The sequence below is a fragment of the Alkalibacterium gilvum genome (assembly GCF_900109085.1).
Taxonomy (GTDB): Bacteria; Bacillota; Bacilli; order Lactobacillales; family Carnobacteriaceae_A; genus Alkalibacterium; species Alkalibacterium gilvum.
The window spans coordinates 1-115343 of sequence record NZ_FNYW01000002.1 but is presented as its reverse complement, the minus strand read 5'-3'; the positions used below and the strand labels follow the sequence as shown (position 1 = coordinate 115343).

General features: G+C 37.7%; 106 protein-coding genes, 1 pseudogene, 1 riboswitch and 1 other annotated feature (1 of these 109 running past the window's edge). Of the genes and pseudogenes, 20 read left to right on the top strand and 87 right to left on the bottom strand.

The window, feature by feature from the left end:
- Positions 1-622 carry the 3' portion of a DUF368 domain-containing protein gene (locus BMX83_RS01555; protein WP_091632345.1) on the top strand. It extends 305 nt beyond the left edge of the window, so only the last 622 of its 927 coding nucleotides appear in the window; its start codon lies off the left edge, out of view; it ends in the stop codon at positions 620-622.
- 713 nt (positions 623-1335) lie between these two features.
- On the opposite strand, the gene BMX83_RS01550 is transcribed toward BMX83_RS01555, so the two are convergent.
- The 7 genes from BMX83_RS01550 to gcvT all read right to left on the bottom strand — a co-directional run bounded on the left by BMX83_RS01550 (position 1336) and on the right by gcvT (position 8966).
- Positions 1336-3075 (bottom strand): Na+/H+ antiporter NhaC family protein, encoded by a 1740-nt coding sequence (locus BMX83_RS01550; RefSeq protein ID WP_091632342.1) that lies wholly within the window; start codon positions 3073-3075, stop codon positions 1336-1338.
- Positions 3076-3152: 77 nt separating this feature from the next.
- Positions 3153-3320: riboswitch (Lysine riboswitch) on the bottom strand.
- 166 nt (positions 3321-3486) lie between these two features.
- Positions 3487-4125, bottom strand: a complete 639-nt coding sequence (locus BMX83_RS01545) for a carbonic anhydrase (RefSeq protein WP_091632339.1) — start codon at positions 4123-4125, stop codon at positions 3487-3489.
- Between the two features lie 88 nt (positions 4126-4213).
- On the bottom strand, positions 4214-4372 hold the full coding sequence (locus BMX83_RS10855; protein WP_177170451.1) for a hypothetical protein: 159 nt from the start codon (positions 4370-4372) through the stop codon (positions 4214-4216).
- 73 nt (positions 4373-4445) lie between these two features.
- On the bottom strand, positions 4446-5921 hold the full coding sequence (gene gcvPB, locus BMX83_RS01540) for an aminomethyl-transferring glycine dehydrogenase subunit GcvPB (RefSeq protein ID WP_091632336.1): 1476 nt from the start codon (positions 5919-5921) through the stop codon (positions 4446-4448).
- Positions 5922-7277: an aminomethyl-transferring glycine dehydrogenase subunit GcvPA gene (gene gcvPA / locus BMX83_RS01535; protein WP_091632333.1), complete on the bottom strand. Its 1356-nt coding sequence runs from the start codon at positions 7275-7277 to the stop codon at positions 5922-5924.
- 102 nt (positions 7278-7379) lie between these two features.
- The gene (gcvH, locus tag BMX83_RS01530; RefSeq protein ID WP_091632331.1) at positions 7380-7766 is read right to left on the bottom strand and encodes a glycine cleavage system protein GcvH; all 387 of its coding nucleotides are present in this window, start codon (positions 7764-7766) and stop codon (positions 7380-7382) included.
- A gap of 24 nt (positions 7767-7790) precedes the next feature.
- On the bottom strand, positions 7791-8966 hold the full coding sequence (gcvT, locus tag BMX83_RS01525; RefSeq protein WP_245746609.1) for a glycine cleavage system aminomethyltransferase GcvT: 1176 nt from the start codon (positions 8964-8966) through the stop codon (positions 7791-7793).
- A gap of 205 nt (positions 8967-9171) precedes the next feature.
- Between gcvT and BMX83_RS01520 the strand changes: the two genes are divergently transcribed.
- The 3 genes from BMX83_RS01520 to BMX83_RS01510 all read left to right on the top strand — a co-directional run bounded on the left by BMX83_RS01520 (position 9172) and on the right by BMX83_RS01510 (position 12031).
- Positions 9172-10365 (top strand): iron-containing alcohol dehydrogenase, encoded by a 1194-nt coding sequence (locus BMX83_RS01520; RefSeq protein ID WP_091632328.1) that lies wholly within the window; start codon positions 9172-9174, stop codon positions 10363-10365.
- A 39-nt stretch (positions 10366-10404) separates the two neighbouring features.
- A complete protein-coding gene (locus BMX83_RS01515) occupies positions 10405-11571 on the top strand; it encodes a GerMN domain-containing protein (RefSeq protein ID WP_091632325.1) in 1167 nt (388 codons plus the stop codon).
- 226 nt (positions 11572-11797) lie between these two features.
- The gene (locus tag BMX83_RS01510) at positions 11798-12031 is read left to right on the top strand and encodes a hypothetical protein (protein ID WP_091632323.1); all 234 of its coding nucleotides are present in this window, start codon (positions 11798-11800) and stop codon (positions 12029-12031) included.
- Between the two features lie 101 nt (positions 12032-12132).
- Here the strand turns inward: BMX83_RS01510 and BMX83_RS01505 are convergent, their stop codons facing one another.
- Together BMX83_RS01505 and pepV are read right to left on the bottom strand one after the other, a co-directional pair.
- Positions 12133-13041: a hypothetical protein gene (locus BMX83_RS01505; RefSeq protein WP_091632320.1), complete on the bottom strand. Its 909-nt coding sequence runs from the start codon at positions 13039-13041 to the stop codon at positions 12133-12135.
- Between the two features lie 147 nt (positions 13042-13188).
- Positions 13189-14595 (bottom strand): dipeptidase PepV, encoded by a 1407-nt coding sequence (gene pepV, locus BMX83_RS01500; protein ID WP_091632317.1) that lies wholly within the window; start codon positions 14593-14595, stop codon positions 13189-13191.
- A gap of 189 nt (positions 14596-14784) precedes the next feature.
- Between pepV and BMX83_RS01495 the strand changes: the two genes are divergently transcribed.
- Together BMX83_RS01495 and BMX83_RS01490 are read left to right on the top strand one after the other, a co-directional pair.
- The gene (locus tag BMX83_RS01495; protein ID WP_091632314.1) at positions 14785-15630 is read left to right on the top strand and encodes an NAD(P)H-hydrate dehydratase; all 846 of its coding nucleotides are present in this window, start codon (positions 14785-14787) and stop codon (positions 15628-15630) included.
- 120 nt (positions 15631-15750) lie between these two features.
- Complete coding sequence (locus BMX83_RS01490) at positions 15751-16014, top strand: hypothetical protein (protein WP_091632311.1); 264 nt, start codon at positions 15751-15753, stop codon at positions 16012-16014.
- Between the two features lie 816 nt (positions 16015-16830).
- On the opposite strand, the gene BMX83_RS01480 is transcribed toward BMX83_RS01490, so the two are convergent.
- From BMX83_RS01480 to leuS, 4 genes are all read right to left on the bottom strand, one after another.
- Positions 16831-17559, bottom strand: a complete 729-nt coding sequence (locus BMX83_RS01480) for a pseudouridine synthase (RefSeq protein ID WP_091632305.1) — start codon at positions 17557-17559, stop codon at positions 16831-16833.
- A gap of 43 nt (positions 17560-17602) precedes the next feature.
- Entirely contained in the window at positions 17603-19267 is a 1665-nt protein-coding gene (locus tag BMX83_RS01475; RefSeq protein ID WP_091632542.1) for a putative polysaccharide biosynthesis protein, read from the bottom strand.
- A gap of 213 nt (positions 19268-19480) precedes the next feature.
- Positions 19481-21241 carry an ABC transporter ATP-binding protein gene (locus BMX83_RS01470; RefSeq protein ID WP_091632303.1) on the bottom strand — a complete coding sequence of 587 codons (1761 nt, stop codon included), beginning with the start codon at positions 21239-21241 and terminating at the stop codon, positions 19481-19483.
- Positions 21242-21377: 136 nt separating this feature from the next.
- Entirely contained in the window at positions 21378-23795 is a 2418-nt protein-coding gene (leuS, locus tag BMX83_RS01465) for a leucine--tRNA ligase (protein ID WP_091632300.1), read from the bottom strand.
- A gap of 566 nt (positions 23796-24361) precedes the next feature.
- Between leuS and mnmM the strand changes: the two genes are divergently transcribed.
- On the top strand, positions 24362-24931 hold the full coding sequence (gene mnmM / locus BMX83_RS01460) for a tRNA 5-(aminomethyl)-2-thiouridylate-methyltransferase MnmM (protein ID WP_091632296.1): 570 nt from the start codon (positions 24362-24364) through the stop codon (positions 24929-24931).
- A gap of 58 nt (positions 24932-24989) precedes the next feature.
- Here the strand turns inward: mnmM and BMX83_RS01455 are convergent, their stop codons facing one another.
- The 5 genes and pseudogenes from BMX83_RS01455 to BMX83_RS01435 all read right to left on the bottom strand — a co-directional run bounded on the left by BMX83_RS01455 (position 24990) and on the right by BMX83_RS01435 (position 32429).
- Positions 24990-25946, bottom strand: coding sequence for an ABC transporter permease (locus BMX83_RS01455; RefSeq protein WP_091632294.1), 957 nt, complete (start codon positions 25944-25946; stop codon positions 24990-24992).
- Between the two features lie 2 nt (positions 25947-25948).
- Positions 25949-27043, bottom strand: coding sequence for an ABC transporter permease (locus BMX83_RS01450; RefSeq protein WP_091632540.1), 1095 nt, complete (start codon positions 27041-27043; stop codon positions 25949-25951).
- Positions 27044-27107: 64 nt separating this feature from the next.
- Positions 27108-28616 (bottom strand): annotated as a pseudogene (locus BMX83_RS01445) (ABC transporter ATP-binding protein); the annotation flags it as partial.
- 194 nt (positions 28617-28810) lie between these two features.
- The gene (locus BMX83_RS01440; RefSeq protein WP_177170450.1) at positions 28811-29893 is read right to left on the bottom strand and encodes a BMP family lipoprotein; all 1083 of its coding nucleotides are present in this window, start codon (positions 29891-29893) and stop codon (positions 28811-28813) included.
- Positions 29894-30077: 184 nt separating this feature from the next.
- Positions 30078-32429: an FtsK/SpoIIIE family DNA translocase gene (locus BMX83_RS01435; RefSeq protein ID WP_091632291.1), complete on the bottom strand. Its 2352-nt coding sequence runs from the start codon at positions 32427-32429 to the stop codon at positions 30078-30080.
- Between the two features lie 169 nt (positions 32430-32598).
- Here BMX83_RS01435 and BMX83_RS01430 point away from each other — a divergent pair, with 169 nt between their 5' ends.
- Both BMX83_RS01430 and yidC read left to right on the top strand, forming a co-directional pair.
- A complete protein-coding gene (locus BMX83_RS01430) occupies positions 32599-32967 on the top strand; it encodes an acylphosphatase (protein ID WP_091632289.1) in 369 nt (122 codons plus the stop codon).
- A gap of 81 nt (positions 32968-33048) precedes the next feature.
- On the top strand, positions 33049-34035 hold the full coding sequence (gene yidC / locus BMX83_RS01425) for a membrane protein insertase YidC (RefSeq protein WP_091632287.1): 987 nt from the start codon (positions 33049-33051) through the stop codon (positions 34033-34035).
- A gap of 329 nt (positions 34036-34364) precedes the next feature.
- Here the strand turns inward: yidC and BMX83_RS01420 are convergent, their stop codons facing one another.
- The 23 genes from BMX83_RS01420 to BMX83_RS01310 all read right to left on the bottom strand — a co-directional run bounded on the left by BMX83_RS01420 (position 34365) and on the right by BMX83_RS01310 (position 54039).
- A complete protein-coding gene (locus BMX83_RS01420; protein ID WP_177170449.1) occupies positions 34365-35240 on the bottom strand; it encodes a nuclease-related domain-containing protein in 876 nt (291 codons plus the stop codon).
- Positions 35241-35366: 126 nt separating this feature from the next.
- The gene (locus BMX83_RS01415; RefSeq protein WP_245746607.1) at positions 35367-36911 is read right to left on the bottom strand and encodes a HAMP domain-containing sensor histidine kinase; all 1545 of its coding nucleotides are present in this window, start codon (positions 36909-36911) and stop codon (positions 35367-35369) included.
- Positions 36908-37600 carry a response regulator transcription factor gene (locus tag BMX83_RS01410; RefSeq protein ID WP_091632281.1) on the bottom strand — a complete coding sequence of 231 codons (693 nt, stop codon included), beginning with the start codon at positions 37598-37600 and terminating at the stop codon, positions 36908-36910. The genes BMX83_RS01415 and BMX83_RS01410 overlap by 4 nt, the downstream gene beginning before the upstream one ends.
- A gap of 218 nt (positions 37601-37818) precedes the next feature.
- Positions 37819-39258 carry an NADP-dependent phosphogluconate dehydrogenase gene (gene gndA, locus BMX83_RS01405; RefSeq protein ID WP_091632278.1) on the bottom strand — a complete coding sequence of 480 codons (1440 nt, stop codon included), beginning with the start codon at positions 39256-39258 and terminating at the stop codon, positions 37819-37821.
- Between the two features lie 350 nt (positions 39259-39608).
- On the bottom strand, positions 39609-41315 hold the full coding sequence (gene recN / locus BMX83_RS01400) for a DNA repair protein RecN (protein ID WP_091632272.1): 1707 nt from the start codon (positions 41313-41315) through the stop codon (positions 39609-39611).
- A gap of 31 nt (positions 41316-41346) precedes the next feature.
- Positions 41347-41796, bottom strand: coding sequence for an arginine repressor (argR, locus tag BMX83_RS01395; RefSeq protein ID WP_091632270.1), 450 nt, complete (start codon positions 41794-41796; stop codon positions 41347-41349).
- A gap of 194 nt (positions 41797-41990) precedes the next feature.
- Positions 41991-42794, bottom strand: coding sequence for a TlyA family RNA methyltransferase (locus BMX83_RS01390; RefSeq protein ID WP_091632267.1), 804 nt, complete (start codon positions 42792-42794; stop codon positions 41991-41993).
- Between the two features lie 21 nt (positions 42795-42815).
- Positions 42816-43697: a polyprenyl synthetase family protein gene (locus tag BMX83_RS01385; RefSeq protein ID WP_091632265.1), complete on the bottom strand. Its 882-nt coding sequence runs from the start codon at positions 43695-43697 to the stop codon at positions 42816-42818.
- Between the two features lie 32 nt (positions 43698-43729).
- Positions 43730-43945, bottom strand: coding sequence for an exodeoxyribonuclease VII small subunit (locus tag BMX83_RS01380; protein WP_091632263.1), 216 nt, complete (start codon positions 43943-43945; stop codon positions 43730-43732).
- Positions 43938-45308: an exodeoxyribonuclease VII large subunit gene (gene xseA / locus BMX83_RS01375; RefSeq protein WP_091632260.1), complete on the bottom strand. Its 1371-nt coding sequence runs from the start codon at positions 45306-45308 to the stop codon at positions 43938-43940. The genes BMX83_RS01380 and xseA overlap by 8 nt, the downstream gene beginning before the upstream one ends.
- Before the next feature lie 172 nt (positions 45309-45480).
- Complete coding sequence (nusB, locus tag BMX83_RS01370) at positions 45481-45960, bottom strand: transcription antitermination factor NusB (RefSeq protein WP_091632257.1); 480 nt, start codon at positions 45958-45960, stop codon at positions 45481-45483.
- Complete coding sequence (locus tag BMX83_RS01365) at positions 45957-46376, bottom strand: Asp23/Gls24 family envelope stress response protein (RefSeq protein WP_425425823.1); 420 nt, start codon at positions 46374-46376, stop codon at positions 45957-45959. The genes nusB and BMX83_RS01365 overlap by 4 nt, the downstream gene beginning before the upstream one ends.
- Positions 46377-46428: 52 nt before the next feature.
- Positions 46429-46986, bottom strand: coding sequence for an elongation factor P (efp, locus tag BMX83_RS01360; protein WP_091632255.1), 558 nt, complete (start codon positions 46984-46986; stop codon positions 46429-46431).
- 121 nt (positions 46987-47107) lie between these two features.
- A complete protein-coding gene (locus BMX83_RS01355; protein ID WP_091632252.1) occupies positions 47108-48169 on the bottom strand; it encodes a M24 family metallopeptidase in 1062 nt (353 codons plus the stop codon).
- Between the two features lie 210 nt (positions 48170-48379).
- Entirely contained in the window at positions 48380-48823 is a 444-nt protein-coding gene (locus BMX83_RS01350) for a hypothetical protein (RefSeq protein WP_091632249.1), read from the bottom strand.
- A gap of 9 nt (positions 48824-48832) precedes the next feature.
- Positions 48833-49273 carry a competence type IV pilus minor pilin ComGF gene (comGF, locus tag BMX83_RS01345; RefSeq protein ID WP_091632526.1) on the bottom strand — a complete coding sequence of 147 codons (441 nt, stop codon included), beginning with the start codon at positions 49271-49273 and terminating at the stop codon, positions 48833-48835.
- On the bottom strand, positions 49263-49595 hold the full coding sequence (locus BMX83_RS01340; RefSeq protein ID WP_091632246.1) for a type II secretion system protein: 333 nt from the start codon (positions 49593-49595) through the stop codon (positions 49263-49265). Before BMX83_RS01340 ends, comGF begins: the two co-directional genes overlap by 11 nt.
- Positions 49582-50031: a competence type IV pilus minor pilin ComGD gene (comGD, locus tag BMX83_RS01335; RefSeq protein ID WP_177170448.1), complete on the bottom strand. Its 450-nt coding sequence runs from the start codon at positions 50029-50031 to the stop codon at positions 49582-49584. The genes BMX83_RS01340 and comGD overlap by 14 nt, the downstream gene beginning before the upstream one ends.
- Positions 50032-50049: 18 nt before the next feature.
- Positions 50050-50388: a competence type IV pilus major pilin ComGC gene (gene comGC / locus BMX83_RS01330; RefSeq protein ID WP_091632241.1), complete on the bottom strand. Its 339-nt coding sequence runs from the start codon at positions 50386-50388 to the stop codon at positions 50050-50052.
- Between the two features lie 15 nt (positions 50389-50403).
- On the bottom strand, positions 50404-51468 hold the full coding sequence (gene comGB / locus BMX83_RS01325) for a competence type IV pilus assembly protein ComGB (protein WP_091632238.1): 1065 nt from the start codon (positions 51466-51468) through the stop codon (positions 50404-50406).
- The gene (gene comGA, locus BMX83_RS01320) at positions 51416-52492 is read right to left on the bottom strand and encodes a competence type IV pilus ATPase ComGA (RefSeq protein ID WP_091632523.1); all 1077 of its coding nucleotides are present in this window, start codon (positions 52490-52492) and stop codon (positions 51416-51418) included. Before comGA ends, comGB begins: the two co-directional genes overlap by 53 nt.
- Before the next feature lie 143 nt (positions 52493-52635).
- Positions 52636-53361, bottom strand: a complete 726-nt coding sequence (locus BMX83_RS01315; protein WP_091632235.1) for a YebC/PmpR family DNA-binding transcriptional regulator — start codon at positions 53359-53361, stop codon at positions 52636-52638.
- A 156-nt stretch (positions 53362-53517) separates the two neighbouring features.
- Positions 53518-54039 (bottom strand): VanZ family protein, encoded by a 522-nt coding sequence (locus BMX83_RS01310; protein WP_091632233.1) that lies wholly within the window; start codon positions 54037-54039, stop codon positions 53518-53520.
- Between the two features lie 110 nt (positions 54040-54149).
- Here BMX83_RS01310 and BMX83_RS01305 point away from each other — a divergent pair, with 110 nt between their 5' ends.
- Entirely contained in the window at positions 54150-55955 is a 1806-nt protein-coding gene (locus BMX83_RS01305; protein ID WP_091632230.1) for a M3 family oligoendopeptidase, read from the top strand.
- A gap of 698 nt (positions 55956-56653) precedes the next feature.
- On the opposite strand, the gene BMX83_RS01300 is transcribed toward BMX83_RS01305, so the two are convergent.
- Positions 56654-57961 (bottom strand): C40 family peptidase, encoded by a 1308-nt coding sequence (locus BMX83_RS01300; RefSeq protein WP_091632228.1) that lies wholly within the window; start codon positions 57959-57961, stop codon positions 56654-56656.
- Between the two features lie 270 nt (positions 57962-58231).
- Here BMX83_RS01300 and trhO point away from each other — a divergent pair, with 270 nt between their 5' ends.
- Both trhO and BMX83_RS01290 read left to right on the top strand, forming a co-directional pair.
- The gene (gene trhO / locus BMX83_RS01295) at positions 58232-59197 is read left to right on the top strand and encodes an oxygen-dependent tRNA uridine(34) hydroxylase TrhO (RefSeq protein ID WP_091632225.1); all 966 of its coding nucleotides are present in this window, start codon (positions 58232-58234) and stop codon (positions 59195-59197) included.
- Between the two features lie 179 nt (positions 59198-59376).
- Positions 59377-61968, top strand: coding sequence for a transglycosylase domain-containing protein (locus BMX83_RS01290; RefSeq protein ID WP_091632223.1), 2592 nt, complete (start codon positions 59377-59379; stop codon positions 61966-61968).
- A 69-nt stretch (positions 61969-62037) separates the two neighbouring features.
- Here BMX83_RS01290 and BMX83_RS01285 read toward each other — a convergent pair whose 3' ends face one another.
- The gene (locus BMX83_RS01285) at positions 62038-62250 is read right to left on the bottom strand and encodes a hypothetical protein (protein ID WP_091632220.1); all 213 of its coding nucleotides are present in this window, start codon (positions 62248-62250) and stop codon (positions 62038-62040) included.
- A 549-nt stretch (positions 62251-62799) separates the two neighbouring features.
- Complete coding sequence (gene ccpA, locus BMX83_RS01280) at positions 62800-63804, bottom strand: catabolite control protein A (protein ID WP_091632217.1); 1005 nt, start codon at positions 63802-63804, stop codon at positions 62800-62802.
- A gap of 202 nt (positions 63805-64006) precedes the next feature.
- Between ccpA and BMX83_RS01275 the strand changes: the two genes are divergently transcribed.
- Positions 64007-65107, top strand: a complete 1101-nt coding sequence (locus BMX83_RS01275) for a M24 family metallopeptidase (RefSeq protein ID WP_091632215.1) — start codon at positions 64007-64009, stop codon at positions 65105-65107.
- Between the two features lie 40 nt (positions 65108-65147).
- Here the strand turns inward: BMX83_RS01275 and BMX83_RS01270 are convergent, their stop codons facing one another.
- The 3 genes from BMX83_RS01270 to BMX83_RS01260 all read right to left on the bottom strand — a co-directional run bounded on the left by BMX83_RS01270 (position 65148) and on the right by BMX83_RS01260 (position 66784).
- Positions 65148-65660 carry a DUF421 domain-containing protein gene (locus tag BMX83_RS01270; protein WP_091632212.1) on the bottom strand — a complete coding sequence of 171 codons (513 nt, stop codon included), beginning with the start codon at positions 65658-65660 and terminating at the stop codon, positions 65148-65150.
- Between the two features lie 153 nt (positions 65661-65813).
- On the bottom strand, positions 65814-66329 hold the full coding sequence (locus BMX83_RS01265) for a YtxH domain-containing protein (RefSeq protein WP_091632208.1): 516 nt from the start codon (positions 66327-66329) through the stop codon (positions 65814-65816).
- 44 nt (positions 66330-66373) lie between these two features.
- Complete coding sequence (locus BMX83_RS01260; RefSeq protein ID WP_091632205.1) at positions 66374-66784, bottom strand: DUF948 domain-containing protein; 411 nt, start codon at positions 66782-66784, stop codon at positions 66374-66376.
- Positions 66785-66954: 170 nt separating this feature from the next.
- Between BMX83_RS01260 and BMX83_RS01255 the strand changes: the two genes are divergently transcribed.
- The gene (locus BMX83_RS01255; protein ID WP_245746606.1) at positions 66955-67836 is read left to right on the top strand and encodes a mechanosensitive ion channel family protein; all 882 of its coding nucleotides are present in this window, start codon (positions 66955-66957) and stop codon (positions 67834-67836) included.
- A gap of 96 nt (positions 67837-67932) precedes the next feature.
- Here the strand turns inward: BMX83_RS01255 and cbpB are convergent, their stop codons facing one another.
- The 4 genes from cbpB to racE all read right to left on the bottom strand — a co-directional run bounded on the left by cbpB (position 67933) and on the right by racE (position 70483).
- The gene (gene cbpB, locus BMX83_RS01250) at positions 67933-68412 is read right to left on the bottom strand and encodes a cyclic-di-AMP-binding protein CbpB (protein WP_091632203.1); all 480 of its coding nucleotides are present in this window, start codon (positions 68410-68412) and stop codon (positions 67933-67935) included.
- 102 nt (positions 68413-68514) lie between these two features.
- Positions 68515-69036 (bottom strand): metallophosphoesterase family protein, encoded by a 522-nt coding sequence (locus BMX83_RS01245; RefSeq protein ID WP_091632200.1) that lies wholly within the window; start codon positions 69034-69036, stop codon positions 68515-68517.
- A gap of 15 nt (positions 69037-69051) precedes the next feature.
- Positions 69052-69669, bottom strand: a complete 618-nt coding sequence (locus BMX83_RS11160) for an XTP/dITP diphosphatase (protein WP_091632198.1) — start codon at positions 69667-69669, stop codon at positions 69052-69054.
- Entirely contained in the window at positions 69656-70483 is an 828-nt protein-coding gene (racE, locus tag BMX83_RS11155) for a glutamate racemase (RefSeq protein ID WP_091632195.1), read from the bottom strand. Before racE ends, BMX83_RS11160 begins: the two co-directional genes overlap by 14 nt.
- Before the next feature lie 249 nt (positions 70484-70732).
- Between racE and BMX83_RS01230 the strand changes: the two genes are divergently transcribed.
- A complete protein-coding gene (locus BMX83_RS01230) occupies positions 70733-71152 on the top strand; it encodes a DUF2507 domain-containing protein (RefSeq protein ID WP_091632193.1) in 420 nt (139 codons plus the stop codon).
- Between the two features lie 96 nt (positions 71153-71248).
- Here BMX83_RS01230 and BMX83_RS01225 read toward each other — a convergent pair whose 3' ends face one another.
- The 9 genes from BMX83_RS01225 to mgtE all read right to left on the bottom strand — a co-directional run bounded on the left by BMX83_RS01225 (position 71249) and on the right by mgtE (position 81461).
- The gene (locus tag BMX83_RS01225) at positions 71249-71530 is read right to left on the bottom strand and encodes a hypothetical protein (protein WP_091632190.1); all 282 of its coding nucleotides are present in this window, start codon (positions 71528-71530) and stop codon (positions 71249-71251) included.
- A gap of 399 nt (positions 71531-71929) precedes the next feature.
- Complete coding sequence (gene trxA / locus BMX83_RS01220) at positions 71930-72241, bottom strand: thioredoxin (protein ID WP_091632188.1); 312 nt, start codon at positions 72239-72241, stop codon at positions 71930-71932.
- A 103-nt stretch (positions 72242-72344) separates the two neighbouring features.
- Positions 72345-74708: an endonuclease MutS2 gene (locus tag BMX83_RS01215; protein ID WP_091632518.1), complete on the bottom strand. Its 2364-nt coding sequence runs from the start codon at positions 74706-74708 to the stop codon at positions 72345-72347.
- Between the two features lie 129 nt (positions 74709-74837).
- A complete protein-coding gene (locus BMX83_RS01210; protein ID WP_091632185.1) occupies positions 74838-75398 on the bottom strand; it encodes a CvpA family protein in 561 nt (186 codons plus the stop codon).
- A gap of 23 nt (positions 75399-75421) precedes the next feature.
- Positions 75422-75691 carry a cell division protein ZapA gene (gene zapA / locus BMX83_RS01205; protein ID WP_091632182.1) on the bottom strand — a complete coding sequence of 90 codons (270 nt, stop codon included), beginning with the start codon at positions 75689-75691 and terminating at the stop codon, positions 75422-75424.
- Positions 75692-75874: 183 nt separating this feature from the next.
- Positions 75875-78292 (bottom strand): phenylalanine--tRNA ligase subunit beta, encoded by a 2418-nt coding sequence (gene pheT, locus BMX83_RS01200; protein WP_091632179.1) that lies wholly within the window; start codon positions 78290-78292, stop codon positions 75875-75877.
- 5 nt (positions 78293-78297) lie between these two features.
- Positions 78298-79344, bottom strand: a complete 1047-nt coding sequence (gene pheS, locus BMX83_RS01195; RefSeq protein ID WP_091632176.1) for a phenylalanine--tRNA ligase subunit alpha — start codon at positions 79342-79344, stop codon at positions 78298-78300.
- 300 nt (positions 79345-79644) lie between these two features.
- Positions 79645-79992 carry a winged helix-turn-helix transcriptional regulator gene (locus BMX83_RS01190; RefSeq protein ID WP_091632173.1) on the bottom strand — a complete coding sequence of 116 codons (348 nt, stop codon included), beginning with the start codon at positions 79990-79992 and terminating at the stop codon, positions 79645-79647.
- 101 nt (positions 79993-80093) lie between these two features.
- A complete protein-coding gene (mgtE, locus tag BMX83_RS01185) occupies positions 80094-81461 on the bottom strand; it encodes a magnesium transporter (RefSeq protein WP_091632515.1) in 1368 nt (455 codons plus the stop codon).
- Between the two features lie 865 nt (positions 81462-82326).
- Here mgtE and BMX83_RS01180 point away from each other — a divergent pair.
- Positions 82327-82746 carry a hypothetical protein gene (locus BMX83_RS01180; protein ID WP_091632171.1) on the top strand — a complete coding sequence of 140 codons (420 nt, stop codon included), beginning with the start codon at positions 82327-82329 and terminating at the stop codon, positions 82744-82746.
- A gap of 128 nt (positions 82747-82874) precedes the next feature.
- On the opposite strand, the gene BMX83_RS01175 is transcribed toward BMX83_RS01180, so the two are convergent.
- The 3 genes from BMX83_RS01175 to BMX83_RS01165 form a co-directional block, all read right to left on the bottom strand.
- Positions 82875-83402, bottom strand: coding sequence for an HD domain-containing protein (locus tag BMX83_RS01175; protein WP_091632166.1), 528 nt, complete (start codon positions 83400-83402; stop codon positions 82875-82877).
- A 163-nt stretch (positions 83403-83565) separates the two neighbouring features.
- Positions 83566-84330: a TrmH family RNA methyltransferase gene (locus BMX83_RS01170; RefSeq protein ID WP_091632163.1), complete on the bottom strand. Its 765-nt coding sequence runs from the start codon at positions 84328-84330 to the stop codon at positions 83566-83568.
- Positions 84331-84436: 106 nt separating this feature from the next.
- The gene (locus BMX83_RS01165; RefSeq protein WP_245746605.1) at positions 84437-85849 is read right to left on the bottom strand and encodes a peptidoglycan DD-metalloendopeptidase family protein; all 1413 of its coding nucleotides are present in this window, start codon (positions 85847-85849) and stop codon (positions 84437-84439) included.
- Between the two features lie 446 nt (positions 85850-86295).
- On the opposite strand from BMX83_RS01165, the gene BMX83_RS01160 reads away from it, so the two are divergent.
- Together BMX83_RS01160 and BMX83_RS01155 are read left to right on the top strand one after the other, a co-directional pair.
- Entirely contained in the window at positions 86296-87078 is a 783-nt protein-coding gene (locus tag BMX83_RS01160) for a GNAT family N-acetyltransferase (protein ID WP_177170447.1), read from the top strand.
- Complete coding sequence (locus BMX83_RS01155) at positions 87062-88075, top strand: GNAT family N-acetyltransferase (RefSeq protein ID WP_091632157.1); 1014 nt, start codon at positions 87062-87064, stop codon at positions 88073-88075. Before BMX83_RS01160 ends, BMX83_RS01155 begins: the two co-directional genes overlap by 17 nt.
- A 58-nt stretch (positions 88076-88133) precedes the next feature.
- On the opposite strand, the gene BMX83_RS01150 is transcribed toward BMX83_RS01155, so the two are convergent.
- The gene (locus BMX83_RS01150) at positions 88134-89831 is read right to left on the bottom strand and encodes a M3 family oligoendopeptidase (protein ID WP_091632154.1); all 1698 of its coding nucleotides are present in this window, start codon (positions 89829-89831) and stop codon (positions 88134-88136) included.
- Between the two features lie 201 nt (positions 89832-90032).
- Between BMX83_RS01150 and BMX83_RS01145 the strand changes: the two genes are divergently transcribed.
- A complete protein-coding gene (locus tag BMX83_RS01145; RefSeq protein ID WP_091632151.1) occupies positions 90033-90917 on the top strand; it encodes an RNA polymerase factor sigma-54 in 885 nt (294 codons plus the stop codon).
- Here BMX83_RS01145 and BMX83_RS01140 read toward each other — a convergent pair.
- The gene (locus BMX83_RS01140; RefSeq protein WP_091632149.1) at positions 90850-92202 is read right to left on the bottom strand and encodes an IS91 family transposase; all 1353 of its coding nucleotides are present in this window, start codon (positions 92200-92202) and stop codon (positions 90850-90852) included. The two genes, BMX83_RS01145 and BMX83_RS01140, sit on opposite strands and share 68 nt — an antisense overlap.
- Positions 92203-92305: 103 nt before the next feature.
- Between BMX83_RS01140 and BMX83_RS01135 the strand changes: the two genes are divergently transcribed.
- A complete protein-coding gene (locus BMX83_RS01135) occupies positions 92306-92980 on the top strand; it encodes an RNA polymerase factor sigma-54 (protein WP_091632146.1) in 675 nt (224 codons plus the stop codon).
- A 660-nt stretch (positions 92981-93640) separates the two neighbouring features.
- Here BMX83_RS01135 and BMX83_RS01130 read toward each other — a convergent pair.
- From BMX83_RS01130 to BMX83_RS01025, 22 genes are all read right to left on the bottom strand, one after another.
- Positions 93641-94582 (bottom strand): PTS system mannose/fructose/sorbose family transporter subunit IID, encoded by a 942-nt coding sequence (locus tag BMX83_RS01130; RefSeq protein WP_091632143.1) that lies wholly within the window; start codon positions 94580-94582, stop codon positions 93641-93643.
- Positions 94583-94601: 19 nt separating this feature from the next.
- Entirely contained in the window at positions 94602-95399 is a 798-nt protein-coding gene (locus BMX83_RS01125) for a PTS mannose/fructose/sorbose transporter subunit IIC (RefSeq protein ID WP_091632140.1), read from the bottom strand.
- A 28-nt stretch (positions 95400-95427) separates the two neighbouring features.
- Positions 95428-96402: a PTS sugar transporter subunit IIB gene (locus BMX83_RS01120; RefSeq protein WP_091632137.1), complete on the bottom strand. Its 975-nt coding sequence runs from the start codon at positions 96400-96402 to the stop codon at positions 95428-95430.
- Between the two features lie 50 nt (positions 96403-96452).
- On the bottom strand, positions 96453-96944 hold the full coding sequence (locus BMX83_RS01115; protein WP_091632510.1) for a PTS sugar transporter subunit IIB: 492 nt from the start codon (positions 96942-96944) through the stop codon (positions 96453-96455).
- 205 nt (positions 96945-97149) lie between these two features.
- The gene (locus BMX83_RS01110) at positions 97150-100011 is read right to left on the bottom strand and encodes a sigma-54-dependent transcriptional regulator (protein ID WP_091632134.1); all 2862 of its coding nucleotides are present in this window, start codon (positions 100009-100011) and stop codon (positions 97150-97152) included.
- Between the two features lie 321 nt (positions 100012-100332).
- Positions 100333-100878: a hypothetical protein gene (locus BMX83_RS01105; RefSeq protein WP_091632131.1), complete on the bottom strand. Its 546-nt coding sequence runs from the start codon at positions 100876-100878 to the stop codon at positions 100333-100335.
- A 250-nt stretch (positions 100879-101128) separates the two neighbouring features.
- Positions 101129-101689, bottom strand: coding sequence for a polymer-forming cytoskeletal protein (locus BMX83_RS01100; protein ID WP_091632129.1), 561 nt, complete (start codon positions 101687-101689; stop codon positions 101129-101131).
- Positions 101690-101958: 269 nt separating this feature from the next.
- Positions 101959-103452: a phytoene desaturase family protein gene (locus tag BMX83_RS01095; RefSeq protein ID WP_091632126.1), complete on the bottom strand. Its 1494-nt coding sequence runs from the start codon at positions 103450-103452 to the stop codon at positions 101959-101961.
- Positions 103453-103497: 45 nt separating this feature from the next.
- Positions 103498-104382, bottom strand: coding sequence for a phytoene/squalene synthase family protein (locus BMX83_RS01090; RefSeq protein ID WP_091632123.1), 885 nt, complete (start codon positions 104380-104382; stop codon positions 103498-103500).
- Between the two features lie 229 nt (positions 104383-104611).
- Positions 104612-104836, bottom strand: coding sequence for a hypothetical protein (locus BMX83_RS01085; RefSeq protein WP_091632120.1), 225 nt, complete (start codon positions 104834-104836; stop codon positions 104612-104614).
- 184 nt (positions 104837-105020) lie between these two features.
- Positions 105021-105194: a PspC domain-containing protein gene (locus BMX83_RS01080; protein WP_091632117.1), complete on the bottom strand. Its 174-nt coding sequence runs from the start codon at positions 105192-105194 to the stop codon at positions 105021-105023.
- Between the two features lie 90 nt (positions 105195-105284).
- Complete coding sequence (locus tag BMX83_RS01075) at positions 105285-106499, bottom strand: acetyl-CoA C-acetyltransferase (RefSeq protein ID WP_091632115.1); 1215 nt, start codon at positions 106497-106499, stop codon at positions 105285-105287.
- 121 nt (positions 106500-106620) lie between these two features.
- Positions 106621-107433: a MetQ/NlpA family ABC transporter substrate-binding protein gene (locus BMX83_RS01070; RefSeq protein ID WP_091632112.1), complete on the bottom strand. Its 813-nt coding sequence runs from the start codon at positions 107431-107433 to the stop codon at positions 106621-106623.
- A 30-nt stretch (positions 107434-107463) separates the two neighbouring features.
- A complete protein-coding gene (locus tag BMX83_RS01065) occupies positions 107464-108168 on the bottom strand; it encodes a methionine ABC transporter permease (RefSeq protein WP_091632110.1) in 705 nt (234 codons plus the stop codon).
- Positions 108158-109192: a methionine ABC transporter ATP-binding protein gene (locus BMX83_RS01060; RefSeq protein ID WP_091632107.1), complete on the bottom strand. Its 1035-nt coding sequence runs from the start codon at positions 109190-109192 to the stop codon at positions 108158-108160. The genes BMX83_RS01065 and BMX83_RS01060 overlap by 11 nt, the downstream gene beginning before the upstream one ends.
- 62 nt (positions 109193-109254) lie before the next feature.
- Positions 109255-109524, bottom strand: a binding site (T-box leader).
- 77 nt (positions 109525-109601) lie between these two features.
- Positions 109602-110240 (bottom strand): copper homeostasis protein CutC, encoded by a 639-nt coding sequence (locus tag BMX83_RS01055; protein WP_425425820.1) that lies wholly within the window; start codon positions 110238-110240, stop codon positions 109602-109604.
- Between the two features lie 4 nt (positions 110241-110244).
- Positions 110245-111591, bottom strand: a complete 1347-nt coding sequence (locus BMX83_RS01050) for an APC family permease (RefSeq protein ID WP_177170446.1) — start codon at positions 111589-111591, stop codon at positions 110245-110247.
- Between the two features lie 217 nt (positions 111592-111808).
- Positions 111809-112843: a metallophosphoesterase family protein gene (locus BMX83_RS01045; RefSeq protein ID WP_218141901.1), complete on the bottom strand. Its 1035-nt coding sequence runs from the start codon at positions 112841-112843 to the stop codon at positions 111809-111811.
- A gap of 64 nt (positions 112844-112907) precedes the next feature.
- Complete coding sequence (locus BMX83_RS01040) at positions 112908-113627, bottom strand: CBS domain-containing protein (RefSeq protein ID WP_091632102.1); 720 nt, start codon at positions 113625-113627, stop codon at positions 112908-112910.
- A 123-nt stretch (positions 113628-113750) separates the two neighbouring features.
- The gene (locus tag BMX83_RS01035; RefSeq protein ID WP_091632099.1) at positions 113751-114197 is read right to left on the bottom strand and encodes a hypothetical protein; all 447 of its coding nucleotides are present in this window, start codon (positions 114195-114197) and stop codon (positions 113751-113753) included.
- A gap of 125 nt (positions 114198-114322) precedes the next feature.
- Positions 114323-114691, bottom strand: coding sequence for a thioesterase family protein (locus BMX83_RS01030; RefSeq protein ID WP_091632096.1), 369 nt, complete (start codon positions 114689-114691; stop codon positions 114323-114325).
- Between the two features lie 88 nt (positions 114692-114779).
- Positions 114780-115046, bottom strand: a complete 267-nt coding sequence (locus BMX83_RS01025) for a hypothetical protein (RefSeq protein WP_091632093.1) — start codon at positions 115044-115046, stop codon at positions 114780-114782.
- Between the last annotated feature and the right edge of the window lie 297 nt (positions 115047-115343).

Here is a 115343-nt window from a genome sequence, read left to right as displayed (position 1 = left end):
ATTCAAAGAAAGTTTGATAGAAGATAAACAAAAAATCACTCCAATCCATGTGTTCCTCTTTGTTATATTTTTAGCTCTTGTGGCTTGGATGGGCGTCGCTGATGTTTCCGGTAGCGGTCCTGATACTATTAGTTTAGGTGCTGGTCCTCTCATTGCATTATTTTTTGTCGGTTTAGTCTCAGCCGCCGCAATGGTCGTACCAGGAATCAGCGGGTCATTGTTGATGCTGATTATGGGTTATTACTATGCCGTCATTTATGCTATCAATGGATTTACTTCTAATCTTACAACATTTAACTTGTCTGAATTGATTCCTTATACTATTTTGCTTACTTCTTATGCTTTAGGTATGTTAATTGGTATTATTTTGATTAGTAAGGTCATTGACTACTTCTTTTCTAGTTATCCAAGTTTTACTTACGCAGCGATTTTGGGGCTTGTAACAGCTTCTCCCGTTGCAGTCATTGCCAACACCAACGCTTTGAATGAATTAACAACGGGTAATGCTTTTGTTAAAATGATCATCGCGCTCGTTATTGCCCTTGCTTGCTATTCACTCACATTCGCTGTAGGAAGAACAGATGATGTCACAGAAGAGTTACCTGAAGAAACACACGCTTAATGCAGTCACTATTAAAAAGTCGTTTTCCTTACGACTTGGTCCATTTATCCTTCTTATTTAGAATGGTTAAGTGACAAGTGATACCGGAAAAGCTTCGTCTTCGCCTCGCCCTTTTTAGAGCTAGGTGCAGATGAAGCTTTTTTCTCATATCTGGAGGTTTTGGAGGAGGGTTGGCTTGGTTTGGAAGGGGTTATGGTTTGGTGGTTTCTTATGTTGGATTTATTTTAGTTAGTTGAAGGTGTTCGGCCGTTTTTTTGTCATGTTCGGACACTTCTTTTGTTGAAGACTTGAGAAACGGTCGAACTCGGCGTTGTTCGACCATTCTGAACATTAAAACGATACTATTTGGCCGAACTTCCGTCTACTTCGGACACTTCTTTTGTTATACACTTGCGAAACGGTCGAACCCGGCGTTGTTCGACCATTCTGAACACTAAAATGATACTATTTGGCCGAACTTCCGTCTACTTCGGACACTTCTTTCGTTATACACTTTCGAAATGGTCAAACCCAGCGATGTTCGACCATTCAGAATATTAAAATGATTCCATTTGGCCGAACCCTCCCCACGTCTTCATATCAAAAAAGCATAAAACCCCAATAAACGCTAATATTACCTAGCTGAATTGAGTCGAGAGGCTTCTCGACTCTTCCTCACTAAAAAAGTCCAGCTAATCACTGTGAAAGTGGTAGCTGGACTACTTTATTTAATATTACTTTTCCTCTTCTAGCATTGTTTCTGTTGTGTCTGTTTTCTTACCAAAGATAAAGACGGATCCGACGACAGCAATAAGCGCGAGCGGCAAGACTAGCATAACTGAGACACCGAAAGCGGATGGGATATAGCCAAACAGGATCGAAATCGCAGCGACAACAATAGCATAAGGCAGTTGCGTCTTCACGTGGTCTAGTAAATTAGAGCCAGCGCCCATTGATGACAATATCGTCGTATCTGAAATCGGAGAGGCATGATCTCCAAAGATGGCTCCTGTTAACACAGCACCCGCAGACATAATCACAAAATTGGGATCTTCTGGATGCATCGCTGTTGCCAAAGGAATGGCTAGGGGCATCAAAATACCCATAGTTCCATAAGACGTTCCTGTGGCGAAAGAGATAATCGCACCCAACAAAAATATCACTGTAGGCAGTAAAAAGGCTGGCATTGAATCACTTAATAAAGAAACTAAATAATCAGCCGTGCCCAAATCACCCATGACGCCGGATAGTGACCAAGCTAATAGCAAGACCACACCAGTAATCATCAGTGTTTTCATACCATTGACCCAAATATCGATTCCTTTACTGAAGTTGAAATGCCCTTCCAAGACGCCCATAACCAAGGCAATAATACTCGCGATTAAAGCAGCCTGGAATAAAACGATAGACGCATCTGAAGCGCCAAACACTTCTCTCAATGTTTCAAAAGAAAAAGGTGCACGCTCAATGATTTGTATTAAAGCAGTATTCTCTCCATTTAATATTGCTGTGCGGCCATTCGTATAAAATCCGATGAAACTGAAGGCAATTAATGAACCAATCGGAATTAATGCGTTCCAAATAGAAGACTTCCCTTTGGTAACGACTTCCATTTCATCATCACTATTATCAAGTTGCGAGCCTTTAGCAATAAGTTCATGCTTATCACGGGCACGTTCCTGGGCTTTTTTCATTGGCCCAAATTCTCTCAATGTTATAGACGTCACGAAAACAAAGACTAGCATCAAAATATTATAGAAGCGGTAAGGAATTGTTTGTAGAAAAATACCATAAGCATTCACGTTTTGACCAATAGATTGGTAGGCATCATTAATGAGTCCAACTTCATAACCAATCCACGTCGAAATCAAAGCAATCCCTGCAATTGGTGCTGCGGTTGCGTCGATAACGAAGGCAAGTCGTTCACGAGACATTTTCATTTTATCCGAAACAGGACGCATAATAGGTCCAACAATCAAAGCATTTGCATAGTCATCAAAGAATATCAAAAGGCCTAATGCCCATGTGATGATTTGTGTACTGACTGGCCCCTTTGCTCGTTTAGCAAGACTTTCCGCAATTTCTCGCGCACCACCCGTCGATGTAATAAGTGCAATTAATCCTCCAATAGCAAGAACTTGAAGTATAATACCAGCATTCCATGGATCTGAAAGTGATGTCAAAATGTAATCCACAATATCAGTGAAGCCGTAAAGTAGTCCTAAAAGGATGTTTGCTCCACTTGCATATTGGATAATAACCGTTCCACTAAAGATACCTAAGAACAATGACAAGATAACATTTTTAGTAACAAATGCGAGTATAATAGCAATAATGGGTGGAATAAGTGTTAGAGGTCCCATTGATTGAACAAGACTGCTGTCCGTTTCTGCAGCCAGTACTTGGGTCGGTAAGAGTGAAAATATCCCTCCTAAAATCAATACTAGATTAAATCGTTTACGTTGTTTTTTCATGATTCTTCTCCAATCTAAAAATTTTACATAAAAAAGCACCCAAGGGAACAAATCCTTAGATGCTTTGCAATCGCATATTTAAGGATAGTGCTCCACGCAAGCGTGACAGTCATACGCTTATTAAACGTATGGCCAGGATAACGGTTTGACTCTCCGTTACCCTTCGGCAAAAAATCCTTTCCTGTCATTCAACGGCCGTCGTGCCTCCAGACAGTACTCTTATTCTTTGCGCCCCTATCTTTTCTTCTGTTTTCAACATATTATAGTCTAACTTATTTTTATGAGAGTTTCAATGGTAAAATTAAAACCTCTGTTATTTTATAAACATAAACTACTTTTATCTTTGTTATTTAGACCTTTATGTGACGAATGAACCGCTCTGTTTCTTTAGTGTATAGCGTTCTCTTCAACTTAAATAATGGGTCTAAAACTATCCGTTTTTTCGTTGTATCTTTCCACTTTGCCTGATCCAATATCAAATCGCCAACCCTGAATTTCGAGGTCCCCTGCTTCTATGCGTTTATTTATAAAGGAATATTCGCGTAAATGCACCAATTGTTTTAGTACATTCTGTTCTTCCATCATTCTTGCTTTTTCTGTATCAGTTTTATCAAAAGCCTCGCGTGTTACTTTTTCGCTTAACTCTTTTAAGGGCTCCAAGTACTGTTTTGTATAAGGCAAAGTACCTAACGTTTTTTCTCCAGATAATGCGGCTGCACACCCACCACAATTGGAATGTCCGCAAATAACAATCGTTTTGACGTTTAAAACCACTACGGCAAATTCTATAGCTGACATCGTTGTTGGGTCCATCTCATTTTTCTTCAGGGACGGAACTTTGTTAGCAATGTTTCTCAAAACAAAGAGCTCTCCAGGATCAGCATCCAAAATCACTTCCGGACTCACCCTTGAATCAGAACACCCAATATATAAAATATCTGGATTCTGTTGTGTTGCATGCTCTTTATATATCGCTTTAGACTTTTCATACTTACCTACTTGGAAAGTTTTTAAACCTCTTTGAATTTTACTTCTGACTTCCTCTTGCATCCAACACTCCTCTCACTCATAAACACGGATCCTTGCTTCTCTTTTTAAAAGTAGGACTGTGATTGTTTATTTCAACTTAATCCGTCACTTAGTTTTCATCATCTTCATTATCGTTTCTTTTGGACGTATACGCTTGATCGATTTTTTTACCCACCACAAAGAAAGTTAAAAATAACCCCGATACAAAAGCTGTGACACTTCCTAAAATAGATACGGCTGTGATAATCATCTTTTTTGTACGACTCATTGAATATAACCTCCCTGAACGTAATGTCATATCATTTGCTTGTTAAATACAACTGACTTTTTCTCTTACCTCTTTACTTTGCTTGTGTTCCCTTTTGATACCTCACGACCGGTTTCCTTGCGGCAGCAACTTCGTCCAATCGTTTAACGGCCTTCGTGTAGGGGGCCCCTGTGATCTGGTCTGGCTTTTCTTTTACATCGTTAACAATTTCAATTAAGGCGTCCGCAAAGGCATCAAGTGTCTCTTTGGATTCCGTTTCTGTTGGTTCAATCATCAGACACTCATCCACTATCAGTGGGAAATATACGGTTGGTGCATAAAAGCCATAGTCTAGTAAACGCTTGGCTATGTCAAGTGTTCTTACACCGAGCTTTTTATGACGTGTACCACTCAACACAAATTCATGCTTGCATAGTGATTTAAAGGGTGTATCAAAGTATGGCGACAAGCGTGCCTTCAAATAATTGGCATGTAAGACCGCATCTTCCGAGACTTGTTGGAGTCCTTTTGATCCCATTGAACGAATGTAGGCATATGCACGAACGTTCACGCCAAAATTACCGTAATACCCTTTGACCCGACCAATCGATTTCTCATGCTTATGAGATAAGGTATAGGACTGTTTTTCTTTTTTTATCCGTGGTGATGGCAAGTAATCAATCAGATAATCAACGACCCCAATTGGGCCAGACCCTGGTCCGCCACCGCCATGGGGTGTGCTGAACGTCTTGTGTAAGTTCAGGTGAACAACATCAAAGCCCATTTCTTTAGGTGTTGACTTGCCTAAAATAGCATTCGCATTGGCTCCGTCATAGTAGAGTAAGCCGCCTGCTTCATGAACAATGTTAGCAATTTCAACAATATCCACTTCAAACAAGCCAAGTGTATTCGGATTGGTAAGCATCAAACCTGCCGTGTCCGGACCAATGGCCTCTTTCAGCGCATCAACACTGACGCGTCCTTCTGCGTTGGATTTTATTTCAACAACATCAAAACCTGCTACGACAGCACTGGCTGGATTCGTTCCGTGAGCAGAATCGGGAACCAATATTTTACGACGTATGGCTCCTTCTCCTCGAGCTTCATGGTAGGCTTTGAAAATTAAAAGCCCCGCCCATTCACCTTGGGCACCCGCTGCTGGTTGAAGTGAAATAGCATCCATACCGGTTACTTCTTTTAAGCTTTCTTCCAAATGATACATCACTTCAAGTGCTCCTTGAGCTGTCTTCAATGGCTGTAGTGGATGGATATTTGAAAACCCACTATAGCGCGCAATGTCTTCATTGACCTTAGGATTATACTTCATCGTACAAGAACCTAATGGGTAGAAGCCTGTTTCCAGACCAAAATTCTTATTTGATAAGGCTGTATAATGACGCATGACCTGAAGTTCAGAAATCTCAGGTAAGTCAGCCGGGGTTTCTCTGTGTAAATGAGTAGGAAGAATGGCTTCAAGATCCACATTTGGGATAGATGATTCTGGAAGGCTGTAAGCCTTGCGTCCCTTTTTAGATAGTTCAAAAACTAAATCACTATAGGTTGTATGCATCTAATTCACCCCTTTTGTTAAAACATCAATCAATGTATCCATCTCTTCTTTGGTACGTTTTTCAGTAACGCATAAAAGCAGGGCATTTTCTATGCCGATATCCTTTGACACATCATAACCAGAGACGATATTCTCATTCAAAAGTTTGTCAGATAGTTTATCTAACGGTTCCTTGCATTGAACAACAAACTCATTGAAGACATTCTCCTCAGAAATAACGTCTAAGCCTTTTTCTTTTAATTTATTTTTAACGTAATGGGCATGATTTAGATTTTGTTGAGCCATTTCTGTCAGCCCAACTTTTCCCAAGGTAGACATAAATACAGAACTGGCCAGGGCTGTGAGTGCTTGGTTGGAACTCATATTAGAGGTTGCCTTGTCACGTCTTATATGCTGTTCCCGCGTTTGTAAAGTCATTACAAACCCACGCTTTCCTTCCTTATCCGTTGTTTGTCCGACAATACGTCCTGGTACTTTACGCATATACTTTTTCTTTACAGCAAAGTAACCACAATGCGGACCACCAAAGTTCATCGGAAGGCCTAAAGGCTGGGTGTCCCCTACAACAATATCTGCCCCAAGCTTTCCTGGTGCATTTAAAAGGGCCAGCGCCAGAGGATTGGCCATTACAATCAACAGTGTTTTCGTTGTCTCGCACAAGGATTTAATTGCTTTTAAATCTTCGATGGTCCCGTAGAAGTTCGGGTACTGGATAATAACAGCAGCCGTCTGCTCGTTTATACTTTGTTTTAAGTCGTCTAAATCAGTCATCGTCTTATCCAATTCTGTTTCCAAAACCTTGTATGCCATTCCATATGCATAGGTCTTTAAAACTTCCTTCGCCTGTGGATGAATCGCTTTGGAGTAAATGATTTCATTCCTTTTTGTCGCCCCCACTGCCAAATTGCATGCCTCACCTAATGACGTAAAACCATCATAGAGACTTGAGTTGGCAACATCCATTCCGGTCAATTCACATATCATCGACTGAAATTCGAAGAGTGCTTGGAGTTCACCTTGGCTAGCTTCTGGCTGATAGGGGGTATAAGCTGTCATAAATTCCGAGCGTAGCAAAACATGGTTAACCACACTTGGTATATAATGATCATAAGTCCCCGCTCCTAAAAAATAGGCATGAGAGTCTGTTGAGACGTTTAAATCAGCGTACCTTTTCATGTGCTTGGTCAACGCTTGCTCACTTAGCGCTTTTTTTAATTCAACCGTTTTATCTTCTGTTACCCGAATCGACTCTGGTATATCAGAAAACAAATCGTCTATGGACGATACACCAATCGCTTCTAGCATCTCGCTTCGGTCTTCTTCTGTTGTAGGTAAATACCGGTGTTGCTTATCCAAATCAACCACTCCTCATGTGACTTCTCACACTTTAATTTTTCATAATTATATTAAAAAGTAGAAAGAAAAGGGATTTAGACCTCGTCTTTCTACAACTCCTCTTTACAGCGTAGTCAGATAGTCCTGATATGCTTTTTCATCCAATAATTTTGAGGTATCGACAGTCTCTTTAAGCTGCAACTCAATGAGCCAGCCCTCTTCATAAGGTGAGTCGTTCATTTGTTCAGGTTCATCTTCTAGACTACTATTAACTTTTGAAATACTTCCTGCAACGGGGGCGAAGATTTCAGAGGTTGATTTCACGGATTCCACCGTAGAAAATTCATCTTCTTCAGATAACTCTGTATCCACTTCAGGCAATTCAACGAAAACGATGTCTCCCAATTGTTCGACAGCATATTCAGTGATCCCGATACGTACATAATCATCATTAATCTGTTCGATCCACTCATGTTCTTTTGTATAAAATAGTTTAGCTGTATCTGTCATTTTGCATTCTCCTTTTTTATTGAATTAATTTGATAAAACATTTTTCTTGGTTATTTTAGCATACACTTTATTTTTTCTGATTTGAATTTTCACTGTATCCCCTAGTTTGAGTCCAGCTTTTTTAATACGCATGAAGCCGATACTTTTTCCTAACGTTGGCGATTGGGTCCCAGACGTTACAACCCCAATTTCTTCGTCATTTTGGTTGAATACAGGGTAGCCCAAACGAGCAATGCCTCGCCCTTTTAATTCAAAGCCACGTAATAAATAAGTCGTTCCTGACTCTTTCTGTCTTTCCAGTGCTTCTTGTCCAATAAAGGGTTCTGGTTTATTCCATTTTACTGCAAACCTTAGTCCTGCTTCCAGTGGCGTCACTTCTTCGGACAAATCTTGCCCATAAAGAGGCATGCCCGCTTCAAGGCGTAAGGTGTTACGCGCACCCAGCCCACATTCTTTCAACTTGTGCGGTTCCCCTGCTTTTAGGAATGCTCTCCAGAGTGTTTCTGTCTGGTCCCATTTCACATAACACTCAAAGCCATCTTCCCCAGTATAACCTGTACGCGCAAGTAAAACGTCATCTAAGCCGTCAACATAAACGTGTTGTTTGAAATGATAATTATCGATATTCGAGGCTTCATTCCCAAAGACTTCTGATACAATGGTTTTTGCTTTAGGCCCTTGAACAGCTATTAAACCGATATCTTTTGATAAATCAGTCAGTTTGATTGATTCATCCTGATGTTTAAGTAGCCATTGCCATATTTTATCTGTATTAGACGCATTCGGTGTCAGTAAAAAATCTCTTTCCGTTAACTTGAAAATGAGAATATCATCTAAAATTCCACCAGATGGATTGGTAATCAAGGTATAGATAGCCTGATCAATAGCCATATTTCTTAAATCATTAGTAATCAATTTATTGAGCCAGGTCTCCACCTTTTCTCCTGAAACTTTGATTTGCCCCATGTGTGACACTTCAAACATACCTGCATCTTCACGAACTGCTTGATGCTCTTCACTTAATTTGGTGTATTTTATAGGCAACGCCCATGATCCAAAGTCAATTAATTTTACATTATTCTCTTTATAATACGAGTATAAAGGTGTGTGCTGTAACTCCGATTCTGTATTTGACAAAGTTATCCTCCCATACATATCTTCTGACAAACGCATGCTTCCTTCATTTAATCCGTCTATCATAGCCCCCTTATTTTAACACGATTAGAATACTTCTGAAACTGAAATATAATGACCTCCATGGGATAAATACGTTCTGATTCAGTAGGTAGGCGCTTTGTCCTTTAGCAATAACGCTTAGAATTTAACACCTAAATTTCTTGCATCTCTTTTAAGCCTTTTGATAAGTTATGCTATACTTGAATTACAATCAAAGGAGGACGAAAGTGTGGAAAAAGCAATGTTAGATTTTAACTATTATAATCCTGTGAACATTATATTTGGTAAGAATAAGATCAATGAATTACAAACCCTTATTCCTGATGGTAAGAAAGTATTGATTACTTATGGTGGCGGGAGTGTGAAGCGCTTTGGTACATTAGACCGAGTGAAAGAAGCCTTGCAACATCATATTGTTGGTGAATTTGGTGGCATTGAAGCCAATCCAACATTTGAGACTTGTATGGAGGCTGTGGAACAGTTTAAGGAGGGGCATTATGACTACCTTCTCGCTGTGGGCGGCGGTTCAGTTATTGATGGAACAAAATTTATAGCCGCAGCAATTAACTTTGACGGTGATCCAAAAGATATCTTTGCTCAAGGCGTTGGCAAGGGATTGCCAGTGAAATCAGCGGTTCCTTTTGGTACTGTTTTGACTCTGCCTGCAACTGGCTCAGAAATGAACGATGGAGCCGTCATAAACTTCAACAAGGAAAAAGCTAAAATCAGTTTTGGCTCTCCTTATGTCTTTCCAAAGTTTTCAATATTGGAACCTGAGCTGACTTACACCTTGCCCAAGCGTCAGTTAGCAAACGGCATAACCGATTCCTTTATTCATATTATCGAGCAATACTTGACCTATCCTGTGAATGGTAAGGTGCAAGATGAATTTGCCGAAGGTCTTTTACGTATTCTGATTACTATTGGCCCAGATGTGATTGATGAAGATAATCATGATTATGCCCTACGTGCGAATTACATGTGGACTGCAACCCTTGCTCTGAACCGTCTGCTTTCTAGAGGCGTACCGGGTGACTGGTCGACACACGCTTTGGGACATGAAATCACAACACTTAACCAAACGGATCATGCCCGCAGTCTTTCGGCAATTCTACCTGCTGTAATGGTCGTCCGTAAACTGAAAAAGTGGGATAAACTTGTTCAATATGCTGAAAATGTTTGGGGTATCACTGAAGGATCTGAAGAAGAAAAAATTGATACAGCTATTTTGAAAACCGTTGCCTTCTTGAAGTCGATTGATATGCCAACGAATCTTTCTGAAGTTGATGTTAAAGAAGAGGATATCGATACGCTTGTTAAGCAACTTGATATACACGGAAAAGAGGCTATTTCTGAACGCGGCGATCAAACGCTGGATGTTTCTCGCGAGATTTACCGTGTCGCTTTGGATTTAAACTTTTAACTCTCACTGTTCATGACTAATTGAAAGGTGTGATTTTTAATGAAGCATTTCAAAATGAGACGGCTGCTCTCCTCTTTCTTGGTTACAACTTTATTTCTAAGTGGCTGCGGTTTGTTTGGAGAGTCTGATACAGAAACGGATTCTGAAAATGCTGTGAACTCAGATGAAAACCTGTCTGACGAAAGTGGATCAGATGAGCCTTCAGATGAAGCAACTGATGAAGAGAATTCTGAAGATGATGAAGCTGAAATAGACCAAGACTTAACAGTTTGGTTCCCGAAATTGGAGAATACTTTATTGGATTACAAAGGTGACGGCAATGAGTTTGCCCCCTTTACCCGTTATCCACAATTTGTTAAAGAGGATTCCTTACAGATGGTGGAATCGACAGCTGGAACAGATGTCGTCACCGTTTACAACTACTCTGATGATGAGATTAAAGAAAGCTTTGTTCGAGCTGAAACCTATTTTCGGGAGGACTTTGTTGATACGGGCTTAGAAAGTGAGCAAGGTAATTTTCAAATTATCCTTCAAAAACCTTTGGAATTAGGCCATTCTTGGGAGAGTCCAGACGGATCGACTTCAGAAATTACGGATGTTTCTGTGAATAAAGATCTTCCTTTGGGTAGTATAGAAGCTATCGAGGTCACTCGACAGTATGAAAATAATAGTGAAACCATTGACTACTATGGTAAAGATATCGGATTGATTGAACAAATTTTCAAATCTGATGACGACACGATCACTGTTACATCAACGCTTAGCACACAAGCTGCGGATACACCAGAAGCTTTTCCTATAACGGTCTATAGTATTGACGACCAGGCGTTGGGACTAGACAAATCGACAGTGACTATGGAACTTGAGACTAATGAACCGGCTCGATTAGCTATGGCTGAGATTCTCAAAGGACAAACACCTGATACTGAAGAATCCCAAATTCTAAAAGAAAGTACGGAAATCAATTTCATGTATTTGCGCCAAGATGGTGTGGTCCATGTTGACTTTTCTACTGATTTGTCTGCGATGAATGCTGGTTCTGGCATAGAGGCAATGACTCTTCAAGGGATTGTCAATACTATTGGTGATTATTACCATGTTGATGAGGTTCTTTTGACGCTAGATAATGAACCGTATGAATCGGGGCACATCCTTCTGAATGAAGGCGAAACCTGGCCTGTTGATTACGGGAATGTTAATCAATAATTAAGTGAAACCGATGCTCTCTTGCTTACGATAGGACGGCATCGGTTTTTATTTTGATTTTTTTGGGGGGGGGGAGCTTTGGGCCGCCAAAGCTTTCATTTTATTCTCAAAAGTGCTCACTCAAACGGTTGACGCCGCTGAGTGCGACAGTTTATTCTCAAAAGTGCTCACTCAAATGGTTGGCGCTACTGAGCACGACATCTCATTCTAAAAAGTGCATACTCAAATGGTTGGCGCTACTGAGTGCGACATTTTGCTCCTAAAAGTGCTCACTCAAAATGTTGGCGCCGCTGAGCACGACATTTCGTTCTCAAAAGTGCTCACTCAAACGGTTGGCGCTGCTGAGCACGACATTTTGCTCCTAAAAGTGCTCACTCAAACGGTTGGCGCTGCTGAGCACGACATCTCGTTCTCAAAAGTGCTCACTCAAGCGGTTGACTCTGCTGAGCACGACATTTAAAGGCCCCTTTTCACTTTTCCTTTCAATAATGAAAAAGCTAGCGCAAGGCTAGCTTTACATAATCGATATATTGATTCAATTTAACTAATTCTCTACATAGCTTATTGATCGGCTTTTTCTTTTTCTTTCTTTTCACCTTTAGATGGTTTATCAGAGTCTTCCTTGTTCTCTTTGTCATTCTTTGAATCTTCTTCAGTTACTTTATCGTCTTCTGTTTCGTTTGGATCTGGAGTTTCTGACTCTTCAGGTGGCGTCGGCTTTTCTTCATCTTCAGTGTCAGACGGCTTCGTCGGTTCTTTATCTTCATCTGCTGTGTCATCTGTTTCATCTTCAATCGTTGGTTCATCAGGTTCATCATCTTTACCAGGTTTTTCACTCACATCATTATTTTCGTCAGAACTTGTACTGCTATCCTTATCTCCGTCCCCATTAGAAGTGTCGTCAGTGTCAGTACTTCCACTTGTATCACCGGGTTTCTTAACAGGTTTTTGAGAAGGTTTACTTCCAGCTGAGCTTGACCCTTTATTACTTGAATTATTTGAATTGCTTGAATTTCCACTGTTACTAGAATTTGATTTATTGGACTGATTATTCTTTTTAGGTGGTGTCCAACTAGAGTCAGAAGCTTGCTCGATTTCATTCTCTTCAGTCTCTTTTTCCTCTAGTACCTCAGTCTCCTCTTCGCTTTCTTCTACTATTTCTTCATCTTTTTCAGAAATCTCATCCTCTTCTGTGTTTTCGTTTTCTTCTTCATCCGAGGTTGTTTCTTGGGATGATTTTTTCAACTCATCAAGCCATTTTTCATCCGTTTCTTCACTACTTCCATCCGCTTCTACTGCATCAGCCGCTTTAAACTTTTGACTTGATACCGGGTCTTGTGTTTTTCCGATACCGACGGTAATGATGATAAACAAGAGAAGCGTGAGTCCAACTATCATACTTGCTGCTGCTTTATTTTCTTTAATAAATAAACCTAAGGAGCGAAAACTATCAGATATTATTTTTTTCATATATGGTCTCCTTTTGACCTGTTTTAATTAAGTATAACATAGTTAATCGTGCGAAAGACTCATTTTTTAAAAATATATATATTTTTATGTAAAAAACATCTCCTTCACTATTAAAAAAGTAAAGGAGATGTCATTATTTCTTTCGGATTATTTAATTAGTTCATAAATTGCTTCAGCGTAAATTGCCATTGCGTTCATTAAATCGTCCACAGCCATAAATTCATTAGCCTGGTGCATCGTGTCAACGCTATTCGGGAACATCGCACCATATGCAACACCGCGTTTCATCAAGCGACCGTACGTGCCGCCGCCGATAACCATTTCATGTGCATCCAAGCCTGTCTGTCTACCATACACATCTAGAAGTGTTGTCACGAGTGGGTCATTGGCTGGTACATAGTGTGGTACTTTGCCGTCAGCTTTAGATAAAGTCACTTCATAGTCAGAAAGTTTCTCTTTAAATGACTCAAACAATTTATCTTCTGTTGTTCCTTGTGGGTAACGCATGTTCACAGTGATTTTTCCGCCTTCGTTAGCTCTGAAAGCAAAGACGCCAGGATTTGAAGTAAGCTCACCCATGATTTCATCTGTGATAGCGATGTTTAGTTTTTCACCTTTTGGATCATCATGTAGATAAAGAGTTGTCAATTCAAGAAAATCTTTGGCATTTTTTGAAAAATCGAAGTCTGACAAGTAACGAGCAAGATAAGTTGCTGCGTTCACACCACTTGCAGGTTTACTTCCATGAGCAGCTTTACCTGTAACCTCAAGTGTTACCTGGTCACCTTCTACAGCCGCTACACCTGTGACAGGTAGGCCATCCAAGAAGTCTGCTAGGCCGGCTTGTACCGCTTCTGCATTTTTACTTTTAACAACAGCAACAGCATCTTGAGGAACCATATTTGGACGTAGGCCTGATTCGAACTGAATTAATTCCTCTGATCCGCCATCTACTGCGCCTTTTGTTTCAATATATACTGTTGCGTTTCCTTTTTCACCGTTTATGATTGGGAAAGTGGCATCAGGAGAAAAACCAAAGTCAGGTTCTTGTTCCGTTTCGAGATAATGTTTGATTCCTTTCCATTCACTTTCTTCATCTGTACCGATGATGAAACGTACTTTTTTGGAAACAGGTAAATCGAGTTCTTTAATCATTTTAAGTGCATAGTATGCGGCAACGCCAGGTCCTTTATCATCACTTGAACCACGGGCATACAAACGACCGTCTTTAATAACCGGTTCGAATGGATCCGTGTCCCAGCCAGTACCTGTTGGAACCACGTCAACGTGAGCTAAAACGCCCATCAGCTCGTCGCCGTCACCGTATTCAATGTGCCCAGCCCAGCTATCCACATTTTTCGTTTCAAAGCCGTCACGTTCTCCTAATTCAAGAAAAGCTTCTAGTGCTTCTTTAGGGCCTGGTCCTACTGGCGCTTCAGCAGTTGCTTTCTCGTCATCACGCACGGAATCAATTTTCAGTAAGTTAAATAAATCTTCTAGAAATAAATCTTTACGTTTCGCTGCTTCTGCTTTCCAATCAATATTTTGTGTCATTCTATCTTCCTCCTTAAATGAGTAACTCATTTTACTCTCTTTAACCATTTTATCATTAATCTAGAAAAACTCCAATTATTGTGACGTTATTTTGTCAGAAGTCTTTTCGATGGTTTACACGTGATTCCTTTAGTAAGAAGTATTACACTTAAGGTAACCAAAACGGATATTTTTTAGGAGGATTATATTATGGATAGAATTACGAAGGAAAAAGTCAGAACGTTTATGCCCACGAGAAATCCTAATAGTTATAAGGGTTCATATGGAAGTGTGCTATTAGTTGGTGGTAATGAAAATATGGGCGGAGCCATCATTCTTGCTGCTTCTGCGGCTGTTTACAGCGGAGCCGGACTTGTCACAGTCGCTACGCACCCATCCAACAAATCAGCTTTGCATGCACGTCTGCCTGAAGCCATGTTTGTAGATATGACGGACACGAACGCCTTAAAGCAACATGTTGAACCTGTGGATATCATCGTACTTGGCCCCGGACTTGGTCGCGGAGAGATATCAAAAAATGTATTACAAACTGTTTATCAAAGTGTCTCTTCTCATCAAACGCTTCTCGTTGATGGCGATGGCATTTATCTCCATGTCAATGAGGAAGTTCCTGAACCCTCTGCCACGCTCATTCTGACACCTCACTTGGGGGAATGGCGAACGCTTACTGGCTTATCTCCAGATGATCAGTACGATAATGTTAATATGGATCATGCTAAAAAATTGAATGCCATTGTTGTACTTAAGAAATCTCGTACAGAAATTTATTGTGATGAAGAAACATGGGAAAACACGACTGGCAATCCATCAATGTCTACTGGTGGAATGGGTGATGCTCTAGCTGGCATGATTGGTGGTTTCGTACCTCAATTCGATACAATCAAAGAAGGTGTCCTTTCAGCTGTTTACCTGCACAGTTATATTGCGGATGATTTGAGCCTGACTCAGTATGTTACCTTGCCGACAAAAATCATTGAACAAATACCAACTGTCATGAAAGAGTTCACGAAAGATCAAAATAGACGTTGGATCTAATCGGTCTCTTCTAGGAAATAAATATTTTTTGCTTAGTGTTCATACTATTTTCGATTGCGATTCATTTATATTAACGCTACACTTGTTAAGTGACTAACTTACAACAAAGGATGATATTAAATGAATAAGAAATTGCTTTGGATTAGTGTATGGACATTTCTTCTTGGTTTCTTGCTAATGTATTTGAATTTCCAGTTACTCTATTTCTTAGGGATTGCTTCCATGTTTGTATTTACGCTTTGGCAGATACCTAAAGCCAGCGGTGAATATTCAGATGAAGAGTATGCTTATGAAAAAAAGAAAACGATTTGGACACTTAGTATCGCGGCTGCTTACATCACTGCCGGCTTTCTCGCTCTTTCTCTAAATACTTTTGTCTTGTAAAAACGCCAAGAGAACAGCTTAATAATGCGATGAATCGTTTAGATGTCGCGCTCAGCGGCACCAACCGCTTGAGTGTGCACTTTCAAGAACGAAATGTCGTGCTCAGTAGTACCAATCGCTTGAGTATGCACTTTTAGGAGCAAAATGTCGTACTCAGTAGCGCCAACATTTTGAGTATGCACTTTTGAGAGTAAGATGTCGTACTCAGCAGCGCCTACCGCTTGAGTGTGCACTTTTCAGAATAAAATGTCGCACTCAGTAGCGCCAACGAACTGAGTGTGCACTTTTCAGAATAAAATGTCGTACTCAGTAGCGCCAACGAACTGAGTGTGCACTTTTCAGAATAAAATGTCGTACTCAGTAACGCCAACCATTTGAGTGTGCACTTTTGAGAGCAAAATGTCGTGCTCAGCAGCGCCAACCATTTGAGTATGCACTTTTGAGAATAAAATGTCGTGCTCAGCAGCGCCAACCATTTGAGTGAACACTTTTGAGATCAAAATGTCGTGCTCAGCGGCGCCTACCGTTTGAGTTTGCACTTTTAGGAGCAAAATGTCGTACTCAGTAGCGCCAACTGCTTGAGTGTGCACTTTTCAGAATAAAATGTCCCACTCAGCAGCGCCAACCATTTGAGTGAACACTTTTGAGATCAAAATGTCGCACTCAGTAACGCCAACTGCTTGAGTGAGCACCTCTTTAACTGCGATTCACTCGTCTTTCGTCTTGAAATTTTTTTATCCAAAAAAAGACATGAATCAGTCACGTTGAGTCTCTCGAACCATTAAATGAGAGCTTCTGACTGTTCATGTCTTTTCCTTATTTATTATTTAGTAAATCGATTTCTTCCTTGGACAACGGACGATAGGCACCCAATTCGAGTTTTGGATCTAGTTCCAAATCTCCCATCGAAAGACGTTTCAAGTAAATGACTTCTTTACCTACTGCCCTTACCATACGCTTCACTTGGTGAAATTTTCCTTCTTGAATAATGACTTCTACCTTTGATGTTTTGGCTGATTTATCTGTTTTTAGAACAACCAATTCAGCTGGCATCGTTACAAACTCTTCATGCTCGTCGACTAGGGTGATTCCTTCTTTGAACGTCTGAATATCGTCCTCTGTCACCACTCCCTCGACTTCTGCAAAATATTTTTTATTAACATGATGTTTAGGCGAAAGAAGACGGTGGGTTAATTTTCCATCATTCGTTAAAACGAGCAGGCCTTCAGTATCAATATCTAGCCGGCCTACCGGATGCGGTTCTTGTAAACTGTCTTGTGGCTCCAATAAATCTAGAACGGTTTCGTGAACGTGATCTTCTGTTGCGCTAATAACGCCTTGAGGTTTGTTCAGCATAAAGTAAACAAACTCTTGATAATCAATGCTTTCTCCTCCAACTTTGATTGAATCTGTCTCGGGATCAACATGTGTTTTAGGATTAACGATTACTTCGTCGTTCACCTCAACAATTTTTTTCTTCAATAATTTCTTTACTTCTTTCCTAGTACCTAAACCGCTATGGGCAAGTAATTTATCTAAACGCATATGCGCTCCTTTCTTAGTCTTTCTTGGTCTTTTCAATACTTTATTAATTCATTTTCAATTTACGACGGACACTGGCGGCTTTTGCTCCGACTAGTCTATCTGCTAGGCGTGTTTTAAGGGCTAATGAGCCAAAGATGACAATGCCGATCGTTGCAATAGCAATTAAAGCAAGAAGTGAATCGAAGCGACTATTGTAATCAATGAAGAAGCCTAATCCAAATTTAACCAACCACGTTCCCACTCCCATTACTAGAGAAATCAAAAATATTAGTAAAGAGCGTCTGAAAAGGCGTGTGGCGGAATAATGAGTGTTTCTATGCATGATAACGAGCATCATACTGCAGCTTACAAGGAAGCCGAGTATCGCTGAAAGGAGCATGCCATAAGGGCCAACTAGCCAAACAAATAACACTTGACTGATTACTTTAACTAATAAGCCTGTTAAGAGAGCTCTGATTGCTGGTCGCGTTAAGTTTGAAGCTTGCAATATATTTCCTAAAACGGCATACAGGGCAACAAAGATACTCATAACTGCAGAAACCTGTGTGATACTTGTGCCTAGATTGCTATGTCCATAGAAAATAGCGTATAAAGGTTCCGCAACCACGATCATGCCGATTGCTGCTGGGAACATTGCAAAGAGTAAAAGTTGTACGGCTTTTGAAAATTGCCTTCTTACTTCATTCATATTATTTTTCGCTATCAAATCACTGATTAAAGGTACGGAGGCGATAGATAGGGCTGTTCCAAATGAGGTCAACACCATAATGAGTTTATGTGCATTCCCCTGTGTAACGCCATAAGTTTCTTCAATCATCTCAGGACTCATATCAGAAAACTGGCGCATCAATGGACTGTACGTTAGTTGGTCGACCATCTGAAAAACAAGGATACCTGTTGCAATAATAACAAATGGAATGGATGTTTTTATGATGTTTATAATTAACTGTCTAGGCGAAACGGATACATTTCCCACACTCTGTTCTGGTTGGTAGTCCAGGGCTGTCTTCATATGTCTAATCTTATAAGCCAAATACCCGAGTGAGAATATGGCACCTATAAATGCAGCAAAGGTAGAGTAAGCGACAGCTGTAACCACTTCACCACCTAATACTTGCCTAATTAAATATGCCGAGCTTAATAGAAAGAGTATACGCATCAGCTGTTCCAGTATTTGTGAGACTGCGGAAGGTACCATATTATTATGGCCTTGGATAAATCCGCGTGTCACACTTTGCGCTGGAATAATAAGTAAGGCAGGTGTTAGAGATCTCATAACAATCACTGCTTCGTTCGTATTTGCTGAAGGACTTGACTGAGCAATTAAAGGGGCAATAAAGAACATGACAACGGCAGATAAAACCCCCGTAAAGGCCATGATTTTAAGACTCTGTTTATAAATACCTTTGGAGACCTCATATTCACCAAGTGCATTGTAATAGCTCACTTGCTTACTTATAGCTGAAGGAACCCCGGCTGTTGCGAGCGCTAGAAAGAAACCATAAGGCGTATAACCCACTTGGAAAAGTGCCATAGCCGCATTTCCCGGCTCCTGCCCTCCCATCCAAGCAAACCAAGGGATAACATATAAGGCTCCCATGATTTTAGATATCATACTGCCAGCAGTCATCCAAGCCGCACCACTGACCATTTTACTGTCGTGTGACTCTTCATTATTTTTTATATTTTCATTTGAATCATTATTCATTTTTATGAACCCTACTTTCACCATTTCCACTTTACACAACCAAAAGTCATTTTGAATTATGTATGATTTTAAAAAGCTTTCATCTATTCAGAAAAAAAGGAGCAAACTGCTCCTTTTATCTAAATTCTATTTTACTGTTTTAATGTCAGCGGTGCAATCATTTAAGAAAAAGATTCATGAAAGCTTCTATAATTATTATTCCAAGAGTTATTCTCAATCTTTGGATAGCTGCTGGTTGGCAAACAACTGATAAAGTGTATGTTTTTCGTATAATTCTTCGTGGCTCCCCATTCCGGTCAATTGTCCTTCTTCAATAAACAGAATCTTATCGGCATCCACTATCGTACTCAATCGATGAGCAATGACAAAGGTTGTTCGTCCTTTCATCAATTTATTTAAAGCCTGTGAGACGATTTTCTCAGACTGACTATCCAGGCTGGCTGTTGCTTCATCCATCATCAGTATTTTGGGATCTCTTAGAAACGCACGGGCAATATTAATGCGCTGACGTTGGCCTCCGGAGAGCTTCGCCCCACGTTCACCGATTTCTTCTTCAAGTTTACTAGGTAATTGTTCGATAAATGTTTTGACGTAGGCCATTTCAAGAACTTCCCAAAGTCGCTCTTCTGCGGGTTGTTCTGTGTCAGGGAGTCCGTAACAAAGATTTTCTTTAATTGTTCCAGACATCATCGCATTTTCCTGAGACACATAGCCTATTTGACTGCGCCAAGATTGCAAGCTAATTTCATTAATAGGTGTATCTCCAACATAAATCCTACCACTATCTGGTGTGTAAAATTGTTCAAGTAAGGCAAAGAGTGTTGATTTCCCACCGCCGCTGGGTCCAGCGAAAGCAATTTTTTCACCCGGATGTGATATAAAAGAAATCTGCTTGATGACCTCTTTATTTTCTTGATAAGAAAAGCTGACATTTTCGAATTTTATCGGCAAATTATCGATGCTGACACTTTTCCCCTCTCGCTTCTCTTCTTCCTTCTCATCTAAAATTTGAGTAATCCGCTCAGTTGCTCCAGCTGCCTTTTGTATCTGCATAAAGAAATTCATAAAGGTTGTAATCGGGAAGATAATCTGGAATAAATATAGTAAGAAGGCTACAAGCTCCCCTGTCGTTATATCTCCTCGGGCTACTCTGACGCCTCCATATCCGATGACGAACACCATCACTCCCATCATTAATGTATAAATTAATGGCCCAATAATAGCAATGTACTTGCCTTCTTTTAGTCCAATACGATAGAGTTTATTGATGTTTCGTTCCCCTTTTTCTTTTTCAGCTGACTCAGCAGTAGAAGATTTCATTAAACGAATTTCTGCGACTGTCTGCTGTACTTTCCCAGAAAACTGTGCTGTCTCATCCTGCATTTCACGCGACACTTTTGCCATGCGCTTGCCTAGTGGACGAGTAAGTGCCAGAGCTAATGGGACAGCAGTCAACATGACCAAGGTCATTTGCCAATCCATGATAATTAAAATAAAGAAGACTCCTGTTATAGATAAAACACCACTAATAAATTGTGGAAAGAAAGAAGATATCAGGTTTTGAACAATTGATGTGTCGTTCGTTAACCGACTTACGATTTCTCCCGACGCATACCGATCAAAAAAGGAAACGGGTAACTTAATAATTTTATTCCAAAGAAAATCTCTCAGTCCGGCCACAACATGCTGTCCAATTTTATATAAAATATAATTGGAAAAGCCACTGAATAAGACTTGGAGAATAAAAATGCCAACAATACTCGCAATCATCCAAGGTGTAAAAAAATCAAGTTCGATTCCATCGATAAATTGTTGTGTCGCTAAAGGAATTAAGAGTTGTGTAAGTGTGGTGATGATACTGCCAGTCAATCCGATAGCAATTAAACTCTTGGATATATTGGTTGACCACAATAATTGGGTAAATTTTTTCAGATCGTGTTTTGTTGGCGTTTTGAGCTCTGGTTTCTTGTCCATCTGCTTTGCTCCATTCCTTTTATGATACTACTATATCATTTCACTATAAGTTTAACTTATTGCTTATACGTTCACCATATAAACTGAAAAGGAACCAGCCAAAGCTGATCCCTTTTCCTCTCTTTTATTATAACATTTAATTGGCTACGATATTTACTAATTTACCAGGAACAACAATCACTTTACGTACTGTTTTCCCTTCAAGTAATTCTATTATTCGTTCGTCTTCCATTGCTTTTGCTTCCAGTTCATCTTTTGTAATCGAACGAGATACTAAAGCTTTCTTACGGACTTTGCCGTTAATCTGGAATACAACGGTTACCTCATCTTTAACCAATTTATTTTCATCAAACTCAGGCCAAGGCTCGTAACTAATACTCTCATTTGCCCCCGTTACTTTCGACCACAACTCTTCACCAAGGTGCGGTGCGATAGGAGCCAATAGCTGAACGAAGCCTTTAACATATTCAACTGGTAATGTTTTTGCCTTGTAGGCTGCGTTAACAAAAACCATTAATTGTGAAATAGCTGTATTGAAATGCAGCTGTTCATAATCTTCTGTTACTTTTTTAACTGTCTGATGGTAAACAACTTCAAGACTTGCATCATTATGTGTTGTAATACGATCTCTTAATTGGTCATCTTCATCAACAAATAAACGCCAAACACGGTCAAGGAAGCGTCGTGAGCCTTCAAGTCCTTCTTCACTCCAGGCAATAGCTGCGTCTAGAGGTCCCATAAACATTTCGTAAAGTCTGAGGGTATCCGCACCATATTTATTCACAACGTCATCAGGGTTAACAACATTTCCTTTTGATTTAGACATCTTTTCATTGTTTTCGCCTAAAATCATCCCTTGATTATACAACTTTTGGAAAGGTTCTTTTGTTGGAACCAACTCTAAATCATACAGGAATTTATGCCAGAAACGCGCGTACAAGAGGTGAAGAACCGCGTGTTCAGCTCCCCCAATATACAAATCAACAGGTAGCCATTTTTTAAGCAACTCAGGATCAGCAAGCATATCTTTATTATGAGGATCGATAAAGCGTAGGAAATACCATGAACTTCCTGCCCATTGTGGCATAGTATTTGTATCACGCCTACCTTTCATACCTGTTTCTTCATCCACAACATTAACCCAGTCAGTAATATTAGCAAGCGGTGATTCACCCGTGCCGGATGGTTTGATTTCTGTCGTTTTTGGAAGGATAACGGGCAAGTCCTCTTCTTTAACTGTTGTTGTTGAGCCGTCTTCCCAATGAATGACAGGTATAGGTTCACCCCAATAACGCTGTCTTGCAAATAACCAGTCTCTTAGGCGGTATGTTATTTTATGCTCACCACATTTATTGTCTTCAAGGTATTCAATCATTACTTTGTTTGCTTCTTCTAATTCCATTCCATTGATGAAGTCAGAGTTGATATGTTTTCCATCGCCAGAATACGCTTCTTTTTCAGTGTCGCCACCTTCGATTACTGGACGTATTGGAAGGTTATATTTTTGCGCAAATTCATAGTCACGTTGGTCGTGTGCCGGAACAGCCATGATTGCACCTGTTCCATAAGTGGATAGAACATAATCAGCTATATATATGGGCATTGCTTCCTCAGTCACCGGATTAATCGCATAGGCACCAGTGAAAACGCCCGTCTTATTTTTGTTTAAATCCGTACGTTCAAGGTCAGATTTTTTATCCGCCTCTTTACGGTATAAGTCAATCGCTTCTTTCTGCTCCGATGTGGTAATTTTATCCACAAGTTCAGATTCTGGTGCTAAAACAGCGTAAGTTGCTCCAAAAATCGTATCCGGTCGCGTTGTAAAGACGTTGAATGATTCTGTTGATCCTTTAACGTCAAAAGTTATTTCAGCACCTTCAGATTTCCCAATCCAATTACGTTGCATGTCTTTAATATGTTCAGGCCAGTCTACGTCTTCTAAATCTTCTAACAAGCGATCAGCATAAGCGGTTATTTTAAGCATCCACTGCTTCATAGGTTTACGGTAGACAGGGTGATCCCCACGTTCTGATTTCCCATCAATCACTTCTTCATTCGCTAAGACCGTTCCTAAAGCGGGGCACCAATTAACAGGGACTTCTGCCTGATAAGCCAAATCATGCTCCACCAGTTTAGTAAATATCCACTGTGTCCATTTATAATATTCGGGATCTGTCGTATTAATTTCTCTTTCCCAATCATAACTAAACCCAAGAGAATTGATTTGACGTTTAAAGGTCTGTATATTTTTTTCAGTGAACTCAGCTGGATCATTCCCTGTATCCAAAGCATATTGTTCTGCCGGTAAGCCGAATGCATCCCACCCCATTGGATGTAGTACATTGAACCCTTGGCTGCGTTTCATACGTGATATAATATCTGTCGCAGTATAGCCCTCTGGATGACCTACATGAAGTCCCTGTCCAGATGGGTAAGGAAACATATCTAGTGCATAAAAGTTTTCTTTTTGTTCATCTTCTGAAAGTTTAAACGTGTGATTATCCTTCCAAAATTCTTGCCATTTCGGTTCTATTTCACGATGCTTAAAAGCCATTATCTTCTCTCCTCGTTAATTATCATTACTAGTAAATCCAATTACTTCTCTTTCTAGATAAATAAAAAAGCCTTATGAACAGTTTAGTAAATCTGATCATAGGGCGTTATAGTCGCGGTACCACCTATATTCACCAACTTGAACGTTAAATATTCCAAGTGGCCTCAATCCTTAACGCGGAAGACGGATGCAAGAACGTTAGCTCTTGTATCAGCATATATTACTGCGGGCGAGTTCAGTTATTGTCTCATGTATTTTCACCAACCATACACTCTCTAAAACAGACAAGTTCCCTAATATTCCCTCAATGCATTTAAAATCTTGGATTAATCATACCAAAGCGTGAAGAGAGTCGCAACACTTATTTAGTAACTTGATATAAATTAATAGATTTAGTTACAGATAGCAAGAGATAACTTAGGTAACTTAGTTAACTTCGAAAATTAAAGCTTATGAATGGTCATAAAGTGTTATCCCGTATTTGATTCCAATATCTATTCTCTGTTATTATTGAGTGTGTTTTACTATAATTGCTTTTATATATTTCTTAAGGAGAGAATTAAACAATGCTGCTACAAGCCTTAGCTTTTACTCATTCATTAATCAAAGAAGCCGTCCAACCCGGTGACACAGTTATAGATGCGACAATTGGGAATGGTCACGACACCTTACTTCTTGCGCAACTTGTTGGAGCCACCGGTAAAGTAATTGGTTTCGATATACAAAAACAAGCGATATTAAACACTGAGAACCGCCTAAAAAAAGCAGATGCACATTCCAAAGTCAGCCTTTATAACCAGGGCCATGAAACAATTAAAGATATTATTGATCCAGATGATAAGGTTGCTCTCGTTATTTTCAACTTAGGTTATCTACCAAAGGGCGACAAAACTGTTGTTACTACACCCAAAACCACTTTGGAAGGCATCAAGCAATCATTAACTCTTTTAAAAAAGAATGGCCTACTCTTATTGATGGTTTACCATGGTCATGACGGAGGCACGAAAGAGAAAAATGCCATCCTCGACTTTTCTAAGTCACTTCCTCAAGAAAGGTATTCTGTGTTAAATTATCAGTATTTAAACCAAAAAAATGACCCCCCCTTTCTTATTGCTATCGAAAAAAGAAAAGAATAGTTTAGCCTTTACATGAAAAACCCACCTGGTGCTTACACCAAGTGGGTTTTTGTATTCGTTATTTAGATCTTATAAAGGTATTTCCTAAGTCTTTAGGTGCTGTAGAACGTCCAACAACTCCGACTAGAATAATAATAGTCAATAAGTATGGAAGAACTTGCAACCAAACGCCTGGGATATCTTGGATAATTGGAATGTAGTTCCCGATACGAGCTAAACTTTGAGCAAAGCCGAAGAATATAGCTGCTCCCATTGCTCCTAGAGGGTTCCATTTACCAAAGATCATGGCAGCCATCGCAATAAATCCTTGCCCGGCAACAGTTAAAATACCGAACTCGTTATGGATAGCTTGAGCTTGGATTGCACCACCGATACCACCTAAGAAACCAGAAATCATAACACCTGAATATTTCATCAAGTAAACGTTGATTCCAAGTGTTTCAGCAGCGTGTGGATGCTCACCAACTGAGCGTAAGCGTAAGCCAAAACGTGTTTTAAACAGAACAACCCACGCAATGATTGCAACGAGTATCCCTAAATAAGCTGGTCCTGATGTGTTCTGGAAGAAAATCGGACCAATAACTGGGATTTTTTCTAATAAGAATATGTCTGAGAACCCGAATGATCGAGCTAACGGACCTGTTTGAGCTGCACCATAGATAGCACGTGTTAAGAATACGGCTAAGGCTGGTGCGGCCAAGTTAATAACAGTACCAGAAACAATATGATCTGCACGCAAGTTAATCGTTGCTACTGCGTGAATCAATGAGAATAGTATTCCGATAACACCACCGGCAAGTAAACCTAACCAAGGCGTCATAGCACCGAATGTACTGTAAAACGATAAGTTAAATATGGCAGACATAAAGGCACCCATAACCATGATACCCTCTAGGCCGATGTTTACAACTCCACTACGTTCTGAGAATGTTCCACCTAAAGCAGTAAAGATTAATGGAGCGGCGTAGACAAGGGAACTTGAAACAATCAATTGTAATAAAGAAACGATATCCATGCCTATTCTCCTCCTTTTTCTGCAGTTTTATTGCTTTTCATTTTATCTAGTACTAGACGGATAACATAGTTAGCTCCAACGAAGAAAATGATTGCTGCAATAACAATGTCAGCCATTTCATCTGGAACACCTGCGCGGTTTGGCATAAACCCGGCACCAACATCTAGAACACCAAATAAGATGGAAGAGAAAAAGATACCTACAGGATTTCCTAAACCAAGTAACGCAACCGCGATACCGTTAAACCCTAAGCTTGGTAGTCCACTTTGAGTAAAGAGGTTACCAAATGTTCCAAGCCCATGAATTGCGCCACCTAATCCTGCTAAACCACCACTGATAAGCATAGATAGGATAATATTTCTTTTTGCACTCATACCTGCATAAGTAGAAGCATCTGGGTTTAATCCAACCGCTCTTACTTCAAATCCTGCTGTTGTCTGAGTCATAAAGAGCCAGTATAAAAACACAACAATGATAGCAATAAATAATCCCATGTTAATTCGTGATCCTTGTGTTAGGGTTGTTAACCAACCAACACTCAAACTTGCATTTTCGCTGACCATATCTGTCGTATTTCCTGTAGTTAGTACACTTCTGATAATATAATTTGTCAGATGTAAAGCTGTGTAGTTCAACATGATTGTGACGATAACTTCACTCGTTCCAAAGTAAGCACGTAAAGTACCGGCAATTCCTGCCCAAACCGCTCCTGCTACAATAGCAGCTCCAATACTAATTGTTAGTAATATAATTCTTGGTAAATCCGGGAAACTTAAAGCTACCCAGATAGCTGCAACCCAGCCAACAAGTAATTGACCGGCTATACCAATGTTAAAGAATCCAGCTTTAAATGCTATAGCAAAGCCTAAACCTGTAAAGGTAAGAACCGTTGCCTGTCTTATAGCCTCACCTATAAAGTAAGGACTATTGAAAACTCCCATTAACATAGCCTGGTAAGCATCAATTGGGTTATAACCAAAGAGCAACATGAGGAGAGCTCCGAAAATGAATCCTAAAAGAACAGATAATATAGGTATAAGTAAAGCACTAAGTCTACTCTGTTTCGTCGTTAGCAACAGTTGCACGCTCCTTTCCATCATTCTCTGCATTCCCAGCTGCTCCAGCTGCTCCAGCTGTTCCAGCTTTAATATCTTTTCCTGCTAATTCTTTCTTAGCTTTCTCCAATGACACACCAGCCATTAATAGACCTAGTTCATTTTCAGATGTTTCGTCTGCTCTGACAATCGCAACTATTTTTCCATCATACATAACGGCTATGCGGTCAGATACATTCATAACTTCATCTAATTCATAACTCATGAGTAACACAGCTTTTCCATTATCGCGTTGCTCAATTAAACGCTTATGAATATATTCAATCGCACCTACATCAAGTCCACGCGTAGGTTGTGCTGCAATCAATAATGCTGGGTTTCTGCTAATTTCACGTGCAATAATTGCTTTCTGTTGGTTACCACCAGATAATGAAGCCGCTGTAGATTCTTCACTCTGTGTACGAACGTCAAATTCTTCAATAAGCTTTTTAGCAAATTCCTTGATTTTTCCATGATTGAGCAAGCCATTTTTACTGAATGGTTTCTGATAGTATTGCTGCAAAGTCATGTTCTCTTCAAGTTTCATAGGTAAGACTAATCCGTGACGGTGTCTGTCTTCAGGAATATGTCCTAAGCCAGTCTCTGTTACTTCACGCGGTTTTTCACCTGTGATATCTTTCCCATCAAGCTTAATTGTGCCTGATTCTGCTTTAGTTAAACCCGTAATAGCTTGAATCAATTCTGACTGACCATTCCCATCAATACCGGCTATCCCTAGTACTTCTCCGGCCTTAACTTCAAGGTCAATATTCTTCACTGCTTCGAGGCCACGCGATTCTTTAACCGTTAGATTTTTAATTTCAAGAACAGGTCCTTGAGGTACGCTCGCTATTTTGTCTACTTTAAATGATACAGAGCGCCCAACCATCATATCAGCAAGTTCTTGTTGTGATGTGTTTTTAACATTTACAGTGTCAATACTTTGACCACGACGAATAACTGTACAACGATCTGCAACTTTTTTGATTTCATCTAATTTATGTGTAATCAAAATAATTGATTTGCCTTCGTCTGTCAGTTTTTTCATGATATCCATTAATTCATCGATTTCTTGAGGTGTTAATACCCCTGTTGGTTCATCAAAGATTAAAATATCTGCACCACGGAATAATGTTTTCAGTATTTCCGCACGTTGTTGCATTCCTACACTAATATCTTCGATTCTAGCAGATGGATCTACGGTCAGACCATATCGGTCAGATAAGTCTTTCACGTCTTTTTCTGCACCTTCATCATCCATAAAGCCATAATTATGTTTTTCTTTCCCTAACATAATGTTTTCAGCTACAGTAAATTTATCAACAAGCATAAAGTGCTGGTGCACCATTCCGATACCTAGCTGGTTAGCTTTTTCAGGTGAATCTATTTTTGCTTTCTTACCATTAACATAAATTTCTCCCGATGTCGGTTCTAACAATCCAGACAAGATGTTCATCAGAGTTGACTTCCCTGCGCCATTCTCTCCTAAAAGGGCATGTATTTCACCTTTTTCAACATTCAAATTGATATTGTCATTCGCTTTGAATTCGCCGAATCTCTTTGTAATGCCTTTCATTTCTATGACTCTTTCTGTCTGTGCCAATACCGATCCCTCCCTATCATGATAGTTTAAATAAACTTACTCATAATTATTACTTATTTTCCAGCTTTGTGCAAGCGATATTTTAACCTTATTAGAAAAAGCGCCAGCCCATAGACCAGCGCTTAACTATTAACTTTTAAAACTCTGAACTTTAAAGTATTTAATTATTATTCGCTATAAGTGAATTCTGGTACTTCAATATCTCCATTAATTACACTTTCACGTGCTTCCTCAACAGATGACCATACATCATCAGATATGTTACCACGTACCAATTCAACTCCGCCTTTTTCAAGACCGTAAGCAATTGTTTCTCCACCAGGGAAACCTTCATCGATTGCTTGGGTAGTTGATTCTACAACAGCATTACCTACTTCTTTAAGTGTTGAAGTTAAAGTAAGGTTACCACCATCGTAATTCCCTTCTTCTTCTTGGTCACGGTCAACTCCGATTACCCATAGTTGATCGTCTCCATTTGATTCCATACGGTTACGCGCTTCAGTAAATACGCCATTACCTACAGCACCAGCTGCGTGATAAATGATATCTGCGCCATTTGAGAACATACCAGCTGCGATTTGCTGACCAATACCAGCATCATTGAATGATTCTGCATATTGTACGTCTACTTCTACACTGTCGTCAGCGTGAGCAACGCCTGCTTCAAATCCTGTTTGGAAACGGTCGATAACTTGTCCTTTGATTCCACCGATAAATCCAACTTTACCTGTTTCAGTTGTTTCAGCTGCTGCTACACCTGCTAAGAAAGCTGCTTGGTGGTCTTTAAATGTTAATGAAACAACGTTGTCACGATCTGAAATATCGTCAACAATTCCAAAGTGCTGGTCAGGGTTCTGGTCAGCTACTTGGTTTACTGAGTCTAGTAATAAGTATCCAATACCATAAATAATGTCATAGCCATCTGCTAAAGCCTGGTTGAAGTTAGGTACGAAATCTGATGAGTCATCTGACTGGTAGTATGCGTAACCTGTTCCTTCATCAAGGTTGTTATCTTTACCCCATTGTTCAATACCTTCCCAAGCTGACTGGTTAAATGAACGGTCGTCAACGCCACCTTCGTCAGTTACCATAGCTACTGAAAAGTCTGTTGATTCTGAAGTTTCTCCACCTGTATCTTCTGTTGATGTATCTTCAGACGATGAGTCAGATGCGTCCTCCCCTGAACATGCTGCTAAAAGAAGTGCTGATGAACTGATTGCCAATAAACTTCTTAATTTGATTTTTGACACTATAATTCCCCCTAAAATTTTTTTTTAAAGGTTTACCACATTCTATTACAGTATTTTTTGGTTGGAGAAAGACTGTAATAATTTGTCTGTTAACCCTTTCATGACTTAATAGTAACATCCCTGTAATAAAAAGGAAAGTTAATTTTTTTTAATCTTATTTTAATCTTATTATATTGTTGAAATCCTAATTTTCTTCCGTCTCTTCGTTTCTTTCTGTCATTTCAGATTCGGTAACCAATACATCTCTAGGTTTAGACCCTTCATGAGGTCCTACTATTCCATTTACTTCCATTTCATCTACGATACGCGCAGCACGATTGTATCCAATTCTGAAACGTCTTTGTAACAATGAGATACTAGCTGTTTGCATATCCACAACAAGGGCGACAGCGTCATCATACAATTCATCCTCTGAGTCATCTGCTTGCTTTTTCGGTTCATCTTTTGGAATCATTTCTTCTACATAATTGGCTTCCTGCTGCTCTTTTACAAAATTAACAACCGCTTCAACTTCTTCATCAGAAATAAATGCCCCTTGTACACGGGTTGCTTTATTTGCTCCCATTGGTTGAAAAAGCATGTCTCCACGTCCAAGTAATTTTTCTGCTCCGTTACTATCTAGAATCGTTCTTGAGTCCGTTCCACTAGACACGGCAAAGGCAATACGAGACGGTACATTGGCCTTAATGATTCCTGTAATGACATCAACACTCGGCCTTTGTGTCGCCAGTATCATATGGATTCCAGCCGCACGAGCCATTTGTGCAAGCCTTATGATTGCATCTTCTACTTCATTGGAAGCAACCATCATAAGATCCGCCAATTCATCAACAATCACCACAATAAAGGGCAAGGGAAGCAACCCCTCATCGTTTTCATTATTCTTTTTCTTAACATATTGATTGTAACTTTCCATATTTCGTGTGCCACTGGCTGCGAACAGCTCATAACGCCGTTCCATTTCCTGAACAACCTTATGAAGGGCTTGGGCAGCTTTTTTAGGGTTCGTAACGACAGGTGTCAATAAATGTGGGATGCCGTTATATACATTTAATTCAACCATTTTGGGATCAATCATCATTAGTTTTACTTCATTTGGTTTAGCTTTAAGTAAAAGACTTGTGATAACGCCATTTATTGAAACTGATTTCCCTGATCCAGTTGCCCCAGCAACAAGTAAGTGCGGCATTTTAGACAAATCTGCCATTGCTACATTACCAGCAATATCTCGTCCCAATGGTACCTCGAGTAAGCGGTCCTTGTTATGTGCTTGCCCTTCAATGGTATCTCTAAAGGAAACGGTGCTCACTTCAGAATTGGGTACTTCGATTCCAATAACAGCCTTGCCAGGGATAGGTGCTTCCATTCTGATATCTTTCGCAGCTAACGCGAGCGCTAAATCATCTGATAAGTTTACAATTTTACTAACTTTGACACCCGTAGCTGGTTGAATTTCATACTTTGTAACAGCCGGACCTAGATTAGCTTTTGTTACTTTAGCTTTCACACCAAAACTTTCAAAGGTTTCTTCTAATTTTTTAACATTTTTTTGAATAATTGTGTATTCTGCTGATTGATCCACTGCTTCATGTTCATCTAATATCGAAACTGGTGGCAATTTATATGATTGATTCTCTTCTTCACCAATTTCAAATTCCACTGCCCCTTCATCTTCACCGTCAGTTTCATTCGCCTTTTTATCAACTGCTTTTTCTTTTTTATCTTTACTCTCTACCTGCTGCTTGTATTTCGCTTGCAGCTCTTGATAACCTTCGATTTCCAGCGATGATTGTTCTTTGTCTTTGCTTTCTTGTTGTGTATCGACAGCGCTTGGCATAGCCTCACCCTGAACTGATGTTGCTTTCTTTGCATTCTTTTCTTTTTTTGTTGCTTTTGTTTTCTTCTGCTGAACTTTTTCAGAGAATGTTGCTTTGATATTTTTTAAACCACTTGTTAATGCAGTCCAAATCGCCTTAAGTATTCCTCTTACCTGATCAAATAACTGTCGGTAAGAAAACTGGAAAAAGGTCATAATCCCAAAAAAGACTAGCATAATTATCATCAAGTAAGTGCCTGCTACACTGAAAAGAAAATAACTTATACTGAAAAAGATTGACCCTATCATACCCCCACCAATATCTGTTCCGATACTGTTTGTAATAAATTGTGGCCAGAAAAACCGCCATGTGGCTACAATACTGTTGATCGATTCATTCATAATCGGAGCAAACCACCTTGAATGTAAAAATACAAGCCAAGCTGTAAATAAAAGCGCGCCTCCTTTAACTTTGGAATCTCTCAGACTCGGCCAATCCCCTTTTAAAATAAGATAGATACCAAGTCCTAATAATATAATTGCTAAAAATGTAAATGTTTGTCCTACAAAAAATCGTAGAACATTAGAGAAAAACCGTCCCATAAAGCCGAAGGATCCCAATGTCAATATACTCATAAATGAGAGAGCAAATCCTATTCCTTCTGGGGCTATTATATGCTGTTTTTTCTTTGGTCTTCCTCGTTTCTTTTTGCGTGGCATTCTTACACTCCTTCCTATTTATTCTAACCAATTATAGCATGAAATATCTCCTCAAGGTAGGTCCGTCAAGAATCATCTTTCTAATTTTTTCCTTTGACGTCGGGCGGATAAAACCAGTAAACTATTAGTATAACTATACAAATGCACATTACAAAAAAGGAGGATTTAAATGGGTTCTATTTTTAATGATTTTCTCGCCCAAAGGGACAATAATTCAAAAGGCGAAATTATTTATACCAATGATTCACCCAAAGATACTGCTACTCAAAAAATACGCGCTGAGATTTCCGGTCGCGTGCAAGGCGTCGGTTTTCGATTCTCAACAAAGCAAGCTGCAGATGAGCTAGGTGTTAAAGGTATTGTTAGAAACGAAGCCGATGGTACTGTTTATGTAGAAGCAACCAGTGATAAAAAGCATTTAGACCAGTTTATTGAATTACTCCGTAAGGGGCCTTCTCCAGCTGCTGTTGTCGAAAAAGTTGTCGTCACCTATGACGAAAAGATTGAAGAAAAATCAAATTTTTCACAGGTTAATTGAATTTTTCCATCCATTAAGGTATAGTGGTCAATAGCATATTAGAAAAAATACGACTAAATCAACTTAAAGGATGGAATGTAATTGAAAAATCGCACTAAAAGATGGTTATTATCAGGTGGAATGCTTTCCATCGTTTTATTTTTATCAGGTTGTATGAGAATCGATCAGGAGACAGGAAAGCCAGCTGGCGGTTTTTCACAATTTTTATATAATTACCTCGTACTCCCGACTCAACAGTTTATTGAAGTTCTTGCAGACTTTACGGGAAGTTATGGCTTGGCAATTATTGTCATTACGATAATCGTTCGTATCTTAATCATGCCGCTGTCTATTAAACAACAGCGTACGACTCTAGAACAACAAGCAAAAATGGCTACAGTCAAGCCCGTTACTGATGAGATTCAAGCAGAAATGAAAGAAACAAATGATCCAAAAGTTAAACAAGAATTACAAGCAGAAATGATGGAAATTTATCAAGAAAACAATGTTAATATGCTCGGTGGTTTGGCGGGGTGTTTGCCGTTACTTATTCAACTCCCAATCTTTACTGCCATGTTCCAAGCTATTCGCTTATCAGATACCATTCAAGGCGCAAGCTGGCTAGGAATCAATTTAGGTGAACGAAGTATTCTTCTTGCTATTTTAACAGGGGTTGTTTACTTTGCTCAAACAAAAGTAATGCAAGCAGGAATGCCTGAAGAAACACGTAAACAATCTGGCGCGATGATGTACATGAGTCCTGTTATGATTCTTATGGTTTCTATTACTGGTCCAGCTGGTTTGACATTATACTGGTTCGCAGGTGGTTTCGTTGCAATAGGTCAGTCTCTTATTACGAATCTTTACTACAAGCCAAAACTTGAAAAAGAGATGGAGAAAAAACATGGTGGCAAACCTGTTGTTAAACGTAAAAATTCTAAGCGACGAACCGTTCAAGCTACCCAAACGGATTCTAGTTCTAAACAGTTAAATCAGACGTCAACTAAAAAGAACAAACGCAATAGTCAAAGCCCTTTCGAACAGAAAAATCGTCGAAACTCTGGGAAGCAGCAAAACAGAAATAAATAGTATTGACTCATAATGAAGAGGCTGGGACTTTTTTGTCCCAGCCTCTTTGTTTTTATGTTTTTTTAATAGGTAGCAATCGTGTTGCCACGATTGCTGTCCGTATTATCTTTATTTGAACTCTCTTGTGTTCACTCGGATGCTAGCATGTGCTAAGTACGACATTTTGATTTCAAAAGTGTTCACTCAAACACTAGCGCGGGATAAGTACGACATTTCAATCCAAATAGTGCTCACTCGGATGCTAGTGCGTGCTGAGTACGACATTTCAAGCTCAATAGTGCTCACTCAAACGCTAGCACGGGATGAGTACGACATTTTGACTGATTCTCTTACGCTAGTGTTTTTAAAAGCCTGCCGATTCGTCTCTTATTTATCTCTCCGCCAATCCAATCATATACGAGCGAAGAGGTAACCTTTATTTCCGGAAACAATAGATGCACTTCATCAATCTGATTCATCAATAATTGATCGATTGAATAGTGTTCGCCGCAATCTCGACAGGTTGCTTTTCGTTGGCTTCTTATTAAATTGAATGAATAGCACTCACTACAAATTAATCCCTTTCTAAATTCTTCGTAGTCATACTCTTGCGTCGTTCCTCTATACTTTCCACTGCTTTTCGTTTCCAACATCAGTTTATTTATAAATTGGTTGTTGTTCTTAGACGTTTTATCCCCTATACTTTTCAAGCGTTCGAAATGGTTTTTAATTTGTGTAGGCAGGATAAAAGGATTACTTCTTGTAGCATCATAAAGCGTAAATGCTAGATTGACAAAAATCACATATGACTTTATTTCAAGGGTATGAGTCCACTGTCCGACAACCTGCTGCAAAACTTTTTCTGCACGTTTTAATTGAATACTCGGACAAATAAACTCCTGACCCTTTGACGTCCTGAAATGACCAGAATGTTGTTGGTAGTCTCCTTCATAATTTTTCACTTCGTAAAGTCTAAGCGTATTTCCAATAAAGAGTAAGGCATCGATTTGAGCAGTTGATCCGTTAAAAGACAATAATCTATCTTTTAAAAGCGTTACATCCTGACCGAGATAATTATCCATCCATTTATCAAAGACCTCTTCTCCTTCTAAACCCTTTTTAAGGTTAATCAAATACTGCTGCTTGGCATATTCCAACTTACATCGACAATTAAGTGACTCCAATAATTTAATCTGATTAGATTTTTTACGTGCCTTTTCTTTCATTTTACTCCTCCAGTTAAAAATTATTTTTGCTTCTATATTATTAATTGTCATAAAAATTTAAAAATCACTTTTTTCCAAAAATAAAAACCGAACCACACAATTTTCGTATGATCCGGCATGATTATTTTATTTATTTTTAGTATGTTTTCGTGTTTCATCACTTGTCTGATTTTCTTGGTCCTTAAGTTTAGGAAGTTCAACTCTGAAAATGGACCCATGATTGAGTACACTTTCAGCCCATATTTCTCCTTTATATCCTTCAATCAGTTCTTTAGCAATAGCTAGTCCTAAGCCATTTCCACCTTTGTAACGACTTCTTGCTTTATCTACACGGTAAAAGCGATGGAATATTTTTTCAGTATCTTCTTCAGTCATCCCCTCACCGAAATCCTGAACAGCAATTTGGATATTCGGACCATTATTAGAAGCACTCAAATGCACTGTTTTTTCATTTGTAGAGTACTTAACAGCATTATCAAGAAGGATAATCAGTATCTGCTCCAAATGGTTACGGTAAATATTGACGTAGTTGTCCTCACTTAAATCATCGTCGAGGATAAAAGTAAAATCAGGATGAACAAGTTGGAAGTTATTATATGTCTGATTAACCAATTCTCTTACTGATGTGCGTTCATCTTTATAATGAATGTCGACTTGTTCCGCACGAGAGAGATCAAGCATCTCTTGTACCAGACTCTTCATACGCTCAATCTCTTGAAGGGAAGCGCTGAGTGATTCATCTAAAACTACGGGATCGTCTTTCCCCCATCGATTTAACAATTTCATATGTCCTTCAACGACTGCTACCGGAGTACGCAATTCATGCGAAACATCTTCCACAAATTGCTTCTGCTGCTCAATATTCCTTTGCATACGATTTAGCATAGCATTATACGCGTTGGCTAATTCCGTCAGTTCATCTTTCCCATCCCCTACATCTATACGTTGATGAGATTCAGGATCTTTTTTAACAATATGCATAGCTTCGGTCAATCGCCTGATCGGCTGTAGGAAAAAGATGGCAATAATGTAACCAATCACTCCACTAAAAAGTAAGGCAATGACGCCTGTCAAAAGTATTGCACCAAATACACTTTTAATTAAATCATGGTAGGAGGACAAAGTATTTACAACCTGTACATAGCCGATTTTTTCATTATTCAAAAAAGAATAAACAGGTGTGATAGCTGAAAGTGCCTCGCCATTTGGTCCTTCTTCAACTGTATCTATTTGAAGTGTCTCTTTTGCTTCAAAATCGATGTCTACTTCATTCGTGCGATATAATAGCTCTTCTTCTGAGTTATACACTCTTATAATAATACTGCTCTGGCTGGCGCGCAAAGGCGTACTGCGCTGGTTCTGCGACTCTTCAAGAATTGGTGTTTCAGGCGTTAAGTAGAGTTCATGCTGGTTCAAAACTTCTTCTACATCTTCTTCAGTTAAATCATAAAAATTCTGACCAAAACGTTCAGTCAAATTCACCATGACATTTCTTACTGCCTGCTGTTCATTATCTATCATGAACTGTTGGAAGGTAATAAATAGAATGGTGGAAAAAATAGTGTACGTTAAGAATAAAGCAATTGCAGCCCCGATAGTCCACTTCCATCTTAAAGAAATACGTTTTTTCTCGTTTATTCCTTTCGTATCAACGGCTGCTTGAGAATTCACGTGCGCATCACATAGCCCGTTCCTCTAACCGTTTGAATATAGCTCTCTTTTCCAGACACATCGATTTTATTTCTTAGGTATCTAATGTAGACATCCACTACATTAGTTTCGACTTCTGTTTCGTATCCCCATACTTTATTAAGTAGAACTTCACGAGAAAGAACGACATTCAAGTTTTCCATTAATTCCACAAGTAATTCGTATTCTCTCTTTGTCAATTCAATAATTTCATCGCCACGTTTAACTATGCGATTTTCTTTTTCTACAGTGATATCTTTGTAATTAATTGTCGTTTGTCGACTAATGTTTTCTTCTGTTTCAATTTCGATACGACGAAGCAATGCGCGCATTCGGGCTAGTAATTCTTCGATTGCAAAAGGTTTCACGACATAATCATCGGCACCATGATCAAATCCAGACACACGGTCTATAACTGAATCGCGCGCTGTCATCATAATAATTGGTACATTGCTTACCTGGCGTATGCGTCTTGCAACATCTATACCATTCAACTCAGGAAGCATTAAATCAAGTAAAATAATGTCCCATTCTTTTTTTGGATCAATTGCAGCTTCAAGTCCAGAACGTCCATCAAAACGGACTTCTGTTTCAAAATTTTCATGTGTTAGCTCAAGTTCAACAAAGCGAGCCAAATTCTTTTCATCTTCAATAATTAAAATCTTTGCCACATTTTTCACTCCTACCCTATTTTTACATCTGACTATTTACTTACATGCGATTTTCATTGCTGTATCACACTTTCAGTTTACCACATCTTTAACTAATTAGAAATATAAGACTAAGCTAATTCTACAGGCCTTCTAAAGAAAGTCTGTATGATATGAAAATAGTAGGTTTTCTAAATGAAAACCTACTATGAAAGCTTATTCAGTAATGTTTGGTATTATTAATTCCATTTCTCTTCGCCGTTGTTGCCATACCAATCAAAGTGGAATTGGCCTTCTTTGTCGACACGCTCATATGTGTGTGCACCGAAATAATCCCGTTGAGCTTGGATCATATTTGCCGGTAAACGTTCTGAACGATATGAGTCGTAGTAAGCAATAGCAGATGAGAAGGCTGGTACAGGAACGCCTGCTTGAACCGCTAATCCAACTAGGTCTCTTACAGACTGCTGGTATCTCTTAGCAATGTCCATAAAGTACTCATCTAAGACAAGGTTTTTAAGTTTTGGTTCACGCTCATAAGCTTCAGTGATTTTTTGCAAGAAGCCTGCACGAATAATACAGCCTGCACGGAATATTTTAGCAATTTCACCATACTCGAGATCCCAACCGTATTCTTCAGAAGCCGTACCCATCTGTGCAAAACCTTGAGCATAACTCATGATTTTACTGAAGTATAATGCTTCACGCATTTTTTCGATTAGTTCTTTTTTGTCGCCATCATATAATTTAGCTGCCGGCTTAGGCAGTACTTTGCTTGCTTCTACACGTTCTTCTTTCATAGCTGAAATATAGCGTGCAAACACGGATTCTGTAATAAGTGGCAATGGAATACCCAGATCAAGAGCACTTTGAGATGTCCATTTTCCTGTTCCTTTATTACCCGCACGGTCCAGGATCACGTCTATCATATCTTTCCCAGTTTCTGCGTCTTTCTTAGTTAAGGCATCCGCTGTGATATCAATCAAGAAGCTGTCTAGTTCGCCTTCATTCCATTCTTTGAAGACTTCGGCTGCTTCTTCATTGGATAAGCCAACCATATTTTTCATTAGGTCATAAGATTCAGCAATAAGCTGCATATCACCATATTCGATTCCGTTATGAACCATTTTAACATAGTGCCCTGCACCGTTAGGACCAATATAAGTCACACATGGTTCTCCGTCTGCAGGTGCTTTAGCTGCAATTTTCTCAAGGATAGGTGCGACAAGATCGTACGCTTCCTTCTGTCCGCCAGGCATGATAGCAGGCCCTTTAAGCGCGCCTTCTTCTCCGCCTGATACACCCGTACCGATAAAGTTTATACCAGAATCAGCTAGTTCCTTACTACGACGTATTGTATCTTTATAGAAAGTGTTTCCGCCGTCAATAAGGATATCATCTTTATTTAAGAAAGGAAGTAACTGTTGGATCACTGCATCTGTTCCTTTTCCTGCTTGTACCATTAACAAAATTTTTCTCGGTTTTTCAAGTGACTCAACAAATTCTTCTAAGTCATATGTTGCAACCACATTTTTATCTGGATTTTCTTCTATAACAGAAGTTGTTTTTGAAGAGGTACGGTTATATAGCGATACCGAGTATCCTCGACTTTCAATATTCAGTGCTAAATTCTTACCCATAACGGCCATTCCAATAACGCCGACTTGTTGTTTACTCATTAATCAAACTCCTCCATTTACTCTTTTGATTTCAATAGTTTAATTATAAACTCTTTCTCTCTATATATTAACAAAATATGAACACTTTTTATACTCTCATCTTGACTCTTGCAATTTAAACTTACTTTGAGTACACTTAATACCTGAACGAAATAAGAAAGAGGGTGCACTCCTATGCCTAATCATAAAAAAGAAAAAGGATCTACAAGCACAATGTCACGCATTATTATTGGTATTCTTGTTCTGACATTGATTGTTCCCGTATTTGCTTCACTACTAAGCGTACTCTAATAAAAAATTATTCATTTATTTAAAATCTCTTGTCTGTTATCAGCAAGAGGTTTTTTTATTTATCCTACTTTTTTCTTCTGCGCAAGTTTGAGTAATTCGGCTGCTGTTTCCTTTGTTAGCTGAGTTAACTCATCCCCTGAAAGCATACGCGCAATTTCTTCAATGCGTTTATTTTTAACAAGGCGCTCCATACTGGTCTGCGTTCGCTCATCATCTGTTGATTTTTTGATATAAAGATGTTGATCTGCCATAGCAGCAACTTGTGGTAGATGCGTGATACATAAAACCTGTGAGTGTTTAGCTACCGAATAAATTTTATCCGCTATTGACTGTGCCACGCGGCCACTAACACCTGTATCTACTTCATCAAATATAATACTCGTAATGCCTTGTGATTGAGAAAAAATCGTCTTCATTGCCAGCATCATTCGTGATAGTTCTCCACCAGAAGCAACCTTACTTAAAGGCTTCAATGGTTCACCGGGATTTGTTGAAATAAAGAATTCAATTTTATCCATCCCCTGTTCGTTCAATTGGGGTTCTTTGGATTCAGGTTCCTTACACTCTTTAAACATAACGGAAAATTCAACTTTTTCCATATAAAGTTCTTTCAACTGTTTTTGAATGCTTTTTTCTAGGCCGATAGCTATTTCTCTTCGGCTTTTAGATAACGTTTCAGCTAGTTTTTGCGCTTTATCATAGGCCGTTTTTATTTTCCTACTTAGTCCATCCACTTGTTCTTCCCTGTTTTCTAACTTTTTCAACTCTTTTTCTGACTGTTCAAAATGATTCAAGATTTTTTCCACGCTATCCCCATATTTACGCTTAAGCTGTTGAATAACATTTAAGCGGGCTTCAATGTCGTTCAATCTCTCTTCATCATACTCAAGGCCGTCTAGCTCCGTATATATATCACTAGCAATTTCCTGGAGTTGAAAGTACGTTGCAGATAGGTTTTCAGATAACTGTTTAAAGGAACTATCGATATTTTCTACAGCTGCCATCTCTTCCATGGCTTTCCCTACCGTATCCAGACCGCTATATTCTTCTCCCTGCAAAGCAGCATAGCTCGTTGAGAGAGCTTTAACGATAGCCTGATGATTAGCTAATTTTTTCTCTTCCTCCAGTAGATTTTCTTCTTCGTGAGGATGGAGTTGGGCTGCTTCGATTTCATCAACTTGATACCTTAAAATATCCAGTCTCTGTGCTATTTCCTGTTCATTAAAAGCCCATTCTTGCCGTTCTTTTGTCAGTTGTCTATATTCTCTGTAAATGTTTTGATAGTCTTTTTTTAATTTGTGGAGTTCTTTTTGTCCAAAACTGTCTAAAAGAAAGCTATGATTTTCTGTCATCATAAGTTCCTGGTGTTCATTCTGTCCATGTATATCAATAAGATGGGTTCCAATTTCTTTCAACACAGCGATGGTTACAATACTGCCATTTATACGGCAGACCGTTCGCCCACTCATAAAGATTTCTCGTTGGATAAGCAAAGTATTTTCAACATGTTCAATTTCATGCTCTGAAAGGAGCGCCAGTAAATCTTTTGATGGCCTGAATTTAAATTCGCCTTCCAACACACATTTCTTTGTGCCATAGCGGACAAATTCAGTTGATCCTCTTCCACCTGCAAGTAGTCCAACTGCGTCAATTATAATAGACTTTCCTGCTCCTGTTTCACCAGTTAACACAGTCATACCTTTTTTAAAACTTAAAGACAACTCTTCAATGATTGCAAAGTTCTTGATATGCAGTGATTCTAACAAAGACAAACCTCCTAATTTGTTAATGATTTTATTATATAAAGGAGATGATTTTTTTCTGTAAACGTTGGGCACTTTTCTCATCACGGCTAATAACTAAAACAGTATCGTCTCCAGAAATACACCCAAACATTTCTTTGTATCTAGCCGCTTCGATCAAGGCTGCCAAGGCAAAGGCATTCCCGGGTAACGTACGGATCAACACAAATTCGCGTTGCGTATCAATTGATACAAAGGCATCTTTCATTAAACGTGAAAGTTTTTGCGACACGTCATAATCTATTTCAGGAGGTAAATTGTATCGATACCCACCATTTTGAGCGGGAGCTTTTACGAGCTGCAACTCCTTCATATCTCTTGAAATTGTTGCTTGCGTCACTTCTATACCTCTTTCATGAAGTTTATCAACAAAATCTTCCTGTTTTTTGATTACATCTTCTTGGACAAGTTTCCTGAGCAAATGATGTCTTTCATTCTTTTTCATTTTGTCACTCCTATAATTTTCACATTGTCAAATCAGGAATTCTTCAGTATATTTATACACTTTATCCGCTTTAATTATACGTCTTTTAAGTGTTTCTTACAATATATACACTTTAGAATCAGAAGTTCTTTGACAATTTTAAAAATAGAGTTTGATGTTAATCTTTTATCTTCTTCACTTATACAGTGAATTCGTTATAAAAAAAGGGACGCATTAACGTTCTTTTCCATGTGTTCTTTCTTTGTCAATTCAGGCTCATTCTTGAAAACAATATGGGCAAGAAATTCTTTGTTCCCTTTTCCACCCTTTATCGGGGAAGGAATAACTTTTTGCACTTCAAAGCCTTGGTCATAAAGATAGTCTACAATATCCTTTACCACTGCTTCGTGAATAGCTGGATCTTTAATAATCCCTTTGCTACCAACATCTTCTTTTTTCGCTTCGAATTGTGGTTTGATAAGCGCCACAATCTCGCCGTTTTTTTTGAGTATCATTTTCAACGTTTTGAAAATCTTTTTCAGTGAAATAAAAGAGACATCGATTGTTGCAAATTCTGGCTGCCCTCTTTGAAAGTCATCTATCGTGACGTGTCGAAAATTTGTTTGTTCCATGACCTCTACACGTTCATCAATACGTAATTTCCAAGCAAGCTGGTTTGTCCCAACGTCTAATGCATAAACAAGCGCTGCCCCTTGTCTTAGACAGACATCTGTGAAGCCTCCCGTTGATGCACCGATATCTAAAGCAATACGCTCTTTAATATCAATGTTGAAATCATCCAATGCTTTTTTCAATTTATGCCCACCACGACTGACATAGGGTTGACCTAAGCCTTTAATATACACAATGGTCTCTTTCGGCCATTTTTCTCCAGCTGTAAAGATTTGTTCTTCTTTGCTCGTATACGCCTTTCCAGACATGATATAGCGCTTTGCTTTTTCAGCGTCTTCTGCCCAACCTTGAGCAACAAGCAACTCATCAGCTCGTTCTTTTTTCACTTTTTCACCTCACTAAATCTTTCACTTCAGCTTAATGGACGCTATAAAGGTTGCCAGTAGTTCCTCGTCGTAGCTCTCCACATGGTTTTTAATCTCTTTATTTAGCCTTAGCGCCTCATTTAGATGCTCCTTTAGTAAACGCTTAGCAGAGTCTATTCCTAATAAAGAAGGATACGTACTTTTTCCTTGTTTCAGATCTGACCCTACACGCTTGCCCAACTCTTCTTCTGAACTACTTACATCAAGAATATCGTCTCTGATTTGGTAGGCTATACCAATTTTCTCAGCAATCTTATCCAAGGTTATTTTCATTTCTTCATTTAAATCTGATAAAATACCTGCGGATCTAAAGGCAAAAATAATAAGCCTACCCGTTTTACGATAATGTATCGCTGATAGTTGCTCGATCGATAACTCTTGCTTTTCGCCATCCATATCTGCTTGCTGTCCACCGATCATTCCTTCATGTCCTGAAGCAAACGCTAATTCTTTAATAAGTGAAATTTTCGCTTTGTCAGAATACTTAGCTTCTGCTAGGATTTCAAAGGCTTTAGTAAGTAAAGCATCACCTGCTAATATTGCCGTTGCTTCAGAAAACTTAATATGATTGGCCGGTTTGCCTCTTCTTAAATCATCGTCATCCATTGCAGGTAAATCATCATGTATAAGTGAATAGGTATGAATCATTTCCAAAGCTGCAGCAACAGGAAAAGCTTCTTTATCATTCTTTTTAAATGCCTTGACTAAGGCAATTAAAAGAAGGGGACGTAGACGTTTACCTCCTGCTTTTAAGGAATAATTCATAGCTGCTTCAACGTCTGTTTGACTTTGTTCTTGAACAAGACGAGTCAAATAATCTTCAAATACGCTCTTATATTGCTCTGTAAATGTCTGAAAATACATAGCAGACTCCTTTAACGTGATTTTTATTCATTCTAGTCTTCAAGTAATTCTTCAGTTCCATTTTCATTCACCATTGTCGTTACTGTCTTTTCAGCATTTTCTACAATACTTTTACAGTGGCGACTTAACTTGATTCCTTCTTGGAACTGATCCAATGCTTCTTCTAAAGGAACGTCGCCTTGTTCTAGTTTTTGTACAATTGTTTCTAATTCTTTTATCGCTTCATCGAATGTTTTTTCGTTACTCATGATGATCTCCCTTAAAGTCATTGTCTTTTTTCTCAGCTTCTTCTACTCTCGCCTTTATTAATCCGTCTGAAACCATAATACTGATTGGATCCTCTGCTTTTACTTGATCCACTGATTTAATTACAGTTGCTTTGCTTTGTGCTATGGCATATCCCCTACTGATTGTTTTCAAAGGGGATAAATGATCCAGTGATTGAATTAAAGCAGCGACATCTTTTTTGCTGTCAGTCACACGTTGCTTTGCGGCGGAGTGCAATTGATTCGTCAGCGTGTCCAAGGAGCTGGCTGACTGTTTAATTTTTATACCAGGATGCATAGCATTCAGACTTTGATTTAGAAGATGCAGCCGGTATTTTTCTTCTTTCAGTTGGTTATCAGTTACTCGCATTAATTGGTTCGTCAGTTGATCCAGATTTTGACTGTAACCATCATATAAGCGTCTCGGTTGTCTAAAGATATAGGATTGTTCAAGCCGCTTGATTGTTTCTTTTTCTCGTCTAATCATACTGGTGATGCCCTGTATAATACGTTGCTGATTTAAATCAATTCGACCTATCTCATCTATTAAAACGGGCACGGCTAGTTCTGCAGCTGCTGTCGGTGTGGCTGCTCTCACATCTGATGCCAAATCGGACAAGGTTGTGTCTGTTTCGTGTCCAACGGAGGAAATGATTGGCGTCTTCGCTTTGGTAATCGCTCGGACAACTTTTTCTTCATTAAATGCAAATAAATCTTCAAAAGAGCCGCCTCCCCGACCGACTATGAGTGTATCTAAATCATAGTCCTCGTCCGCTTGTTGTATACTTTTCACTATAGAGTCTGCAGCTTTTTCCCCCTGCACTACTGCCGGAAAAAGATAAAGCTTTACAATTGGGAATCGTCTTTCTATTGTTGTTTGAATATCCCTTATTACCGCGCCGCTTTTACTTGTGATGATCCCTATTTTCCGTGGGAATCGCTCTAGGGGTTTCTTTAAATTTGATTCAAACAAACCTTCTTCGGCTAATTTTTTCTTTGTCTGTTCATACGCGGCATAAAGCTGACCAAGTCCTTCAGGTTCGATATGATCAATATATAGCTGGTAAGCACCGGTTTTTTCATAGACCGATAGACGGCCAACAGCTAGTACGCTCATTCCTTCTTCTAAATCAACAGTCAATTTGCGTTGTTCTTTTTGAAATAAGACGGCAGATAGCTTGGCTCCCTTATCTTTGATACTAAAGTACTGATGGCTGTTTCTCCGTTTAGGATTATAGTTTGAAATCTCACCTTTTACATATACACGTTCCAGGTACGGATCATAATCAAACTTTCTTTTAACGTAACGTGTTAACTGAGTAACTGATAAGTACTCCTTTACCATAAGGTTATTTCCTTTCTGCTTTTATATCACTTTTTTAAAAGCACATAGAAAAAAGAGCAGAAAAGCAGACAGCTTTTTGTGCTGCTTTTCGCTCTTTACTACTGCTTCTCTTTTCTCAGTTTAGAAGCTTGTCCATAAATAAAGCAGACAATTTAAAACGACAGAATAAAAGCTATTTATTATCGATTATACTTTGAAGCACACCATTTATAAACTTGCTTGATTTATCGTCATTAAAAGTTTTGGCCATTTCAATGGCTTCATTCATCACGATGCGTTTGTCTACGTCAGGTTGATACAACAATTCATAAGTAGCCAATCTTAAAAGTGACAGATTAGTTCTTTCTAAACGATTGATACTCCATTTTTTTAAATGCTTCGAGATGGTCTGGTCGATTTCTTCTTGGTGTTCTAGTGCACCTGTAACGAGAATTTTTAAGTACGTTAGTGCATCAGTAATAATCTTGTTTTTATTTTTATTCTCAGGCAAAACGTCCGCCATTGCTTCTTCCATTGTACGGCTATCTTCATGTGATAGCGTACTTTCAAGTGCTAATTTAATTGCTTCGTCTGTAGCTAGTTCTTCATGGGTTGTTAATTGGAAAAGAGACTGAAAGGCTTTTTCCCTAATTACACGCCTTACAGTTGTCACTCTTTTTCATCCTCTTCTCTGTCTGTGTCAAGTAGGTCTTGGAAAGATGTCTTTTCAGGTACGATATCTGCAATATGGATATTTACTTCTGCTAGAGTGATATCAGTCATGTGAAAGATTTTTTCTCTCACTTTTTCCTGAATTGCTTGAGCTACATTTGGGACATTTACCCCAAATTTGAAGTAACAATAGATATCTACTTTCAAACCATCTTCGTCAGAAGTTAGATGGACACCTTTTTTATGATTTGGTTTTCCAAATGCAATTTTCATTTTTTTCGTAAATTTCCCCTGCATAGCATAAACACCCGTAACCTCATTGGCTGCAATACCGGCAATAACTTCCAGTACTTCGGGGGCAACTTCAATTTCACCAAATGGATTGCTCTGATTTGTTCTCATCACTTTTTCTTCCACTTGTCGTTCCTCCTTTTTAATGATTAAGTGTCTTCACTCAATTAATTATCGACTATGCACGTGATACATAAGTGCCTTCATCTGTATTGATTACTAAAACATCGTCCTTGTTTACAAACAAAGGAACGATTACCACTGCACCTGTTTCTAATGTTGCAGGTTTTGATCCACCGCCGGAAGTGTCTCCACGTATTCCAGGTTCTGTTTCCACAACTTTCAACTCGACTTTGGTTGGAACTTCTACACCGATTACCTCGCTACCATACATCATGATACTAACTTCCATGTTTTCTTTCATGTAGTTCAGTTCCTCTTCAATGCGTTCTCCGGGAATATCAAGTTGCTCGTATGTGCTCGTATCCATGAAAACATGATTGCCGTTGTCTTCATAAAGATATTGCATTGTTTTTGTTTCAATATGTGCCGTTTCAAATTTTTCTCCGGCTCTAAATGTTTTGTCTTGTAAGGCGCCTGTACGAAGATTTTTTAATTTTGAACGTACAAAAGCTGCTCCTTTACCAGGCTTGACGTGTTGAAATTCTACTACGCGCCATATACTATCATCATATTCAATCGTTAATCCTGTTTTCAAGTCGCTGGTTGATATCATTCGTTTTCCTCCTAATTACCTCTTAATGAACCCTATTGATTTTTAAGCTTTATTGTTTCCATTGTATCACGATTGGTTATTAAAACCTATTTTCATCATTAGTTTTTCTGTTATTTTATTCTTATATTTGAATAAGCTCTTTAGTCACACTCATTAAATTACGATTTCCCTCTTTTGTGATAACTAAATCGTCTTCAATCCTTACACCACCAACATCTGGTATATAGATACCTGGTTCATTCGTGATCACATTACCTACTTCTAATGGCTTTTCATTTCTGAAATTAATTCCAGGGCTTTCATGGACTTCTAAGCCAATACCATGTCCTGTTGAGTGACCGAATGCGTCGCCGTAACCTTTTTCTTTAATATAGTCTCTAGCAATGGCGTCTAGCTCTTTTCCTGTCATTCCTGGTCTTGCAGCTGCATTAACTTTAGCTTGTGCTTCTAAAACGATTTGGTGTATTTTTTTCAGTTCTTCACCAGGGTCTCCCAAAGAGATTGTTCGTGTCATATCAGACACATAGCCTTTATAATAACAACCGAAGTCGATTGTTATCATATCACCTTGTTCGATTTTTTTATCACTTGCAACACCATGCGGCATTGCTGAACGTTTTCCGCTTGCTACAATAGTATCAAAAGAAACACCCGTTGCTCCTTTTTCGCGCATCAGAAAATCTAGTTTATTGGCAACGGCTATTTCAGTCACACCTGGCTTGATAAAGTCCAGTATTTCTTGAAACGCATACTCCGTAATTTTTATAGCCTCTTCTATTGTGTTAATTTCAGTGCTATCTTTTATTTCTCTTAGTGCTTCAATCAAACCACTAAGAGGTTCTAATTTACATGATAATAATTCCTGCATTTTATCAAATTCTGCATACGTCACAAAGTCTTTTTCGAAGCTTAATGAACGAATATTGTCTTTTTCAACAATGTTTTCCACTTCTTCCAAAATAGGCCCCTTGTTTTGAATAATAGAAAAACCAATGGCTTGATCAGCTGCTTGTTTGGTATATCTAAAATCAGTGACAAAATAAGCTTTCTCTTGTGTGATGACGCTTAAGCCCGTACTTCCAGTGAAACCTGAAGCATACCTCAGATTATATGGACTAGTAAGCAGAATGGCTTCAACATTCTGGTCTTTCATTTTCTTTTGAATAATTTTTACACGAGACATATTTACACCCTATTCTATAGTTGAATTCCGTTCTGTTCAATTTTTATTGAACACTCCTTACTTATTATAGCAAAACAAGGCAGAAAAATAAACGTATGTACGGTGTATCGGTCACATTTAAATAGAAAAAGGCACGTCAAGTGGGTAGATATATCATCCCACTTAGAAGTGCCTTGATCTATTCGATTTGATTTAGTGTATATTTCTCTTTTATTCCACTAAGGGCTCAACAGCCTTATTCTCTTTCGAAGTATCTTGAATCTCTTTCTGAGGTTCTTTTATTTCTTGGGCCTCCTCTGTCTTTACTTCTTTTGGGATTGAAAAAGTTAAGCTACTTTTATAAGCGTTGTTTAACCTAGCTTCAAGTTTATACTCTCTTTCCGAAAGTTTTTTAATCTGTACCTCGCCTTGCTTAAAGTATAGCATAGCCCTTTCTATTTTATCCAGATCATCTTTTTCTCGCAGCATATTTTGGCTCACTTCGATGAGTGCTTTCGCTTCGTATGCCTGACTTGTTAATTGAAGTTGTGTTAATTGATTGTAGATAATGCCTGTCAGTGAAAGAATTAAAAAAGAAATAAAGATGAGTAAATAAAACGTTGATAATAAAAGACTTCCCTCATCTTCTGTTGTTATTTTCTTAGTTGATTGCATTTATTATCTTCATCCATTCTTACGCACCCTAAACACAGCCCGGTACGTTTCACCATTTTGAAAATCAACATCTATCGAAAGTTTTTCGTCTAACAAATGAAAGGCAACACTTTTAACTTTCATCAATATGGGTTGATGTCCAAGTGAACCTACTTGTCTCCGAATAATGCTAAAGTGTCGATTATATGTGACTGTCTTTTTAAGTTGATCTTTTGGATCGGTTTTTTTCAATGTTAGTTCGCTTTTAGTTGCATATACCTCTTCACTGTCTCTTAATTCATGTTCGAGTTGATTAATAAATAAATGCCACTCAATTTGTCGTTCATCCTTAATAAGGCTTCGAGTCGTTTGTATTTGAGAAATAGCGAAAGTAAGCAACAGTACACAGCTACTCAAAATCCCTAGTGTGATGAGGACTTCAATTAAGGAGAATCCCTTGTCACTTTTCATTTATATTCCACTCCGCAGATATATAGTCCATCTTTGTGATTCTTTCGTTATCTATATAAATATGAATACTTTTCTCCGTTTCAATACTGTGAGCAGAAACACCACCGGAATGATACGTTTTATCCTTTGGCTGGCTAGCATCATAAAATAATGCAGACTCGTACAGAAATCGACTCGCTTCAACCTGTTCTTTTTTTTGACTTCTTAAAAGCAGCATCTCCATACTGAATGGAATTACGATACCGACAAAAAAGGCTAAGATACTGAGGCTTACCAAACTCTCTAAGATAATAAAACCAGCATCCTGTTTATTCAATGACAAAACGGCCACTTCCCATCTGAAAACTTACAGTCACTCTTCCATGTATGGTATTAAATTTTAGTTTATTGATATTACCAAGGTTTCCAGATCCACTTGAGAAGGAGTACTCTTTTGAAGTGCCTATCAAGGAGATTGACTCTGGTAAATCTAGAATATGGTTGGCCGGATGATGATTATTATCCTTACCAGTCACACGAAAACGTATGAGTCGATTTGTTGGCCTCACTTCCATGGTGGTCCATTGATTATTTAAGACAGCCTCATTTTGAATCAATGTAATCCCTGACCTTAATGATTCGAAAAACAACTGTGTTTCCGTTTCTTTTTTCAGCTGACTAAAGTGCATGACTGGAAAGGTTGTTATTATTGAAATAATCACTAGCACTAAAAGAACTTCTAAAAGTGTGAAGCCCTCATCCTTCTTTATCGTAAACACGGGCATCGCCTTCCGCTATCAGGGGCTTGTTTCAGTTGATATTTTAGTTACTATACCCTTACTTAAAGTAAACTTCTCATTTGCCTTGTCTAGTTGTTTATTAGTCAGGTAATTGTCTGTCTTTAATTGGTTAAAGTCAGTTGGGTTTGCGCCTTCATTATCCATTTTATACATATCAACTTGTGATTGAAGCACACTAGCTATTGCCTCATCCCCTGTGCTTTCAGCGTTTTTTTGCCTTCCTGATAAATTAGGTACAAAAAGTAAAAGTAGTGCTGAAATAATAAATAGTACCAGTGACATTTCAATTAAAGTAAAGCCTTCTTCAAGTTTCATCCACTTTTTTATGTTTTTCATTTTTTTCCTCTTTCCTTAAAATGTATTGAGTGCACTAAAGGTTGGCAGTAGCAAAGCTGCATATATAGCCACAATGATTAGTGAAACACATATAAATATAATTGGTTGGATCAGGTTGATTGTTTGTTCGACTTTTTTATCAAAGGCCTCCTCGCATGTCAACGCATACATTTCTAATTCTTGTCCTAATTGTCCAGAACGTTCTCCTTGTCTGACGACTAACATAATTTCTCTTTTCAAAAACGTTAGTTCCTTGAGACTGTCATGGAAGGACTCGCCTTGTTTCATCTTTTGTTCAATATGAGCACCAATTTCTTTAATTAAGGGTGATAATGTGTTTTGTTTCATAATGGTTACGACTTCTAAAAGACCACTATTTCCTTTAAGTAAAAACCCCCATTCATTTGAAAAAAATTGACTCCAATACAAACGATACAATGATGTAGGAGACCATTTGGCAATCCAAATCACCCGTTCAAGCGGTGTCATTTTTTTACTCTTAAAAAGCAACAACAAAAAACTAAGGATAGAAATAATACTGCCTACTAGCAGTATTATTGGCGAATAATAAACACCTGAAACAATGAGACGTGTCCCAAAGTTAAGTTGTTCTGAACCAACTGAGACAAAATCATTGATATGTGGCAGCAGTATAAAACGCATCGCTAAAAGCATTATTATCACAAAGAGAAACAAAATTGCCGGATAGTGTAACACAGCTTTCATCTTCTTTTTCTTTTCTGCTTGTTTCAACAACTGTTCTCCAGCTTTTAGTGCTGTTTCAGCTAGATGACCATGATAAAGCGAGAAATAAAGTTGTGAGCAAACGACATCTGAAAAACCTGCTTTCTTTAGTGCCTCAGAAAATAATATCCCTTTACTTACCTCAGTGTGGATTGTTTCTATCATGTGCTTTGCATGCTTATCCACAATCGTTTCCAAAAATATCAACGCTTCCTGTAAAGAAAAGCCGTCCATGAGCAGTTGCCCGCATCTTTTTAAAAAATAACCTTGTTGTATTGTCGTTTTATGCGTTCGATATATAGTAACGCTTATAGGTTTTTTCGTTGATAAAGCCATTCATAAACACCTTTTCAAGTAAATGATTAAACTCTCTTTTCACCAAAATAGATTCTGGTTCCCTTTCACTCCCTTTATTCTCAGTAATACTTTCTAATTCTTTGGCAGACATTACTTCAAATAAAGCAAGTCGCTTTCTACCACGAGCATAATGTGTACAGTAGGTCTGACAGTTTGCTTCACATAAGGCACAATAAAGAGGAAGTAACGTCTGAAAAGCAACACCAATCAAGGTTTGTTTAAGTAATGACGTACTCACTCCAAGCTCTTGCATTCGGGCTATAACACCTGCAGCGTTTTTAGCATGGATAGAGGCAACAATTAAATGCCCTGTCAATGCTCCACGTATAACCATTCGCGCTGTCTCCTCGTCCCGGATTTCTCCAACAATAATTACATCAGGATGATGCCTAAGGCTTGATTTAAGTAAGTGCTCATATGTTACACCAGCTGTTTCGTTAACTTGGGTCTGCAAGAACGTTTTTTCCTCTATTTCTACGGGATCTTCGACGGTTATAACCTGTTGTTTCTCTCCTGATGTCCGATTTTTGATTAGATGATACATGCTGGTTGTCTTTCCAGAGTCTACAGGTCCTGAAAATAATAAAAGACCTGCTTTTGATTGAACTAATTGTTCTAATTTATTCCATTCGTGAGTAAAAAAAATGCCAGGTGATTGATTTTCCTCCTCCTTTTGCTTAAGTAATCTGATAACGAGTGATTCTTGTAGCTGATAATTACTAATCGTTGAAAAACGACAGTCTATAGCCTTGTCACTTAATTGAAACGTCATGCCTCCACTTTGAGGTCGCCTTTTTTCACCTACGTCCATATTTGATAAAAACTTAAAATATGAAATAATCCGCGTCCCCTCATCTCGATCAAGATAATATTGTTTTTCCATCTGACCATTTAGACGAAAGTAAATATCATAGTGCTTTTGTTCTGGTAAGATATGAATATCACTTGTTCGATATGAATCGGCAATCGTCAAGAGATGAACGGCAAATGCTTCTGTGTCCACCGCATCCTTCCTTTCTTTTTTAGTTCCATACCTTATATATTGTCTTTTTAAATTTTTATTCACGAAAAAAACCTCAAATAAATGAAAAAATGTATTTTTCACTCATTTGAGGCCTATTTATATTTTGTTTAATTTTTTAAGGTTTAGATTTCTGCATTATGGTAAACTTCGCTGACATCATCATCGTCTTCAAGTGCATCTATCATCTGTTCAAAAATTTCTTCTTTATCTTCTGGTACGGGTAGAGTCGTTTGTGGAAGCATTGTTAATTCAGCTTGAGCTAATGTGTAGCCGGCTTCTTTTAATGCATCTCTAACAACAGTAAAGTCAGTTGCTTCAGTGTAGATTTCAAAGGCTTCATCACTTGTCTCTAATTCTTCTCCACCAGCTTCAAGTACTTCCATCAACATGGTATCTTCATCTACATCAAGTTTTTCACGGTCAATAGCTATATATCCTTTACGGTCAAACATATAACTCACAGAGCCTTTTTCACCTAAGGAACCGCCATTACGATCAAAGGCTACTCTTATGTTTGTGCTCGAACGATTAAGGTTATCTGTTAGCGCATGAACAAGGACCGCAATACCATTGGGTCCATACCCTTCATAAATCGCTTCATCGTAGTTATCTCCCTGACCAGCATCCGTTGCACGTTTGATTGCGCGATCAATATTGTCGTTAGGCATATTATTTGATTTCGCTTTATCTACAGCTAAACGTAAAGAGGCATTCATTTCGGGGTCTGCTCCACCATCTTTGGCTGCTTTGTATATTTCTTTAGATAATTTCTGGAAAATCTTACCACGCTTGGCATCTTGAGCACCTTTACGTTGTTTAATATTATTCCATTTTGAATGTCCTGCCATCACAATTCCTCTTTCCTGAATTTGATTTACAATAATTTGATTTACAATTTTCTATGTTATTATACCAAAATCTCTACTTATATCAACTTATCAAAAGAAAGCAACCTACTATAGTACGTCTCTTTCTAATAAAAGCTCAACACGTTTCAAATTAATCTACCTTCTAAAACGTAATTTATTTCGCTTTCTCCCTTTTACTTTAGTCAGCCAGGCAGCGCTTGTTCCAACAAGGGCTCCCGCTGTATCCAACATAACATCCTCCATTAGAGCGGTACGGTTTGGGTTAAAGGATTGTCTGAGTTCATCAAAAGATGCGTATCCGACGGAAAGCAATAGGGCTATCAAGAAAGTAAGCCATGGGTGTGCGACTCTATTTTTTAGACCTAGAAACCAGAATAAGCCTAGGAAGAAATAAGAAACAAAATGTGCGCCTTTTCTAATAAAGAACTCAACAAAACTTACGTATCCTTTCGCACCTATACTGACTTCACTACCGGCATACATGAATTCAATACGTTCAAAAAGCCAGCTTAATGGCTCAGATTCCAGCCAGTTATGAAGTATTGGTTGAACATTTTGTTCTTCATATCCCATAGAGGAGCTGTAAAACAGTATGGCCATCACTCCAAAAGCAAGCAGTAGAAATACATTATCAATCGGTTTTACTTTTCTATTCATTCACTTACACCTCATTCATTATTAGTTCTATTCTAACTGATGTATCTGGATATGAAAAGAAAAAAACGATACAATAAAACTAGTCACATTTATAAGGGGAGAGTTTATTAATGACAAAAGCAATGAATTGGGATATGGAAAGTGTTTTTCCAGGTGGAAGTCACTCCGAAGTTTTGCAAGCGCGTATTAAAGAACTTGATCATTTAATTGATGAGTTATTAATACAAATCAGTGAGTGGGACCCCTCTAAGGACTACCCAGATTATCTAAATTTTGCTTCATTTTTAGATAAGAGAGAAATGATCAGCAATGGTTTATCTGAAGCTCGTACGTTTTCACGAGGTCTATTTTCGTCTAATACTAGCGATACACAAGCTGCTAAGGTTGTCAATCAGCTCAGCACTGTTTCCAGTCAATTGAGTGAAGTTGAGACTCTTTTTATGAAGAAATTGAAAACCATACCTTCAACAGAATGGGATCAGTTAATTTCCAAGGCCCCCTTTCAAAAAAGTTCTTTTTCCTTGCAAGAAAAAAGAAAAAAGGGCCAAAAGTTATTATCTGAAGATGAAGAAAAAGTTATTCAGAAGTTATCTCTTGATGGTCTGAATGGTTTTGGAAATATGTACCAAACGATTGTAAACAGTGTTTCTGTCCCCTTTCTTATAAATGATGAACTTACGTATCTTTCTGCGGGACAAGCAGCGAATAAGCTTAAGGGGTTAAAGGATCCTTCGATCAGAGCGCGTTTGCTAAGTGATTGGGAAAATGCTTGGAAAGAAAAAGCGCCACTCTTTTCGGATACACTTAATCACCTTGCTGGCTTCAGACTTCAGACATATGATTTAAGAGGCGAAAAAGATTTTTTAAACCCGCCACTTGAATACAATCGTATGACAGAGGAAACACTGAATACTATGTGGGATACGATTACTAAAAACAAACCCAAGATTGTTGAGTTTTTAAATCGAAAAGCAGCCTTAATGGGTAAAGAAAAATTAAATTGGGCTGATGTGAATGCTCCAATTTCCGTTGGAGATTTTGAACCTAAAACGTATTCATTTGATGAGGCAGAAACATTTATAACAACTCATTTTGGATCATTCAGTCAAGAAATGCAGCAAATGGCTCAAAAAGCCTTTGATGAAGACTGGATTGAGGCTGAGGATAAAGACGGTAAACGTCCCGGTGCCTATTGTTCTAATCTACCTGAAAGTAAGCAGTCTCGTGTGTTTATGACTTTCTCAGGAAGTGCCAGCAACGTCTCCACCCTTGCTCATGAATTAGGACATGCTTATCATAGTCATGTTATGAGCGATTTACCGGCCTTGAATCGTTCCTACGCCATGAACGTGGCAGAAACAGCTTCTACTTTTGCAGAGATGCTTATTTCTGATGCTACCGTCTCAGCCGCAGAATCGAAAGAAGAAAAAATTGTCCTGCTTGATAGTAAAATCTCTCGAGCTGCTATTATGTTTATGAACATCCATAGCCGATTTTTATTTGAAAAACGTTTCTATGAAGCGCGTCAAAGTGGACTTGTGAGCGATAAAGAATTGAGTTCTATAATGGAAGATGCACAAAAAGAAGCCTTTTTGGATTCTTTGGAAACTTACCATCCCACTTTCTGGGCAAGTAAATTACATTTTTATATTACAGGTATTTCTTTTTATAATTTCCCTTATACTTTTGGTTTCTTATTCAGTTTGGGTATTTATTCTAAAGCGAAGGAAGAAGGAAAGTCTTTCGCAGATGACTATCGTGATCTCCTAAGAGATACAGCGAGTATGACGACTGAGGATCTAGCCGCTAAACATTTAGGCGTTGATTTAAAGCAACCTGATTTCTGGCAATCGGCAATTAATGAAATTTTATCCGATGTAGATGACTACCTTGATTTGACTGAAGATAAAATATAATAGTTATGAATTGAAAATCCTGAATTAGTTCAGCACGTTTAAACGAGAGTCATCCTAATAGTTCGTGAATCGCCGGCTGTATGCTTCATTTAGAAGCGTACACAGCCGGTGATTTTTAGTTTGCAAGAATTATTGGCTTAAGTATTGTTTTTACTGATGTGTGGCTATATTTGAATATTCTAGCTCGTCTGATTATTTAAGTCTGCTGAATTTACTAACGTTGCTCGTCTTCGACATGTATAGCGATGATTCTTAAGTCATAACCGTCGAAGGCGACCACCTTCGACACGTTCAGCACTGATTCCTAAGTCCCAAACGTCGAAGGCGACCACCTTCGACACGTTCACCACTGATTTTTAAGCCATAACCGTCGAAGGTGACCATCTTCGACACTTTAAGCAATGATTTTTAAGTCCCAACCGTCGAAGACGCCCCATCTTCGACACGTTCACCAATGATTTTTAAACCATAACCGTCGAAGACGCCCCATCTTCGACACGTTCACCAATGATTTTTAAACCAAAGCTGTCAAAGGTAACATACTCAATGTTTTCAGTACCAAAACGATATTCTAGCTAACTGAAGTCCCTGTCATTTAACTTAACGACAGCATTATATAGCAATGCAAAAATATTTTTGAGCAATAAAAAAACTCCACTGATAAACTTTTCAGTTTATCAGTGGAGTTCGTATTTAGTTTAATATCTTCCGTAACCAACCAGTCTTGGACCCCAGTAGTTAGTGTGTACGCTAGTGTATGCAACACCAGTACTTGTTTGTGAACCGATAAACTGGCCATTCCCAACATAGATTCCTACGTGAGTTACACGAGAGCCATTATTAGAAAAGAATACCAAGTCACCTGGTCGTGGGTTTGATACTTTAGTTGCACCTGCATATTGACCAGCTGCAGAACGTGGTAAGCTTACCCCTACTTTGTTGAAAACATAACTTGTGAAACCAGAACAGTCAAATGCTGCTGTTGTTGATCCACCGTATAAGTAAGGTGTACCAAGCACGCCATTAGCGTATGAACTTATTTGTCCCCAAGTTACTCCGTTTGTTGAAACTTCAGGTGTTTTTACGGGTTTACTAGTTTTAGCCGTTTCATTTGATTTGTTTGATTTACTTGATTCTTTTTCAGTCTTTTGACTTGTTTTGTTAGATGAAGACACTGAAACTTCTGCATCAACACTAGAGCTTTCGCTCGCTGCGTTACTTGCTCCTACAGTTTCTCGAGCAGCTGTTGCAGCTTCTTCTCTAGCTGATACTAATTCGACTACTGCTTTTTCTGCTTCTGCTTTTTGAGACAAGAATTTATTTCGATCTGCTTCAGCTGTTGCTTTTTCAGAAGCTAATTGAGCAACTAGAACTTCTTTTTCTAAGCGTTGTTGCTCTAATTCTTCAGAAATACCTTCTAAATCTGCTGCTAAATCATTTTGTTCAGTGATTGTTGCTTCAGTCTTTTCTTGCTTTTCTTCAACTTCTTGCTGATCTCTTACTTGAGCTTTAACCAATTTACGGTTTGTTCCAACAAGGTTTGAAACAACATCAATACGTCCAATAATATCACCTAATGATTCGGCATCGATAAGAAACTCTATAAAGTTCGTTGTCTGTCCATCTACTTGTATTTTTCTTGCTTGCTTTTCTAATTGTTCATTACGGTTTTCAATAACAATTTCTAAAGCATCTATTTCTTTTTGGTAAGCTTCCATTTCTTTATGTGCTTCTTCCAATTTAGCCATCGCTTCTTCAATGCGCTCTTCGTTTTCGGCTATACTTCCATCAATTGCGCCTAATTCGTCTTCAGTATTTAATACGTCTTCTTCTAAAGTTTGAATCGTATTGTTTAAATTATGTAACTTTTGATCTGACGTTTCAATTGTGTTTGTATTTTCTTCTATAGCTTCGTCATACTCATTCGCTAGAACTTCTGTTGTTGTTGCAAGTGAACTCATTAATAAGGCAGCTGTAAGTGTTGATATGATTAATTTCTTTTTCAAAAGATATTCCCTCCATAATTAGGTGAATCACGATTTTTTAAAAGTATGTATTTCGTGAAAATTGAACATGTTTACTGCTAACTACGAATTAGTATAACATCTATGTCCGGTTGTTTGATTTCAGTAATGTTACACTTGTATTTCACTTATGATTCTTTCACAAGTCAATCCGTAATGTTTATTTGCAATTTTCCGCTCAAGCATCTATAATTTTATTGATTACACTTACCATAATTGTGGATAGATTGTATTTTTAGGAGGAAATAATTTATGAGTGATTACCGTGTATTACTCTATTATAAATATGTAAACATTGACGATCCAGAAAGATTTAGAAAAGAACACATGGATCTCTGTAAACACATTGGACTGAAAGGACGCATCCTTGTATCAGAAGAAGGTATGAATGGGACGTGTTCTGGTACGATTGAACAAACTGATCGCTACATGGAAGCTGTTCGTTCGGATGAACGCTTCGCAGATATCTTTTTCAAAATTGATGAAGCTGACGGACATGCTTTCAAAAAACTTCATGTGCGTTATCGTCCTGAAATTGTATCATTAAAACTTGGTGAAGAAGATCATGACGCAAGTGATCTGACTGGTCAATTTCTTGATCCAGTAGAATGGAAAGAAGCATTGGAAGATGAAGATACTATCGTGCTTGATGCTCGTAATGATTATGAATATGATTTAGGTCATTTCAGAGGGGCCATCCGTCCAGATATTCGATCATTCAGAGAATTACCAGAGTGGATTAAAGAAAACAAAGATAAATTTATGGATAAGCGTGTCGTTACCTACTGTACTGGTGGTATCCGCTGTGAAAAACTTACAGGTTGGCTAATTAAAGAAGGCTTTGAGGACGTCGGCCAACTTGATGGTGGTATCCATCATTATGGTACTGATCCACAGACTCAAGGAGAGATGTGGGACGGTAAGATGTATGTTTTTGATGAACGTATTAGTGTTGACATCAATAAAGTTGACAAAACAGTTATTGGTCGCGATTGGTTCGACGGTGAACCTTGTGAACGTTACGTTAACTGTGGCAATCCTGAATGTAATCGTCAAATCATTACATCAGAAAAAAATGAACATAAATATTTACGTGGATGTTCACATGAGTGTCGCGTTCATCCCCGAAACCGTTATGTCATCGAACATAACTTATCTCAAAATGAAATAGAAGCAAGACTTTCTGTTATCGGTGAAAATCTTCCTGAGAAAGTTTAAGTTTTTCCCTCTGCGACTTCCTGCTGCAGAGGGTCTTTCTTTACTCACTTAGTCTTAACATTTCCGTCACAAAAACGTTCAATTTATCTGAATAGGGAATCTCATATTTTTTATTTCCCTTTAATTTTGCTATAATATAGCAAGTCATATTACTATATACACCAATTAAGGAGCCTATAATGAAACGATCTGAAAATGAAGAACATAAGCAATCAGAAGAAACAAAAAAATCTAGCTATTCTGCACTCTTTCAATCGTTTGTCCACTACTTTGATATCTTTTACCGTGTGGTTAAAGCTTTAGTTATTTTACTTATTATTGTATTACTTGTTGTCGGCTCTTTGGGAGCAGGCACAGCTGTTGGTTATTTCGCTTCTTTAGTTCATGGATCAGAACCCCCTAAACAAGAAGAAATGATCAGTCAGATTCAAGACTACACACGTAAATCAAATATGTATTATGCTGATGGTTCATTGATTAGTGAGGTTCGTTCAGATTTGTTACGTACCCCAGTTTCACTAGACAATGTATCAGATTTTGTAATCAATGCTCTTGTTTCAACAGAGGACGAGTATTTCTTTGAACATGAGGGTGTCGTTCCCAAAGCGGTCATTCGTGCCTTGGTCCAAGAGCTATCTGATTCTGGCGCAACCACTGGTGGATCGACGTTAACACAACAGTTGATTAAACAGCAGATTCTATCTCCAGAAGTGACTCATGAAAGAAAGGCAAATGAAATATTACTTGCCTATCATCTGGAAAACAAAGTGGACAAAGAAAAAATTCTGGAAGCCTATTTAAACGTCTCTCCTTTTGGACGTAATAATAAAGGGCAAAATATTGCCGGTGTTGAAGAAGCTGCCCAAGGGATATTTGGAGTTTCAGCAAGTGAGGTTTCACTTCCTCAGGCTGCATTTATAGCTGGGCTACCCCAACGTCCGATTGTTTTTAGTCCGTATACTCAATATGGTGAAATCAAGGAAAATCATGAGTTGAGTATTAACCGACAAAATGAAGTGTTATTCCGCATGTACCGTGAAGGTCATATCAGTCAAGAAGAATATGATGAAGCACGTGCATATGACATCACTCAAGACTTTATTAACAAAGAAAATATCGAGTATAATGACAATTCATATGTCTATGATATCGCTTATCTGCAATCCTTAGAGCTGCTTACTCAAAAGTTCATGGATGCAGAGGAAATCACTGATGATATGATTGAAGAAAATCCTGATTTGGTTTCTAAATACCAAGAACGTGCTGAGTACGCCTTAAAAAATCAAGGTTATAAAGTGTATACTACGATAGATAAAGATATTCATAATACATTAGAACGCGTCACAAATGAATATGTTGATAAACTAGGTAGAGAAAGATCTTACACTTATACGGATGACGAAGGCGAAACACATACTGTTACAAAGCCAATAAACACATCAGGAGCCATGATTGATAACCAGACAGGTCGTGTTCTTGGTTTCATTGGTGGCCGCGATTATGATTATTCACAATTCAACGTGGCTTTTGATGGGAATAGACAACCTGGTTCTGTTATTAAACCACTCGCTGTTTACGGACCGGCACTTGATGAGAATCTCATTACTCCGGCAACAATTATTCCTGATACACCTTACACCGTCCCTGACTGGGATCCTAATATCGGTGGCTTTGTGGATAAGCAAATTGGTAACGCCACTCGCACAACGAATGAATGGATGACAGCTAGAAAAGCTTTAACTGTTTCTCAAAATATTCCTGCTTCCAAGATTTGGATGGAGCTAAAAGATAAATATAATCCTGGCTCTTATATCAGACGTGCTGGACTTGGGCCAGAAGATATTATTGATTCAGATTTTGATAATGCTTCCTTTGCCCTAGGTGGTTTAAGTAAGGGACTCGCCCCAGTTGATTTAATTAGTGCCTTCTCAAGCATGGGGAATGACGGTGTTCATAATGAACCTTACGTTATCGAGCGCATTGAAAACAGTAAAGGTGACGTTGTTCATGAAAATAAAAACGAAGAAAGTCGTGTGTTTAGTCCAGAGGCAAACTATTTACTTGTCGATATGCTAAGAGATGTACATGTGGCAGGTACTGCCAGAGGAACGATGGATAGTCTTCCATTCAATGCAGATTGGATATCAAAAACCGGTACTACTCAAGACCGTGTAGATATTTGGTATGTTGCTGGAACACCTCGAATAACATTTGGTACTTGGATTGGATATGGAACGAATGAAATCGAAATAGGTGATGACTTTGGTATTCATCCAAGCCGTCGTAACCGTAACTTTTGGTCAGAACTTGTTAGTGCTGTTTATGAAGTAAAACCAGACGTTTTCGGAGCTAACGAGACTTTCCCTAAGCCGGCTAATATCACAACAGATTCTGTTATTAATGCAACAGGTATGAAAGCTGGTACGGTTAAAACTCCAGGTGGCGGAGACTTTAATTATTCCGGTCCAACACATTCTGAAATCTTTAAAAAAGATAACATTCCTGGTTCAACGATTTATGACTTTGCCATTGGTGCGGATGATGATGAGCTGTTGAACTTCTGGGGAAGTAAAAAACCAGCCCCAGCTAAAGAAAAGTCTAAAGATGAAGACGCCGAAGAAGATAATGATTCTGAAGAGGAAAAGTCTGAAGATGATGAAAAGAAAGATTCAGAGGAAGAAAAAGAAGAAGAAAATGAATCATCAGAAGAGTCCTCCGATGATGAAAAACCTAATGACAACGACAGTGATAATTCTGAAGACGAAGAATAATCCGTTATCAATACGCTATTAAAATAAGTAGGCAAGACTTCTCTTTGTGAGAGGTCTTGCCTACTTTATTTAATTATCTTTGATATCATAATAATATATTTGATATAACTCTTTATATTTTAGATCAGCGGCTACTTCATACCACTCAATTCTATTTGACGCTGAGCTTGCCGATACCACAGCTACTTCATACCACTCAATTACAATTACCTCTGAGTTTGCCGATGCAGCCGCTACTTCATACCACCCAATTCTATTTAACGCTGAGTCTGCCGATACCACAGCTACTTCATACCACTCAATTACAATTACCTCTGAGTTTGCCGATGCAGCCGCTACTTCATACTACTCAATTACAATTACCTCTGAGTTTGCCGATGCAGCCGCTACCTCATACCACTCAAATCTATTTAACTCTGAGTTTGCCAATGCAGCCGCTACCTCATACTACTCAAATCTATTTATCTCTGAGTTTGCCGATATCGCCGCTACCTCATACTACCCAATTCTATCTGACGCTGAGTTTACCGATATCGCCGCTACCTCATACCGCCCAATTCTATCTGACGCTGAGTTTACCGATATCGCCGCTACTTCATACTACTTAAATCTATTTATCTCTGAGTTTGCCGATATAACAGCTACTTCATACCACTCAATTACGTTTGCCTCCGAGTCTGTCGATGTGACCAGATTCACCATATATATTATTTACTTCTTTAATAAAAACTATATTCTTTGATTTAGTATTTTGCTGACACCAAATAAGTCTTATGTTTAAGTTTGTTAAATAAAAAAAGCTGAGCATATGAGCCCAGCTTTTCTTGTGTATTATTTTTTAACTGTTCCTTCATTGTTTATTGAATAAGGAAGAGTAATCGTTTTTTCATCTACTTCTTCTTTATTCATAAGTTTTGTTAACAGACGCATTGCAACTGCACCAATATCATAAAGAGGTTGCTTAACTGTTGTTAATTGCGGACGAGACATTGCGGTAAGTTTAGTATTGTTTGAAGTAATGATTTCAAATTCTTCAGGTACACTTATCCCACGATCTAAAGCTGCATTTAGTACACCTAATGCTAGCTCATCATCTGCAATGACAGCTGATGTAGCTCCTGCTTTTTCTAATTGTTCGTAAACAACTTCTCCCACTTTATATGTGTATTCAGACTGTATCACTAGATTTTCGTCATATAACAATGATGCTTTTTCTAGTGCATTCTTGTAGCCATTCAAACGATAGATTCCGTTGATTGGCTCATCGTGACTTTCCGAAATAAAGGCGACTTTTTTGTTTCCATTGTTTATAAGCAGTGTTGTAGCTTCTTCTGTTGCTTTTTCGTAGTCAATATTCACACTACCTACTTGTTCGTCAGGATCTACTGTTCCTGCCAAAACAACTGGTGTACGTGAACGAGAAAACTCAGCTCGCATTTCATCAGTGATTTTATTCCCCATAAAAATAACACCATCTACTTGTTTAGCCAATAATGTATTTAACACTTGAACTTCTTTTTCTTCATTTTTATCTGAATTGGCTAGGATAATATTATACTTATACATCGTAGCAATATCATCTATCCCACGAGCAAGCGATGAAAAATAAAGATTCGTTACGTCAGGAATGATAACTCCGACAGTTGTCGTTTTCTTACTTGCTAATCCACGAGCGACAGCATTCGGGCGGTAGTCTAGGTGGTCAATAACATCCAAGACCTTTTTTCTTGTTGTAGGTTTGACATTTGGGTTGCCGTTAACGACACGCGATACAGTTGCCATTGACACGCTAGCTTCTCGGGCAACATCGTAAATAGTAATTGTTTGTTTATCCATGATTCTACTCCTTCAAAAGAGAATTTTGTGAGCGCATACTTCAACACCCAGAATAACAGAGCCCGCTTACAATTTCAATAATAAACATTATTTTCATGAAATTTTCTCATTTATTTTCAGAAAGGGCTTACTCTTACTCTAACTATACTATACCATTTTTTTCTGATAGACTTAAACTAATTTATAGAAAAGAAGGGATTTTATGACAGCACTTAACAACGTACAACATTATATGAAATCGGAACATATCGATTTTCTCTTTTTTGATGATCCTTTAACCGTCGCATATTTAACTGGTTTTGAAAGTGATCCACATGAGCGTGTCACTGCAGCAATCATCTTTGAAGACGTCTTCTGGTTGCTTGTTCCTGCAATGGAAGCCCCCTCGGCTAGAGCTGTAAATGGACACGCACGCATTATTTCTTATAAAGATGAGGAATCTCCTTGGGCTTTATTGAAAGTTGCCTTGGATACAGATGCTTTTGTTTCTCAAAAAATTGGTATTGATGAAGATTCATTACTTGTTTCACGTTATCATTCATTGCAAGGTATTTTTCCAGATGCCTCGTTTGTTAACAGTGTTTCCATCATTCAAAATTTAAGAGTTTTGAAACAACCTTATGAAATTGAGATATTAAAAGAAGCTGGTGACCTAGCAGATAAAGCTTTGGAAATTGGAATGGCTTCTTTGAAAAATGGTATTACAGAAGAAGAAGTTGTGGCGCTTATCGAGTATGGGATCAAGAAATACGGCGTTAAGGAAATGAGTTTCCCAACAATGGTGCTTTTCGGTGATCACGCTGCCAGTCCTCACGGTACACCCGGCAAGCGTCAACTCAAGCCGAACGAGTGGGTTCTTTTTGATTTAGGCGTTGTTTATAATGGCTATACAAGTGATATGACACGAACCGTTGTTTATGGTAAGGCAGATGAAGAAACTAAGGAAATTTATACCGTAGTTAAGGAAGCACAGGAAAAAGCGCAAGCATTAGTAAAACCTGGTATATCAGCTGCTTCAATCGATCATGCTGCTAGAAACCACATTGAAAAAGCTGGCTATGGTCAATACTTTACTCATCGTTTGGGCCACGGACTAGGTAAATCGGTGCACGAATTTCCCGATATTGCTCCAGGTGTTGAACTCATTATAGAAGAATCGATGTGTTTTTCAATTGAACCAGGAATTTATATTGAAGACTTCTATGGTGTCCGTGTTGAGGATTGTATTTATGTTACTGAAGATGGTGCACAGCCTCTTACTCATACAAGTAAAGAGTTAATTGAACTCCCTATCAAAGATTAAAAAAATGTCTGCCCAAAGTCTATTCTTGGGCAGATGTTTTTTATTCATCTATGAACACAAAATCACTTTTTTTCAGATTTCTTTTCTCACGATCTGACATCACAGTCAAACTTCCATCTGCTTCCAATATAATAGCGGACACACCTTGAAATGAAATATAGCCCGCCTTTCTTATTGCTTGTTTCAATTCATTTTTATCTACTCTTTCTTTTTTCATTGTTTTTTTCTGAAATGTATTATCATAATAAAGGAGTGCTGGTTCAGATTTCAACAATTGACTAACCGCATCAAACCTAACCGATAGCCAGGTGGCGACATGTTGGCAGACAACGAGCATAGTAAAGGTTAATATGCCGTTCCAGAAAGAACTTTTATAATTCACAATAGTGGTAGCTAAAACTGACCCTAAGGCGATAGTTACTATGAAATCAAAGGCATTCATTTTAGATAATGTTCTTTTGCCTGATGCCCTTAAAATTATTACTATAGCAACATAACTTAAAATAGTAATAGCCATTACCTTTACTGCATCCACTGGACTAATAATTTGCATCTAGCTCACTCTTTCTATAGTATGTTTTTTCAAATGTGGCCTTACTATTCACATTATAAAAGTGTATTAAATTCATATTCAGCTCATAGGCATTGCTATGTACAAAAAAAGGACACGAATCATCGTATCCTCTTTTTATATTTTTTAGTTTTTTTATTTATTGTCGGGATTAAAGTATGTGGTATCTGTTTTTACATCTTCCGTTTTGTTGTCAGGTGAAGAATCTGCAGCCGTGTTTGCTTCATTGTTTACCGCACGAGACGTTGTATCTGGAGCCGTTGGATCATTTTTCTTGGTTGCTTTTTCATTGTTATTCATTTTTGCTTTAACTTTTTCAGCTGTGTCTTTCGCTTGTTTCTTTATCTTGTCGAGATTTTTTTCTGCTTCATCAGATAATTCTTCATAATTTTCTGATGCATCTTCCATGTAATCATCGCTTTTCTTGCTGATAGAATCTTTCAATTCTAATCCTTTATCTTTAGCCTTGTCTACGTAATCTTTTGCTTGGTCTTTCGTTTTAATACCTTGCTCTTTGATATCGCTACGTACTTCTTTACCTGATTTAGGCGCTAAAAGTAACGCAGTGATGCCCGCAACTGCAGCACCTACAAATGTACCTAAGACAAAACCTTTTACTTCATATGCTTTTTCTACTTTATCAATTAACATCTTATCAAATCTCTCCTTTTCATTTTTGAATAATGAGTGATTCTTTATTTGCTTTTATCTTTACTCATTGTTGAGCCTACTTTTTTCGCAATCCCCATAGATGCGCCTCGTTTAGAAGCACTTGCTAAGTGGGAGCTCAAGTTGCGAGTTGAATTATTTAAACTTGATACGGATTCACCTAGGTCGCCAACAGCTTTAAATAAAGGATCAGTTAATCCTAACTTCCCATTTACATCATCCAATGTTACGTTGGATTTATTAAGTAAGCCTTCAACCTCAATCAGCAATAAATCTGCATCTTTTGTTATTGTACTTAAACTTTTATTTGCTTCTTCTACTGTCGTGTTCAACTCAGAAACCATTTTTGCTACTTTGAACAATACGTAAACCAAGCCTAAAACAAGTACTGCAAAAGCTATTGCTGCAATCAATGCTGCTATTTCTCCACCTGTCATAGTTTATCCCTCTTTCTTATATTCTGTATACTTTAAGACTACCACTTAAGTGTTTCACATTGCAACCAAGAAGCTCTATATAATAACTAAAATAATTGAATCTTTATGAAATCATGTTAAACTATTTAATACTGATATCTAATACAAAAAATGATGAAATGAGGATTATAATGAGTGACCCATCAGATTCTATTGATAACGTGGATGAAGAAGTTAATTTATTTTTAGAAAAATGGCAGGCTATCGATTGGCAGGCCTTTACCTGGTCTATCGTATTATTAATTTTACAGATTTTTTTAGCTTTAATTATTTTTTTCATATTGAGACGTATCGGACGATTTACAATAGAAAAAATATTTACAAAGTATATTGAGGAAAAGCATACCGTTCCGAATCGTTTAAATACTTTGCATAAATTAAGTAAAAATATTTTCAATGCTGTTCTGTATTTCTTTCTTGTTTACACTATTCTTGAATTAATTGGTATTCCTGTCGGGACGTTACTTGCTAGTGCTGGGGTGCTTGGTTTGGCCTTATCACTAGGTGCCCAAGGCTTTGTTTCAGATATCGTTAATGGTTTCATGATCTTGCTTGAAAAACAAATAGATGTTGGTGATGTCGTCGAAATTAAAGGAATTAATGGTACTGTCGAAGATGTTAATTTAAAGACAACACAAGTCAAAGATTTTGATGGTACGCTACATTATATTCCTAATCGAGAAATTACTATTGTAAGTAACCTCTCACGGGCAGATATGCGGGTACGTATTAAAATTAAGTTGTTTGCAGCTACTGATTTAGAACGCGTCAGAAAAGTACTAACCCATGTAAACAAGACATCTCTACCAGAGTATGATGAAATTACTATTGAGCCGACTGAAATTTCTTTTGTTCCTATTAGTCCAGGTCAAATCGCTGTTCAAATTACTATGTTTTCAGAGGCTGGAACTCAATATGATATTCGCAATATTTTCTATGAAAAGTACGTCGCAGCTCTTATAAAAGACGGCATTGCTTTACCGAATGCAACATTTGAACTCTCTGGCGAATAGAATTTCACTCAACAATCACGATTCCACAAATAAAGAAGCCCTTCATTGCGTCTTGTCTAAACGTAATGAAAGGCTTTTTTTATTACTTATTTGATTTTAGTGCGTAATGGCTTCTTTCTCTTTGACCTCATATTTTCTTTCAAACTCATGAGCAATACGATTGGTCCCTTTAAGTATTTCACTACGCGTGATAATGCCTTTGAAAAAACCTTCGTCATCAATCACTGTGATAAATGCATGATGAACGAGTCTATTTAAAACATCTTCTAATTCATAGTTTTCGAATACATATGGATAGTTTCTGTCCATAACTTCCCCTACCTCAATTTCACCTAATTTCTCAAAATGAACATCTTCTATATCCATAATGGTTTGCATAATTGTAGGCATTGAGATAAGTCCACACATCTTTGAGTGATCATCAAGAACTGGAACGACGGCATATTTATCTGTGGTTAGTAATAGTAATGCATGATTCAAACGATTTTTGATTCCCACAACAGCCACTTGTTCGGCAGGTTTCACCAATGACGTTTCCTCATTTATTAACAGTTTCTTTATTTTTTCCCCTATCATCATTTGCACTCCTTGCAACGATTATCCTCACGGTCATTTTTAAAAACTTTGAAAATAAGCGCATCATTTAAGAGAACGATTTAATATAATTATATATTTGCCTTATTTTCTTAAAGCAACTTTTGTACTTAACTCTTCAACTTTGTTGTGATCTTGATCATAAAATGTACACTCAGCTATTGTCGCCTCATCATCTAGCGTTAGAACTAAATACGTTCCCTTGTGTCTATCTCTAGGTTGGGCAATACTTCCAGGATTCATAAATATAATCTCATCTTCTTTTTCCACTTTAGGAATATGTGTATGACCGTAAAAGACAATTTGAGCATCCTCTTTTTTGGCTATTTTAGAAAGTTTACTATAGGAACGTTTAATATTATGTTGGTGACCATGTGCAACAAGATAACGTAATTGCCCAATATCCTCTGATCTCATTAACTGAAATTCGTTTGTTATGTCCATATTCCCAAGCACTGTTTTGTATGTGTGCCAGAGTGGGTGGTCTACTAACAATTCAGAATCGCCACAATGTATCCATTCATCTGTATCTTCTTGATGTATTGAATAAATCTCTTCCATGAAATAGGTATTGCCATGATTATCACTGACTACAACTATTTTCATCTTCTCAGCTCCCTTTTATGCGTCATCATTTTCTAACCAATCATCCAAATAGCCTTCCAATTTTTGTAAGGCGTTAGCTCGATGACTGATACTATTCTTTTCTTCTTGAGAAATTTCTGCGAGTGTTTTATTTTTATTAGGCAAATAAAAGAGTGAGTCGTACCCAAAGCCATTTTCTCCCCTAGGTACCTCAGCTATTACACCTTCAAGTTTTCCGTCAATAACTAAGGAGTCTTTTTTTGGATGAGAGAGAGCAAGTGAACAATGGAAATGCGCTTTTCTGTCCTTACCATTATAATCACTGAGATCATTTAATAATTTCGCATTGTTTTTTGCATCATTCTTTTCTTCACCTGCGTATCTTGCTGAGTAAACACCTGGTTGACCATGTAATGCATCAACTACAAGGCCGGAATCATCTGACAAAACGATTGTATTAAGTTCTTTCGCAATGGTTTCAGACTTCAAAAGTGCATTTTCTTTAAATGTTGTCCCTGTTTCTTCTACATCACGAATCTCGGGAAAATCTAGAAGCGTCAACACCTCAAATCCTTTTTTATTGAATAGCGCTTCAAACTCCTTGGCTTTTCCTTTATTTTGTGTTGCTATCACAATTGTTTTAGTGTTTTTCATTCGTGTCTTCCAACCTTTCTAGCGTTACTTGATTAATAGCGAATGCTTTTGTTTCCAACCATTTTTCTACTATTTCACGGAATGTCTCTTCAGGACCTGTTGTGAGAATATTGATCGTATTTTGATGATTTTTATTGCCAGCAAGCTTTTTCTCGTTTAAAACTGCTTCTACTTTCAAAGAAGTTACTGAGCCAGAATCAATTAATGTTATATTTTCTCCTAATGTTTCCTGTATATAAGAGGTCAATAATGGAAAGTGTGTACATCCTAAAATAACTGTATCCATTTCTTTCTCTTTGAAATCAGCTAATTTATTTGCTACTAATTCTTTTGCTTCTTTTGATTCATATGCGTTTTTTTCTACAATATCTACAAATTCTGGGCACGCTAAACTTTTAACTTTAATTTTTTCATCTTGTTTTAAAAGTGATTGCACGTAAAACTTAGAATCAACAGTGCTCACTGTTGCTAATACACCAATATTATTAGTTTCTGTTTTGTGTGAAGCTGCTACACTTCCTGGTTTAACGACGCCAATTACTGGAATGTTTACTTTTTTTCTGACTATTTCTAGCGCATGGGCCGTCGCTGTATTACATGCTATTACAATCATCTTTACATTCTTCTTCATTAAAAATTGGACCATTTCTAATGTAAATCTGATGATTTCATCTTTGGTACGATTGCCATAAGGGCAACGCTTCGTATCGCCGATATATACGAACGATTCATCTGGTAAGCGGTTTTTTACAGCTTTCAAAACTGTTAGCCCTCCCACCCCAGAGTCTAGTAATCCTATTGGTTTATTTGACATATTTATACAACCTTATCCTTGTCTTTGTTCCACTTTTAAACGATAATGATATCATTTAAATGAAATCAGCAGTTTTTATTTGAATTAACTCTTTTGTTGTAGAAACCCTTTTTAAAAAAAGGTAAAATGAATAAGTATGATTTTGTCTCCTCTTCTATTATAAAGAATATAATTGAAAAGGGAAAGACTAAAACGTGTACATTAAAGACTAAAAGTAAGCAAAAGTAAGTACAATCAAGAGGTGAAAACATGCACGACGAAAATAAAAACATGCCCTACTTAGATAGTTTAAGTCTTTTAAGAGATGCTCTTTTGCCTAATCTACTTAATGATGGTGAAGAGAACATACTCTATTGGGCCGGTAAAGAACTCGCCCGCTCTCAATCGTTTGAATCTCTAGATGATCTTATACAGCAGATGAATCGACTTTTTTCCGGAGAGCTCGCACTTTACCGAAAAACGAAAAAATCCCGATACTATGAATGGTCAGGCGCTCTAACGTCTCATCGACTAGCGCTTGATACAAAGGTCACGTTTTCTTTGGAAGCTGGTTTTCTTGCAGAAGGTTATCAGAAAATTACCGGCAATGAAACAGAAGCAACGTATACGCTGCATCCCAAAAAATCGATAGTCACTTTTTTGCTTCAATCTGATTCTCCAATTAATTAGTGATTTCAATTTAACAGACTTTTTACTGCTTTTTCTCTCATTTATATTTAAACAAAAAGAAGTGATTTATCTTTCAAGAGATAAGTCACTTCTTTTTTATAAATTAATATTTAAAGGGATTTTTCTAATTATATTTATTCTTTTATTACTTAATTCAACAAATTGGATCTCTTTTGCATCCCAAGTCATTAGGTCACTAAAAGTATACCCGTTTTTATGTAAGACAACATCAATAGGGCAGTCAATATCACCATCTGCGTTGAAAAGGATGTCTTGATCCATCACGTCTAATCCTACTGTCTTTTCTTTACATTTGATTAAATACCGGTATTCAGTTGTATGTGTCAGAACGGATGGTTCATCTTCACTATAAGTCATAATATCACTCTCCAAAGCTAATTATTAAGTTGAGATCGGTTGATATTTTGGCATGTCTGAACTCTTTTTTTTATGATTATAGTCATTTTATATTACTTCTATAGTAATGTATAGGCACTTTTGTTTAATTACTAGTTATATTAAAGATAATGTCACACATTATTCACAATGTGTCTCTATGTGTCTCTATTTTCTGGATGCGTATGCTTTGTATCTTTTGATTACTTTGATTCTTTCACTATTTGAGTCCTTCGGCTTGTTCATTCACTTATTTCGAAGATGACACTAAACTAGCTATTCATCAATTCTTTCATACTTAGTCCCCTCTCATTTATTTCAAATAACGAGCATAAAAAAAGGAGCAAAGCCCTTAAGCTTTACTCCCTAAATCATTAATTATTATTGATGTTGTTCTAGTTTAGCTAAGACTTGTTCTTTGCTGTGGTAGCCGACTAATTTATCTACAACGTCGCCATCTTTTGTTACGAGTAATGTTGGTATGCTCATGATTCCAAATTTACTTGGTGTTGCTTGGTTAGCATCAACATCCATTTTGAAGTAATTAACACTACCATCTGACTCGTCGTTCAATTCGTCTATTACAGGAGACTGCATGCGACAAGGTCCACACCATTCGGCCCAAAAATCTACTAATGCTAGTCCTGAGTCTGTTTCTTGATCAAAGTTTTTATCTGTCAATTCTCTTACCATTATGAATTCCTCCTATAAATTAGCTTACTTATTAAAAGTAAGTCGTCTCTCACATTTATTAGTATAGCAAATTCTTTTGTCATTGTCTACTGTGGCGATTATATTATTTAAACGTCACAATTGTTGCACCATTTCCGCCTTGATTTGCTGGGGCATCACTGTAATTTTTTACTTGAGAATGTTTTTTCAGATACGCGTGCACACCTTTTCTTACTGCCCCCGTTCCCATTCCATGGATGATTGTTACTTTGGGATAATTCGCTAGCAAGGCCTGGTCAAGATATTGGTCGACTTTATTTACCGCTTCTTCGACGCGTTCGCCTCTGACATCTATTTCTGTCGAAACGCCTGCACTAGATGAGCGTCTGACTGACACACGTCGTTCTGGCTCCTTTTCTTGTTTGACCTGTACAAGGTCTGACTCAGGTAATTTCATCTTTAGCATACCCATTTGAACAACCCAATGTTTGTCATCCGCTTTTTCAATAACAGTCCCTCTTTGACCAAAGGACTGAACTTCAACACTGCTCCCTACTTTTAGGGATTTCTCTTGTTTTTGTTTTTTCAAGACTTTATTTTTTTTCAGATTTTCTTCTTCCACTTTTAAATGTGACAAGCGTGTTTGCGCATCAATAAATTCATGTTCTTTAAGCGGTTCATTCATACGTCCTTCAAGCTGTTTTTTTCTCAAATCATCAATAATCGCGTCTGCTTCTTCTTTTTTCTTGTTTAAATAATTATTCGCTTCTTTTTCAGCTTTTTTCAGAAGGCGTTCCTTCTCATCTTTATATGCATCGTACTCCGTCTTCAACTCTTTATGGATCCGACTAGCATCTTTTAATTCTTCTGAAACTTTTTTGGCACCTGTTTCAGCTTCTCGTCGTTTGCTTTCCAGATCTTCGATCATTTGGTCTACACTTTGACTTTCACCACTCATCAACTGTTTGGCTGAGTCTATAACCATTGAATCAAGACCTAATCGTTTAGCTATTTCAAACGCATTACTCCTGCCGGGTATTCCAATCAGCAAGCGATACGTTGGACTAAGTGTATCAACATCAAATTCCATACTAGCATTAATTGTTTCTGGACGATTATAACCGTATGCCTTCAGTTCAGGATAATGAGACGTAATCATTACGTAACTGCCGTGCTGGGCGATCGCATCGAGTAGGGCTATTGCTAACGCGGCACCTTCTTGAGGATCCGTTCCGGCGCCTAATTCATCTAAAAGTACAAGACTTTTATCATCCATTTGCTTCAGAATATTAACAATCGTAGTCAAATGCGAAGAGAAGGTTGATAGACTTTGTTCAATAGATTGTTCATCTCCAATATCAGCATACACATTGTTGAAAATCCCCATTGTACTGCCTTCTTCTGCTGGTATAAACAATCCTGATTGTCCCATTAATTGCAGGAGACCTAGTGTTTTCAAAGCGACTGTCTTCCCACCCGTATTGGGTCCAGTGACAATCATTGTTTTATATTCTCCACCAATAATAATATCATTCGCGACAACCTCGTCTTCAAGGAGTAACGGATGACGGGCCTGGTATAGTTCTACATGATTCTCACTGCTAACTCTTGGCTTCACTGCTTCTATAGTCTTAGCAAAGCGCCCTTTAGCCTGAATAACGTCTAAATCAATAAGCAGGTGTAAATGCTCTTTCAAATCTTCTCTAAAGGGTTCAATTTCGATTGTTAATTCTTGAAGTATACGATTCACTTCGTATTTAGCTTCTACCTGATATTGGCGCAATCGATTATTTAAATCCACCACACTTTGGGGCTCGATAAATAAGGTTTGCCCTGTCGAACTCTGATCATGTACGACGCCACCAAATGTTGAGCGATTTTCAGCCTTGACCGGGATGACGTATCGATCGTTACGCATTGTGATTAAGGAATCGGTTAGAAAGCGCGATTGTGAGCCTTTGACAATACTCTCTAGTTTTTGGCGTGCTTGTCCTTCGGTTTGTTTGATGCCATCTCTCAGACCTTTCAATTTTGCGCTGGCATCGTCCATGACATAGCCACTCTCATTGACAATACTAAAAATTTTTCTTTCAAGTTTAGTAAAGGTCTGTAATTCATTCACTTTGCTATACAACTGTTTCAACGGGATGGCTTCTTCTTCTCTTTTTTCGAAGAACGTTTTTATCTCTCTGAGTGTTTTAAGCATACGGCCAATTTCTGCTATTTCTTTACCGTTCAGCATCCCTTGCACGCGAACTCTCTTAAGATGAGGACGAATATCTTCAAATTGAGCTAGAGGGATTCCTCCGCTTAAACGAATCAACAGAGCGACGTCTTCTGTTTCTTCAAGTTTTTCTATAATTACATCTTTTTTACTCGAAGGCTTAATTTTACGTATTTTTTCTCTGCCTAATTTTGACACAGTATGTTCACTTAATTTTTCAATTACCTTTTCATACTCCAAGGTTTTATATGACGATTTTAACATCTCGGTCATGTTTTCTCTCCTTCAATCCTGCTTCTCTATTTAAGCTTAAATTAAATCTATAAAAAAGTTGATTGAAAGAACTCATAAAAATGATTTCCCTCAATCAACTCTATTTCATTTTAAAGGTAGTTACTCATTTAGTCCTTGATCAATCCACCAGTCGTAAACGTGTTGAGACAACTTTGGTGTATCTGTAACGATTTTCCTAGACAGAGCACTGGCTTCAAATTGATCCTGAACAATTGACATCGGCATCATCGATAATACAAAAAGAAGCAAGAATATTCCAATATAATGGACTATAAAACTTAAAACTGCACCACCTGCAGCATTTAGGGTTCTTAGTATTGGTAAATCTGCTAGTGCTTGGAAGAGTCCACCAACAATTCGTGTTATTAGCCAACCAGCAAATAACAGGACAACAAAAGATACGCCATTATAAAATGGACTGTCCAATTCAAATAAAAGATCCATACCATATATGACGAATGGATTATCTGAACTAGATGATGGGGTTGGGTAAGGTATAAACATCTCAGCGTAATTACTGAGCGCTTGATAGTATTTCAAAGCAACCCAAAACGAGACAGCATATCCGATTGTTAACACTAATTGTAGAATCAAGCCACGTCGTGCGCCACTATATAGGGATAATAGTAATATTAAAATTATAATTCCTGTTAACAGCATACTTTTCTCCTTGTTTAAAACAGCTAGTTCTCTTGATTTTCTTCCAACTGCTTATATTTTTCTTTGATTTCATTTAATTCTTTTCTCATAGCCAACTGATCAGATACGGCATTAATAGCGAGTAAGATAGCTCTCTTTTCCTTATCTAATCCTTTAGTCATCTCTTTAAGTTGATTTAATTGGTCATCCACAGTTTCTGCGACAACGCGCATATGTTCTTGAGGTTTTTGGCCAATGATTGTGTACGTTTCTCCATCAATGGTTGCTTTATATCTTCGTTTACCTTCAGACATGATACAGCCCCCTCGCTTCTCAAATTTCTTTATTATGATAACACGAATACGCTTATAGTGCATTAATTACTCTATTTTTTATGCAGTTTTTTGACTAATGACCTATATATATTGAGTAAACAGAAAAAACAGGACAGCATATATGACTGCCCTGTTTTAGCTTGTTTAACTCGTTTTTATTGCTTATCTAATTTCTGCATGGAATGTTTCAACTAAAGCAGTCTTCAACATTTCAAAGTCTTTCGTCACTTCTTCTTCTTTTAGTGTTGCTTCAGGATTTTGATACACAAGGTTGTAAGCCATAGATTTCTTATTGTCTTCAATGTTCTGCCCTTGGTATAAGTCAAATAATTTAATTGTTTTTAGTGCTTTTCCACCATTTTGCTTCATTACAGATAAAATACTATCGTTTAGAACTGCTTCATCAACAACAAACGCAATATCACGTGAAGTCCCTGGATATTTTGGTGTTGGCACATGAATAAGCGTATCTTTTTCAACATCCAATAGTGCATCCACGTCAATTTCAAATAAATAGGTTTCTTTGAGATCACGTTCTTCAGCTAATAGTGGATGTAGTTGACCAACTAAGCCTACAACATTATTTTTCCAAATAATTTCCGCTGTACGTCCGGGATGAAAAGCTTCATACGCACTTGTTGGTGCATAGCTGATTTCTTCTTCAATCCCCATAAGGATGAACCATTCTTCTAGAATACCCTTAGCTGTATAAAAATCAACATTCTGTTCATTTTCCTGCCAATTCGCTTCAATACGCGAACCTGTCATTGCGCCAGCAAGATGTGTTAGTTCGTCTGGGCGTTTCTTATTTGAATCAGCATGAAACACGCGACCAATTTCATAGAAACTAACACTTTTTCTTTGACGGGCAACATTGTACTGGACATTATCTAATAAGCCACTGAGTAAACTCATTCGTAACGCTTGATGTTCTTCACTCATCGGCCAGTCCAGGCTCACCGGTTCACCTTCATGTCTAGAGAAAGCTTTTGCTTTTTCATTTGTCGTTAAAGCATAACTTATTGTCTGAGAAAGTCCTGCACCTTCCATAAAGCGTTGGGTCTCTCTGATACGTCTTTGTTTAGGTGTGAGTTCGCCAGGAATAGACTCACTCTTTGGAAGTGTTGATGGTAATCGATTATACCCGTACATACGAGCGACTTCTTCAATGATATCTGCCTCAATAGCAATATCCCATCGTCTAGGTGGTACCGTCACAGTTAGTGTCAATGTGGATGTTTCTGTTTCAAAGCCTAATCGATCCATCAATTGAACAACCTCATCCATGACAAGTTCCGTACCAAGTGCCTGATTAATTTTGTCAATCGCTAGTGTTACTTTTTTATCTTTGGGTTGAATGGCCTCTACTTTTGCAACGCCACTGACTACTTGACCGCTTCCCAGGTCAGCAATCAACTGGGCAGCATGATCTAAGGCTTCTTCAATGGTTGCCGTATTTAAGCCCTTCTCAAAGCGCGAACTTGACTCACTTCTTAAATTGAGTGACTGCGCTGTTTTTCGGATGACACTTGATTCAAATAAGGCAGCTTCCAGAGCAACCGTTTGTGTATCCTCAGTCACATGGGTATTTAATCCTCCCATAACACCTGCCAAGGCAACAGGGACACCGCCATTTGTGATAACTAGATTATCTTGATTTAATTTTCTGGTTTGATCGTCCAGTGTAACGAGACTTTCATTCTTATGCGCTCTTCTAACGTCTATTCTTTTAGATTCTAGTGCATCATAATCAAATGCATGGAGGGGTTGACCATATTCAAGCATAATATAGTTTGTCACATCCACGACCGTGTCAATGGGGCGGATCCCAACATTCATCAATTTACGCTGAAGCCACATTGGACTTTCATTTACCTTTAGATTCTTAATGACACGCATTTTGTATACAGGCGCATCTTTTTCATCTTCTACAGAGACGCTAATATAATTCTCTACCTTATCCTCTTTGTCCTCAGTTACAGTGACTTCAGGGAATGATGGTTTCTGAGAGAGTATCGCTCCAACCTCATAACCAACGCCGCGCATACTTAATGCATCTGCACGATTGGGTGTAATGTCCAACTCGATATAAGCATCATCAAGTCCGATATAGGGTAATACACTGTGGCCTATTTTTGCATCTTCTGGAAGAATATAAATACCTTCTTCAGCTTTTTTAGGTACAACAGAGTCAGAAAACCCTAGTTCCTGTAAGCTGCAAATCATCCCATTAGATTTTACACCACGTAATTTGCTTTTCTTAATTTTTAGACCGTTCGGAAGTTTGACGCCGGGTAAGGCTACGATAACCTTTTGTCCTACTTTTACATTTGGTGCACCACAAACGATGCTTACTGGTTCTTCTTCGCCTACTTCGACCATCGTAGCTTTTAAATGATCTGAATCAGGCATTTTTTCAGCAGTTAATACTTCACCAACGACAACCTTTTCTAATGTTACAGCCGGTAAACTTACGTCATCAACTTCGATTCCTGTTAGTGTAATCTGGTCAGCCAAATCGACTGGCTTTATTCCACTCAAATCTAAATACTCACTTAACCATTTAACTGATACTCTCATGTCTTCTATCCTTTCCTCTTGAATTGTTCTAAGAATCGTTGGTCATTAAGATAAAAATTACGGATATCATTAACACCATATTTCAACATAGCAATACGATCTGGTCCCATTCCGAAAGCAAAGCCACCGTATTTATTTGAATCGATACCTGACATTTCAAGCACATGTGGATGAGTCATGCCGGCACCAAGAATTTCAATCCAACCGGTTTGCTTACAAACGCGACAACCTTTGCCCGCACATTTAAAGCAAGAGACATCCACTTCGACAGAGGGTTCTGTAAAAGGGAAATAACTTGGACGTAGGCGAATTTCTCTTTCTTTTCCAAACATCTTCTGAGCTAAAAGTTCCAATGTTCCTTTTAAATCAGCCATAGTTATATTCTCATCAATAACTAGACCTTCAATTTGATGGAATTGATGCGAATGCGTTGCGTCATCCGTATCACGTCGGTAAACTTTTCCGGGGCTAATCATTTTAAGCGGCCCTTTTGTGAAATCATGTTTTTCAAGTATACGCGCTTGAACTGGTGAGGTATGCGTACGCAGCAAAAGCTCTGACGTAATGTAAAAAGTATCCTGCATATCACGGGCAGGGTGGTTCTGTGGTAAATTAACTCGTTCAAAGTTATAATAATCCGTCTCAACCTCTGTACCTTCGATTATCTGGTAGCCCATACCTAAAAAGAGGTCTTCGATTTCTTCGATTATTTGAGTCATTACATGAGGTTGACCTGTAGTGATGGATTTCCCTGGAAGGGTCACATCAATTGTTTCCTCAGCTAATTGCTTTTCAAGTTTTTCTTTTTCACGTTTTCCCTTTACCTCTGACAGGATAACCGTTAGTGCATCACGGACTTCATTCGCCTTTTTACCTATCACAGGACGTTCTTTAGGCGAAAGATCTTTCATACCCTTCAGTAAACTCGTAACTTCACCTTTTTTTCCTAAATATTTAATACGCAAATTTTCGATTTCTTTTAAATCCTTTGCTTCACTTATTTCTTGCTTTGCTTTTTCAAGCAGTGTTGCTAATTTTTTTTCCATTTCCATCATTATGCTCCTTTGCTTTTTAAATGACGTCTTTACACCTGTTTTTACACAAAATAAAAAACCCCATCCCAATAGAGGGACGAGGTCAACACGCGGTACCACCCTTGTTCAAAAGTTTCCTTTTGCACTCATGCATAACGGCGCATACCGAGATTAAAATTAATCTGCATCTATCTTTGCTTAAAAATTTGAGCAAAGAAGTGATGAAAGTGAACTTCCGAAAATGAGCCAATCGATGCTTTCAGCCGGGGCATCGTTCTCTAATTTTGTCTCATAGACGTACTCTTTTTCATCCTCTGTTTAGTCTATATCACAAATCCATTGATCTGCCCATAATTGTACTTCAATCATAACATTTTTCAAGGATTTCCCTTTTTCTGTTAAACAATAGCCCGATTTCATATCACAGGAATCATCTAGTTCTCTTGTTACGATGTTCTCTTTTTCAAGTTCTTTTAAGCGTTCCACTAAAACACGGTCGCTTACCCCTTTTATTGCCTGAGATATATCTTTAAATCGTCGAGGTCCGTCCAACAATACATCAATGATCAAGCCTGTCCATTTTTTACCTAAAATTGAAAAGGTTTGTTCAAATTTTGGGCAAATCACTTTATCCTGATCTGAATTTACTGAAGGCGTTTCTATCATATGTTGTCACCTCTACTTTCACATTAGACAGTATACCATTAATATACTTAAAATGGTACGTCCCTTTCAATAATTTTAAACATTTCATTTTTGTTCACATCTTAAAGAAATTCGATAAGGGTTGTTGCAATTGTGAAATATATAAGCAGGCCTAATGAATCATTTATCGTTGTTATGAAGGGTCCTGATGCTACCGCTGGATCAATTTTGAACTTCGTTATGATTGACGGAATAATCGCCCCTATAACTGTGGATAAACTTATTGTAATGAACATAGACGCACTTATAATCATGGCTAAAACAAAGTTGCTATAAAACAGTGTAATCATAACGGCAAGAACAACACTGGCTACAACCCCCATTAGTATCCCTGCGCCTAATTCAGTTTTCACCGTTTGAAACAAACTGTCTCGGTTTTTTTCATCTTCTACAGTCAAATTTCTAACAGCTACTGCCAATGATTGCGTTCCTACGTTCCCTGCAGTATCCATGATCATCGGAATGAAGGCTGCCAACAATACGACTGATTCTAGTGTCTCTTCAAAAACGCCTATTAGGCTCCCTGTGATGGTTCCTAAAAATAGGAGAATGATAATCCAGGGTATGCGCGATTTAGCGGTAGAAAAGGCGGACGGCGTACGTGAATCATCATCCCCACGACTGATAGCCGCAAATTCGTTAAAGTCCTCTGTCGTTTCTGCTTCAATAATGTCCATGACATCGTCAACCGTTACGATCCCCCGCATGACGCCTTCGTGACTTAAAACAGGGACAGCTAGTAAATCATAGTCTTGAATTATTCGCGCGACATCTTCTTGGTCATCATTGACTTTAACTGAAACAGCCTGATTGGACATAATTCTTTCAACAATTTCATCTTCTGGTGATAAGAGTAAATCTCTTAGAGATAAAACACCAACGAGTTTATCTAGTTCGTCAATAACGTACAAGTAGTAGATGGTTTCCGCTTCACGTCCTATCTTTCTTAGACGCTTAACTACCCCGGACATCGTCTCGGTGTTATGAATGGCTATGAATTCTTTCGTCATTATAGACCCTGCTGTTTCAGGTTCATAAGATAGTAACTCTTTAACACGTTTACTTTCTTCATCATCCATCATAGCTAAAAGCGTGACATTATCCGTTTCATCACTTTCTGACAAAAAACGAGCAACATCATCAGCCGCCATATAATTAAATACTTCAGCCATATAGGTGTCAGGTAAGTATTGAACGGCAGATTCTTGATCCTCTGTTTCCATCCATTCAAATATTTCAGCAAATTCTTCTGGCGTTAAAAAATCAGAAATTTTACGCTTTTTTTCTGGATACAACAAATGGAAAACTTCATGTTGATCGCGATCGTGAAGTCTTAGAAATAACTCTCTGAATCCTTTTTTATCATTTTCCTTTGCAGCTTTAAAGATATGTTCGTATGTTTTTTGCTTATTACTTTTCACTAATTTCATATCCAAAAATCCCTTCCTAATGAGAGCTTTACTCTAAGTGTCTTCAATACTCTATTGACAGATTGATTTACACATTATTTATCCTTAGTTATTCATAACTAACATTTAATTATTAGCCGAAATCACTTATAGATTTATTTTTACTTTTGAATTAATAACTATCATTTCAACCAAAAAAAATACGCTCTTAATTAGCGTGACAAATATGCTTATTCTTTCAACTCATTTAACGCAGCCTAATCATTGACTTCCATCTTTTTTTAGAAAGAGACCTTAGTATATAAACCTATTTAAAATCCTTTATTGACAAGTATTTAAGGCGCTTGTGAGTATCCTTTTTTATCATTTACTAAAGCTGTTGATAGTGTGTTCTCGTATAGCACTATCATGCTTTGCTTGCCTATCCATAATAACGAATCTAAAATATTCAAGCAAGCGATTGTTTTTAAGAATAGATTTCATAATAGACGAAGAGTAACATATAATTTTTAGTAAAGGATTTTATTAGATTTAAATTTATAAATCCAGCTATCAAAACAGCGTTTGCACGCTCCATTTTTATGCAAACATCCCCTCATATCCATTGATAGGGGATAAGCATACTATTTGTAAACTTTGAGTTCAGTTACTGTGAACTGAATATTTGTCTGAATTTTGAACAACTTTTGATTTTTTTATATTTAATACTTATTACCCCTATCGGAGTGTTCACCTTTGATCGTTTACATGATAGCATGGCATGTATTGTCTGAACATATATAAATAAGTGAATCTTGAGCACTATCTTTGTAAGGTGTGGAAAGATTCATTATACTTAGGACGTATAGATGACGTTTTTACGTCATTAATTATAGGAGGAATAAACATGAAGAACAAAAAAATGATCGTCTTATTTCTTGCGGCTTTAACTTTAGCTGGCTGTACTGATGAGAGTGATCCTGGTGAAACAGAAGCCCTGGACCCCATCGAAGAAGAAGCAGCCGTCGAAGAAGAGCCCAACGAATCATCAGTAACGGAAGATGAACTTGCGCCAGTTACTGACGAAGAAAAGAGTCAGGGACAATCCTTGGACACTATAGATGATTATGAAGAATTCAAATCACAAGATGTTTTTGAGCCCACTGATTATGATGCTCATTTGGTGACTGATAATACTAACACCCGTGTTATTTTATTCAGTGAAGGTGAAGAGCAGGTCTATAAATCAGTATTCATCAAGAGAGACAATCGCTTAAAAATCATTGATTTACAAAAAGATCAATTAATCATTAATTCACCACTATAAATTAACCGTGTATTTTTATCACTCGTCTCTTTTTAGATGCTAATAAAAAAACTGTTTCTATTTATGTCAGAATACACTGACACATTTAGAAGCAGTTTTTTTCAATATAAAATGTCGTTCCTTTTCCTTTAAGCATGAACGACTCTGAGCTTCATACTCCACTCAGTGATTTTCTGTTTTACTTTTATTCTTACGGGTGTTGAAATTTCATTAATGGCACAGTACTTATCCACACAAGTAACAACAAAACTTTCTTTGTAACGCGGTAACCCCACTTTTCGGGTTGTCAAAAACATATGCTTTAGAATAATATCAATTTCCAGTTCACTTAACTCAGTTAATTGTTGGGCATTCTTCACAGCAATTTTAGGATGAACATGATTATGTGATCCTTCATTCAACGAAGCAATCTCTTCTCTGTTCTCATGAAAAAAGTCATGTAGTAAACCAGCACGAGCGATTGCTCTGACATCCAATTTTAAGCGTTTAGCCACTTTATAACTAACATATGATACAAATAAAGAATGAATCAAACGCGTTGTGTAGTGGTGATGAGTAATCTCATCTAACTTAAGTAAGTCTTCATTTTCAAGTAAATCTTCTATTAAAGTTATATACTCTTTATCGTTTTCCCAAATCGAGCGAACAAATTCCATGTTAAGTCCCCTTCATCTCATAAATAAATAAATAATAAATAACGACTTTATCGTGCTTATCGCTACACTCTATATTACTACCTATAGGCCAAAAAAGAAAGGATTTATTCGGTTTCATAGACAATTCATTGGCGATTGTGTCTAAATTGTCAATACGCCTTACTTATCTGTAAATATCAAACATAAGAATGCTGGCCGCAATGGCTACATTGAGTGACTCCGCTTGTCCTTTAATAGGGATATATAAATTTTCTGTTGTCTTTTTTAAAATAGACGCATTCACGCCATTTCCCTCGTTACCTACAATTAAACCGAAACGTTCCTGGGGCTCAATCGAACGGAATGAGATCGCTCTTTCATCTAAGGCTGTTCCATATATAGGGATATTTTTTTCAGATAAAAATGGTATCCACTTATGTATATCTCCATGCAGAACAGAAATATGAAAATGACTGCCTTGCGTCGAACGAAGTGTTTTAGCGTTATATAAATCAACCGTGCCCTCACCTAATATTACTCCCTCAAAACCTGCAGCATCGGCCGTACGTATTAATGTCCCCAGATTACCTGGGTCTTGAACCTCATCCAATAACAAAATTGGTTTATCACCAGTAAGTGTTTTGGCTGGCTCAGTTATTTTAATAACTGCCAATATACCTTGTCCACTCATTGAATCACTCAAACTATTGGAAATTTCTTTGGTAACTACAAGAACATCACTGTAAGCTTGTTCATATATAAACGCATATTCTTCAACTTTATCTTTTCTAACAATGATAACTTCTATATCTGCCTCGAATTTGATGGCCTCTTCTACTAAATGCGGGCTTTCAATAAGGTACTTCTCCTGTTTTCTTCTTCCTTTTCTTGTTAACAATTTTTTCCATTCTTTTACTCGCTTGTTTTGTGTTGACTCAATTATTTCCATTTTGTTCTTCCTCCAACATGTATATTTCACTAATTAGTATACAGATATTTAAAAAAGAGGGAAAGTGTAGATACCTTCCCTCTTTTTAATATATCTGATTTAGTTTTTATCTAATATAATTCATAGGATTAACTGGCTCACCATTTTTATAAACGATAAAGTGTAAGTGAACACCTGTTGAACGACCTGTTGTTCCCATGATTCCAAGTTGTTGGCCTTGAGAAACGCGTTGACCTGGTGCAACACTTAAGTTAGATTGCATGTGTGCATATAATGTCTTGTATCCATCACCATGATCAATAATTACGCGATAGCCGTATGTTCCAGAATATGAAGCTGATTTAACAACACCTGCTCGAGAGGCTACAATTGCGCCGCCACCAGCTATGTCCGCACCATTATGGAATGAACGTGCACCTGTTACAGGGTGTATACGGTATCCGAAAGAAGAGGTAAATCTGCCACTAGCTGGACGAATCCATCCACTACTTGATTGAGATCCGCCTGATGAAGAGTTATTTGAACTACCGGTATTGCTTGAACTACTCGAATTATTAGAACTGTTTGAGCTGTTTGAACTGCTTGAAGACGTTGAGGCTTCTTTTTCTGCTTCAGCTTTTGCTATTGCTGCTGCTTCGGCTGCTGCTTTCGCTTCTGCCGCTGCCTTAGCTTCCGCTTCTCTTTGTGCTTTTTCTTCAGCAACTCTTATCGCTTCTTGTCTTTTACGTTCCTCTTCGAGAATTCGTTCTTTTTCAGCTTGCATTTCTTCATTTAAAGTACTTGTACGTTCGGCAAGAATCGCTTGCTCATTAATAAATGATTCCTTTTCTTCAGAAGTCATTTCATATTTTTCAGCAATCATAATGATTTTATCGTCTAATTCCAAGCGTTGATTCACTAAGTTATTACGGCTAACTTCAAGCTGTGTTTTAATTTCTTCCATTTCTTCTTGCTCAGCTTTGACTTGTTTTTCATTTTCTTCTAAAGCCTTTTGGTCAGCAATTTGTTCTTCCATAATACCTTGGTTTGCATTGACTAGTTTGGTTACAACATTTATACGTCCGACAAGATCAGAAAGGCTTTCCGCTGACATTATTAAATCAATAATATCTGTAGGGCTAGCATTTGTTTGTACGGAACGTGCTTGTGATTCAAGTTGCTCATTACGCGCATCGATTTGCTTTTGTAATTGAGCAATTTCTTCTTCCAAGCGCTTAATTTCTTTTGTAATACGTTCGATCTCTTTTTCTTGTTCATTTATTTCTACAACCAATGTATCAATATCAGCCTGAAGTGCTGACACTTCCTTTTCTAGCTGAGCTTTTTCTTGTTCCAAAGATTGCATTTCATTTTCACGGTTTGCTATTTCTCCGCTAACTTCTTGTGATTCTTCTCTTAGTTCTTGCTCTTGTTGCTCTAATTCATTTAATTTTGATGACGCACTAGCTTCTAAAGGACGCACTAATGGTGCTGCAAGCATAAGTGAAGCCATTGCAGTAATAATATGTTTTTTATTCACTATAAAAACCCCTAATATGATAATTTCTGGAAACAAATTTAATTTTTTTATTTAATAAATCGATTCGATGTGCTTTTATTTCACTACAATTATCATATCATATTAAGTAAAAATTAAGATTTAAATCCAATGACAAAAATCCTTTGATTTTGTTACATAATTGTATTATTTGGTGAAGTATAAATAGGTTGCACCCTTTACAAAGTCTGCCATCTAGGGATTTTCCTTTATATTCGTTTGAAATATTAAAAAATGTCGCTGCTATAAAAGTGAACATTTGGTGACAACTTCTCTTTCCGCTTGACATTTTTTCTTTCCCATAGATTAATTACTCTTTTTCAAGTGACGCTTTATCATACAAACTAAATTTTCAATTCCCAAAACTTTATGCTTACAGTTTCACCATGAATTTGATATTCTATATAAATATAGAAAGGAAGGACATTATGGTCTCATTTAACGCCATCGCTACACACAGTACGCTCATTGATGAAAATGAATTCTTTCAACATTATTTTGATCCTAACGCCTTATTCAGGTATGATTCAAACTTTTTTCAATTAAGTTACTCGCCAACAAAAGAAGAGTTTCTATTAATCGAGGAGATGCATCAGTTTTTTTCAATCCAAAATAATTTGGAACATGTTAAATTCTATTGGCCTCAAGATGAAGGGATTCGTATTGATACATTGAATTATTTGAACGAAAAAAATTATGGTTTGGAAAAACTTGAGCTTTATTCAATTGATTCATCCCAGTATCCTTTTATGGATTTAAACGCCGACATCACAATTGAAGTTGTTGAACAAAATAGATTAGACGCATTTAAAACACTCAATTATGTAGAGGACCTTACCCTTTCTAAAGCATTCGCAGAAGCCAAACGTCCTTATTACGATCGCTTATTTAATGAATCTTCTGTCCGTCTATTGCTAGCTAGCTATAAAGGAAACCCCGCAGGTTCTTGCATTGTGATTAAAAATGATGAAGGTCTAGAAATAGATGATTTATTCACTCTTCCCTCATACCGGCATAAAGGTGTAGCATCAGCAGTACTCAATTATGTTGCTAAAGACGCTTTAAGAAATCATTCTTTAGTCTTTCTACTTGCAGACGCTGAAGATTCACCTAGGGAAATGTATCTAAAGTACGGTTTTCAACTTGAAGGCTTTCGGATTGGTGCGCAACATATTTTTGAAAAGGGGTCTATGGATGGAAAAGTACATTAAGCGTTTAACGCCAGAAGATTTACACCATTACAATAACATGCAAACGGGCCTGTCAACCGACTATATGCTGGAAGCTTTTCCGCGTATTACTGATGGTCCAAATCATCTCTTTGGCTTGTTTATTTCTGATAAACTCCTTGCATTGTCAGGCTTTACTCTCTTTAAGAAACATTATGCGATGCTCGGCCGCTTACGTACTGATCTGGGGTACAGAAATCATGGTTATGCCACCGAAATCATGCGCTATAGTCTAGAAAAAGCCCTCTTAATGGACAATGTCGGGTGGGTCGGTGCTTATACAGAAAAAGATAATAATGCTTCTCAGAAGGTCTTCAACAAAATTGGTCTATCCCCTGTTGATTCTCATCATACGGCAAAGACAGACTCTTTAGCTGGGCTAGTTTCAAAAGAAGCAACGCCGTGGAAAGAAATCGTAGAGGATACAAAAAAACAGGATTGGATAAAGCAAACATATTTACATCCAACTTTTGATAAAAAGATTTTTCCTTTTGAAGCTTACTATCCTTTCCCAGTCAGCCAGAAATTATTTGACGATTTGCCAACTGGTTGGCGTTTTTATGAGAACAGAGAGAATAATCGTTTTGTTATTTTGTATGAAGAATTTAAGGGTGCGCGTTATTTACATGTTGTTTACCCTTGGCATGACTTTCTCACTCAAAAAGGCTTATTCAAAACAATACAATTGGAATTGGAATCCATCCAGCAAACTGAGCCTGACACATCCATTTGGTGGGATTTTTCAGAAGTTGAAGCAGAAACATTGCCCGCTCATCATCCCTTTGGGCTTGGTTCTCCCTGGATTTTATATGGTGCATCCAAAGAAACGCTTCTAGCCTATGATGATGCTGAGCCTTTAAAAAGAGCAAACCAACTTCTTGAAGATGTTGAAGATGAGTTAAACGATTTAGAACAACTTATCGATCAAAACACCAGCAAGATTGAATCTCTTGAAAATCGTCTAGAAAATAAAGATTGAACTAATTAAAAAACATAACGGTCGATTTATTAACAATCTGACCGTTATGTTTTTATTTTTATAATTTTTTATCGTCTGTTTTTTCGAGTTCTTTATCAATGGTTTCTATTACATGTTCAAGTGAGCCCTTTTTAAAGGGAGACTGTAAATGAGCTGCTTCAATAGTTTCCAAGAAGCTTTTCGTTCCTCCTGCTTCACAAATACGCATGTAATCTTCCCATGCTTTTTTATCTTCGTCTACAATGGCGCGCTTAAAGAATTGAAGCGCACAAACCTGTGCCAAAGTATAATCGATATAATAAAATGGCGAAGCAAAGATATGCCCTTGTCTGTACCAGTAAGTTCCTTTGTCCAAGAAGTCGCTTTCTGAATAGTCTCGATGCGGAATGTATTTTTTTTCAAGCTCTCTCCAAGCTGCTTTACGTTCTGCTGGTGTCCACTCAGGATTTTCGTATACTTCGTGCTGGAAGTGATCAACAAGTACGCCGTATGGTAAAAAGCGTAATGTTCCACTTAAATGATCAAATTTATATTTCTCTGTTTGCTCTTTAAAGAAACGCTCCATCCATGGATAAGTGAAGAATTCCATACTCATTGAATGTATTTCGCAGGTTTCTAATGTAGGGAATACGATTTCCGGCTGTTTGATCCAGCGCGATTGAAAGACTTGGAAAGCATGACCCGCTTCGTGTGTCAAAACATCGATATCAGCAGACGTTCCATTAAAGTTTGCAAAAATAAAGGGTGCACGATGGTCCGGTATATACGTACAATAGCCTCCACTTGCCTTACCCTCTTTTGAGAGCAAGTCTATCAGATTATTATCAAACATAAAATCGATAAATTCTTTTGTTTCTTCGCTTAATTCATGATACATGTCTCGTCCGTTTTCAATAATGTAATCCGGGTCTCCTTTTGGTGTAGGATTACCGTCTAAAAACTGCAGTGCTTCATCATAATGTTTCAGATGCTTGATTCCAATACGTTCTGCTTGGCGATCAGCTAACTTTTTCGTAATCGGAACAACGTACTCCAAAATCTGTTGACGATAGACTTCAACCATTTCACGGTCATAATCATATCTTTTCATTCTTACATAACCTAATTCAACGAAGTCTTTGTAACCTAATTTTTTCGCAATATCATCTCTAACATGGACAAGTTCATCGAAAATTCGATCGATTTCTTCTTCATTTTTTTCAAAATAGCTCAACTGTGCTTGATTCGCCTTTTTTCTAACCGCGCGATCAGTTGATTGAAGATAGGGACCAAACTGTGACAAAGTTAATGTTTTACCATCAAATTCAATTTCAGCTGCAGCAATAAGTTTTTGATAGTCACTACTTAGCTGATTTTCTTTTTGAAGAAGTTCTATAACGCTTTTATCAAAGGAATCCAATTCATACTGCATATTTTGAATAAAGGTTCTTGGATATGCCTTTTTTATGTTATCCAAATAAGGTGATTCCATAATGGCTTTATAGTAGCGTGTATTCAACTCTTGATATAGTGGACCATACTCGTTCCAGTAATCGTCTTCCTTTTCATAAAAATCATCTTTTGTATTGATTGAATAACGAATAGAAGCTAGTGTAGCCATAGAATCAAGTGAAGAAATCAAGGCTGATATAGCATCAATCGCTTCTTTAACGTCTTCCGATGATTCAGCATTTTTTAACTGTTCGACATCATTTAAAAACTCTTTTTTAAACAAATCGAAATCTGGTCTCTTGTAAGTATACTCTTCAGAATTCATTTTCTTCCCCCTATTATTAAATTAGTTATAGTATATCACACAGATGTAGCGTTCAATATAAAATAAAACAATAAAAGAATCACTATAGTCCTTGCGATAAATGTTTGAACTGTTCATACTATTCTTTCAGATTAATACCTTTCTTATTTAACATACAGAGCTGTCTGTTTATGTTAAACTAATCTGGAAAGGAAGGATCATATGGAATTCAAACATCAGCCCCAGCAATTTCAGAAGCAAAAGCAAACCTACATTCCGAATTTATTACAAGGGGTTCACCTCCTTCAGCTGAATCGAGTTGATTTGTCTACGTATTTAGCGAATCAGATTCTCGAAAATCCTTTTATTGATCTTCCAGAACAGGAAAACCATCTTATTCAGTCTGCTCTAAACGAAACAGCTTCAGTTATCGAGCAAACAACAGCTAGTAAGTCATCCCTTTATGACTTTTTAAAAGAACAAATTGAATTATTTTATAGGAAAACATATTTAAGAGAATTACTTTTTTGGTGGGTAAACCAACTTGATCACCGAGGTTATGTTACTAAAACTGTGGATGAAGCGGTCGAAGAAACACATGCTACATCTATTGAGCTTGTGGATGCACTAACTTTGCTCCAACAATTAGATCCACCTGGCTTAGGGGCACGCGACCTTAGAGAATGTTTGCTTCTTCAAACGGAACGACTCGACTTTGCACCAGCGATAGCTTATATAATTATTGAAGAACATTTTGATCTACTTACTGAGAAAAAATGGTCTACGCTTGCTGAAATCTACGATGTAAATGAAAACGAAATAAGAAAAGCTCGGCTAGGCCTCGCCCTTTTTGGGCTAGAGGTTAGCCGAGCTTTTCAATTCTGGATTTTTATAAGTGATACCATGAAGGCTTGTATAATACACAGGAAGCATTTCTCCCCCACACTTTTCGCAACTAAACCTTGGGGGATCCGTCGGATCTCCCATATCCATCATATCAAACTGTTCAACAACTTCTTTCGGTATGTCTTCCGTTACTTTACAGCTCCGACAAACGAATTCGACGTTCCCGTTCTCGTATTTCTTTTTCGCGTTCACTCCAGCTGAAACGATACTTTTTGATGGCTGCTTCTGTTTTTTCTTTTTGTGCTTTTTTGTACGCTTCTGACTCAATTCTTTCAACCTCCCGATTAATATAATCTTTGGCCTCTTTATCATTCGCATATTGCACTTCTAGTTGTCCATTTTTGCGCACAGCTATCCCTCTGAACTCCAATACATTGCCACATTCCGAACATTTTAATGGATCATAGCCAAAGGATTCCTTAATACTTTCCCTCCAACCTTTCGGTTGGATCATCTTTTTAGCATTAACTAAAAGTTTTTTGATGCTTTCTTGGTAGATGGTCACTATTTCCTTCATAAGCGTCTTAATTCGACGAGAATACAATCCATAGTGACGAATCATTTTAAATTGTTTATCCGGTATATGACGAATTAATCGTCCAATAAAGGCATCAACGGTTAAAGATTCCACTTTTTCTTCACCATCTTGCTTATCATGGTATTTAAAAACAACGGTTTCTCCGTCATACATGATAATACGATGTAAGGCAATGGGACCTCGTTTCATATACCGACCAATGTACCCCAAGATCTTTTTCACATCTGTTTTACTACGCTTAGGTGCGTTGACGTAAAATCCTTGCGGATTATTTTTATAGGCTGCTTGAAGTTTTGGTTGAACAACTTTCTTAGCTACCGGAGATAGTGTACGTCTAATCAGCTTTAATACAACAGTCTGCCACTGCTTACGCAATTTCGTGAATGGAATGAAATCATATGTTTTCCATTCATTCTCTGGTGTGACACCACCCATACTGACCAGCATGTGAATATGCGGATTAAACTCCAACTTAGACCCAAAGGTATGTAACGCCGATACAATACCTGGTTTAAATCCACACTTCTCAAACCATTCATTAAGAAGCCGCGCGGCTTCATCCATTAATTTTTTTAATAACTTCTTACGATATTTCCCCGCAAAGATGGATCGCAGACCTTCATCAATCGTGAAAACAACGTGACGATGGTTACTACGATACATATCATTCGCTTGTATATCCGCCCATTTTTGTGCCTCACCTACTGCACATGTTGGACAGAACTTCCCTTTACACCGAATAGGTATCTTCTTTACCTTTGGACAAGCCTCACACTTAAATGTCAAAAACCCATTTGATAACTCTCCACAGTGTAAAAACTTTTCCACTTCTTCGATGATGACCGGACGCATCTTATCTTTGTTTTCTTTAAGAAATCTAGACCAATGATCACTGAATATGGCTTTTAAAATATTCATTTGAACTGGAATATTATCTTCATGTGCCATACTATTATCTTAACTCTTTTCCTTACTTAATTTCAACTCCACATAAGACTCTAACCCTTGGTATATCAGCAAAAATTTTATACTTTCCTATACTATCAAAAACGTGTATTCTTTTATTCAAAAGCTAACACCCTCGCCTGGCGAAGCTTACCAATCTACCTTCACACCTTTTGTACTGCCAGAATTGAGTGTGAGTATTGAGGATGATGAGTTAGTGATACGAGAAACAAAATATAAAACGCCACTAGTTAGTTTTAATAGCCGTTACTTTGATGAATTAAGTGATTCAGACGATCCTAATCTCAAATCATATATTAAAGAAAAGAAAAAAGAATACGACATTCTACAAACGAGCCTTCTAAAACGTAAGGAAACAATTAAGCAAGTCGGGACTGCCATCATTATGCATCAACAAGCTTATTTTAAAGAGGCCGATACTCCCCTAGCTCCTTTACAATTAACTAATTTAGCTGAGGAATTGAATTTTAATCAATCCACAATAAGCCGGGCTGTAAGGGAAACGTATATTGAAACGCCTTATGGATCCAAAGAATTGAAAACATTTTTATCTCGTCGTTCAAGTCAGTCTGGCCTGTCAAAAGATTATATAGTTAAAGCACTGGAGCAGTTAATCAAAGCGGAAGATAATGCTAAACCTTTATCAGATCAAGCTTTGTCTGATGCTTTAAAAGCTGAGGACATTTCATTATCTCGAAGAGGTGTGGCAAAGTATCGAAATCAACTAGATATCCCGTCATCCAAACAAAGAAAAGAATAAAACTTCCGACTACGCAGTTTCCTTATTAGGATTGTGCGTAGTCTTTATTTATATAATTTGAAATTTATGTAGAGACTATTCTCTAATATATGTGTCTTTTGTTCTATGTTGGATTTATTTGGTGTTTGTTCGACCATTTCAAATAGCGTAAGTTGTATAGTTGTCCAAACCAGTGCCTTCTTTGGACAGTTAGATCATTGATTCATGTAAAACAAGTCGAACAGGCCATTCTTCGACCATTCCAAATAGCGTAAGTTGTATAGTTGTCCAAACCAGTGCCTTCTTCGGACAGTTAGATCATCGATTCATGTAAAACAAGTCGAACAGGCCATTCTTCGACCATTCCAAATAGCGTAAGTTGTATAGTTGTCCAAACCAGTGCCTTCTTCGGACAGATAAATCATCAAATTATGTAAAACAGGTCGAACAGGTCATTCTTCGACAGATTCAGCGCAACGTTTAAAACCGATATGTCGAATGTCCTATTGCACTAGAAATCAACTAATATTTTGACTATACAGCAATGGTTTCTGATCATTTTTTAATTGTTGATGACCTAAGCGGACTTTTACACAAACGAAAAAACACTTCCCGAAAAGCAAGGTGTGTTGATACCTTGCCTCCAGGAAGTATTTCGCTTTATTCAAATAACTTATAAAATTATCCTAGAATGCCTAGAACGTAGCCAATAACTCCGACAACGAAAATTCCAGCAATAATTGCAATTGGGCTAATTTTCTTACGTAATAACCACACACAGAATAGAGTCAGTAGTAAAGGTGCGACTCCTGGTAGTAATTGATCCAATGTGTTTTGTAGGGTCGTTACTTCTTCAGGCTGAATAGCCATGCCTGCTTGAATATCAGCAACAACGTTCCTCAACATATCACCAGATAAGAGCCCTTCGTTTGCTGCTTCAGATATAGCCGCAAAGTCAATCATATCGGCCTCAGCATTCTCAACTCGACTGATAACCATCGGGAAGTTCATTGCTGTCCAACGTGGTACCAGTACCCCCATTATGAACATACCTAGAACGGATGCTCCTTGAGTTAACTTCTGCATTAATCCACCAGATAAGTTTTGAGTGATGTTACCACCTTGAACATATCCAAGTTCTTGTGAGTACCATAAGAAAGCCATACGAATAATATTCCAAGCCAAGAAGAAGATGATTGGGCCTAACCAGCTTTCACTCAGTGCGAGCGAAGCAGCGAAAGCTCCCAGTACAGGTCTTAATGTTCCCCAGAATACTGGGTCACCAACACCGGCAAGTGGTCCCATCATACCGATTTTAACACCTTGAATAGCTGCATTATCGATATCTTCCCCACCAGCTTTTTCTTCTTCAAGTGTTAAGGTTACACCAAGAACAGGTGCAGCCAAGTAAGGGTGTGTATTAAAGAATTCTAAGTGTCTTTTCAGTGCAGATGCACGGTCTTCTTTAGATGTGTATAATTTTTTGAGCGCTGGAATCATGGAATATGCCCATCCAACGTTCTGCATACGTTCAAAGTTCCATGAAGCTTGTAGGAATTGACTTCTCCAAAAAACTTTAAAACGGTCGCCTTTTGTTAATCTTACTTTATTTTTTTCATCCATAGTTTTTCAACGCTCCTTTTTAGTAATCGTTTAAGATATCATCGAGTGGGTCCCCGCCGGAAGAACTTCCACCGCCGCCGCCACCTTGATTGAATTCAGGTGAGAACTGTAGGTAAAGAAGTGCTAGTACAACACCAATAATACCCATAGCGATAAGGTTTAATTGTCCGACTGCTGAAAGTGCAAAACCTAGAGCGAAGAACACCCATAATTTTGGTGTAGCCATCATGTTAATAACCATTGCATAACCAACAGCAACGATCATTCCACCTGCAACAGCAAGTCCACCAGTCAACCATTCTGGTATAGCGTTTAATCCGCCTGTAACTAGTTCAGCAGGTACTGCTAAAATAATCCCAGCTGGAATAGCAATACGTAGTCCTTGAATCATTAATGCTCCTAAGTGAAGTAATTCTACAGCTCTAAATGATCCTTCTTTCGCTTTTCCATCGGCAGCGTGTGCAATACCAACTGTTAACGTACGAACAAAAATTGTAAGTACCTGTCCAGCGATAGCTAATGGAATAGCTAGTGCAATACCTTCTGAAACGTCTGCACCACGTAAAGTAACTAAAATAGCTGAAGCGACAGATGCTAAGGCAGCATCAGGTGCTACTGCAGCACCGATATTCATCCAACCTAAAGCAATCAACTGTAATGTACCACCTAATAATAAACCATCCACTGGGTTACCTGTAGCGATACCAATCAGTGTACAAGCGATTATTGGTTGGTGGAATTGGAATTGGTCTAAAACACCTTCCATTCCTGCCAAAAACGCAACAAGCAATACTAATATAATAACAAAAATATTCATAATTTAATTTCCCTCCTTAAAATCTAACTTAATCAACGTATTTCGTTTTCTTAAGCAATGGCCAAATATCTTTACTTTGGTCTGATGGTACTTTACGAACATCAAACGTTACACCATGATCTTGCATTTCTCTATAAGCATCCACGTCGTCTTTATCTACAGAAAGAACATTATTAATCATAACTTTTCCTTCTGAGTGCGCCATTGACCCGACGTTTACTTCTTCAATGTCTACGCCGCCCTTAATAACACGTAAAGCATCTTGTGGTGTTTCAAACAAGAGTAATGCGCTAGTCTTACCAAAGCGTGGGTCTTTAGAGATTTCAATCATTTTATCGATTGGGATAACATTTGCCTTGATTCCTGGTGGTGAAGCTTGTGTAATCAAGCTCTTACGCAAGTCATCTTTCGCCACCTCGTCGGAAACAACGATAATTCGTGTAGGTTGAACGTCTTTAGACCAAGCAGTAGCTACTTGACCATGTAATAAACGTGAATCGATTCGAGCAAGTCGGATATCAATCTTGCCATCTCCTACAACTGTTCCTTTAGGTAATGGCTTGCTTGGTTCTTCGTTTTTCGTTTCTTTTTCTGCTTCTTCGGGCTGTAAGCTTTCGGGTCTAACCTTAACGCTGTCTTTTCCTGGTTCAATAATAGCTTTTGCAATATCTTGTGCTTTATCCATTCCAAAACGGCCTGTAAAGGCTTCAATTAGCATACCTAAGTTAAGACCTGCAACAATTGCCCATTTATCCTTATGATCCTCAAACAACGTATTCGCTTGGTTAAATGGTGTTCCTCCCCATAAATCAACTAAGAAAAGAACTTCATCTGAATCAAAAGATGCAATGGCTTCTTCCATTTTACGTCTAATATCGTCTGGCCCTTCACTTGGCATTAAGGTAACGGCTTTGACATTTTCTTGTTCTCCTACAATCATTTGCCCTGATTGTAAAATACCTTCGGCAAATTCTCCATGACTTGCCAATATAATTCCTACCATTTATTTCCCTCCTACTACCAGCATATTTTGCTGATTTTTTCTTGAACACTTTATAAAAAATTCCCTTTTTTCAGTACATCCATTATTTTCTGACTGCGGTCGCCGGGAACTTTTCTGATTTCCAATTCGATCCCTTTGTCATTTAAATATTTAAATGCATTGATATCAGTTTGGTCAACGGAAACAGAGTGTGTCACCATCTGTTTTCCTTCAGTATATTTCATTCCTCCAATATTTACGCTGTTGAACACCAATCCAGATTGGTGTACGCGCATGACATCTTTCGGATTTGTGAATAATAGCATGACTTTGACGTCATTCATTAACGCGTGCCCTGCTATACTATTAAGCTTTCTGATGGAAACAACGTGCGATTTGACCTCTGGAGGTGCCGCTTGCGTCAATAATATTTTCTGAAGTGGATGGCTTGCGGCATCATCACTTACAACTATGATTCGACTTATCCCAGTAAATTTTGACCATGTTGTTGCGACCTGTCCGTGAATCAGTCGATCATCTATACGAAGCAAACGAATATCCATCATTCTATGACCCCTCCTGCTATAAACAACACTCCCTCCAAATAATAATTGGGAATTCAAAAACAGTATTTGTTTCTCCCCTTCACTTATACATAAGCAAGAACCGTGCCAACACACTCCCGTAAAAAGACGGATAGACCGCAACTATATACAATACACAAAAACGACACACTAACAGAGTGTGTCGTTTTTAGCTATTAGTGTATTAATCCATTAACAGTGTGTCAATGTCTTCCATGTGTCCTTGTTCTTTTGTAATGAAATAAAAAATGTATCGATACTCCTCTGATGGTATCGTCAACTGAGTCTTATCTTCAAACGTTTTGACTAACCGTTTTAACTTAGGATAGAGTGGGTGATCTTTCATATCATCTTGTTCTTCTTTTTCTAAATTTAACTGTTCGTTTTGAAGTCGGCGTTCAATCAGACCTGCCATATGAAAAGCTAAATTGATATGAAAGGCATACTGGTCGCTGTTCTGAACTCTTAATTTCCCACACTCATTAACAAATGTCCATAATATGGGAACGATTTTTTTAGGATTTATATACGCAAAGTTTTCTTCTACATATGAATAGATGACTGCTTGTGCATTATTTTTATTTGGTAATGTTCCCATTGATTCTTTTATTGTAAGACTTATAATTTTTTTCAGTAACTGTTCTGGCTTGTCTTCAATAAATCGTTCAAGCGGAATAAAGGGGGCTTGAATCTTTGGATCCACTATACCTGTTGAGGCAATGATTGTGTATTTTTTCTGCCATTCGCTTATTTTGGTTTCAAGGTCAGCGACCGAGCACGTCATCACCTTTATTCCAGAATCATTTGATTCAACCAATACTTTTTCAATGATATCTTTTAATTTTTGAGCCGTCCCTTCACCACTGGCGCATACGGCCAATAAAATAGGTGGCTTACGCGAAGAGGGCTTGCGTTCGCTATTATGACCGGGCAACTCTTTTGTATAACCACTGAACTTTGTTAATGATTCGTATAGTAATTCGATATCTGCATCCACTAGGGAAGCTTTTCTTACAGCTTCAAGCACAATCGCTGTCGAAACCATGTCAATTGAGCGTATATGAATACCTGTTTCCTTCTGCAAGGCTGTTTCAAATGTTGCTAGGGATCCCATATCGACAAGCAATAAGACACCGCTCCCTTCATTAACGTCTATTACTGCTTTTTTTATACGTTCATAAACGACTTTTGGAGACATATCCAATGGCATATCGATAGCTGCAACGCCATTCGTATCAAGGAGTTCTTCCGCTACCCTAGCCATGCTACTAGCAGTAGAATTGCCATGCGTCGCAATAACAATCCCCACACGTCCAGAAGATAACTCTTCTTTAAGCGAAACCAATAAAACAGTGAGATAGTATACCTCATTATCGGGAATAGTTACATCAAAATAGGTCGCAATCTTATTTTTAACGTCTTCAGCAACAACGTATTCTGTAGAGTAGGTCATAGCCATTTCACGAATACGTTTGTTGATGATTCTTTCCTGACCACTACTAATCTTACTTAACAAGGAGCTAATATGTAAGCTCATTGCGTAAATAAAGTTCTGTTTGAAAGACCCGCCTAAAGCTTCTTCTACTTCTCCCACAATTTGGTGGGCAAATTGTATTACTTCCTTATTAACCACCTCAGCTAATTTTGATTCAGTCTGAAATGAAAACCCATGATTACGGTAAAAAGATTTTAAGTGCACATTGATATCCGTTGAAATATATTGATTAATTGAATCTTGGTCTAAGCCTTCTGCTTCCAGTAGAGCTGCTTTGTCTCCTATAATGTCATAGATATTGTATGGTAGTTCATATGAATCCACAGCCATTTTATAAAAAGGCTCGTTCGGGTTGATGGTCATCTGAGCTTCCACATACTTGGATAAATCAGTTTGTTCTGATCGATTGGAAGACAAACCAACGAGATGATCCTTTATATTTTCTGGCAGATCTTTTACTGTTAGCGAAATTTCATCTTTATTTAATTGATTCATGAACCCGCGCGCGCATACAAGTTGTATCGATGATTTCAGTTGACCAACGTTTCCATATCCAACACTTGCTATCAACCCTTTTACAACTTCTTCATTAAGTGTAATCCTACGTTGTATACGGTTTGCCTCAAGGCCAGTCAGAAGTTTAACTAAATCTAATTGTTCAGTAACGGGTCTTTCTTTAAATGAGGGAAGATGAATATTGATTGGAATACGTCGCATAAATGTATCCAAGAATGTAGACTTAGGATCTTCTGTTGTTGCACAAACGATTCGGACATTAGCTGTTCTGTTTTTTCCCGTTTCACCTAGGCGACTGTATGTACCAGTATCCATAAAGGAAAACACCATTTCTTGTCCCTCAGGTGGTAGCCTGTGCACTTCATCCAGGAATAGCATGCCGCCATCCGCTTGTTGAATCAACCCTTCTTTCGCATTGGCCGCACCAGTAAAGGCCCCTTGAGCATAACCAAAGAGATAACTCATCAAAAGTTGGGGGTTGGTCGCATAATCCGCACAGTTAAATACAGCTAGTTCCCTATCGGAATCAATCAGTTCTTTGGATTGAGCGAATCTAAACATAGCATGAGCAAAAAAAGATTTTCCTGAACCTGTTGGGCCGGTAATCAGTGTATTTAGTCCTTTGGGTGGGTATAAGACAGCTGCTTTCGCTTGATCCACAGCATTTTTTATGCTGCCGTTTGATCCAATGATTGTATTAAAGATATCCTGAGTCTTATTATATGAAAAATCCAAAACTTCTTGGGCAACACCAACAGATGCTTGCTCCTTTTCCTTGTAACTAGAAACATGTTTAGTCAGTGGTTTGTGTCGCGCTTTTTCAATGGAAATAAAGCGAACTGGCCTACCTTCAATTTTTTTAAGTTCTCCATCTCTAGTTAATTGGTTCAAATCTTTGGAAATATTACTGCGAATGCTGTCCAGCGCTTCAGCTACTTCTCTCGTCGTAATTCCCATTCCTTTTTCTATATCTTGCGGTTTAAAGGATGCGCAAGCTTCATTTACATAGTTTAAAACACGCTGTTTGCGATTCATTCCTTCTCCTCCTTTAAGTGTATCGTTAATTAATATAAAGGTTTGTCTTTAAATACTAGTATACACTGTTTTTCAACAAACAACACACTATTAGTTAAAAACGATACACTATAGCTCTTTTGCACACACAAATCAATAACGTATCGGTTATTAATATACAACAAGAGCCTCATCTCAGTTATTTAACTGAAACAAGGCTCTTGATTAAATAGTATTTAAACTGTCCCTGGATCATTCATCTCTCCTAAGTCCGATAGGTTGAATGTCACGAGAACACATAGCATATAACTTATTGGGTAATAAAGAGTGACTCAACGCCGCTTATTCTTCGACGCTTACTTCACCTTCAACAGTTCCTTCGTCCATCATTGCTGCATCCATCATTTCTTGAGATGAGAATGTTACATCGCCTGTTACTGTAGATTCTTTTAGTTCGAAACCTTCTGCATCTACGTAAACATCTCCGTCAACTGTACCATTTTGTATACGGAAGTTTGGTGATTCAACCGTCATCATAGGAACTGTCAATGTAAACTCATCAGTAACAACACGTTCATCATCTTGTTCATATAATGCAAATTTACGGTATTCATCTGCTGATTCATCTCCACCATCGTGGAATGTACCTGAAACTGTCAAGTCTTCTTCCACGGTTACGTCAGCAGTAATAGCTGTGATCCAGTTTCCGTCTTCTTTTAATGAAGCAACAACTTCGTCTGCTTTATCTGTGACAGAAGCAGCAGTGACAGCATCTTCTGTTTCTTCAGTAGTATCTTCAGCCGCATCGTCAGAGCCACATGCACCTAAAAATCCGCCTAACGCTACAAATGCAGCTCCAGCAACTAGTTTCTTTTTCAATAAACTCATATTTATCCCTTACCTTTCTTGATAAAGCTTGTTTTTAAATGACGTAGGATGAACAGAATTGAAGGAGAGAAAGGTGTTGACCGGACATTCGATTCGTTCACTACTAAATATTACTATATAATACTTATGTGAAGCCGTCAACAATATCATGTTTTTCTAATATAATATGCTTATTAAATTCATCCAGAGCAAGAAAAAAGGCTAGGACAAAATAGTCCCAGCCTCCGTTGTATTTATTTACTATTCGCGTTTATTCTTCGACGCTGATTTCGCCTGTTACTTCGCCTTCTTCAAGTTGTGCTGACTCTTGTAACTCTTCGCTTGCGAATGTCAAGTCACCATCAATTGTTCCACCTGGAAGTTGGAAGTTGTTTGCATTAACATGAACATCACCTTTGAATGTACCGTTTTGAATGCGAGCATTTTCGCTTTCCACTGTCAACATTGGTGCTGTCAATGTGTAGCGTTTTGTGACGTTACGATCGTCGTCTTGTGTGTATAATGCTAATTTACGAGCAATTTCTCCATCATTATTTTCGACGCCACCTTCAAGTGTCAACTCTTCATCAGACTCTACGTCACCTTCAAAGATTACTATCCAGCCACCTTCAGATGACATACCTTTTTCTAAATCATCTGCTGATGCAATAATTGATTGTGTTGCACCGGTTGTAGCGTCAGATTCCTCATTTGATTCCTCTGCCACCTGCTCTGTATCTTCTGTTGTATCCTCTTCTGAATCACCATTTCCACACGCAGCAAGTAACCCCATGCTTGCTGTAATTAAAGCTAATTTGTTCCACTTAATCATTACTATTCCTCCTACCATTTATGTTGTGATTAATTGCACATTTATAATACCATGCATCTTATTTTTATCAAAGTACTTTTTTCACAAAAAGAATATATTCTAATTTTAAAGATATAAAACGCCTTTTAATAGCTTTTTAAAATTAGAACAAATTGTGAATTTCATCACTTTTACACAAAAATCTATCGTTAACATAAAATTCAACAATGAGCATATTACTTTTCTACAGATAGAAACAGCAACATACTCTCTTTTTTAAAGAAACTAATTTACGTTTCATCCTCATGTTCGATTAATTCACTCACTTGCTGACCACTTAAGGTGACCATTGGCATGCCTCCACCCGGATTGACCGACCCTCCAACAAAATAAAGATTATTAAAGAGTTGACTTTTCTTTGGAAATTTAAATCCTTTATTTTTCTTTTTATCCGAGACAACACCATAAATAGCTCCTCGATTAGAGTAATAATTGGATGCAATATCCTCTGGTGTCCATTGATCCATAAATACGATGTGTTTTCTTAAATCTGTCAATCCCATGTGTTCAAGTTTGATTAAAACACGTTCTCTAAGTTTCGCGTAATCTTCTTTAGTATATGGTTGGTCTTGAATGTAAGGGATATGCGGGAGTATTTTTATGTTCTCATGACCAGGGATAGTCTGACTTGGATCTGTCTTGTTGCTGTTAACAAGATATATTGTTGGATCTTTGGGTAATTCGTGCTTATCAAAAACCGTTTCATAATTCTTCTTTGAATCAGCAGAAAAGAAAAAATTGTGATGGGCAAGTTGTGGATATTCTCTATCCACAACCAAATGCAGTACCAGCCCTGAGGCAGCGGGTTCGAATTTTCTTTCAAGTTTCTCTACCTCTTCTTTATCCATTTCAAGCAATCGCTGATACGCTGGGATCACTTCCATATTTGACACGACACGCTTTGAGAAGATAGTCTCCCCGGAAGCCAATTCAACACCTGAAACATCATTATTAGTATCTGTGATTATTTTTTTCACTTCTATTTCCGTGTTAAGTTCTACACCAACTTCTTCAGCAAGCCTGACTAAACCCTCTCCTAGCTTGTGCATCCCTCCTTCAACATACCAGAGCCCAAAGTCATGCTGGACATATGGCAAGACATTCAAAATGGCAGGGGCATTATCTGCAGAAGAGCCTACATATTTGATGAAATATTGTAGCATATCACTTAAGTATGGATTTGAAATACGTTTATTTATACCTTGAGACAGTGTATGAAAGTAATCAAAATCTTTCAGAGCGCTAATGTATCCATGATGTTCTAGCACTTCCTTCATCGTATCTAAGCCTTTATTAAAATAACCTTCTTCTGTTTTTTCATATAATTCTTTTGTGTAGTTAAGAAATGCTTTCAACTCTTTGATATCTTTTGTGGATAATTCGCTATTTTTTTGCTGCATATCATCTATTGAATTGTATAAATCCAGCACTGTCCCATCCATAAAAAACGAACGCCATTCATGATTTAATTGTTTGATTGAAAAATAATCTTCCATATTCTTTCCACTTTTATCAAACAAGTTTCTAAAAATATGTGGCATCGTTAGTATAGAAGGACCTAAATCAAAACCGTAGTCTTCAGTCTCTAGACGATTTAATTTCCCTCCAAGATGTGCGTTTTTTTCATATAATGAAACAGAATACCCTTTTTGCGCTAAAGAAATAGCGGCGGATAGTCCACCTAGTCCGCCGCCAATAACTACTATATCCTTATATTTAACCATCGCTATTCCTCCCGTATAAACACTCGTTATTCTTTTAAACTTTTGTTATCTAGCCGAAAAATTATTTTTTACATCCTTATATAACAGAGCTTTTGTTGCGGTTGATGTTTTATTTTTCATAGTAGAACAATCATAGCGATTCTCTCTCACTGCATTTATAATGCCTTCGTACACCTTTGCAGCCAATGCTACTTGCTGCTGGCTATCCTTATCAAAGTGCTTCAGTGACTGCGAAAAGTCGTCATATAATTGTTCTGCTCGTGAGGCAATATATTCCCACATTTGAATAAGTACATCGTTGATCACTTCCTTAGCGAGTTCCGCCTCGCTATAGCCAAATTGAGCCATTACATCTTTGGGTAAGTAAATACGCCTGATTTCTTTGAAATCTTCACCGATATCTCTTAAAATATTAGTTAATTGCATAGCGACACCCAAAGCTATTGCTTCACCTTCTAAATGCTTATGGTTCTCACTTGCAATGATCGGCAATAACATTAAGCCTACAGAACCAGCCACATAGTAACTATAGTCTTCCAACTCTTTCATTGTTTGGGGCTGTTTAAAGTAATAATCCATTGTCTGCCCCTTAATCTGATCATAAAAAGGTTGCACAGACATACTATAGCGGTTGAACACATCTCTCAACACGATCCATAGGTACTGATCAGCTTCTACTCCCTGTTCAAACTCTTTCAATTCTTCTGTTAATTTTTTCAATGCTTTTGCTTGTTCTTCTTTTGTTTCAGCCTCATCAATACTATCATCTGCTAACCGACAAAATGCATAAATTGCATAAACAGCATTCGCTTTTTCTTTAGGTAGTTTTGAAAAAGCAAAGTAGAAACTTTTTGAGTGTTTTTTTATTATTTTTTCACAATAAGCATATGCTTTTGCTATTTCCACATTCATCTTATTTTTTTCATCCATTACTGTTCCTCCTCTATATTTTTGAGGGGGTTATGAATATATAGATATATTTTTCATAACGATGGTTTCCACATCTTACTTAATACATTACCATATACCTATCCTTTTGTTGAATGAAATAACCTTTACTTTCTACACTTACAACGGTTTTGACGTTTCTAAGCACGATACTCAAACTGATTCTCCCCATAACAAAAGCTACCCTATCCAAAGAGTAGCTTTTACTTTCTTATAAAAATGTCGCATCAAGATAACCTAATTTCCTTGCTCCAATAATGCGCTGTTGATCTTTTTTTGAAATATCTAGTAAGGATGGATCATCCAAGATGCCCTGATAACCATGTTTATGAACGCCCTTCATGATCACATCTTTATCAATGCCAGTAACAATAGATAATATTTCGGCCGGATGTTTGTCTCTTGCTTTCTCATCAGGTACTTCAGTGAATAACATAACAGTTCATCCTTTCTTAGCTACCATTCAATCCTACTCTATACTCAGTATAACACATATGAAAACGCTTTTAACATTTTAACCATTCAAGATCTTATACTTTCTCCCCTTAGATAAGCTCATAAAAAACGCTCATAGAGAATATTATTCATCATTCTCTATGAGCGCTTTTTAATAAGTTGTTTTATTCTTCAGGCATTATCAGTGCAAGAATAATATAAAGCAGTATATTCGATGGCAGCAAAACAAATATTAATCTTATAGCTAATGGAGAAATCCCAAAGAATTCTGCGAATCCTCCACACACTCCTGATAAAATGCGATCTGTAGATGATTTTGTTAATTTTTTTCTATTCATTAATAAAACCTCCTTTGTTAAACTTACTCACAGTTTAACTGAAAACAGTATATTAATCGAATAGAATAAAAAGATACTGGTTGCTGCTAGTTAGTCGATATCTGAATTCTTAACTAAAACAGCAACACCCATGCCTCCGCCAATACAGAGTGAGGCCAGTCCATATTTCAGTTTACGTTTTTTCATTGCGTGAATAAGGGTAACTAAAATACGATTGCCGCTAGCCCCTACTGGATGACCTAGGGAAATCGCCCCACCATTCACATTCGTGCGTTCTAGCATATAGTCTTTGCTTACATCAAAAGCATCAGATATTTCTTTGATGACACCAAGACTTTGAGAGGCAAAGGCTTCATTCAGTTCAAAAATATCAATATCCTCAAATGAAATATCAGCTTTTTTCATAGCTTGTTTGATTGCTGGTGTGGGCCCAAGTCCCATAACTGAAGGGTCTACACCACCTTGCCCGACTGAAACAATTTCAACTAATGGATTCAAGTTGTTCGCTTTTAAGTAGTCTTCGCCTACAATTAGCGTAGCACTTGCACCATCATTAATCCCTGACGCATTTCCTGCAGTCACTGACCCATCTTTTTTAAAGGCAGGTCGAAGTGTATTGAGTTTTTCTTCGGTCGTTTTACGGTTAGGGTATTCATCCGTGTCGATGACAACTTTCTCACGACGCACTTTTGTTTCAACAGGAACAATTTCGTCTTTAAATGCTCCCTTATCCACTGCTTCGATTGCGCGTTTTTGAGATACAATCGCAAACGCATCCTGTTCTTCACGTGTAATGCCATAGCGTTCCACAATATTTTCTGCAGTTACACCCATGTGATAGCCTTCAAATGCATCTGTTAAGGCATCATCCAACATGTGGTCTCCTACTTTATATCCACCCATTTTATGCCCTGTGCGTGTGCTTCCAGGAATAAGATACGGCGCCTGACTCATGGATTCCGTTCCACCCGCTACAATGGCTTGATACTCCCCTGCTTTTACACCAAGATAAGCATTGATGACTGATTTCATACCACTCCCGCAAACCATATTCAGTGAATAAGCAGGCACTTCAACTTCTATTCCCGCTTTGATTGACGCTTGCCTTGCTACACCTTGTCCCTGCCCTGCAGGAAGGACGTTTCCTAAGACGACCTCATCAATATCTTTATGATTAATACCACTCTGTTCGAGGACACCTTTTATAGCATAGCTTCCTAAATCTGAAGCAGATACACCTTTTAGTGCGCCTAAAAAAGAACCTATAGGTGTTCGTTTCGCTCCGGCTATAAATACTTTACTCATATAGCTTCCCTTCTTTCATATCATATAATAAGCTTTTGTCTATCTCTTATTTTAAAGTATGTTAGGGGGAAGTAAAGGCATTCAGATAATCTTTGGATAATTTTAAACTTTGACATCTACTTTATTCATCCACGGGAAGGACTGCACCCTTCCAATTATCTAATATAAAGTCTTTTGTTTTTTCTGAGTGCAAGACGTCTACCAATTTTGCAATGTTTTCATTTTCTTGATCTTCCGTTCGGATGGCGATGATGTTCGCGTAAGGCGATGAAGAGCTTTCCAATGCAATGGCATCATCTACAGGGCTGAGGTCGTGGTCCACAGCGAAGTTTGAATTTATAAAGAACACATCACCCTCGTCTTCGGCATAGAGTGTTGGTAAAAGTGCTGGGTCATAATCATATTTAAATTCAAGTTCCAAATCATTTTCAACAACATCATCAAATCCAGCATCTTTAACATCAACGGACTCATCCACTTTAACGAGTCCAGCATCTGATAAGATACCGAGAACGCGCCCATGATCAGAGACGCTATTACTTGCAAAAATAGTAGCACCTTTTTCAAGTTCAGATAAATCGGTATGGCGTTTTGAATAGGCGCCAAGTGGTTCCAAGTGTATACTACCTGCATTAGTGAAATCATAATCATTTTCTTCGACTTGCGATTCAAAATACGGAATATGTTGGAAGTAATTCGCATCTAAATCTCCATCAGCCAGAGCCATATTTGGAATGACATAATCATTATATGTTTCAATTTCAAGTGTTATTCCTTCTTCTTCAAGCGCTGGCTTAACAAATTCAAGGATTTCTGCGTGTGGCACATTTGAAGCCCCCACAGTCAATGTTTGTTCATCCTGGGCCGAGTCATTATTGTTTCCACAAGCAGCGAGTAATAAAGAGCTTCCTAATAATATCAGTGTTTTTTTCATGTTCATTCTCCTTTAAATTCGAATTATTTTTTATCGTTTATCTATTTTTTTAACGCTTAAATCCCCTATAAATTGTATGATAAATACGATCAATAAGATGATAATTGTAGAGACCAATGTCACTGCAGGTCGACTACGCTGGAAGCCTTCAAGGAAAGCTAGATTTCCTAACCCACCTGCGCCGATAACCCCTGCCATTGCTGTATATCCGACAAGCGAGATGGCTGTGACTGTGATACCGGAAATAATATTGGGTAAACTTTCCGGTATATAGACTTTTCTGATGACTTCCCATTTAGAGGCTCCCATTGATTCAGCTGCCTCAATTACGCCTTTATCAACCTCTCTAAAACCAGACTCCACAAGTCGAGCGTAGAAAGGCGATGCGGAGAAAATAAGTGCGGGTAAGCCTGCTGCAGGTCCCGTGATTGAATCGACTAAAGCTTTTGTAAAAGGAATGAGCAAGACAATTAAGATTATAAAAGGGATTGAACGGAAAACATTAACTAAAAATGCGACAATTTTATATAAAACAACAGCCATAATGTTGTCGCTTTTCTGTGTCTCATACAAAAGTAACCCAAGTAAAATACCTAGTATAAATACAGCGATGACTGAGAATATGGTCATGAAAAGTGTCTGCTTGGTTGCTTCCCATACCTTCTCCCAAGAAATAGTAGAGAAATCGACATAGTCAGATAAAATATTTCCTATTACTAGTGGATTACTTGTCATTTTTTAAAACCTCCACATCGACTGGATAAGTATTGAACAATTCCAATGCTTTTTGACGCTTTTCCTGTGATCCCAGCACTTGAACAACAAGGGTTCCAACAGGCATTTCATGTGTTGACTGAATGTTTCCTTGTATAATATTGATGTCAACGCCAGTTTCTCGACTGACTTCCGTGATGATAGGTAAGTTAACACTGGTTCCTTGAAAGAGAATTTGAATGATACTTCCCTCTGGATATAAAACATGAAGGTCTGCCATAGCTTTTTGTGTTTCTTTTTCATCCACTTTTCTATCTTGTTTCACAAATCTTTTTGTCACTGGGTGCTCAGGGTCTTTAAATATATCTAGAACCGGCCCTTCTTCTACAATATTTCCAGAATCCATGACCGCAACACGATGACATATTTTCCTCACCACTTCCATTTCATGCGTGATCAGAATGATTGTAACCTTCAATTCCTTGTTGATTTTTTCTAAAAGTTCCAGGACTTCATCTGTTGTTTGAGGATCAAGCGCGCTTGTTGCCTCATCACTCAAAAGTACTTTTGGCTCATTTGCTAAAGCACGTGCAATGCCGACTCGTTGTTTTTCTCCACCACTAAGTTGGGAGGGGTAGGAATGTTCCTTATCTTTTAAGCCAACCAGTTGAATTAGATTTTTCGCTTTTTCTAGTCGTGTATTTTTATCAACATTAGCTATTTCTAATGGAAACATCACATTCTCCAAAACCGTGCGACTCCATAGAAGATTAAAATGCTGGAATATCATACCAATTTCTTGTCGTTCTTTTCGTATAGCCTTCTTGTTTAAGTCTGATAATGTCTTTTCGCCAATTTTCACAGTTCCTTTTGATGGAAGTTCAAGGCCATTTATTAATCGTAGTAGCGTACTCTTCCCAGCACCTGAATAGCCAACAAAGCCAAATATTTCCCCTTTTTCAATGGTTAAATTAATATTTTTAAGTGCTTCAAATCGTCCATTTTTATTTTCATACGTTTTTTTAATACCCTCTAAAGTTATCATGCCTGTCATCTCCTTTATTATTATTTTTCATAAAAAAAAGCCCTTTTCGAGTCTCATGACTCAAAAAGGGCGTCTAATTGGTTTAGTTAGCGCGGTTCCACCTTTATTCGTTGTTTAAATATAAAAAAACAACCTCTATCAGTACTTAAAAGCATTAGGCTCTTGCATACTGCGGCACTGTACCGGGTGCAACCGGAAATAGCTTATGAAATACTCACTCACCATTTCAGCTCAAAGACCATTTTCCACATCGTTCGTTATACTTCCTTTCACCAAACAGAAGCTCTCTGAGATAACTTACTAATCTGTACTTATCTTGTCAACACATTTATTTATTTAATTTATCTTTGTTTATTGATAAGAAGTGTAACAGACTTTATAAGAGCCTGTCAACAGTTTATTTTTTATTTCAAGAAAGAGGAATGACTTTTGTTCCATGATATTGCTCGGCTGGTATTTCTATCTTTATATTTTCCAAATCAGCATGTGTAATTCCGCCCCCTGGTAGTATTTCGATATCCGATTGCGCTTTATCAATTAATGCATTGATTCTATTCTTATTTTCTAGTGCCGTTCCTGTTTTACCGCCTCTAGTTAATATACGCGTACAGCCCTTCTCTATTAGCCAATTAAGCGCCTGCGTTTGCTTTTCATCTGGGATAGAATCAAAGGCCATGTGGAAAATACTTTCTTTTGATCCTGCAATATTAATTAACTTTTCTGTTAACTCTCTATCAATAGTCCCTTGCTCGGTCAAACACCCAAATACAATACCATCAACATCTAAAGCGATAGCTTCTTTTGCATCTCTAATTATTTGTTCTTTCTCATTCTGATCATAAACAAATGACCCGCCACGTGGTCTGACCATAGTGACCACGGAAACATCATGTTTATGAGCATAGTCTAGCGTCTCTTTTATTACTTCTTTGGAAGGCGTTGTCCCTCCAACATCCAATCGGTCACATAACTCTATTCGACTGGCACCCAATGAAATAGCTTCAGGTACACGTGTGAAATTTTCTGCACAAAATTCTTTTTTTATCATAACTTCATCTCCCAACGTTTGTTCTTACGCCATAAAAATAACCGAGTAAACAAATAGTCCCTGAAAACAGAAGAAATAACGGACTGTAAACTGGATTAGCAGTAAGCCCTCCAAGTAGTATAATAATCGATCCGAATATACCTAAAATAGGAGCCGTTGTACCAAGAAAGGCACTTTTAATATGTCCGGTTTTTTTAAGTCCGATAACTTTCAAATAAAGTATAACATAAGCAACGTAACTAAAAACAATGGCTATTTCACTTATATCTCCTCCAGCTAAAATATTATATTTTTGCGTCAAGAAATGTATGACGAGCCAAAATACAGTAATTAAGTAAGCCAAAAGCGCTGAATAGGGAGACAAGCCTTTTTTATCATTCATTTGAGCTATTTTACCGCTAAAAGGAAGCATATGCTTAGAGGCCAACGTTTGCGGTAAACGTATATAACCTAATGAAATACCATTAACTACACCTAAGATAGCTATTAATACGAAAATGAGTAATATTTTTTCACCACTTGCACCAAATATGGAGTAGCCAACCTGACTTATAGCTTGGTCACCAGCAGACAAAATATATTCTGTACCGACAATTGCAATCATCCCCAAGAAAAAGGCTAGGTAAACACTTAAAACGATCAATGGTCCAATGGTCAAAGCGAGTGGCATCGTTTTACGATGATTCTTAACTTCTTGGGTTATAGAGGTTGAAACAATCCATCCATCAAAGGAGAAAGCGATAGGTGCTAGGGCAGCTAAAAAACCCCAACCAACAATACTCGATTCAACAGCAACAACATCTTTTGGGAGCATGGGCGCGCCTTGTGTCCAGAATAGACCTATCAGCGCAACCCCAATCAATGGAATCATTTTGACAATCGTCGTAAGATTTTGAAATGCACCACCTAATTTATAGGATAAGTAGTTCATCAAAAAGAAAAAGCTTAAGTATAAAAATCCAAGCAAAGTTTGAAGCTCTAAAGTTGAAGGGAAATTTAGTAATGATATCGTATATATTCCTGAAACCCAACTAACAACAGCTGTAATTGTTGGAAAATAAACTAGCATTTGAAACCAGCCAAAGGCACTTGCAAGGCGGGAAGAAACAAATTCTTCATAGTAAGAAATAATGCCCCCTTCTTTCGTTGAACGACTAGCCAATTGGGATAGTGTAATACTCCCAAAAATCACGCAAAATGCACCAATTATAAAAACAAGCACACCGAGCCAGACGCTCCCACCTGTCGCTTTTAAAATGTCATCTGATTTAAAAAAGATACCCGAACCAATACTAATGCCAACAATCATTGAAACAGCCGTACTTAAACCATAATGTTCTTTTTTTTCCATCTCAATTCCCTCCTTTGAACCCTTTCTATTTTTTATTTCCATCCTCTCACTATATCAAAATAATTTAATTTTACAAAATAGCTGTGAACTTTTTGGGTATTACTGCTAACTTTATAAAAAGACTTCTTGAAACCTTACACACACTTAGGCTTTAAGAAGTCTTTAAATAAATAGGTTCAGTTAATATTCAATAAATGACTAGAGAAGACCAAACACCTTACCTTTCATTCAAATCATATGCATCTCCATTAATTTTATCTTGACTCATTTTGGCTTCTCTAAAAGCAGCACGTTCTTCACGTACCTCCTTAGATTGCTGTTTCTTGCGCAAAGCCAGATACTCCACAACTTTTTGAGGCTTTCGCGTATCAAATACTTCGATCGGCTCCGGCCCTCTCATTGTTTCACGTTTGATGTAAAGTAATCCTTCGTCATTTACATAAGTCTTCCAACGTACAAGACGAATCATACCTTCGGCGAGCTCTATGGTAGTAATACTCGCTGGATAAACGCCGCAACCTGTATTGAAATAAGGAATGGATTTATCTTTTGGAAATTTAAATCGATGTGTATGCCCACAAATCAATGGACGCTGATGTTTAACAATCCATTTGCTGTAGTTACGTTCAATTTTGTGTCGTCTATTAATATTTTTTGAAGGACTCGCTGGATTTTTAATTCCAAAACGGTGAAAAAAGCGCCAGAAAAACTTTATAGATAACATAGTAAAAAACCAGAACTGGTCGTTTGGAGCGTCCCCTTGATGACCATGGATGGTGAAAAACTCTTGGCTTGTGTAACGGTGTTTCAGCACAATCGCCTCAAGGGGTTCTAATTCTTTCAAAAAATCGAAATACTCTTCAGTGTATTCATCATAATTAATGCTGAAATTCTTTTTCACAAACCGTTCGTTCTGAAGGTAAATGTCATGGTTCCCAAAGATGCGTATGTAACGATCCTCATCAAAGAATTTTTTTATAACCGCGTAGACATCTGTATGCGCATTTTTTATATGCTCAAAATTTGAATATTCTAGAAATTCTTCACCGTCTCCTATCTCAATAAAAGTGTAATCATTCTCATAATATTCATTCAAGGCATGTACAAATATATTTCGATTTTTCAAAAACTCATCTGATAAACTACCATCGCCACGATGAGCATCACTCATGAAAACGATACGGGAGTCATCATCGAAATAAACCTTCTTAGCGTTTTCATATGCTTCTGTTAACCGTCGATCTGTAAACATAGTGGGTCCTCCTTTCTAAGGTGTTTTAGTGTTGTAAAGTACTCTAGTCGTTGATAAACATGTTTTATTTATTAGCAACAATTTTTGGTAAATCCCAAGGAGTAATAATGCCTATGAGGTCATTCTGATTTTTTATTTGTTTTTCTTTTGCAACAAGAAGTACATAGGTTGTACGTCCCTCTTTAATTCGTTCAGAAAAAATTTCTTCTATATCAAAAACAGATGTATTTTCAGATATTGTTTCATAAAACTCTTGTTCATCTTCTACTTCTAGTATTTGTCTAACGGTTGCTTTTTTTATAGCATTGATATCTTTATCCATCGCTTGGGCCAAATATTTTGTTACACCAATTGACGACAGTATACCTACAAGTTTATCCCCATCAAATACTGGAAACTGTGTATAACGGACTTGATTAATTACATCTAATACGTTCTCAAGCGAGTCATTTATATCAAATTGACGTACTTTTTTTAGAAATAAATCTTTAGCTGTTTTACTATATTTGATTTTTTCAGTTACCATCTCAATCTCTGTTATTAATGAATTACTAGGTTCTGCAGCTGCCTCGTCACCGTTTATCGTATTATGTGTTAGTAAGTTTCTCAATTCTCTATAAAAATCAATTTCATTTAAATATTTTTCTATAACCTTATCACGCTTTTTTGCCGCTGCCCCCATTAACTCACCGAAATTAGTTTCCGGATCGCGGTTTACTTTCTTGGCAATAACATTGTGTAATTCGTTAAATGCATGCATAAAGTGTTGGTAATTACTTCCCATAGATCATCATCCTCGTTTTCATTCATTCCTTTTCTATTGTGAACACACTACTCTTTACATTTTTATACTTAAGAACTGAGTTTAAAAAACTCCGGAAACTTTTTCTTTCCGAAGTTTTATTTCTTATTTATCAGTTAATTTTTTAATCGGACATCCATCTGAATCAAAGGTATAACGCATTAGTTTTTGCCCATCATTCATGGCCAGCATCAATCTGTCACGGTAAGGTTCGGCGAGCTCTTCAAATAAGAAAGCTTCTTCATGTAGACCATGTTTCTCTCGAATAGATTTCACTTCGTTTTTATTTCTTAATTTAGCTTTGGATTTAGGCAGTGGTTTATCTATTCTGCGTTTCTCTACGCGATAAAAATAATTATCATCATTGTAAATAATTTCCAGAGCGCCTGAATTGGTTCGCTTATATTCAGCACCAGGGTAATCTTCTTTGTGAAGCTCCCACCAGGCTTTGATGCCATTTATTGCCTCATCTTCATTTTTATAACTGCCATGTTCTTTCTTGACACCCGTTAGTCGATTTTGCCAATAATTAGTGTAAACCGTTTGTTCCATTCCCTACACTCCTTAATCGTTATTTACTTACAGTGTATAACATTTAGAAACGCTTTCATATAGAATTTCATTTTTTCTTATTGTGCTCCTATCAGATTAGGAGTGGCTACTTCTTTAAATGCACATTAACTTTTTATTTTTTCTAAAAATGCTTCTTTATCAACAATCATTCTTCTATGTGTTGCTTTTCCTATAAGCTGTTCATCGACAAAGGCTTCAATCTGATAAGTGAATGTCTTGCCACTTTTATCTGTTTGTTTGGCTTCTACCGAAACAACTTTATTTACAGCTGTTGGCGCAAGATGGCTCACATTTATTTCAATACCGACAGATGTTTCTGTTTCATTCAATTCTTCTGACATCAAATTCATTGCGGTATTTTCCATGTATGCAATCATATGTGGTGTCGACAAAACCGATAAATCCCCAGAACCTGCAACTTGTGCTGTTTCAGATTCCTTTACAGTAAAGATTTTTTCAAATGTATTGAACATTTTCTTAATCTCCTCCACTCATCTTATTGGAAACATTGCTATATTATATATGATAACTAATATCAACAAATTTACAAAACAGGACACTCTATTTTTTCTTGATAAATGATGTTAATTGTCTAATAACGAGTGCGAGTAGTGTTAAAGAAAAGCTGATAAATCCTATGTTTAAAAGTAAGCGACCTAACGGGAAATGAATAGCCATTTCCTTTTGAACATTTCTCAATTCTCGTGGCGAAAGACTATCTTCGCCTGGAATTGGACTAAGATTTGTCCAGAGTATAAATCCTACAATCATGATTACTATACTAATTATAATACCCGAACTTAACCATTTTGCCGTTTTATCTTTCATAGACTCCTCCTCGATCAACGAATCTGCGTGGTGGATTAATAATCTTGCTTGGAACACGTTAATACTATAATTTAAGTATAGCATATTTTTATTTAGGAATTAATATATGGTTTGCTAGGGAGTGCTTTTTTATTTGAAAGTAATCGCTGGGCGATTACTACATTTCAATCACTTCTACTTTGTTGAATTTGAGGTTGAGTTAATATAAGGTGACTTACGTGCCCTTCGTCAGGCCGACTTCATGCCGGAGGGAACGCATTTGGTGGTTGCGTGCCCTTCGTCGGGTCGGCTTCATGC

What these genes read in the sequence shown, in the direction of transcription:
- BMX83_RS01175 (WP_091632166.1), bottom strand. Translation starts at nt 83,402, where the DNA reads ATGGAATTTGTTCGCTCGATTTGGGAAAACGATAAAGAGTATATAACT.
- BMX83_RS01130 (WP_091632143.1), bottom strand. Translation starts at nt 94,582, where the DNA reads ATGGATGAAAAAAATAAAGTAAGATTAACAAAAGGCGACCGTTTTAAA.
- BMX83_RS11160 (WP_091632198.1), bottom strand. Translation starts at nt 69,669, where the DNA reads ATGAAAAACACTAAAACAATTGTGATAGCAACACAAAATAAAGGAAAA.
- pepV (WP_091632317.1), bottom strand. Translation starts at nt 14,595, where the DNA reads ATGACACAAAATATTGATTGGAAAGCAGAAGCAGCGAAACGTAAAGAT.
- BMX83_RS01255 (WP_245746606.1), top strand. Translation starts at nt 66,955, where the DNA reads ATGAGTGACCCATCAGATTCTATTGATAACGTGGATGAAGAAGTTAAT.
- trxA (WP_091632188.1), bottom strand. Translation starts at nt 72,241, where the DNA reads ATGGTAAGAGAATTGACAGATAAAAACTTTGATCAAGAAACAGACTCA.
- BMX83_RS01420 (WP_177170449.1), bottom strand. Translation starts at nt 35,240, where the DNA reads ATGAAAGAAAAGGCACGTAAAAAATCTAATCAGATTAAATTATTGGAG.
- BMX83_RS01310 (WP_091632233.1), bottom strand. Translation starts at nt 54,039, where the DNA reads ATGAATAGAAAAGTAAAACCGATTGATAATGTATTTCTACTGCTTGCT.
- BMX83_RS01475 (WP_091632542.1), bottom strand. Translation starts at nt 19,267, where the DNA reads ATGAATAATGATTCAAATGAAAATATAAAAAATAATGAAGAGTCACAC.
- BMX83_RS01140 (WP_091632149.1), bottom strand. Translation starts at nt 92,202, where the DNA reads ATGGCACATGAAGATAATATTCCAGTTCAAATGAATATTTTAAAAGCC.
- comGB (WP_091632238.1), bottom strand. Translation starts at nt 51,468, where the DNA reads ATGGCTTTATCAACGAAAAAACCTATAAGCGTTACTATATATCGAACG.
- ccpA (WP_091632217.1), bottom strand. Translation starts at nt 63,804, where the DNA reads ATGGATAAACAAACAATTACTATTTACGATGTTGCCCGAGAAGCTAGC.
- mnmM (WP_091632296.1), top strand. Translation starts at nt 24,362, where the DNA reads ATGCTGCTACAAGCCTTAGCTTTTACTCATTCATTAATCAAAGAAGCC.
- BMX83_RS01090 (WP_091632123.1), bottom strand. Translation starts at nt 104,382, where the DNA reads ATGGATGAAAAAAATAAGATGAATGTGGAAATAGCAAAAGCATATGCT.
- BMX83_RS01125 (WP_091632140.1), bottom strand. Translation starts at nt 95,399, where the DNA reads ATGAATATTTTTGTTATTATATTAGTATTGCTTGTTGCGTTTTTGGCA.
- BMX83_RS01110 (WP_091632134.1), bottom strand. Translation starts at nt 100,011, where the DNA reads ATGAATCGCAAACAGCGTGTTTTAAACTATGTAAATGAAGCTTGCGCA.
- BMX83_RS01030 (WP_091632096.1), bottom strand. Translation starts at nt 114,691, where the DNA reads ATGTTCAATACATTTGAAAAAATCTTTACTGTAAAGGAATCTGAAACA.
- BMX83_RS01270 (WP_091632212.1), bottom strand. Translation starts at nt 65,660, where the DNA reads ATGCAAATTATTAGTCCAGTGGATGCAGTAAAGGTAATGGCTATTACT.
- comGC (WP_091632241.1), bottom strand. Translation starts at nt 50,388, where the DNA reads ATGAAAAACATAAAAAAGTGGATGAAACTTGAAGAAGGCTTTACTTTA.
- trhO (WP_091632225.1), top strand. Translation starts at nt 58,232, where the DNA reads ATGAGTGATTACCGTGTATTACTCTATTATAAATATGTAAACATTGAC.
- BMX83_RS01040 (WP_091632102.1), bottom strand. Translation starts at nt 113,627, where the DNA reads ATGGGAAGTAATTACCAACACTTTATGCATGCATTTAACGAATTACAC.
- pheT (WP_091632179.1), bottom strand. Translation starts at nt 78,292, where the DNA reads ATGAGAGTATCAGTTAAATGGTTAAGTGAGTATTTAGATTTGAGTGGA.
- BMX83_RS01470 (WP_091632303.1), bottom strand. Translation starts at nt 21,241, where the DNA reads ATGGACAAGAAACCAGAGCTCAAAACGCCAACAAAACACGATCTGAAA.
- BMX83_RS01495 (WP_091632314.1), top strand. Translation starts at nt 14,785, where the DNA reads ATGGATAGAATTACGAAGGAAAAAGTCAGAACGTTTATGCCCACGAGA.
- BMX83_RS01305 (WP_091632230.1), top strand. Translation starts at nt 54,150, where the DNA reads ATGACAAAAGCAATGAATTGGGATATGGAAAGTGTTTTTCCAGGTGGA.
- gcvT (WP_245746609.1), bottom strand. Translation starts at nt 8,966, where the DNA reads ATGATAGACGGATTAAATGAAGGAAGCATGCGTTTGTCAGAAGATATG.
- BMX83_RS01170 (WP_091632163.1), bottom strand. Translation starts at nt 84,330, where the DNA reads ATGGAAATAATTGAGTCAACACAAAACAAGCGAGTAAAAGAATGGAAA.
- BMX83_RS01260 (WP_091632205.1), bottom strand. Translation starts at nt 66,784, where the DNA reads ATGACAGGTGGAGAAATAGCAGCATTGATTGCAGCAATAGCTTTTGCA.
- BMX83_RS01430 (WP_091632289.1), top strand. Translation starts at nt 32,599, where the DNA reads ATGGGTTCTATTTTTAATGATTTTCTCGCCCAAAGGGACAATAATTCA.
- BMX83_RS01315 (WP_091632235.1), bottom strand. Translation starts at nt 53,361, where the DNA reads ATGGCAGGACATTCAAAATGGAATAATATTAAACAACGTAAAGGTGCT.
- BMX83_RS01455 (WP_091632294.1), bottom strand. Translation starts at nt 25,946, where the DNA reads ATGGATATCGTTTCTTTATTACAATTGATTGTTTCAAGTTCCCTTGTC.
- cbpB (WP_091632203.1), bottom strand. Translation starts at nt 68,412, where the DNA reads ATGATAGGGGAAAAAATAAAGAAACTGTTAATAAATGAGGAAACGTCA.
- gndA (WP_091632278.1), bottom strand. Translation starts at nt 39,258, where the DNA reads ATGAGTAAACAACAAGTCGGCGTTATTGGAATGGCCGTTATGGGTAAG.
- BMX83_RS01265 (WP_091632208.1), bottom strand. Translation starts at nt 66,329, where the DNA reads ATGTTAATTGATAAAGTAGAAAAAGCATATGAAGTAAAAGGTTTTGTC.
- BMX83_RS01435 (WP_091632291.1), bottom strand. Translation starts at nt 32,429, where the DNA reads ATGCCACGCAAAAAGAAACGAGGAAGACCAAAGAAAAAACAGCATATA.
- BMX83_RS01215 (WP_091632518.1), bottom strand. Translation starts at nt 74,708, where the DNA reads ATGTTAAAATCGTCATATAAAACCTTGGAGTATGAAAAGGTAATTGAA.
- BMX83_RS01505 (WP_091632320.1), bottom strand. Translation starts at nt 13,041, where the DNA reads ATGAAAAAAATAATATCTGATAGTTTTCGCTCCTTAGGTTTATTTATT.
- BMX83_RS01160 (WP_177170447.1), top strand. Translation starts at nt 86,296, where the DNA reads ATGGTCTCATTTAACGCCATCGCTACACACAGTACGCTCATTGATGAA.
- BMX83_RS01545 (WP_091632339.1), bottom strand. Translation starts at nt 4,125, where the DNA reads ATGCAAGAGGAAGTCAGAAGTAAAATTCAAAGAGGTTTAAAAACTTTC.
- BMX83_RS01225 (WP_091632190.1), bottom strand. Translation starts at nt 71,530, where the DNA reads ATGACTTATAGTGAAGATGAACCATCCGTTCTGACACATACAACTGAA.
- BMX83_RS01115 (WP_091632510.1), bottom strand. Translation starts at nt 96,944, where the DNA reads ATGGATATTCGTTTGCTTCGTATAGATGATCGACTGATTCACGGACAG.
- BMX83_RS01060 (WP_091632107.1), bottom strand. Translation starts at nt 109,192, where the DNA reads ATGATAACTTTAGAGGGTATTAAAAAAACGTATGAAAATAAAAATGGA.
- argR (WP_091632270.1), bottom strand. Translation starts at nt 41,796, where the DNA reads ATGAAAAAGAATGAAAGACATCATTTGCTCAGGAAACTTGTCCAAGAA.
- comGF (WP_091632526.1), bottom strand. Translation starts at nt 49,273, where the DNA reads ATGAAAAGTGACAAGGGATTCTCCTTAATTGAAGTCCTCATCACACTA.
- BMX83_RS01035 (WP_091632099.1), bottom strand. Translation starts at nt 114,197, where the DNA reads ATGGAACAAACGGTTTACACTAATTATTGGCAAAATCGACTAACGGGT.
- BMX83_RS01025 (WP_091632093.1), bottom strand. Translation starts at nt 115,046, where the DNA reads ATGAAAGATAAAACGGCAAAATGGTTAAGTTCGGGTATTATAATTAGT.
- BMX83_RS01480 (WP_091632305.1), bottom strand. Translation starts at nt 17,559, where the DNA reads ATGCGTTTAGATAAATTACTTGCCCATAGCGGTTTAGGTACTAGGAAA.
- BMX83_RS01490 (WP_091632311.1), top strand. Translation starts at nt 15,751, where the DNA reads ATGAATAAGAAATTGCTTTGGATTAGTGTATGGACATTTCTTCTTGGT.
- leuS (WP_091632300.1), bottom strand. Translation starts at nt 23,795, where the DNA reads ATGGCTTTTAAGCATCGTGAAATAGAACCGAAATGGCAAGAATTTTGG.
- BMX83_RS01100 (WP_091632129.1), bottom strand. Translation starts at nt 101,689, where the DNA reads ATGATTAAGTGGAACAAATTAGCTTTAATTACAGCAAGCATGGGGTTA.
- BMX83_RS01145 (WP_091632151.1), top strand. Translation starts at nt 90,033, where the DNA reads ATGGAATTCAAACATCAGCCCCAGCAATTTCAGAAGCAAAAGCAAACC.
- BMX83_RS01210 (WP_091632185.1), bottom strand. Translation starts at nt 75,398, where the DNA reads ATGCTGTTAACAGGAATTATAATTTTAATATTACTATTATCCCTATAT.
- BMX83_RS01350 (WP_091632249.1), bottom strand. Translation starts at nt 48,823, where the DNA reads ATGCAATCAACTAAGAAAATAACAACAGAAGATGAGGGAAGTCTTTTA.
- BMX83_RS01515 (WP_091632325.1), top strand. Translation starts at nt 10,405, where the DNA reads ATGAAGCATTTCAAAATGAGACGGCTGCTCTCCTCTTTCTTGGTTACA.
- BMX83_RS01450 (WP_091632540.1), bottom strand. Translation starts at nt 27,043, where the DNA reads ATGGAAAGGAGCGTGCAACTGTTGCTAACGACGAAACAGAGTAGACTT.
- BMX83_RS01070 (WP_091632112.1), bottom strand. Translation starts at nt 107,433, where the DNA reads ATGAAAAAAACACTGATATTATTAGGAAGCTCTTTATTACTCGCTGCT.
- BMX83_RS01105 (WP_091632131.1), bottom strand. Translation starts at nt 100,878, where the DNA reads ATGAGTTTATTGAAAAAGAAACTAGTTGCTGGAGCTGCATTTGTAGCG.
- BMX83_RS01275 (WP_091632215.1), top strand. Translation starts at nt 64,007, where the DNA reads ATGACAGCACTTAACAACGTACAACATTATATGAAATCGGAACATATC.
- gcvH (WP_091632331.1), bottom strand. Translation starts at nt 7,766, where the DNA reads ATGACAGATACAGCTAAACTATTTTATACAAAAGAACATGAGTGGATC.
- BMX83_RS01385 (WP_091632265.1), bottom strand. Translation starts at nt 43,697, where the DNA reads ATGTATTTTCAGACATTTACAGAGCAATATAAGAGCGTATTTGAAGAT.
- BMX83_RS01150 (WP_091632154.1), bottom strand. Translation starts at nt 89,831, where the DNA reads ATGAATTCTGAAGAGTATACTTACAAGAGACCAGATTTCGATTTGTTT.
- BMX83_RS01155 (WP_091632157.1), top strand. Translation starts at nt 87,062, where the DNA reads ATGGAAAAGTACATTAAGCGTTTAACGCCAGAAGATTTACACCATTAC.
- BMX83_RS01055 (WP_425425820.1), bottom strand. Translation starts at nt 110,240, where the DNA reads ATGATAAAAAAAGAATTTTGTGCAGAAAATTTCACACGTGTACCTGAA.
- BMX83_RS01095 (WP_091632126.1), bottom strand. Translation starts at nt 103,452, where the DNA reads ATGGTTAAATATAAGGATATAGTAGTTATTGGCGGCGGACTAGGTGGA.
- BMX83_RS01085 (WP_091632120.1), bottom strand. Translation starts at nt 104,836, where the DNA reads ATGTTATTCACTGAAGTACCTGATGAGAAAGCAAGAGACAAACATCCG.
- xseA (WP_091632260.1), bottom strand. Translation starts at nt 45,308, where the DNA reads ATGGTAAAGGAGTACTTATCAGTTACTCAGTTAACACGTTACGTTAAA.
- BMX83_RS01180 (WP_091632171.1), top strand. Translation starts at nt 82,327, where the DNA reads ATGAAGAACAAAAAAATGATCGTCTTATTTCTTGCGGCTTTAACTTTA.
- BMX83_RS01050 (WP_177170446.1), bottom strand. Translation starts at nt 111,591, where the DNA reads ATGGAAAAAAAAGAACATTATGGTTTAAGTACGGCTGTTTCAATGATT.
- BMX83_RS01230 (WP_091632193.1), top strand. Translation starts at nt 70,733, where the DNA reads ATGCACGACGAAAATAAAAACATGCCCTACTTAGATAGTTTAAGTCTT.
- BMX83_RS01380 (WP_091632263.1), bottom strand. Translation starts at nt 43,945, where the DNA reads ATGAGTAACGAAAAAACATTCGATGAAGCGATAAAAGAATTAGAAACA.
- mgtE (WP_091632515.1), bottom strand. Translation starts at nt 81,461, where the DNA reads ATGAAATTAGTGAAAAGTAATAAGCAAAAAACATACGAACATATCTTT.
- BMX83_RS01355 (WP_091632252.1), bottom strand. Translation starts at nt 48,169, where the DNA reads ATGTCTCGTGTAAAAATTATTCAAAAGAAAATGAAAGACCAGAATGTT.
- BMX83_RS01510 (WP_091632323.1), top strand. Translation starts at nt 11,798, where the DNA reads ATGGTTGGCGCTACTGAGTGCGACATTTTGCTCCTAAAAGTGCTCACT.
- BMX83_RS01190 (WP_091632173.1), bottom strand. Translation starts at nt 79,992, where the DNA reads ATGATAGAAACGCCTTCAGTAAATTCAGATCAGGATAAAGTGATTTGC.
- zapA (WP_091632182.1), bottom strand. Translation starts at nt 75,691, where the DNA reads ATGTCTGAAGGTAAACGAAGATATAAAGCAACCATTGATGGAGAAACG.
- BMX83_RS01290 (WP_091632223.1), top strand. Translation starts at nt 59,377, where the DNA reads ATGAAACGATCTGAAAATGAAGAACATAAGCAATCAGAAGAAACAAAA.
- pheS (WP_091632176.1), bottom strand. Translation starts at nt 79,344, where the DNA reads ATGGAAATGGAAAAAAAATTAGCAACACTGCTTGAAAAAGCAAAGCAA.
- BMX83_RS01550 (WP_091632342.1), bottom strand. Translation starts at nt 3,075, where the DNA reads ATGAAAAAACAACGTAAACGATTTAATCTAGTATTGATTTTAGGAGGG.
- BMX83_RS10855 (WP_177170451.1), bottom strand. Translation starts at nt 4,372, where the DNA reads ATGAGTCGTACAAAAAAGATGATTATCACAGCCGTATCTATTTTAGGA.
- BMX83_RS01075 (WP_091632115.1), bottom strand. Translation starts at nt 106,499, where the DNA reads ATGAGTAAAGTATTTATAGCCGGAGCGAAACGAACACCTATAGGTTCT.
- BMX83_RS01245 (WP_091632200.1), bottom strand. Translation starts at nt 69,036, where the DNA reads ATGAAAATAGTTGTAGTCAGTGATAATCATGGCAATACCTATTTCATG.
- racE (WP_091632195.1), bottom strand. Translation starts at nt 70,483, where the DNA reads ATGTCAAATAAACCAATAGGATTACTAGACTCTGGGGTGGGAGGGCTA.
- BMX83_RS01120 (WP_091632137.1), bottom strand. Translation starts at nt 96,402, where the DNA reads ATGGTAGGAATTATATTGGCAAGTCATGGAGAATTTGCCGAAGGTATT.
- gcvPB (WP_091632336.1), bottom strand. Translation starts at nt 5,921, where the DNA reads ATGCATACAACCTATAGTGATTTAGTTTTTGAACTATCTAAAAAGGGA.
- BMX83_RS01045 (WP_218141901.1), bottom strand. Translation starts at nt 112,843, where the DNA reads ATGTTTACAGATCGACGGTTAACAGAAGCATATGAAAACGCTAAGAAG.
- efp (WP_091632255.1), bottom strand. Translation starts at nt 46,986, where the DNA reads ATGATATCAACCAGCGACTTGAAAACAGGATTAACGATTGAATATGAT.
- BMX83_RS01065 (WP_091632110.1), bottom strand. Translation starts at nt 108,168, where the DNA reads ATGACAAGTAATCCACTAGTAATAGGAAATATTTTATCTGACTATGTC.
- BMX83_RS01080 (WP_091632117.1), bottom strand. Translation starts at nt 105,194, where the DNA reads ATGAATAGAAAAAAATTAACAAAATCATCTACAGATCGCATTTTATCA.